A 111913-nucleotide genomic window follows, 5' to 3' on the forward strand; every position below is an offset into this window, starting at 1 on the left:
GGAAGGGCGGCCCTGATCATGCGATATCTCCTGAACGCTGCTTGCTGATCGACCTATGAAAGGCGCGGCGGCGCTATGCGTTCCGCCGCTGGTTCAGCACCTCATACGCCATCACCGCGGTCGCGACCGCGGCATTCAGGCTGTCGGCCTTGCCCATCATCGGCATCTTCACCCGCACGTCGGCGGCATCGGCATATTCGGGCGGCATCCCCTGCGATTCATTGCCGGTGAGGATGAAGGTCGGCGCGGCATAGCGCACCGCCTGATAATCGAGCGTGTCGTCGCCGAGCCAGGTCGCGACGAGTTGCCCCGGCCCCTGCCGCAGCCACGGCAGGAACTCGTCCCACCGCGCCGTCACCAGCTTCTGGGTAAAGATCGCCCCCATGCTCGCGCGGACCGCCTCGACCGCATAAGGATCGGTCGATTCGTCGAGCAGGATCAGTCCGCCCGCACCGACAGCGTCGCCGGTGCGCAGCATCGTGCCAAGATTGCCGGGGTCGCGCAGCCGCTCGGCGACGAGCCAGATCGGTGCAGCAGCGCGGTCGAGATCGGCGAGCGTGGTTTTGGGCTCGGCGTAAATGCCGACGACGGTCTGCGGATTATCCTTGCCAGACAGTTTCGACAGGATGGCGCCGGTCGTGTCGATCACCTCGCCGCCCGCCGCCAGCGTATCGGCAACCAGTGCGGCGGCGAGGGGGTGCGCGTCGCCCTCGGGCCCTAGGAACAGCCATTGGGGTAGCACGCCCGCTTCGCGCGCTTCGGTCGCGATGCGCAGCCCCTCGGCAAGGAACAGGTGTTCGGCGCGGCGATGGCGTTTTTCGCGCAGCAAGCGCATCCGCTTGATCAACGGGTTCGACAGGCTCTCGATGGTGGCACGGCGCATGCCGTCAATCCTCGCCGAAGCTGTCCTTGACCAGCCCGACGAGCTTCAGCAGCGCGGCATCGGCGCCGTCGCCGCTTGTGTGGATCGTGATCGTGTCGCCTTTCGCGGCGCCCAACATCATCAGCCCCATGATTGACGTGCCGTTGACGCGCGATCCGCCCTTTTCGACTTCGACCGACACGCTTTCGGGCAGGCGGCTGACGAAGGTGACGAACTTGGCGCTGGCGCGCGCGTGCAACCCGCGCTGGTTGGTGATTTCGACCGTTTCGGAAATTTCGCTCATGGCCCCACCCCCAGCATTTCGGAGGCGACCGAAATATATTTCTGGCCGGCTTCCTTGGCGGCGATCACCGCGGCGCGCAGCTCCATCGACTTGCGCGCGCTTTCCAGCCGGATCAGCATCGGCAGATTGACCCCGGCGATCACTTCGGTGCGGCCCGATTCGAGCAGGCTGATCGCGAGGTTCGACGGGGTACCGCCGAACAGGTCGGTCAGTATGACAACGCCGCGGCCCTCGTCGACGTTGCGAATCGCGTCGGCGATTTCGCGGCGGCGCATTTCCATATTGTCATTAGGGCCAATGCAAACCGTCGCGATGGCGCGTTGTGGCCCGACGACATGCTCCATCGCGCGCACCATCTCCTCGGCCAGACGGCCGTGGGTGACAAGGACCATTCCCAGCAACGGCAAGGCTTTATCGGTGGGCATGAACTGCGAGACCCTTATGTTTTTCCAACCGCTGCGGAAGGCGCAGGCGGGGGCTTGCCCTCAAGCCCATCTTGCGGGGCAGAGTCAAGGTTGCGGTGGGTCAGTACTGGCTCATATCCGGACTCGCGTAGCCTTTGAGCAACACGCGCGGCGACATGGACCGACCTGTGGCGCCCGCCGGTGCAACCGAACGCAATGGTGACATAGCTTTTGCCCTCGGCGCGGTACCGCGGCAGCAGCGTCAGGATCAGTTTCTCGATCTGCGACACGCTGTCTTCATAGGCGGGATCGGCAGTCACATAAGCGGCGACATCGGCGTCGAGCCCGGTGCCGGGTTTCAGCTTCGCATCCCAATGCGGGTTGCGCAGATAGCGCATGTCGAACACCAGATCGGCGTTGCGCGGCAACCCGCGCGCGAAACCAAAGCTCAGAATATTGAGCACCGGCTCGTTATGATCGCTGTCGCCGAAGCGCTGGCGGACTTCCTGTTGCAGGTCGTTGCTGCTGTATTTGGTGGTGTCGATGACGTGTTCGGCCCAGCGGCGCAACGGCTCCATCATCTCGCGCTCGCGCGCGATGCCGTCGGCGGCCGGGCGGTCCTCGGCCATCGGGTGGCGGCGGCGTGTTTCGGAAAAACGGCGTTCGAGTTCGGCGCCCGCGCAATCGAGGAACAGCGTCTGGATGACGCGGCCGCCGGCCTCGCGCAACTCCTTGATCCGCCGGACGAGCAACGCGGGGCGGAAGCCGCGGCTGCGGCTGTCGATGCCGATCGCGAGCGGGCGCCCCGCCTCGCTGCGCTTAACCGGGGCATCGATCAGCGTTTCGAGCAGCGCGAGCGGCAGATTGTCGACGACCTCCCAGCCCAGATCCTCGAGGACCTTGAGCACGGTCGATTTGCCCGCGCCTGACAGGCCGGTGACCAACAACAGCCGCGGCTCAGCAGCTTCCTTCATGCCCCGTTCGCCAGCCGGTCGAGCGCCAGCATGACCTTGATCGGCGCCGAAGCCTCAATCGCCGACAGAGTCAGCGACGGCAATTTGTGCCCCGCGACCACTTCGACCGCGCGCTCGGGCGGCATGCGTTCGTAGCGGTCGGCAAGCCGCACCGCGAGCGCCAGCGGCACTGGCGCGGTCCACGGCTGTTCGACGATGCCGAGCCCGCGCACTTCCAACTTACCCGCCAACTCTTCCGGCGGGCGGCACCACAGGCGCCCGCGTTCGAACCAGATGTCGCAGCGGTCGTCAGCGACCAGCCGCGCACCGCGATCGATCAGTCTGAGAGCCAAGTCAGACTTGCCCTGTCCCGACAGGCCGAGCAGCAAAATGCCGCGGCTGCCCGCGGCGACACAGCTCGCATGGATATTGACGATATCTGGTGTGGTCCGGCTGGGCAGCATCGCGCAAGGCTTACCGGTGACGAAGCGGGGCCGCAAGGCGGCAAACGGTTCGTCGCCACTGCGGCAGGAAAGGTCGCTGCCAGTCAATTTCCGATGGCACAGGTTTGCCCCGACGGTGGCCGCGTTCAAAGGCACGTGACTCTGAAACGCCCTTCGCTGGGGCGATGGTTAGGCCGCGGCTGCCCCGCCTTCGCTCGCGGGCAGCGTGATCAGCAGGCTGCCACCCGGGTTGCCGTCGTCGCGGTCCTTCGCGTTGATCGTCCCGCTATGCCCCTCGATGATCGTCCGCGCGATCGCGAGGCCCAGCCCGCTGTGGCGGCCAAACGCCTCGCCGGCGGGGCGTTCGCTGTGAAAACGGCGAAAAATCGCCTCGCGTTGCGCCGGATCGATGCCGGGGCCGTCGTCGTCGACGCGGACATGGACCTCGTCACCGAGCCGGGTCGCGGCGATGCAGACGAGGCCGGTGGGCGGCGAAAAGCTGATCGCATTGTCGATGACATTGTCGATCGCGCGTTCGAGCCGGTGACCGTCGCCCATCACCAGCGTTGTACCCTTGCGCGGGCGGGCAAAGGCGATGCGCGGGTGCGGCGCGTCGGCATCGATGCGCGCGGCGCGCGCTGCGAGCATCGATTCGACCATCATTCCGACGTCGATCGGCTCGAATAATGTACGCGACAGTTGCGCATCGACGCGACTCGCTTCGCTGATGTCGTTGACCAGCCGGTCGAGCCGCCGCACATCCTCGTCGGCGATCGCGAGCAGTTGCGCGCGCTGCTCGTCGTTCTGGACTCGGCCAAGCCCCTCGATCGCCGAGCGTACCGAGGCGATCGGATTCTTGAGTTCGTGAGACACATCGGCGGCAAAATGTTCGCCGGCGTCGATGCGTTCGCGCAGCGCCTGTGTCATGTCGCTGAGCGCGCGCGCCAGCGTGCCGATCTCGTCGCGGCGGCTGGGCAAACGCGGCACGACGACTTCGCGCGCGCGGCCCAGGCGGACGCGGACAGCAGCGCGCGCGAGTCGCCGCAGCGGGCGAACGATGGTGCGCGCAAGGAACAGCGACAGCAGGACCGAGGTCATCAGCACCATCGCGACAACCACCGCGAGACGGAAGCGTTCGGCGCGCACGGTGCGGGTGATATCGCGCGCATTGAGCGTCATCAGCACCACCTGCGGCGCCTCGAGATCGACGACGCTCGCGGCGCTCAGCAGCGGGGTGCGCTCGGGGACATAGCGAAAGCGGCTTGCCGCCAATCCGCTGCGTTGCGCTTCGACCACCTCCGGCCACGCGGCGGCGCGGTCCACCGCGGGTTCACGAAAATCTGGATAGGAAGGCGCGCCGACGATCCAGTCGATGCCTCGGTCCATTGCGCGCGCGGCGTCGCGCTGCCACGCCTGCAAATTCGGATCGCGCAATGTGTAGGTGGCAGGGCCGGTGGCGAAACTGTCCGAAACCCGCTGTCCGTCGGGGGCATAAAAACGTAGCCGCGATTCGGTTGCGGCGGTAAATTCTTCGATCAGCTTGGCGCGCTGGTCGGGACGCGCCGCCTCGAGCGCGCTATCGAGCAGCGCGAGCTGATCCTTCATCACCTCGACCCGCGTGTCGACGAGACGGCTGCGATAAGTGTCGAGATAATAAAAACCGCCCGCGAGCAGCGCGACTGCGAGGATATTGACCGCTAGAATGCGGGTGGTCAGCGACCAGCGTGCCGACCAGACGAGCGGCGACTCCTCCTGCTCGGCGATGCTCGCGTCGGGCTTCACCGCTTCAAACATCGTCGGCAAAACGATAGCCCGCGCCATAGAGGGTGGCGATCGCGTCGAATTCGGGATCGACCTCACGGAACTTGCGGCGCAGGCGCTTGATGTGGCTGTCGATGGTGCGGTCGTCAATATAGACATCATCCTGATAGGCGGCGTCCATCAGCTGGTTGCGGCTGCGCACGATGCCGGGACGGCTGGCGAGCGTTTCGAGAATCAGAAATTCGGTGACGGTCAGCGTCACATCTTTGCCGTCCCATGCGACTTTGTGGCGCGCCGGGTCCATGCTCAACCGCCCGCGGGTGATCGGCTCGGCCACCGCCTCGTCGTCACCCTCGGGGGGGCTCTTGTTCAAGTCGACGCGGCGCAGGATGGCGCGGATGCGCGCGATCACCAGCCGCTGCGAGAAGGGCTTGGCGATATAATCGTCGGCGCCCATCGCGAGCCCCAGCGCCTCGTCGATCTCATCGTCCTTGCTGGTCAGGAAGATCACCGGCAGCTGGCTTTTCTCGCGCAGACGGCGGAGCAGTTCGAGCCCGTCCATGCGCGGCATCTTGATATCGAAAACGGCGAGGTCGGGGGGGTTGTCGATCAGCGGCTTCAGCGCCGCCTCGCCATCCGAATAGACGCGAGTGACGAACCCCTCGGCCTGGAGCGCGATGGACAGCGATTGCAGGATGTTGCGGTCGTCGTCGACCAGCGCGATGGTTGCCGTCATGCTCTTTCCGTTGGGCGGGGCCGCTCGCAGAGCTAGCCGATCTGCTCTCCACCGACAACCGCCACGAAACGGTACAGTCGCGCGCTGGAATCTTTTGACCTCCCCCTTCATCCTCGCTAACGCGACCCCTAATTTACGGAATCGGCGTCACGTCGGCACCCATGGTAATGCGGGCCTGCCCTTTTGCTCGGCAGTTTGTGCATACCTATGCAATCGGGGCCGACGGACATGGGAAAGGCTTGAACGATGACACAGGTGGCGATCGGCAATCAGACCGTCGAAACGCAGGCAGAGGTCGCCGAAAACTGGGGCACCTCAGCGTTGATCGAAGACGCGATCCGGCACAGCGAAGGCCTGCTTGCCAAGGACGGCCCGCTCGTGGTCGAAACCGGCAAACACACCGGGCGCAGCGCCAAGGACAAGTTCATCGTCCAGGACGCCGAAACAGCCGACACGATCTGGTGGGGCAAGACCAACGTCCCTATGACCCCCGACCAATTCGCGGCGCTCAAGGCTGATTTTCTCGCGCATATGGCGGCGCGCCCGCGGCTGTTCCGTCAGCAGTTGTTCGGCGGTTCGCAGCCCGAGCATCGCGTCGCGGTGCAGGTCGTCACTGAATTCGCCTGGCACAGCCAGTTCATCCGCACCTTGCTCGTCCGCCCGACCTCCGACGAGCTGGCGGCGTTCGCAGCCGAATATACGATTATCGACCTTCCGAGCTTCCGCGCCGATCCAGCGAAGCACGGCACGCGCACCGAAACCGTCGTGGCGGTCAATTTCTCCGAAAAGCTCGTGCTGATCGGCGGCACCGCTTACGCCGGCGAGATGAAGAAATCGGTGTTCGGCATCCTCAACTATCTGCTGCCTGTAAAGGGCGTGATGCCGATGCACTGCTCGGCGAATATGGGGCCGAACGGCGATACCGCGGTCTTCTTCGGTCTGTCGGGCACCGGCAAGACAACGCTGTCGGCCGACGCGTCGCGTACCCTGATCGGCGACGACGAGCATGGCTGGTCGGACACCGCGGTCTTCAACTTCGAAGGCGGCTGCTATGCCAAGATGATCCGCCTGTCGCCGGAAGCCGAGCCCGAGATTTTCGCGACGACGAAGCGCTTTGGTACGGTGCTGGAGAATGTCGTGATCGACCCAGTCACGCGCGAACTCGATTTCGACGATAACAGCCTCGCCGAGAACAGCCGCGGCTCGTACCCGATCGACTTCATTCCGAACTCGTCGGAACAGAATATGGGGCCGGTGCCGCAGAATATCATCATGCTCACCGCCGATGCCTATGGCGTGCTGCCCCCGATCGCGAAGCTGACCCCCGATCAGGCGATGTATCATTTCCTGTCGGGCTACACGGCGCGCGTCGCGGGGACCGAAATCGGGGTGACCGAGCCCGAGGCGACCTTCTCGACTTGCTTCGGCGCGCCGTTCATGCCGCGTCATCCGTCGGTCTACGGGAATCTGCTGAAGGAACGCATTGCCAAGGGCGGCGTCCAGTGCTGGCTGGTCAACACCGGCTGGACCGGCGGCATGGCGACGATGGAAGGGATCAAGCGGATGCCGATCAAGGCGACGCGCGCGCTGCTCAACGCCGCGCTCGACGGCAGCCTGAACGACGCCGAATTCCGCAAGGACCCGAACTTCGGCTTTATGGTTCCGGTTGCGGTTCCGGGGGTCGACAGTGCGCTGCTCGATCCGCGCGAAGCATGGGCCGACAAGGCCGCCTATGACCGCACCGCGCAGGTCCTCGTCGGCCAGTTCATCGACAATTTCGCCCAATTTGCGGACCATGTCGACGAAGGCGTCCGCCAGGCGGCACCGCAGGCGGCCGTCGCAGCATAATTTGCCCGGATAACTTCCGGGTGGCAATTCACCCGGAAGGACCGGAGCCATGACTACCGAATATTCACCGCGCCTGTTCAAGCGCGATACCGACATCCGTGCGCTGGGGGAGGGGTTGCTCGCGTGCGCCCTGCCTCGCGAAGCGTGGACGCACGAGGCGCATCTGGGCGCGTGCCTGTGGCTGCTGACCGAGCGCCCCGACGTCGATGTCGACGCCGAAATCGACACGGTCATCCGCCGCTTCAACGAAAGTGTCGGCGGGGTCAACGACGACCACCAAGGCTATCATGACAGCATCACCCGTGCCTATGTCGCGGGGGTGCGGTTGTTCCTGTCAGAGACGGACGAAACCGGGCTGGCGGCGCGCGTCAACGCGATGCTGCTATCGGATGTTGGACGCCGCGACTGGCCGCTGCGCTTCTACAGCCGCGACCTGCTATTTTCGGTCGCGGCGCGGCGGGGGTTTGTCGAACCGGATCTGGAACCGCTGCCCTAGACCGTCATTGCGAAGTGCCGAAGGCGACGCGGCATTCCAGAGCGGAGCAAGGTCGCCCTTGGATTGCTTCGCTTCGCTCGCAATGACGCGGTGGGAGAGCTACCCTTTCGCACCCGCAACATAAGCCGCGACATTCTGCGCCAGCACGTCGAGCGGCACATTGCCGCCCTCGACCACAACATTGTCGAAATCGCGCAGGTCGTATTTTGGCCCCAGCGCCGCCTGCGCCAGCCCGCGCTGCCGCACGATCTCGCTATGCCCGACCTTGTACCCGCACGCCTGTCCGGCCCAGCTGCAATAGCGATCCACTTCGCTCGCAACCTCGAGCGGGTTTGAGCCATTTTCCTTGACGAAGAACTCGACGCCTTGTTCGCGCGTCCAGCGCTTGGCGTGGAGCCCGGTGTCGACGACAAGACGGCAGGCGCGAAACGCCAGCGACTGGAGATAGCCGAGCCGCCCCACTTCGAAATCATCGTACAGCCCCAGCTCGTCGGCGAGTTGTTCGGCATAGAGCGCCCATCCTTCGCTATAGGCGTTGAACGCCAGCATCGTGCGGATCAGCGGCATCTGGTTGGCATATTCGCCCTGCCAGACATGCCCCGGGATCGCTTCGTGCATCGCCAGGTCGGGGAGCGAATATTTGCTATGCAATTCGGTGGTGCGCAGGTTGATCCAGAATTTGCCCGGGATGCTGCCGTCGATCGACCCGGCGCCGCCATAGGCCGCAGGCGCGCCGGGCTCTTCGGCGAGCGGCAGACGCTTCACCTCGACATTGCCCTTCATCAGGGTACGGAACGCGCGCGGCAGCTCCGCGCGGATCTTTCCAAGCCAGGTCTGAATGTAAGCGACAATCTCGGCGCGTCCGGCGTCGTTGTCGGGGAATTTATAACGTGGATCCTTGGCGAGCGCGTTCATCCGGTCGCCGACCGACCCTTGCGTATAGCCGAGCTTCTTGAGGATCGGGTCCATCCGCCCGTGGAGTTCAGCGAGTTCGTTGCGGCCCATCGCGTGGATCTCGTCGGGGGTCATACGCGTGGTGGTCGAGGCGCGGAGGCCCCACGCATACCATTCGTCGCCGCCCGGCCGCGCCCACATGCCGGCGTCCATCGTTGCCTTGGCGCGCTGCGCCTTCAGCTCGGCAAGCTGGCGTTCGAGCGCGGGGGCCACCGCGCCGCGCGCGATCGTCTCGGCGCGCGGGCCCCAATCGCCCGCGATTTTTTGCTCGCGCGTCCGCTTGACGAGGCTCTCGACGAGTCCGCCGCCTTCGCGCGCGTCGGCGAGGCTCGCTTCCATCTGCTTCACTGCCTTGTCGATCAGAAAGGCAGGGGCGATCATCCCTTGTCCGCCCGCCGCTTTCAACCGCTCGGTCTCGCCGTCGAGGGCGCCCGGAAAGGCGTTGAGACGCGAGAGATACGCTTCGGCGTCAGCGGCATTCTTCACCGGATGATCGCTGTCGAGAAATTTCGGTACGTCGAGATAGGCGCCGACATTCTGGATCACGACATAGGGCGTGTTGCGCCAGCCGCCGACGGCGACGTCGCCAAAGGGTAGGGCAAAGCCGTCGAGCGCCACGCCATAGGCGCTTTCGATGACCGCAAGGCTGGTGCGCGTCTTGTGATCGATGCGCTCGGCGCCGCCCGTCGCCTCAAAGGTGCGGACGCGCGCGATGTCGGCCTTCAGCGTATTTGCGACTGCCTGTTGCCCTGCGGCCGAGCGATCGGACAGCTTGCCGCGCTCTGCGGCACGCGCGCCGGTATCGATGCCGAGCGAGGTTGCACCTTCGGGTGACAGCGCGAGCAGATTGTCGGCGATCGACGACAGCAGCGATTCGGCGGCAACCTGCGGCGTGGCGTCGGACGGAGGCAGGATCGCGGTCGCGCCAGGGCCGCGGCTGCACGCAGCCAGCGCAAGGCTCGCCGCGCCGGTGCCGAGCGTGGCGATTGTCTGGCGGCGGGTGAACGGGGTGGACAGGCTGTGATGCACGCGGCGGCTCCCTTGCGACTTTGTTTCGTCTGAAACCTGTCTAAGCGGCGGGCGGCGGGGGTCAACGAAAAGGGGGCGGGAAAGTCGCTGCCTGCCCGCCCCCAATCGAATATTGTCGGCTGTTGATCAGTCGGTGAGGTCGGCGGGCACCTTGCCGCCGTTCGCGGCGAGTTCGCGCATCACCGCCTTGTGCAGCCAGATGTTCATTTCAGCACTGCCGTCGAGGTCGCCGGTATAGCCGAGCTCGGTCGCCAATTCCTTGCGGTTGGCGAGGCTCGAATCGATGCCGAGCAGCTTCATCAGGTCGACGATTGAGGTGCGCCAGTTGAGATCTTTGCCTGCTGCCTCGGCGGTAAGAATCGCGTCGACATCGACCTCGGCGGGCGGAGCCGCGGCAGCAGCGGCCATCGCGCTCGTCGCGGCGTCGAGCGCGCTGCCAATCGGGCTGGGCGCGGCGGGTGTGGCGGGCTGCGCGGCGACCGCTTTCTTGCCGAAAATCGCGTCCTTGATGCTGCTGAAAATTCCCATGAATTCACTCCCACTATGGCGCGGCCCGACCCGGAGCATCGAGTCGGGTGGCCATAAGCTAGGACTATGCATCTGGAAATGACAGCCAAATGAACGGCTCGCCGAGCGCGCTGCCGCTGTTATACTGACCGTCGCGGGCGCTGTCCGATCGGCGCCGGAGTGGGAGCACGACTGATGAACCTGACCGACATTTTGGCGCAAGCCGGCGGCATCGAATCGATGGCGAAAGAGCTGGGCGTCCCGCCCGCGATGGCGAAGCAGGGCGCCGATGCGCTGTTGCCCGCGATCCTCGGCGGATTCAAGAAACGGGCGCAGTCGGGCGGGATCGAGGGGCTCGGCGGGCTGCTCGGCCAGCTCGGCGGCGGCGGACTGCTCGATTCGGTGCTGGGGCCGCAGCCGACCCCGGTTCAGCAAGGCAATGATGTCCTCGGCGAGATTTTTGGATCGAAGGACGTCAGCCGCACCGTCGCCGGACAGGCGGCGACGCAGACCGGGCTCGATTCGGGGCTGCTCAAGAAGATGCTGCCGATCCTCGCGATGATGGTGGCGGGCTATATGGCCAGACAGGGCGGCCAATCGCAGGGCGGCGGCGGTCTCGGCGACCTGATCGGCGGCGCGCTCGGTGGCGGCTTGGGCGGCGGCCTTGGCGGGATGCTCGGCAATGTGCTGGGCGGCGCAGTCGGCGGCGGCGCCGCACCGGCGGCAGCTGGGGGTGGCGGCTTGGGCAGCCTTGCCAACATGCTCGACCTCGACGGCGACGGCAACCCACTCGACGACATCCTGGGCATGGCGGGCAAACTCGGCGGGCGCTGAACCCGTGCTGCGCGCCCTTTCGCTGTTCGCCGCGCTGTTCGGCGCGATTTGTATGGTGATTGCGCTCGCGCATATCGCATTGGGACCGGCGGCGATCCCCGGATCAGTGCCGGTCAATGCGACGATGGACAGCGAGGATCGATTCTATGCGACGCTGTTCCTTGGTTATGGTGCGGCGATGATCTGGTCCAGCCGTGCACTGGTCCCGCGGCGCGACGTTTTTGGCGCGCTGCTCCTCATCTTCTTTCTTGGCGGTATCGCGCGGATCATCTCGGCGCTCGCAGTCGGGCTCCCGAACACGCTGTTCATCGTGTTGGGCAGCGCCGAACTGCTGTTGCCGCCGATGCTGTGGGCGCTGCTCAAACGCGCAGCGCATCAAGCGGCCATCAGGCGCAATTCCTGACGAAAATCCTCGTCCACCCCGATGCGGCTTCGCATCGGGGTGACAAGACCGTTGGCATCGGCATCGCCCTGTTCGAACAAGGCCACCGCCGCCTCGCTGCCGCGCGCGAGACTGTAGCGCTGCGCAACCTTGCCGGTCGGCTTGAAGCCCAGTTTGCGCAGCACCGCACCCGACGCCGGGTTGTCGAGGAAATGCCCGGCGGTCAGCTTGGGCAGGTTCATCGCGCGCGCAATGCCAACCAGCTGGCGCCCGGCCTCGGTCGCAAAGCCCAGACCCCAATAGGGCCGCGCGATCCAGTAGCCCAGTTCGGGCTTGCCGGTCTCATCGGGCTTAATGCCGCAGCCGCCGACGAGGCGCGGGGCACCGCCGGTGCGGGCAAAGATCAGGAATCGTGGCTGGGCGGGGTCGATCGGCTGGCGCAGAAATGCCTGGGCTTCTGCCTCACCATAAGGCCAGGGTGCGGTCGCCAGGTTGCGGACCACCGCTTCCTCGCCGATTGCCTTGGCCAGCGCGGGGGCATCTTCCTGCCAGCCGGGCCGCAGCAACAGTCTTTCGGTACGCGCGAACATCTTATCACTCCCAATTGTCTGTCGCCCTGACGCCCGATGGTGACGCTTTGACGACAGTCGTTGCGGAGGGAGATGGATGGCCCGATTTTCGCGTCCGTTTCCCATGATGGGCCGCCAAGCGGCGGATAACGGGCAAGAAAAAAGGGAGTCCGGGGTGACCCGTCTCCCTCTTTTCGAACTTCGTTTCCGCTGGTGCGGAAAGGACCGTTCCGGGTCATCCCTTGGTGGGCGACCCGTGCAGATCGTCCTTTATTCGGCGGCTTCTGCCATGGCGTCCACCGACACAAATTTGCGGCCAAGCTTGCCGTCGTGGAAGCGGACATGACCATCCGCGGTCGCAAACAGCGTGTGGTCCTTGCCCATGCCGACGTTGGCGCCCGGGTACACCTTGGTACCGCGCTGGCGCACGATAATGTTGCCGCCGATCACTTCCTGACCGCCGAACTTCTTCACGCCAAGGCGGCGGCCGGCTGAGTCGCGACCGTTGCGCGATGAACCGCCTGCTTTCTTATGTGCCATGACTGATGCTCCTTAATTTGTTTCAGGGGCCGAGCCGCGTTGCCGCGCTCAGGCGTCCTTCTTGGGGGCTGCCTTCTTGGCAGCGGGCTTCTTGGCGGGGGCGGCCTTTTCGGCAGCGGCTTCCGACTTGGGAGCAGCAGCCTTCTTGGGCGCGGCTTCCTTCTTCGGTGCAGCGTCCTTGGCGGAAGCAGCCTTGGCCGGTGCTTCCTTCGCGGGCGCAGCAGCCTTGGCTTCGGTCGCGGGAGCGGCCTCGGTTTTCGCCGCGGCTTCCTTCTTCGGCGCGGCCTTCTTGGCTTCGCCGACGGCCAGGATGCGCAGCAGCGTCAGCGACTGGCGGTGACCGTTGCGACGGCGGTAGTTATGCCGACGGCGCTTCTTGAACACGATGACCTTTTCGCCGCGCGTCTGGGCAATGATCTCGGCCGAAACGACGAGGCCGTCGGCGCTCTTCACTTCGCCGCCGTCACCGGCCAGCAGGACGTCGCCGAGCGACACGGTGTCGCCAGCTTCGCCGTCGATCTTTTCAACGGCGATCTTGTCTCCGGCGGCGACGCGATACTGCTTGCCGCCCGTGCGCACGATTGCGAACATGGTCTTCCATCCAATCAAAAAACTAAGTCACCCGCGCACCAGTCACCCACCGAAGCAGGCGATTTTTCCGGCATGCGGGAAAGTCAGCGCCACTAGCGAGCCAGCGCTCCGCTGTCAACCGCCAAATCCCGCGCTTTTCGAGCGAAAAGCGGGTCAGATGGCGAATGACGAGACGCACCGCCGATTCGGTACTTGCTGCCTTGCGCCAGCACCCATATCAGAGGCGGCGATGAAGCGCACCCTTCTTACCCTGTCGCTGGCGTTTGGCGCGTCTTTTTCGCTTTCGGTTCTTGCCGCGGCGCAAAATACGGGCGCGCCGTCGCTCGCCAAACGATCGGTCGAGGGCCGATTCGACGTCACGCCGCCCGCGGTCGTCGTTGCCCCGCCGGGGCCGCTGCCCGCCGACCTGGGCGGCCGGCTTGCGCGCTGGGAATCGGACGCCGCGGGTGCACAGCAGGCGTTCGCGGCCGAGCGCAATGCGACCGCGTCGCTCGTCACAGCCGCCGCGGGAGCACCCGTCGCCAGCGAGCGCTGGGTCGTCGCGCAGCAGGCAATCTCGCGCCTCACCGCCACCCGCGCCCCGCTCACCGCCGCGCTCGCCGACATCGATCGGCTCTATCTCGACCGCAGCATCGAGGATGCGATCGACGGCTTGCCCGAAATCTACGCGCTGCGTGACCGGCTCGCCGACACCGTGTCGACGCAGGACGCAGTGCTCGAAGCGCTCAGCGGACAGCTACCGGGGCAGTAGAAAGCCTTGTCGCGCCCATGAGGGTAGGGGCTGCAGACCTGGGCCCGCATAGCCGAATAAAAAGACCGCGGTCCCTGCCTTTGCAGGGGCGACGTTCATTGATTCAACCCATGCTTCTTCAGCGCATGGCGAATCTAGTCGTAACTCAGCCCCAGTGCCTCGGCGGCGACCTTCTGGTTGAAGCGGCAGCGCGCCATCGTGTCGGACAGGATCTGCCGCTCATAGGCGTCGACCGCGGCGCGCAGGTCGCTGACCGGGCCGGTGGGCATCGCCGTCGACGCGGGGGCAGATTCGGCGGAGGCGGAGGAAGCGCCACCGTCCGCCTTTGCCGCCGATTTGCGCACCACCGGCTGCCAGGGGCTGGCGAAGGGGTCAAAGCTGAGAGCGTCGACGGGTTTCTCCGGGTCGGCCCAGCGGTAGATCGCGCGCTCGATTACGTTGCGCAGTTCGCGGACATTGCCCGGCCAGTCATGCCCCTCCATCGCTGCCAGCGCGCGCGGGCCGAAACCCGGCCATTCTTCCCAGCCGAGCACCGTCGCCATGCGCTGGCCGAAATAGGTCGCCAGCACCTCGATATCGCCTTCGCGGGCGCGCAGCGGGGGCAGGGTGATCACCTCGAACGACAGCCGGTCGAGCAAGTCGGCCCGAAAACGATTGTCGTCAACGAGCGCCGGCAGATGTTCGTTGGTCGCTGCGACGATGCGGACATCGACGCGGATCGGGCGCGACGATCCGACGCGGGTGACCTCGCCATATTCGACCGCGCGCAGCAGCCGTTCCTGTGCCCCCATCGACATCGTCGCGAGCTCGTCGAGAAACAGCGTGCCGCCGTCGGCTTCCTCGAAGCGTCCGGCGCGGGTGCGTGTCGCGCCGGTAAAGGCGCCCGCCTCGTGCCCGAACAATTCGGATTCGATCAGCGTCTCGGGCATCGCGGCGCAGTTCAGGATCACATAGGGGCGGTCCCAGCGTGTCGATAGGCGGTGAAGGCGTTCGGCGATCAATTCCTTGCCGGTGCCACGCTCTCCGATCACCAGCACCGGCCGGTCGAGCGAGGCCGCAAGGCTCGCACGTTCGACGGCGTCCTGAAACGCCGCCGACTGGCCGATAAATTGCGTCTCGCGCTCCATTCCCAATCATTGGCAAATTTTCCCGCTCGATGGCAAGCCAAATCGATGGGTGCGACGCTTTGCGGGTGAAGTTGCGCGGTTTTGCGCCGCTTTGCGCAATTGGCACGGTGTCTGCATTGTTGGATACGAACCGGCGCAAATCGTACCGGTGCAGCGAAAAGCCACAGGAAGGTTGAACCATGAAGTCGATGTATGCCCAAGCCGCCACTTTCGTGCTGAGCACGGCCGGAGCGCTGGCCATCCTCGTCGGCGTGATCGACCAGCCGCAGGTCGCCGCCAGCTTTACCGGCAACCCTGCCGGCCCGTTGGTTGCCGCTGTCATGTCCCCGGCGGTCAGCGCTTTGGCCTGACCGGCACTGGTGCCGGGGCACTCTCCCCCTTGCCCCGCCCCGGCACCAGCCTTTCTTAAAAAATAGACCAAGGTCTCACGATTTCGACAGGAGTTTTTCAGATGGGTATTTTTTCACGCACCCGCGACATCATCGCCGCCAACGTCACCGACCTGCTCGACCGGGCCGAAGATCCCGAAAAGATGATCCGCCAGATCATTTTCGAGATGAACGAAACGCTCGTCGAAGTCCGCGCTTCCGCCGCCCGCACGATCGCGGACCAAAAGGAAATGCGCCGCCACATCGCCAAGCTCGAAAGCCTGCAGGACAGCTGGAAGGAAAAGGCCGAACTCGCGCTGTCGAAGGACCGCGAAGACCTTGCCACCGCCGCGCTGGTCGAAAAGCAGAAGGCCGGCGACATGGCCGAGCGCCTGAAGGCCGAGATCGCCGTCCTTGACGATGCGCTCAAGGGTTATGAGGACGACATCGCCAAGTTGCAGAAGAAGCTCAGTGAAGCGCGCGCGCGCCAGTCGAACGTCTCGACCCGCCTCGAAAGCGCCGAGAACAAATATCGACTGCGCGAAATGACCAACGGCGACCGCGTCGAAGATGCCTTTTCACGCTTTGAAATCCTCGAACGCCGCGTTGACGAAGCCGAAGGCCGTGCCGATGCGCTGAACTTGGGCTATAAAAAGTCACTCGACGAAGAGATCGCCGAGCTCCAGGCCGCCGACAAGGTCGCCGACGAGCTCGCCGCGCTCAAGGCCGCCCACGCCAGCAAGCAATAAGGGACCAGACCGATGGAAGAAATCATCATCATTCCGATCGTCATCGGAACGCTCTTCCTCGGTCTGCCCTGGCTCATTCTCCACTACATCACCAAGTGGAAACAGGCCAAGACGCTGACCGGAGAAGACGAGCAGCTGCTCGACGAACTGTACGACACCGCACGCAGGCTCGAAAGCCGGCTGCACACCGTCGAACGCATCATCAGCGCCGACCATCCCGACTTCCGCCCTGCGGTTCGTAGCGATGAAGAACTGGCGCAACTTGAAAATACCAGCCGGAGGAACTGAGATGTCTGCCAGCCGCACGAAATTCTACCTCGACAAACAGAACGCCAAATGGAGCGGCGTGTGCGCCGGGATCGCCGACTACAGCGGTGTCGATGTCCTCTGGGTCCGCGTTGGCGCGGTGTTGCTGACGCTGATGGGGGGCTTCCCTTGGACGCTGATTGCTTATTGGATTGTCGCCTGGATGGGCACGCCGAAACCTTTCGCGCTCTACGGTTCGCGTGAGGAAGCCAAATTCTGGCAGGGGGTGCGCAGCAACCCGACCGCATCGGCCCGCGACATCAAGTCGCGCTTCCGTGACATCGATCGCCGCCTTGCCGACATTGAACTCTACTACACCAGCCACAACCGCCGCCTCGCCGACGAAATCGACGCGCTGCGCTGAGCCGGGCGGGCTCGCAGCAACAGGGAGAAGACAGATGAATTTTGGTGGTACCGGTTTCGTCCTCGCCATTATCGCATTGTCGATCGGCGGCTGGATGTTCACCACCTGGATCCGCGCCAAGCACGGCTATCCGGTTGAAAATGAATGGGGTGGCACGGTTCATCGAACCGACCCCGACGCTGATCGAAAAATCGCGCTGCTGACCGACGACAATGCCAAGCTGGCGGGCCAGGTCAGCCGTCTCGAAGAGCGGATTTCGGTGCTCGAACGCATCGCGACCGAAACCAACGGTCAGGCGGCGCAGCTTGCCGACCAGATCGACCGCCTGCGCTGAGGGGAAGAAGCATGAATCTCGATGTCCTGAATACCCTTGCCCCCGGGGCCGCCATCCTCGGCCTCGCTGCGATCGGCGGCTGGATCTTCACTACCTGGCTCCGCGTCAAGAACGGCTACCCGCTTGAAAACAGCTGGGGCAAGGCGGTCTACCCCAAGACCAGCGACGAGGCGATGGAACGTGTCAAGCTGATCAGCCAGGAAAATGCTCAGCTGCGCGCCGAACTCGGCTCGGTGAAAGATCGCCTGGCGGTGGTCGAGCGCATCGTCACCGACGAAGGCAGCCGGCTGAGCCACGAGATCGAGGCGCTGCGGCGCCCGGCGAACTGAGGAGACCCGTCATGGGTGATGCTATCTGGATTTTGATCCCTCTCGCTCCCTTCCTTCTCGCAGGCTTCGCCATCTGGTCGAAGCATCAGCAGAAGATGATCGAGAAACAGTCGGAAATGACCGCCGAAAAGGCCGCCCAATATGCGGCGCATACCGAACGGCTGGAAGCGCGCGTCCGCGTCCTCGAACGTATCGCCACCGACCGCGGCGTCGATGTTGCCGAAGAGATTGAAAAGCTGCGCGACGCCCCGCTGAACTGAAGCAACGATAATAAGATACGGAAGGATCCCCCATGAACCCGTTTGAAATGGTTATCGGCATCGTCCTGATCGTCACCATCGGCAGCGTCGTTCGCGCCAAATATGGCGTGCGCCGCGACAACAAGGGCAACGAATTTTTCGCCGCCCCCGCCGACAATGCCGAGACCAAGGCGCTGCAATCCGAAATTCGCGCGCTCAAGGACCGCATTCAGGTGCTCGAACGCATCGCTACCGACCACAACCGCGCGGTGACGCTCGATGAGGAAATCGAACGTTTGCGCGACCGGTCGCCCTCCTGACGACCGTGACGAAGAAGGAGCCGCACCATGGCCACCATTACGTCTGACCTTGCCACCAACCTGATGGTCAGCGCCGTCGCGCTGACCGCGCTGACCATCATGAGCCTGGCGGCGCTGCGCGGATGGCGCGACTGGATCCAGCTCAAGCGCGAAGAGCTCGCCGCGGGGCATGTCGCCGTCACCCATGACGCCACCGTCCCGCACGCCGGATCGCGGATCGAAATCGCTGACCTGAAAGAACGGCTGCGCAAGCTCGAAGCGATCGCAGCGGGGGTGGATCTATAGTCGTTCTCTCTGAGGGAGAAGGATGTGAAGCCTTACCGCGACGCGGTTAGGCGGCGTTGGATGGGGGGCTCAGCCCGGTCTGCAAGCGCCCAGCCCCTCACCACTGCGGCTATGGCAGCAAGCAAGCTGCCAAGGCTCGCTGCCTCTCCCACAGGAGAGGCGGAAGAGACCTTCCCACTCCTCCCCAAATCTGCCAGTGCCGCCGCCATGCGCAGCCTGACCGACATCCACGACGAATATGACTTCCTTGACGGCGACGATCGCTATCGCCTGCTGATCGAACTCGGCCGCGACCTCGAGCCGATGCCCGATGCGCTCAAGACCGACGCGACGCTGGTCCGCGGGTGCAGCGCCAGCGTCTGGGTCTATCCGGTGCCGCAGGCCGACGGCCGCCTGCATTTCCTCGCCGACAGCAACGCAGCGATCACCAAGGGCATCGTCGCGCTCGTCCTCGCCGCGGTGCAGGACAAGCCCGCCGCCGAAGTCGCGGAGATGGACGTCACCGACGCGCTCGCGCCGTTCGACCTCTCCCGCCAGCTGTCCTCGAACCGAACCCAGGGCGTCCCCAACATGATCGCGCTTGTGCAAGATACGGCGCGGCGCATCGCCGCGGGCTGACCGGCGGGCGGCGCATCAAGGGCGCACCACTTTTCAAACAGGCACGAAAAAGGGCGCGGAAGTTGCCTCCCGCGCCCTGTTTCCGTGTTTGCTCGCGCGGCTTAGAAGCCGACGATGATCGAGCCGATGAAGGCGCGCGGTGCGCCGATCTGCACAAACGGTACCGAGTTGTCGGCCAGCTGGCCGTCGAAACCGCCGACATAAAGCTTGTCGAACAGGTTGGTGACGTTGAGCTGGATATAGGTTGTCTCGTTCAGGCCTGCCCATTCCAGCCCGATACGCGCATCAAGATCGACAATCGTGTAGGCTGGCGTCTTGGATGGATAGACCACAGTGTTCGTAACGCCGTTGACGGTTTGCAGCAGCGGCAGATTTTGGTCGTTGACGTAGCGCGGGCCGGTGCGCTTGACCTGCGCGCCGAATTCGACCGGACCAAGCTTGCCCTGCGCGCGGCCGCCGAAGGTGTAGGTCGGCGAACCCGATTCACGCTTGCCAGCGGTCAAAGCGAACGCCGGATCGCCGACCGCAGTGCAGAGGAACTGGCCGGCGGTCACCTGCGCCGCGGTGCAGATGCCGTTCTGGACGTTGTCCTTGATCTTAGACTTCAGGTACGAACCGAAGGCGTAGATCGAGAAGTCGGGGAACGGACGGTATGAGATGCTGGCGTCCAGACCATATTTATCAACGCGGCCGAGGTTACGATAGACGTTACGCTCGGTTTCTGGATCGAACGACGAAGCCAGACGATCGCTGAAGATCGTGTACCACAGCCCGACCTGCGCCTGCACCTGGCTGGTGCGATAGCGAACACCAACGTCGAAGTTGTCGGTGGTTTCCGGGATCGGGTTCGCCGACTCAGTATCGCTCGGGAAGTAGAAGGCGTTGTAGAGGTTGTCGGTACCCGGGACCTGAACGCCCTTCGAATAGTTCGCGAAGACACTGAAGTCATCAGTCGCGTCAAAGGTCAGGCCGAGGTTCGGCGTGAACTTGTTATATTTGCGCACGCGCTGCTGCGGACCCTGCACCGGTGCAGTCACACCCGGCGCGATGGGGACTGTCGGGTTGGCGGCGAGCCATGCCGCAAGACCAGCGGTGTTGGTGCCGAAACATTCGACAAAACCAGTCACGCTCGACGTCGCGCAGTTGTTGGTCAGGTCGCGTTTGAACATCTTGTACGCGCCGCCGACCTGAATCGTCAGGCGGTCGAACTCGCCGCGATATTCGCCGCCGAACATGTTCAGCAACGCGATCGATTCGCGGTCGCGCTTTTGCAGGATGTTGCCGCCCACGTCCGCCAGCGGTTCGTTGACCGGAAATACGTCGCTTGCCGAACCGTTGATTTTGAGGAAATTGGTTTCGCCGGTCTGGCGATGACGCGCGCGATCATAGCTGTAGAAAATGCGGAAGGTGTTGCTCTCGTCGAGGTCGTAGCGCAGGCCCGCGATCACGCCATAGCGGCGGGTCTGGGTCTGGCTGGGTGCGAGCACACGAACGGTGTCGAGCAGATCGCCGTCGCCATTGAGGTCACGGCCATAATAGGGCGAGCCGGCGATATAACCGGTCTGGCAGCTCACTGCGGCACCGTTCGGCGTTGTGTTGCAGTTGGCGGCGCCACCGGTCGGGTTGACGTCGCGGCGTGCTTCCTGGCCGACGGCCGTACCGCCGCCGTTCGCCTTTACATATTGGAAGCTCGGGTCGACGGTAAGGACCAGGCCTTCGGCGAGCGTAAAGCGCGAATTACCGCGAATATTGCCCGTATTCGACGGATTGAAGCGTTCGTCAAAGGTTGAGCCGCAGCTGTTGGCAGCATCCGCAAGACCGGGGCGCGCGACGGTGTTGATCTGGCACTTAGCAATGCCGTAATCGCGGTCGTCCTTGGTCTGCGGGAAGATGTTCGGGACGAAGTTCGACGCGATATTGTGCACGTCGCGCAGGCCGGTCGAACCGAAGAAATTGTTGCGGTTCTGATTATAGTGGCCGGAAATTGCGATGAAGTCGCCATCGTCGCCGAGCGGCTGATAGATTTTGGCGTTATACTGCTGCTTGTCGATCTTGCCGGTGCGCGAATCGATTGCGGCGCGCGCTGCGGTCGTCGGTGTCGCCGCGAAGGCGGGCTGATCTTCGTTGCCGAACACGGTGTCGTTCAGCGAGGTGCTGGCCGAGAAAAACGCGCGGGTGCCCCACGGGGTGAACACGCCGGTGTCGACCATGCCAAAGATACGGAAGAAGCTGTAATCGCCAGCCGAGCCGACCAGCTTGACACCGAATTCTTCGCCCGGGGTGCGGGTGCGATAGTTGACCGTCGAACCCGATGCGGCGGCGGTCGGGCTGTCGACGTCAGTCGATCCGAGGTTGACGTTGACCTGTTCGATCAGCTCGGGGTCGAGCTGCTGGTTCGAATAGAGCGCATAGTTGCCCGAATCGTTGAGCGGGATACCGTCGAAGGTCTGGTTGATGCGGGTGTTGTCGAAACCGCGGATCGACAATTTGCCGCCCGCCGAACCGAACGGATCGTTGTTCTGGAAGCTGACGCCGGGAAGCTGGTTGATGATGTCGTTGACGGTCTGGCCGGGCGACTGGCGCTCGATGAACTCTTGCGTCAGGACGGCTTTCGCCTTCGTCGTATCGGGCGTGATGACGCCGGCGACATCGGCGGCGCGGCTGCCGGTAACGATGATCTCGTCATCAAAGTCCTGCGAACCGGTCGACTGGGCAAAAGCTGGCGTGGAAAGCAGCGCGACCGGGATCAGCGCGCAGCTGGCGGCAAGCGTATGACGGAAATTCATGTCAGGATGTCCCCTTGGTGTGATGTCGTTCGGCAGGCGCGCGAAATGGGGCGCGCAAGTCCTGCGAGCGCCCCTGAAGCCCGCATGTGGCACGATTGTGACAGCAAATGTGACAGTGCAAGCGGCGCGGCGCAAAAGCGGCAGCCCAAGATCGAAAAACCGCGAATTTGCGTGGCAGAGCGTGAGTTATCCACAGGCCCGAATGCGTTTTTTCAGGCAACTGTTGCTGCAATGCAACAATTCTTCTCATCCATCCGGCGCCGAGTCGGGGCTGTCTGTCTCCGTCAGGGCGCCGCCAGCGGCAGCGCCCGGCGGCTCAGGCGGCGTCGCCTGCCGCTTCCTTCGCCTTGTCGGCATAGACGCGCACCGGGTCCTTGCGGCCCTCGACGACATCCTTGTCGACGACGATCTCGACCACGTCGGTCAGGTCGGGCAGGTCGAACATCGTGTCGAGCAGGATCGCCTCAACGATCGAACGGAGGCCGCGTGCGCCGGTCTTGCGTTCGATAGCCTTCTTTGCGACCGCGACCAGTGCATCGTCGGTAAAGGTCAGCACGACCTCTTCCAGATCGAACAGCTTGCGATACTGCTTCACCAGCGCGTTCTTGGGCTCGCCCAAAATCTTGACCAGCGCGTCGATGTCGAGATCCTCGAGCGTCGCGATCACCGGCAGACGGCCGACGAATTCGGGGATCAGGCCGAATTTCAGCAGATCTTCGGGCTCGATGCTTTTCAGCACTTCGCCCATGCGGCGCTCGTCCGGACCGGCGACATGCGCGCCGAAGCCGATCGACTTGCCTTGCAGACGGTCGCCGATGATCTTTTCCAGCCCGCTGAACGCGCCGCCGGCAATAAACAGGATGTTGGTGGTGTCGACCTGCAGGAATTCCTGCTGCGGATGCTTGCGCCCGCCCTGCGGCGGAACGCTGGCAGTCGTGCCTTCCATCAGCTTGAGCAGCGCCTGCTGCACGCCTTCGCCCGACACGTCGCGGGTGATCGAGGGGTTGTCGGCCTTGCGCGAGATCTTGTCGATTTCATCGATATAGACGATGCCGCGCTGCGCCTTCTCGACATTATAGTCGGACGACTGGAGCAGCTTGAGGATGATATTCTCGACATCCTCGCCGACATAGCCTGCCTCGGTCAGCGTCGTCGCATCGGCCATGGTGAAGGGCACGTCGAGGAAGCGCGCGAGCGTTTGCGCCAGCAAAGTCTTGCCGCTGCCGGTCGGGCCGACGAGCAGGATGTTCGATTTCGCCAGTTCGACATCGTCACCGCGGCCACTGTTCGCGAGGCGCTTGTAATGATTGTGCACCGCGACCGACAAAACCCGCTTGGCTTTGTTCTGACCGATCACATAGGCGTCGAGATGCTGGCAGATTTCCAGCGGCGTCGGTACCGCGCCGTCCTTGCGCGCGGCAACCCCGCCCTTGATTTCCTCGCGGATGATGTCGTTGCACAGTTCGACGCATTCGTCGCAAATGAACACGGTCGGCCCGGCGATCAGCTTGCGAACTTCGTGCTGCGACTTGCCGCAGAAGGAGCAATAGAGGGTGCTCTTGCTGTCCGAGCCGCTCAATTTCGTCATAAAACTTCCTCTGGCAGGCGCCGAAATGGCGGTGCCATCCTTATCCTAGCCCGCGGTCACCCAATTACAATATGGCAATTGGGTGACATCACGGCAATGTCCCGCCTAACATCAAGGCGCCAAGCGGGCGTCAAGAAACGCGGTTACCGATCCTCAATAGTCGTCATGCCGGACCGGATCCGGCATCCATGGCCACCTCGTGGCAATCGACCCCGGATCGAGTCCGGGGTGACGATCTCAGCGATCAGTTGCGCGCTCAGGGCGTCGGGCCTTCGCTGATGTCCTTCGGCGCATCGTCGCCCGCGACGCCGGGGCGGCGGTCGAACACCTGATCGACCAGACCGAAGGCCTTGGCTTCATCGGCTTCGAGGAAGGTGTCGCGGTCCATCGCTTTTTCAATGTCTTTCAGCGACTTGCCGGTATATTTCACATACAGGTCGTTCATTCGCTTCTTGATGCGAAGGATTTCGCGCGCCTGAATTTCGATGTCCGACGCCATGCCGCGGGCGCCGCCCGATGGCTGGTGGATCATCACGCGGGCATTGGTCAGCGCGACGCGCATCCCGGGTTCACCCGCAGCGAGCAGGAAGCTGCCCATCGATGCGGCCTGACCAACGCATACCGTGCCGACGCGGGGGCGGATATACTGCATGGTATCGTGGATCGCCATGCCCGCCGTAACGACGCCGCCCGGCGAGTTGATGTACATATAGATGTCCTTCTTCGGATTTTCCGATTCAAGGAACAGCAGCTGGGCGGTGATCAGCGAGGCCATATTATCCTCGACCTCGCCGGTGACGAAGATGATCCGTTCGCGCAGCAGCCGCGAGAAAATGTCAAAGCTGCGTTCGCCGCGGCTCGTCTGTTCGACGACGACGGGAACCAGGGCGGCGAGCGGGTCGATCATTGGGAATGCGTCCTTATGCTATTGGAGCGCCGCGCCGAGAACCGGCGGGCTCGCCCCTCCGTCGCCTACATCGTCGCCAAGCGAGAGGGTTTCAAGGGGGGAAACGCCAAGAGCGACCACCACAACGTAAAGGAAGATTTCAGTCGCCGGCGCCCGGTTCGGGCGAAAACAGCGTCTCGAACTTGCCTTCGACGCCCTTATATTCGTCGGCGTCGGCGGGGCTTTCCTTTTTGACCGTGATGTTCGGCCATTCGGCGCTGAACTTGGTGTTCACTTCCAGCCATTTTTCCAGGCCGCTTTCGGTGTCGGGCAGAATCGCTTCGGCGGGGCATTCGGGCTCGCACACGCCGCAATCGATGCACTCGTTGGGGTTGATGACGAGCATATTCTCGCCCTCATAGAAACAGTCGACGGGGCACACCTCGACGCAGTCCATATATTTGCACCGGACACAGGCATCGGTGACGACATAGGTCATGGGTTTCAGGCTCCCTCAAATGACGACAAACGGGCCGTCAGGCTCTCTCTTGGCTCGCCTCTATGCCGCCGGGCGGCGGTGCGTCAACGCCTAGCAAGCAGTTGCGAATCACTCTCATTGGATAGGGTCGGGCGCGGAATTTGGATGCACAGCTTTTCCATCGCCCCTGATAGATGGATTGGTAGCGGCGGGCACGCCGGAATCGAGATTCTGGTAGCAAGCCCGCGCTTCGTTCGCCGATCCGCGGCGAACCGGGATCGTCAGCAGCCGCACCACCTCGATCCGCTCGCCGACGGGCAGTACCAGCGTTTGCCCGACATGCACCGCGCACGACGGTCGGGAAACGCGCCGCCCGTCGAGCCGGATATGCCCCGCCGCGACCACCGCCTGTGCCAGGCTGCGCGAACGTGCAAAACGCAGGAACCACAGCAGCTTGTCGAGCCGGATGCTTCCCGCGGCGCCGGGGCTTGCCATCAGTCCTTACGCGCGTCGGCGAGGAGCGCCGCAAGGCCCGCGAAGGGGCTGTTGGGCGACGGGCTGCGCCGTGCGGGTCGATCGGGGCGCGGCGGGCGCGGGGGATCGGCGCGGGGCTTGTCGACCCGCGGCACGCTGTGTTTGCCCTTGGCGGTATGGATCGGCCGCCGCTGAATGTCGCCGTTCGCCGCAGTGCGCGGCGTCGGGTCGGTACCCTTGCGCGGCGGTTTGCGGCGCTGGCGCTTGTCGGGCTTGCGCAGCCCCGACCAGCGCCAGCGTTGCTGCGCGGGCTCGCCAACGCTGCGGAACCCGAAACTGCCCAGCAGCCCGCGCCGTGTTTCCTCGTCGAGCCCGAGCGACGTCGCAAGCGCAGGATCTATCACGAAGCCGGGCGGCGGCGCGACGGTGATGTCTGCGTCCTCACCGGTCGGATGGTCGTCATGATGATCGCCGCTGCCGACAATCGGCGCGGTCGGCGGCGCTGCAGCCTGCATTCGCGCGGCGTGCGCCTGCCGCGCGAGTTTTTCTGCCATGTCAATGCGCAGCCAGCCCGACGCGCAGCGGCGAAAGCCCGCGATCGTCAGCCCGGCATGGCTACCCACCTTTTGCAGCACTGCGCCGTGCGGCGGCAACGCCGGTACCGGTGACCCTTGCTGCGCGGCGATGAGTGCGGCGCGCCAGCGCACCGCCTCGGGCTTCAGCAGCGTCGGGTGAAAAATGTCGAGCGACCCGATGGTGAGACCCAGCTTGCGCAGCTGCAGGCGTTCTTCGGCGGCGAGCGCATTCAACTGCTCGTCGACCGCGGCGCGGCCGATGGTGCCGCTGCCGTCGACCAGCGCGGCGAGCAATGCGCGGACGCGCGGCGGAGTAAACAGGTCGCCCGCCGCTTCGCCCATCGCGGCGAGCGGCGCGGCGTGGCGCGCCAACTGATGCGCGACAAAGCGCTGCAGCCGCTCGGCAATTGCCAGCAATTGACTGGGATCGAGCCGCCGCAGCGACGGATCGACCTGGATCGACGGCTGGACCAGCGTCGGACCCCTGACGAGCGTCGCAATGGCATGACCGTGCCATGCGAGTCGCGGTGCGGCACCGGGATCGGCAATCAGCGACAACGCGCTGTCGTCACCCTCGGCCAGCGCGGTCGCGCGGCGCGCGAGTTCGGCGCGGAGATGTTTTTCGGCGGCGGCCAGCAGCATCCGGTGATCGCTCGCCCTGGCGACCGGATCGACTTTGAACTGAAAGCCCTTGAGCGTGCCGATCGCCTCGCCATCGACCGCAACGGTACCGTCGGGTCCGACCGCAACCGGCAGCGCAGCGTTGCGCTGTCCCGCGTCGCGGAGCAGCAGCGCGAGGCGCCGATCGACGAAGCGCTGTGCCAGCGCCGCGTGCAGCGAGTCGGACAAGCGCGACTCGAGCGCCTGCGTTTGTTCGGTCCACCCCGCCGCACCCGCAATCCAGTCGCCGCGCTGGGCGATGAAGCACAAAGTCCGCACCGCGGCGATGCGGCTTGCGAGCTGATCGATATCGCCCTCGACATCATTGAGCTTCGCCAGCCGCCGCGCGAACCAGTCGGGGTCGATCATCCCATCGCCGCTGGTTCGCCATTGCCACAGCTTGAAAATCGTCCGGCTATGGTGCTCGGCGCCCAGTTGTTCGAAATCGGGCAAACCGCAAATGTCCCAAAGCCGCTGGACCGCATCAAAATCGCCGCCGCGCGCCCGAACTTCCATATCGCCCGCCAGATGCTTGAGCACAGCGATATCGACCGCTTCGGGGGCCGGGCGCAGCACCGGCTGCGTCGGTGGCTGCGCAAGGTCGGCAAGCAGCTGGTCGAGTGAGCCGAAGCCTGGGGTCGGATTGCGCCAGAACAGGCTGGACAGCGGCGGAAAATGGTGACCCTCGATCGCAGCCACTTCTTCGGGGGTAAAGCCGCCCTGCGGCAAGCCGACGGTGCCAAAACTGCCATCTTGCTGGTGGCGTCCGGCGCGCCCGGCGATCTGCGCCATTTCAGCTATGGTCAGGCGGCGGAGGCGCCGCCCGTCGAATTTCTGCAAGCTGGCAAAGGCGACATGCTGGACGTCGAGGTTGAGTCCCATTCCGATCGCGTCGGTAGCGACGAGGTAATCGACCTCGCCCGCCTCGAACATCGCAACCTGTGAATTGCGTGTTCGGGGGCTGAGCGCACCCATTACGACCGCCGCGCCGCCCGAAAAGCGGCGCAACATTTCGGCGATCGCATAAACCTCCTCGGCCGAGAAGGCGACGATCGCCGAGCGTTTGGGCAGGCGCGACAGCTTCGACGTGCCCGCATAGCTCAAGGTCGAGAAACGCGGACGCGTGATGATTTCGGCTTCGGGAACCAGGGTTCTCACCAGCCCGCGGATACTCCCCGATCCCAGGATCATCGTTTCGTCGCGGCCGCGTGCGCGCAGCAGGCGGTCGGTAAAGACATGGCCGCGCTCGGGATCGGCGCCGAGCTGCGCCTCGTCGATGCCGACAAACGCGACGTCGCGTTCGATCGGCAGCGCTTCCATCGTGCCAAGCAGGTAGCGCGCGTCGGGCGGGATGATCCGTTCTTCGCCGGTGACCAGCGCGACTTGGCGTTCGCCCTTGATCGCCACGACACGGTCGTAAACTTCGCGCGCCAGTAAGCGCAGCGGAAAGCCGATCATGCCGCTCGAATGGGCGGTCAAACGCTCGACCGCCAAATGGGTTTTGCCGGTGTTGGTGGGGCCAAGGACAGCCTTGACCGGCTGGGAAGAGGATGACGTCATTATCTTGGGTGCCAAGCTGGCATGGCGGCGAGCGCCGCGCAACCGTCGATCGTTGAACTGCGGGGTGGCGGCTGATTTTTCCTCGCGATTTGCATAATATCCCACCCTCGCCACGACTTGCCGCAAGCAACTACGGCGAAACCGCCATTAAATTGACTTTAACGACCTTTCTTTACAGACAGGCGGCCGAAATATCATTCGGCGGCCGGGTTTCGGGAGGCCCGTCGAGCGGGGGTTGCAGTTTGTTTCAGCGTCACGAACCCATCGCGGGGATGTCCGGCAATGCGGCCGCGCTCACGATGTCGCAAGCGATCCCGCTGCGCCGCGCCGATTCGGATTCGGAAGGGCTCGGCTGGCGCGACCGGCTGGCGCAACTCGATCTGGTTCCCGACCTTGGTGACAATATCGGATCAGCCGAATGGTGGCGCGGACTTGCGACATTAACCCTGCTGTGCGGCACCGCGATTGCCAGCTTCCCAGGTATCCAGCCGCTCGCGGTGGGCGGCGCTCCGGCGCAGAGTGCCGCCGATTTTAACGAAGCGCGCGCGCAGATGATCGTACCGCTGGCGCTCGGCGGCGACACCGGGCGGCACATGGCGGCGACCGATGCGGTTCGTCCGCTGACCCAGACTCCTGAACGACCGCAGATCGAACTCACCGCCACCTTGGGCAGCGGCGACAGCTTCGCCCGCCTGCTCGAACGCTCGGGCGTCGGCGGCGGCGAGGCACAGGCGCTCGCCAATCAGGTGGCGAGCGCGGTGCCGCTCGCTGACATCGCTCCGGGGACCCGCATCGACCTGATTCTTGGCCGCCGCGCCGCGCGCACGATGCCGCGCCCGGTCGAGGCGCTGGCGATGCGTGCCCGCTTTGACCTGCGCATCGAAATGGAACGCGAGGGCGACCGGCTGGTGATGCGGCGTATCCCGATCGCAGTCGACACCACCCCGCTACGCATTCGTGGCCGGGTCGGTGAAAGCCTCTATCGTTCGGCGCGCGCTGCCGGTGCGCCGGCAACGGCGATCCAGTCGTACCTGCGCGTCATCGGTCGCCAGGTTTCGGTCGGCAGCGACATCCGCAGCGATGATGAATATGACATCATCGTCGATTACCGCCGCGCCGAAACCGGCGAGAGCGAGACTGGCAAGCTGCTCTATGCCGGGCTGCTCCGGGGCGGCAAACCCAAGCTGTCGATGCTCGAATGGAATATCGATGGCCGCGTGCAATGGTTTGAGGCGTCGGGCGTCGGTGAACAGCGCGGCGGCATGGCGCGACCGACGAACGGGCGCGTGACCTCGACCTTCGGGATGCGCCGCCACCCGATCCTCGGTTACAAGCGCATGCACAGCGGCATGGATTTCGGCGGCGGCTATGGCGCGCCGATCTATGCCGTCTCCGACGGCGTCGTGTCGATCGCTGGTCGCCACGGCGGCTTTGGCAATTATGTAAAGCTCAACCACGGCAACGGCCTCGGCACCGGATATGGGCATATGAGCCGCATCGCGGTGCGCCCCGGCCAGCGGGTTAATCGCGGCCAGGTGATCGGTTATATCGGCTCGACCGGCCTGTCGACCGGCCCGCACCTCCATTACGAACTCTATCGCAACGGGCGCGCGGTCAATCCGTCGTCGGTGACTTTCGTTACCCGCGCGCTGCTCGAAGGCAAGGCGCTGGCCGATTTCCGGGCCCGCATCCGCGCGTTGACCGCGGTGGCGCCGGGCGCCGCACTGACCCCGATCGCGCCGAAACAGGTCGAGGGGCCGAAGCTCGGTAGCCTGGCCGATGTGGCTTCGAAGCGCGCCGAGGGCGGGATCTGACGCAATTACGCCCTCCCCGGAAGGGGCGGGGCTTTAGAAGAACCATTTGCCCCGCGGCGCAGCCCCGCTATGCACGCCGCATGACCCACGCCGCCTTTCCCGATCTGCGCCTGCGCCGCACCCGCCGCACCGGTTGGAGCCGCGCGATGGTGCGCGAAACGACGCTGTCGCCGTCGAACCTGATCTGGCCACTGTTCGTTTGCGATGGGTCGGGCGCCGAGGAACCGATCACAAGCCTGCCTGGCGTGTCGCGCTGGTCGGTCGACCGGCTCGTCGATCGCGCGCGCGAAGCCGTAGCGGCGGGTATCCCGTGCCTTGCGCTCTTTCCCTACACCCAAGCCGACCGGCGCAGTGAGACTGGCGTCGAGGCGCTCAACTCCGACAATCTGATGTGCCGTGCCACCGCCGCGATCAAGCAGGCGCTCGGCGACGACATCGGCGTGCTCACCGATGTGGCGCTCGATCCCTATACCAGCCACGGGCAGGACGGGCTGATCGACGACAGCGGCTATGTGCTCAATGACGAAACGGTCGAGGTGCTCGTCGGGCAGGCGCTCAACCAGGCGCGCGCGGGCGCCGACATCATCGCGCCTAGCGACATGATGGACGGCCGCATCGGCGCGATCCGGCAGGCGCTGGAAGCCGAAGGCTTCGGCCATGTTCAGATCATGAGCTATGCCGCGAAATATGCGTCGGCTTTTTACGGCCCGTTCCGCGACGCGGTCGGCTCGCGCGGACTGCTGAAGGGCGACAAGAAAACCTATCAGATGGATCCCGCCAATGCCGAAGAGGCGCTGCGCGAAGTCGCGCAGGATCTGGCCGAGGGCGCCGACAGCGTGATGGTAAAACCCGGGCTGCCCTATCTCGACATCGTCCGCGCGGTGAAGGACCATTTTGCCGTGCCGGTCTATGCGTACCAGGTGTCGGGTGAATATGCGATGATCGAGGCTGCGGCGGCGGTGGGCGCGGGCGACCGCGACGCGCTGGTACTCGAAACCCTGCTGGCGTTCCGCCGTGCGGGGGCTTCGGGGGTTTTGACCTATCATGCGCTGCATGCCGCGCGGCTGCTGAGCAAATAATCGACAGGGGTGGGCTTATTATGACTGCGTTACCGCGGCGCTGGCTGTTTGTGCTGACCATCTTGGTCGGCAGTTTCCTGCTGTTTCAAGTCCAGCCGATGGTCGCGCGGATGGTGCTGCCCAAATTGGGTGGTGCGCCCGCGGTGTGGAACAGCGCGATGCTGGTCTATCAGGCGCTGTTGCTCGGCGGCTATGCCTATGCCCATTGGCTTGGGCGCTTCACGGTGCAGCGTCAGGCGATGATCCATGTCGCGCTGTTTCTGGTCGCGGCGCTGTGGCTGCCGATCGGCATTGCGCAGATCGCACCACCCGGACCGGGACAGGAGGCGCTGTGGGTGCCGCTGCTGTTACTCGCTTCGATCGGCCCCGTGTTCTTGGTGGTGTCGGCACAGGCACCGCTGATGCAGCGCTGGTTCGCCGCGGACCCCCGCGCAGGCGATCCCTATTATCTCTACGCCGCATCCAACCTCGGCAGTTTTGTCGGCCTCATCAGCTATCCGGCGCTGGTGGAACCGAACTTGCCGCTGGCGGCGCAAAGCTGGGGCTGGACCGCTGGCTATGCGCTGCTCGTGCTGCTGGTGGCGGCGAGTGCTGCGGCGCGCTGGCATGGCCGGGCCGCTGAGGCGGCGAGCGATGCCGTTTCGATCGACGAACCGCGCCCGACCTGGCGGCGCCTCCTGCACTGGCTGTTCATCGCAGCGGTGCCGTCGGGACTGATGCTGTCGACGACGACGCATTTGACCACCGATATCGTCGCGATGCCGCTCTTGTGGGTGCTCCCGCTCGGGCTTTACCTGCTCAGCTTCGTGATCGCCTTTTCGACGATGGACCGGTTGACCGAGATCATCACTTTCATCGCCCCGGCGGTCCTGCTCGCGGTCGGCGGGCTGGCTTTGCTGAGTACGGGCGGAGGATCGATGTTGATTGCGCTCGCGAGCCTTTTGATGCTGTTTGTCATTGCGACCGCGCTGCACGGCTATCTCTATCACCTGCGTCCGGCGACGCAGCACTTGACGCTCTTTTACCTCGTGATGTCGGCGGGCGGGGTGCTCGGTGGATTGTTCGCGGCGTTGTTCGCGCCTTTGATTTTCGACTGGGTGTATGAACATCCACTACTGACCCTTGCCGCGGCGATGCTGTTGCCGTTGCCCGCGATCTTTCCGTGGGACAAATGGCTTAAACTTGGCGCGCCAACAGTCCGCATGGCGGTGGTGCTGCTCGTCGCCATTGCCGCCTTTGCCAGTTGGCGCATGGTCGGCGGCTGGTCCGGTCGGCTCGATGACGATGTCGCGATCTGGGGCTTTGGCATCTTTGCGATCGGCCTTTTGGTGATCAGCTGGCGCTGGGCCTATGTGACGATATTGGCACTGCTGATGGTCGGCGTGGGCGGCTGGAACACGGTGCAGGAAAGCTTTACCGGCGATCGGGTCCGTAGCTATTTTGGCGTATACACGGTCACCAATTACCCCGGCCAGAAACAGCGACGGCTGGCGCATGGCACGACGCTGCACGGGTTGCAGCGCACCGATCCGGCACATCGCCGTGAGCCGACCACCTATTATGGCCCGAAATCCGGGGTCGGGTTGACGCTCGCCCAGGCCGAAGCACTGGCCGGACCCGATGCGGCGGTCGGTATCGTCGGGCTGGGCGCCGGGACGCTGGCCTGCTATCGGCGGCCCGGCCAGCGATGGACGATTTTCGAGATCGATCCGGTGATGGTCGATATCGCGCGCGATCCCGAAAAATTCACCTTCCTGTCCGATTGCGCCGGCGACACCCCGATCGTCATCGGCGATGCGCGATTAAAAATCGCCGAGCAGCCAGCGGCGCGGTTCGATGTTCTGGTTATCGACGCCTTTTCCTCCGACGCGATCCCGCTGCATCTGCTGACCAAGGAAGCGATCGGCATTTACCAGCGGGCATTAAAGCCCGATGGCATTTTGCTGATTCATATCTCAAATCGCTTCTTCGGACTCGAACCGGTGCTGGCCGAAGAGGCGCGCGCGCGAGGCTGGCGCGCCGCTATCCGCCTTGACCCGGGGCCGGTTGAAGACGGGATTGGCGACCTCACCGCATCGAATTGGGTAGCCTTGACGACAACACCGCAGCGGATGCGACAATTGACCGGCGGCCTGCGTCCGCGTGAGAAGGCCGGCGAGGATGGTGCGTGGGTGCCGTTGAACGCCCGCGCGGGCTTCGAGCGCTGGACCGACGATTATGCATCGACCCTGCCGGTCCTGATGTGGAGCAACCTGATCGGAAAGCAAAAAGAATGACCTATCGCGACGTGAGCATCATCGCCGTCAATGGCAAGACGCCGCAGATCGACCCCAGCGCCTTCATCGCGCCGGGGTGCCGGATCATCGGCGATGTGACGATCGGCGCAGACGTCAGCATCTGGTATAATTGCGTGCTGCGCGCCGACGTCAGCCATATCGTCATCGGCGCACGGTCGAACATTCAGGACGGCAGCATCGTCCACTGCGACGGCCCGATGCCGCATCGCCCCGACGGCTTTCCGACCATCATCGGCGAGGATGTGCTGATCGGCCATATGGCGATGGTTCACGGCTGCGTCCTCGCCGACCGCGCGTTCGTCGGGCTGAAGGCCACGGTGATGAACGGGTGCCGGATCGGCAGCGACGCGATGCTCGCCGCGGGCGCCCTGCTGACCGAGAACAAGGAAATCCCTGACCGGGAATTATGGGCCGGTGCGCCGGCGCGGCGGGTGCGCGATATCGACGATGCGCAGGCGGCCGGCATGCAGATGGGCGTCGCGCATTATGTGATGAACGGCCGCATGCACAAGGCGGCGATCGACGGCTGAGGCCCCACGAAAAAGGGCGCCCCGGTTTCCCGAGGCGCCCCTGTCGATTTGGCGTTGCCGTGCGGCTTAGCTGAAGTTCACCATCGCATAGAGCATCGGGATCGACAGCAGGGTGTTGGTGCGCGAAAAGATCATCGCGGTCTTGGCGGCCTTGGCCTTGGTCGCGTCGTCGGCCTCGACGATGCCCAGCGCCTTTTTCTGGTTCGGCCAGATCACGAACCACACGTTGAACGCCATGATCAGGCCAAGCCACATGCCGACACCGATCAGCTTGTAGGGATCCTGCAGGCCCAGCGCCGGAGCCAGATATTTGGCGTGGCCGGCGATCGCGACACCCAACAACACCGTGATCAACGCTGCCCAGCGGAACCAGAACAGCGCGGCGGGTGCGATATGCTTGCCGACCGCGGGTTTCAGTTCGGCCGGGATTTTCGGCATCGTCGGAATCTGGACGAAATTGAAATAATAAAGCAGGCCGATCCACAGCACGCCAAAGAAGGTGTGCAGCCAGCGCATGACCGCATTGGCGGCGGAGACCCCGTCCTCGAAATTCTGGCCGTTCAGCACCAGCATCAGGATGATCGCGAGCACCAACCCGGCGCCGAGCACCGCGTGCAAATTGCCGAAAAATTTGTCCATATTCATTCCCCCTCATTATCCGGCAGAGCCGCGACCCTGAACCGATGGCGCCAGCTATGCCAGCCTCGGGAGCAGGACTCAACTTTTGTTGATGCCAGCCTGGTCGTGCGCCTCGTCGGGAACGGCAAGCCCGTTCTTCAGCATCACCGGCACCTGCGTCAGCGTGAACAGGAACGACAGCGCGGTGATCCCCCACACTTTGATGGTGAGCCACAGGTCAAAGCTCATCTGCTTGGCCTGGATCAGCTCGTACATCACATGATTGGCGACACCGAGCGCGGCAAAGAACAGCCCCCAATTGCGCGACAGGAGCAGCCAGCCGCGATCGGTGAGACCCTCCAGCGCTGATTGCAGCAGATATTTGAGCATCGGCTTCCTGAACCACCAGCCACCCAGCAACAGCAGAGCAAATGCAGTGTAGATGATCGTCGGCTTCATCACGATAAAGCGTTCGTCGTGGAACCAGATTGTCAGCGCGCCAAAACCGATGACGAGGATGCTCGACATCCACAACATCGGCGAAATCTTGCCCAGCTTCCACTTTGACACCGCCATCGCGATGATGATCGCGACCATGAAGGCCACGGTGCCCTTGATCGCGGCGGCGGTCGCGGCAAATGCGCCTTCGCCGCCCGACGAGAATTTATAGGCGAGGAAAAAGACGAGCAGCGGCCCGAAATCGATCACGAAATTCAGCCAGCCATGTTTGGCCGGCGGCGCGGCAGGAATAGCTTCGGGGCCGGTCGGCGGCACGTCGATGGGGGAGGCGGTCATCTTATATTTCCTGCGATAATGGCAGCGATTTCATCGGCGTCGAAGGGGCGCAGATCCTCGATCGTCTCGCCGATGCCGATGGCGTGGATGGGAAGTCCGTGGCGTTCGGCAGCGGCGACGAGCACACCGCCGCGCGCGGTGCCGTCCAGCTTGGTCATCACCAGCCCGGTGACCCCCGCAACCTCACGGAACACGTCGATCTGCGCCAGCGCATTTTGCCCCGTCGTCGCGTCAAGCACCAGCACGACATCGTGCGGCGCCGCGGGGTTGAGGCGGCCGAGCACGCGCTTGATCTTGGCGAGCTCATCCATCAGCTCGCGCTTGTTCTGCAGCCGCCCGGCGGTGTCGACGATCAGCACGTCGATGCCCGTTGCAGTCGCCTGTTTGACGGCGTCGAACACAATGCCGGCGCTATCGCCGCCCTCGGGACCGGACATGATCGGAATGCCCAGCCGTTCGGCCCAGACCTTGAGCTGACCGATCGCCGCAGCGCGAAACGTGTCGCCCGCGACCAGCATCACGCCATAATCCTGTTCCTGGAACAGATGCGCCAGCTTGGCGATGGTGGTGGTCTTGCCCGACCCGTTCACCCCGATCACGAGGATAACCTGCGGGCGCGGGAAGGCGTCGATGTCGAGCGGCTCGGCGACCGGGCGTAGCACCGCGGCGATTTCCTCGGCGACGATCTTGCGCAGTTCGTCGACTCCGCCGGCCACGGCATCGCGCCGCGCCGCCAGCCTCTCGCGGATGCGGCCCGCCATCGCGGGGCCAAGGTCGGCGGTGATCAACGCCTCTTCGATACGGTCGAGATCATCCTCGTCCAGCCGCGCCTTGCCGGTCAGCCCGGAGAGATTTTCCCCCAGCCGCTCCGATGTGCGCTTGAAACCGCCGAGCAGCCGTTCGCTCCAGCTCTGCCCGCTCATGCCGCCTGCTCCGTGGCGACCAGCCGGTCATCAATGCGCGCCGCGATTCGGACAGGGATGATCGTACCAGCGGCAGCAGGCGCGCAAAGGGACAGCGCCGCAAAATTCTCGGCACGGCCGCTCAGCCCGTCGCGCTCGACCAGCATCGTCGCGGTGTGGCCGGCCTGGGCATCGAGCCACGCGTGCCGCCGCCGCATATTGGCGTCCCGCAGAATGGCGGCACGGTCGCGGGCGATTGCGCGCCCGACCTGCGGCATGCGCGCGGCAGCGGTTCCTGCGCGCGCGCTATACGGAAAGATATGGCCAAAGACGATGTCGCAATCGTCAATCAGGGCCAGCGAATTGGCGAACATCTCGTCATCCTCGGTCGGAAATCCGGCGATCAGGTCAGCGCCGATTGCAATCTCGGGGCGTGCGGCTTTGAGGCGCGCGACGAGCGCCACGGCGTCGGCGCGGCGGTGGCGGCGCTTCATCCGCGTCAGCACCATATCATCGCCCGCCTGCAATGACAGATGGACATGCGGCATGACCCGCGGTTCCTGCGTCAGCAGCGCGAACAGGGCATCGTCGATGCGGTTCGGGTCGAGCGACGACAGACGCAGCCGTTCGATCGGCAGCGCGAGCAGCGCCTCTACCAACGCGGCCAAAGTGGCGTCGCTATCGTCGCCATAACTGGCAAGATCGACCCCGGTCAGGATGATCTCGTGTTGGCCGCGGTCAAGTGCGATCTGTGCGGTTTCCACGACATCCTCGACGGTTGCCGAGCGCGCGGTGCCGCGCGCGATGACCGTCGCGCAAAAGGTGCAGCTGTGCGAGCAGCCGGTCTGGACGCCGAGGAAGGCGCGGGCGTGGTCGGTGCCGGAGAGGGCAGGGGTGTAGGGAAGGGAAGGACGGCCCTCCGACAAGCTTAGGGCAAACTGCGGAGAGGATAAGCCACCTTCCAATTCCGTTCGTGCTGAGCTTGTCGAAGCACGGTTCTTGCCTTTGTAGCTCTCGATCCACCCTTTCGCGTCATTGCGGACCACCCGCGCGCCCATATCGGCAAAGCGGGCAGCCTCCAGCTCTGCCGCACACCCCGTCACGACCACGTCCGCTTCGGGCCGCTCACGCAATGCCCGCCTCACCGCCTGCCGCGTCTGACGCACCGCCTCATCGGTCACCGCGCAGCTGTTGAAGACGATCGTATCGCGTGCGCCCGCTTCGCGCGCCGCAGCGCGAACCGCTTCGCCCTCGGCAATATTCAGCCGGCATCCGAAATTGACGACCTCGGGGCCGTCCGTAATTCCACCGCTCATCCGAACTGCGCCCAGTCGGTCTCGCCCTCATAGACGCGTGTCGCGGCGCCGCTCATCACGATCGGCTCGCCCGCTGCCCAGCGAATGATAAGATCGCCGCCGGGCAAGGCCACGGTGACCGGCGATTGCACCAGCCCCGCCCGGATCGCCGCGACCGCGGTCGCGCACGCGCCGGTGCCGCACGCTTGCGTCAGCCCGACGCCGCGTTCCCAGACGCGCAGCTGCAACTGGTTGTCGCCATCCAGGCTCGCGACATTGACGTTGACGCGTTCGGGAAACAGCGGGTCGGTTTCGATCCGCGGCCCGAGCTCGTCGAGCGCGACGGCGTCGGCCTCGGGCACAAAAAACACGATGTGCGGATTACCGACGTTGACAGCGGCGCCATGCTCCAGCTCGTCCCACGCGACGGGCATGTCGCGGGTGTCCATCGGCATCGCGAGCGGGATCAGCTCCCAGTCGAACGAGGGCTCGCCGAGCACGACTTCGGCGCCGCCGTCGGCTGGAGTGACGCGCAGCATGCCGCCCAGCGTTTCGATCACCGCGGGCTGGCCGATCAATGTCGCGACACAGCGCGTGGCATTGCCGCACGCCTCGACCTCGCCGCCGTCGGCGTTGAAGATCCGCATCCGGACATCGGCCTTGGTCGACGGTTCGAGCAGGATCAGCTGGTCGCAGCCGATGCCATGCCGCCGGTCGGCGATTGCATTCGCGCGCGCGGGTGTCATCTCGACCGCGCCCTCCCGCGCGTCGATGACGACAAAATCATTGCCCAGCCCGTGCATCTTGGTGAAGCGATCCGCCATAGTCCGCGCATGTAAGGGCGCGGGGCGGGGAAGTCTAGCGATGCGCCCCGGTTCCTCGTCGCCCCCGCGAAGGACGTTTCAGAGTCACCGGCTTCTGTACGCGGCGGCCCGTGGCGTACGCAGCGGCAAAGAATAAGGCCTGCATCAGCCCGCGCCTTTGCGGGAATGACGGCTAAATCACGCTGTCTTGCGCAGCGGTTCGGTGCCCGCGGTGTCCGAACCCGTATCGGGGCTCGTCGGCGGCAGCATCGGCGTGCGGAGCAACGAGCGGTCGGCGAGCAGGCGTTCGGTGTCAGCGGCCGATGCGGCGCGGCCGAAATACCAGCCTTGGCCTTTGGCGCAGCCAAGCCGCGTCAGTTCGATCGCGGTCGCCTCGTCCTCGACCCCTTCGGCGGTGATCGGCATCGCCAGGCTTTCACCCAGCCGCACGATCGCGACGACGATCGCCTGCGCGTCGGGGCTGCCGCGCATCGCAGCGACGAAGCTGCGGTCGATCTTGATGCGGTCGAACGGCAGCGCGCGCAGATGCGACAGCGAGGAATAGCCGGTGCCGAAATCGTCCAGGCTCAGCGACACGCCCTGATTCTTGAGGCTGGTGACGATCGAGCGGACCAGCGGCAGATTTTCGAACAGCGAACTTTCGGTGATCTCGACCTCGAGCTGGCTCGCGGGGAAACCGACCTCGACGAGCAGCTTGGTCAGCTTCTGGCTGAACCAGGGGTCCTTCAGCTGTTGCGGCGAAATATTGACCGCGAGGAGGATCGACGGATCCCAGCGTTTGGCGATCTCCATCGCCTGACGGATGACCTGCAACGACAATTCGCCGATCAACCCGCTTTCTTCGGCGACGGGGATGAAGCGCTCGGGTGGGATCATGCCATATTCGGGCGATTCCCAACGCATCAGCATTTCAAAGCCGACCAGGCGGCCGCTGGCGATATCGACCTGCGGTTCGAAATGCGGCACGAATTCACCGCGCGGCATGCCTTCGCGGATGCCGGTTTCGATCTGGTTGCGGACCTGCACCGCCATTTCCATGCCGGGTTCGAACCAGCAGAAGCGGTTCCGTCCTTCGTCCTTGCAATTATACATCGCGATGTCGGCCTGACGGACCATCGTTTCCATCGTCACGCTGGCATCGTCGGCGAGCGAGATGCCAAGCGAGGCGCCGATGCGGATTTGCTGGGCGTCGTGGGTGACCGAATTTTCGAGCGCGGCGACCAGCTCGGCCGCGAGCGCGTCGATCGTTGCGCGGGTTGACGGTTCAAACGCCAGCATGGCGACAAACTCGTCGCCGCCCAGCCGCGCCTTGGTCGCATTCGGGGGCAGGATCGCCGAGATGCGCTCGGCGGCAACCTGCAACACCCGGTCGCCCGCGGCATGGCCATGGATGTCGTTGACGGTCTTGAAATGGTCCAGATCAAGCAGGAACAGTGCGACATGGCGCTTGTCGGCGATCGCACCGGCGATCTGCTGCTGCCCGGTCGCGAGCAGCGAGCGGCGATTGAGGAAGCCGGTCAGCGGATCGGTGTCGGCGAGATAGCGCGCGCGCTGTTCGGCCTCGGTCCGCTCGCGAATTTCGCGGTTGAGGTCTTCGTAGCGGCGCCAGCCGAACAGGATCAGCGCGACATTGAGCACCATCGCGGCGGCAAGCGCGCGGTCAGGGCCGCCGCCGATGCCGATCAGCGTGTTGACCACCGCTTGCAAGACCGTGCTGCCAGTGCCGACAAAAAGCAGGATCGCCGCGACGACGATGCCGCCCGCCACGATGTCGCGTTTGGCGCTTTCGCTGCGGTCGGGTTGTTTCGGCGCTTCGATCATTTGTTCATTCCCCACCATCGGCGGCATAATGCCAGCAAAGCGGTGAAATTTGGGTTAAGTGGCGCCGCGGTGCAGCGACTTGCCTTTGCGGCCACCTTTGTGTATTGGCGCCCCGTTCGGACGCATCTTGCGAACGAGCTATCGATGTCCGCGACGGAAGTTATGTCCACGGATAACCGCTGGTTGGCGAGGTTTCGCTCACCGGCGTGTTTTGCGTTGCGGGCGTTCGAAGAAGGAATTGTGGCCCTATGTTCGACAGTCTGAGCAATCGGCTTGGCGATGTTTTCGGAAAGCTCCGCGGCCGCGGCGCGCTGACCGAGGCCGATGTGCGCGCTGCGATGCGCGAAGTGCGAATCGCCCTGCTCGAGGCCGATGTCGCGCTTCCGGTGGTGCGGAGCTTTGTCGATCAGGTCACTGAACTCGCGATCGGCCAGAATGTCCTGCGCTCGGTCACGCCGGGGCAGCAGGTCGTCAAGATCGTCAGCGACGCGCTGACCGAAATGCTCGGTTCCGAAACCGCCGAACTCGACCTCAATGTCGCGCCCCCGGCGGTCATCATGATGGTCGGCCTGCAGGGCTCGGGCAAGACGACCACGACCGCGAAGATCGCGAAGCGGCTCAAGGAAAAAGAGCGCAAGAAGGTGCTGATGGCGTCGCTCGACGTCAATCGCCCCGCCGCGCAGGAACAGCTCGCTGTCCTCGGCACCCAGATCGACGTCGCGACGCTGCCGATCGTCGCGGGGCAGGGCCCGGTTGAGATCGCGCAGCGCGCGCTGCAGGCGGCAAAGCTGCAGGGCTATGACGTCCTGATGCTCGACACCGCGGGCCGCCTCCACGTCGACCAGCAGCTGATGGACGAGATGCAGGCGGTGTCCCGCGCCTCGACGCCGACCGAAACTTTGCTCGTTGTCGACAGCCTGACCGGTCAGGACGCGGTGCAGGTCGCGCAGCGGTTCAGCGACCAGGTGCCGCTCACGGGCGTCGTGCTTACCCGCATGGACGGCGACGCGCGAGGCGGTGCCGCGCTGTCGATGCGCGCGGTCACCGGAAAGCCGATCAAATTTGCGGGTACCGGCGAAAAGCTCGACGGGCTCGAACTCTTCCAACCCTCGCGTATCGCCGGCCGCATCCTCGGCATGGGCGACGTTGTCAGCCTCGTCGAACGCGCCGCCGAAACAATCCAGGCCGACGAGGCCGAGGCGATGGCGGCGAAGATGGCCAAGGGCCAGTTCGACCTCAACGACCTTCGCACTCAGCTCAACCAGATGCGCCGCATGGGCGGCCTTGGCGCGCTCGCGGGGATGATCCCGGGGATCAAAAAGGCGCAGGCCCAGATGGCTGCAGGCGCCGCCGACGACAAGATGCTCATCCATTTCGACGCGATCATGGGATCGATGACCCCCAAGGAACGCGCCAAGCCCGAAATTCTGACCGCGAAGCGCAAGATCCGTATCGCCAACGGCTCGGGTACGACGGTGCAACAGGTCAACAAGGTGCTGAAGATGCATCAGGAAATGGCCGGCGCGATGAAGAAAATCCGCAAGATGGGCGGGCTCAAGGGCCTCGGCGCGCTGTTCGGCAAAGGCGGCGGCATTCCCGGCATGGGCGGCGGCAGTGGTTTGCCCGGCCTCGGCGGTGGCGGATCGATCCCGCCAGAGCTTGCTAATTTGATGAATAAAAAGAAATAATTCGATCAGACTTTAAACTTTAAACCGAAGGAAAATATCATGGCTACCTCAATTCGTCTCGCTCGCGGCGGCTCGAAAAAGCGTCCCTATTACAAAATCGTTGTCGCCGATTCGCGCAGCCCGCGCGATGGCCGCTTCATCGAACGCATCGGCAGCTACAATCCGCTGCTCGCCAAGGACAATCCCGAGCGCATCAAGCTCGACGGCGAACGCGCCGCGCATTGGCTGAGCGTCGGCGCCCAGCCGAGCGACCGCGTCGCCCGTTTCCTCGACGCCGCTGGCATCAAGGAGCGCGCTGCGCGCAGCAACCCCAACAAGGCAGTCCCGGGCGAAAAGGCCAAGGAACGCGCCGAAGAAAAGGCCCAGAAGCTGGCTGACGCCGAAGAAGCCGCTGCCGCTGCAGCCGCCGCTCCGGCACCCGAACCCGAAGCGGCCGAAGAAGCCGCGCCCGAAGTGGCAGCTGACGAAGCACCTGCTGAAGCTGCTGCTGCCGAAGACGCCGCCGCCCCCGCCGCGGCTGAATCGGATTCGACCGGTTCGGTGAAGAGCGAAGCGACTGCTGAAGCCGTCGCCGAAGCGGTTGCTGACGACACGCCTGCCGATGCGACCGCCGACGACGCGACCGGAATGGCCGAACAGGCTTCCGAAGGCGGCCCCGCCGAAGAAGCTCCGGCGGCTCCCGCTGCCGAGGAAGCTGCTGCCGAAGAAGCGCCCGCTGAAGAAGCCGGCGAAGAAGAGGCCAAGGCCTAAATCTTGGCCAATGCCGACCGCCCCGTCACCCTTGCCGCCATCGCCGGCGCGCATGGGGTACGGGGCGAGGTGCGCCTCAAGCTATTCGGTGAAGGCGCGGATACCCTCCGCGCCTTTTCCGTTTTTGCGGCAGGCGACCGTAATCTCACGCTGAAATCGGTGCGCCCCGCCAACCAGGGCGCGGTCGCCACATTTGCCGAAATCACCGACCGCAGCGGGGCCGAAGCGCTGCGCGGCACCGTCCTCACCGTCCCGCGTTCGGCGCTGCCGCCGCTGGGTGAGGGTGAATATTACCACCACGATCTGCTCGGCCTGCCATGCGTCTCGACCGACGGCAGCGCAGTGGGAGAGGTGGTCGCGATCGACAATTTCGGCGCCGGTGACATCCTTGAAATCGCGAAGCCCGACGGCAAACGCTTCATGGTGCCGATGAACGACAAAGCCGTTCCCGCATGGACCGCTGACGGCGTGACGATCGCGGCGGCATTTATCGAATAGAGCGACCGATATCTTGCCGCCCGTTGCCGTTACCGCGGCGCGCTGATAGCGTCCTCACAGGGTAGAGGAAAATATGATGGGCTGGAAATCGGGTTTGGTTTTGACATGGGTGCTGGCGCTGCCGCTGCCCGCGCTGGCCCAGGATTCGGAGCCGAAAACCCTTGAGCAAATAACCCCCGAAATCGACGCGCTGTTCGCCAGATTTAAGGCTGAAGCGCATGTTCCGGGCATGGTCTATGGCGTCGTCAGGGACAGCGAGCTTGCCTATGTAAAAGGCATCGGGGTCCAGGATCTCAAAGACAAGCGCGCGGTGACCGCCGACAGCCGGTTCCGCATCGCATCGATGACCAAGGCGTTCACCGCGCTGTCGATCCTGAAACTGCGCGACGACGGCAAGCTGCGCCTCGACGATCTGGCCGAACAGCATATCCCTGAAATGAAAGGCTGGGTCTACCCGACCACGGACAGCCCGCGCATCCGTATCCGCGACCTGCTCCACCACGTCGGCGGTCTCGTCACCGATGATCCATGGGGCGACCGGCAACAGATATTGCCGCAAGACGTCTTCACGAAAATGATTGCCGCCGGGGTGCCGTTCAGCCGTGCCCCGCAGAGCCAGCATGAATATTCGAACTTCGGCTACGCGCTGCTCGGCCGGATCGTCGCCAAAGTCTCGGGCATGGCGTACACCGACTACGTCCAGCAGACGATCCTGACCCCGCTCGGCATGACCGGCAGCGGCTTCGACGTGACCCAAACGCCCAAGGCGCGGTACGCGCGCGGCTATCGGTGGGAAAATGACGCCTGGACGCCTGAACCCGAAATGATCGACGGCGCGTTCAACAGCATGGGGGGGTTGCAGGTCAGCGCCAATGACTATGCCAAATGGATCGCCTTCCTGCTGTCGGCCTGGCCGGCGCGTGACGACGCCGACACCGGACCGGTCCGGCGCGCAACCGTGCGCGAAATGGCGCAGGGGCTAAATTTTGTGACCGTCGCGAACCGTATCGGCGCGAGCGGCGCCACCGCCTGCAAACAGGCGGCAGCCTATGCCATGGGTTGGCGCGTCGCGCAGGATTGCGACCTTGGCCTGACGTTGGCGCATGGCGGCGGCTATCCGGGTTATGGCAGCCATGTAATGCTGATGCCCGATCATGGCGTGGGCGTGTTCGCGCTGTCGAACCGCACTTACGCAGGGCCGTCGGCGCCGGCATGGGACAGCGCGGTGGCGATGCACAAGGCGGGGTTGCTGGTCGGCCGCGCAGTGCCGGTGACGCCTGCGGTGGCAGATGCCTTTGCTGCGGCACGGGCCGCCTATGCGGCGGGCAATCTTGCTCCGCTTCAGGGCAAACTGGCGATGAATTTCCTGCTCGACCGGTCTGCAGAGAATTGGGTCGCGGAGCTTGCGAGGCTGAAAGCCGCGGTCGGAGACTGCCCGACTGCCGAGCCGCTGGCACCGTCCGGGGGGATGTCGGCGACCTTCCGCCTGAATTGCACAAAGGGTCGGCTCGACGGCATGCTGTTGCTGGCGCCGACGACGCCGGTGACCGTCCAGTCGCTGCGCTTTCGCGTCGCGGTGCCCTGAAAAAAGGCGTCACGCTGCTTCGATAAACACCACCCGATTGCGTCCGCTTTCCTTGGCGGCGTACAGGTTGATGTCGGCCGATTTCATCGCCGCGCCGAAACTCGTGTCGCGGCCGATATGGACCAGCCCCATACTCGCGGTCACCGGACGTTCGAGCAGCGGCACCATCTGCGCGACATAAGCGCCGATCCGCTGCCGCAGCCGTTCGGCCTCGATCGCGACCGCGGCGGGCGCGCCGCGGAACAGCAGCGCAAACTCCTCGCCGCCGATGCGCGCTGCCAGCGCCGATCCGGATCCAAGCGCGACCCCTGCAGCAAAGATCACCCGGTCGCCGACATCATGGCCATGATGGTCGTTGATTGCCTTGAAATGGTCGAGGTCGACGAGCGCGATCGCGACGGGCGGCTCTTCGTCGAAACTTTCCTCGATCGCGCGGCGGTTGGGCAGGCCGGTCAACGGATCGGTATGCGCGATGATCCGCATCGCCTCGGCCTGCGCGCGCGCCTCCTGTCGCTCGCGGCGCAGGCGCATCAGGCGGTCAAGGATGCCAAAGGCGGTGAGCATGACTTCCAGCCCGAGCGCCGGGAACAGCAGGAACAGGAAGCTCGCAAAGGGCTGCCCCAGCACGATGTCGTGAAACAGGCTGACGCCATACACTCCGCCGATACCGCTCCACGCCGCCGCCTGATAACGCGCGGTGCGGCTGCCGCGCTTCAGCGCGAGCACCACCGCCGTCCCGCACAGCGCGAGCATACCGACCAGCACGACACTGCGCAGCATCATATAGGCCGTCGCGTCGGGCATGACCGTAGCGGGGGTCGTCAACAGGATCAGGGCGGGCGGCCATCCGAGCCAACGATACAGCCGCGGTCCGACCATCCCCGGTTCAAGATAGGACCGAAGGAACACCCCTGACACGACGACGCTCAGGTCGAAGAAAATCGTGATCCAAACTTGGCGGGCAAAACTGTCGGGCGCCAGCCAGGCCCCCATTGCCAGCGGCGACAGCGCAATCGCGAGCGCGAAATAGGACATGGCGCGCACGCTTTGCCAGATCAGGAAACGCTCGCGCAGCAGGCGGTAGAAAACCGCATTATAGGCGAGCGAGAACAGCAATAGGCCCAGGAAGATGCCGGTGAGCACCCCGTCCCAGCTCATGCTGGTCGCATCGGCGAACGAAGATTGCGCGCGCGCCGGTGCGGCGGTGGCCAACAGCCCCGCGCCCAACGCCAAAATTCGCGCACCTCGCACCATGCGACCCCCGTCATGTCCACTGGGGAACGCTAGGCGCCGAACGGCTGATTTTTGGTTAACGGCGCGTTCGGAAAGTGGCGCTGTTTGCGGGTCATAGCAGCGAGCTGGTCGAAGGGCGCCCAGGGGTCGGGGACTCCCTTCGACCAGCTCGCGACTATGTCGTGCCAGCCGCTGCCATTAACCAGTCTTGTGCCGCTTGATTACGCTGCATCGCGCTGGGGTGCCGACGAGCGAATTGGTTCGGCATGGGTGGCGCGCCCGATGATCCGGGCGCCGATGCGCCGGAACGACTTGACCAGCCACACAAGCCCGCGGTGCAGATCCGCGCTGAAACGGGGATGACCCTCGTCCCAAGTCCGCATCCAAATTTCGTCTTTCATCACTCTTCTCCTGCAATCCGATGGGGGCAAAATGCGCCTTTGCCGCGCGCCGCGCCAACAAAAGCTTTGCGACACATCATAAGGTCAGCTTATATATGAGTGATGCCCAAGTTACCGCCGCTTGCCGCGATCCGGACCTTTGAAGCCGCCGGAAGGCTGGAAAACTTCTCGCGCGCCGCCGAGGAGCTGGGACTGACGCAGGCGGCGGTCAGTTATCAGGTGCGCCAATTGGAAGACCGGCTGGGCCGCGCCCTGTTCGTGCGCGAAAAGGGGCGGGTGCGCCTGTCCGAAACCGGACAGCGGCTGCTTCCCGCAATCTCGGGCGCCTTTGGTGCGATGGGCGACGCGTTTGCCGCGCTAGGCAATGACGAGGCCGACGTGCTGACGATCAGTGCGATGACAACCTTTGGCGGCACCTGGCTCAGCGCGCGGATCGGCGGCTTTCAGCTGGCCTATCCCGACCTGGCGGTGCGCATGTTGATGAACAACGATCTGGTCGATTTCAACGCCACCAATGTTGATGTCGCGATCCGCGTTGGCCGCGGCGGATGGCCTGGCCTGCGGGCCGACTTTCTGTACCGCAGCCATGTGACGCCGATCTGCGCGCCCGGTTTTCTGGACGTGAACCACATCGCAGCGCCCGCCGATTTGTTGCGTGTTGACCGGCTGGCCCCCAACGACCCTTGGTGGGCGGGCTGGTTCGCCGCCGCGGGCGTCGCGACCGTGCCGCCGCCGCAGCGCAGCGGCATCGAACTCGACAGCCAGTTGCAGGAGGCGAGCGCGGTGCAGGGCGGCTACGGCATCGCGATGATGACGCCGCTGCTGTGGCGCGCCGAACTCGACGCCGGGCGGCTGGTCCAGCCGTTCGATACGCTCTTCCAGCCCGGCACCGCGCACTATCTCGTCCATCGCGAAAACCGCGTCGGCGTCCGCAAGATCGAACGTTTCCGTGAATGGCTGCGCGCCGAACTCGACAAGGATCGCCACCGGCTTCCCGATGAACTGTGGAAACCGCTGGCTTGACTTGATGCACAGCGTATATACATCATGTATATACGGAGATGAACCATGACGGAGCGAATTGAAGTCAACGAGGACCGGCGCGCGTTCGCCTTGAATCGGGTTTTCCGCTCCGCCCCTTGGTTGAAGACGTCCGACAAAACCCGCCACAAGGTCAAGGTCTTCAAATCGGGCAACTCGCTGGCGGTGCGAATTCCGGCGGGGACAAAATTGATGGCGGGAACCGAAATGGATTTGATTGTCGAACACGGCCAGTTTCTTTCCTATGAGCCTGCCAATCAACCCAAACGCAAATTCAACATCGCGAAGGTGGCGGGTTCGGCCACCGACCTGCATCTGATCGCGCCAGAAGACAGGCTGTTCGAGGATCGGGCTTGGTTGACTGGCAAGGCCGATGGAAATGACGGCGCGTGAAATATCTGCTGGATAGCAATGCCATCATTGGGCTTGTCATGAACCTCGACGCCCGGCTGGTGTCACGGGCGGGCGAGTGCGACGAGGGCGACCTGGTGACGTCCGCGATTGCTTATGCCGAGGTCGCCCATGGTTCTGCGCGCGGCAGGGCGCCTGCCTATGATCAGTTGCAAGCCTTTGTCGAAGAGGTGCCGGTGCTCGATTTCGACTATAAAGCTGCGCTGGCCTATGCGGCGTTGCCGTTCCGGCGCGGCAGCTACGACCGGCTGATCGCGGCGCACGCCCTCTCCCAAGGCATCGCCCTCGTCACCGCAAACGAAGCCGAGTTCACCGACGTGCCTGGCTTGGTGGTCGAGAATTGGACCTTGCCATGACCTTCACCGCCGTCCCCCTGACCCTCTATCCCGACATGTTCCCAGGTCCGCTGGGGCACAGCATGGCGGGCCGCGCGCTCGAAAGCGGAACCTGGACTTGCGCGCCGGTGCAGATCCGCGATTTTGCGACCGACAAGCACCGCACCGTCGACGATACGCCGGCGGGCGGCGGAGCGGGCATGGTGCTCAAGGCCGATGTACTGGCGGCGGCGGTCGATCATGCGTTCGAGGCGCATCCGGGCCTGCCGATCCTCGCCATGACCCCGCGCGGGACGCCGATCATGCAAGCGCGCGTTCGCGCCCTCGCGGCGGGGCCGGGGGCGATCATCCTCTGCGGCCGGTTCGAGGGATTTGACGAGCGCATCTTCGATGCGCGGCCGATCGAGCAGGTGTCGATGGGCGACATCATATTGTCGGGCGGTGAGATGGCGGCGCTGATGCTGCTCGACGCTTGCATTCGGCTGCTTCCCGGCGTAATGGGCGCGGCTTCTAGCGGGGACGATGAGTCGTTTGAAAACGGCTTGCTCGAATATCCGCACTATACCCGACCTGTTCAATGGGAAGGGCGCACGATCCCCGAAGTGCTGCGATCGGGGGATCATGCGAAGATCGCAGCCTGGCGGAAACAACAGGCGGAAGATCATACACGGTTAAGCAGGCCGGACCTTTGGGAGCGTCATATCGATGCTCGGGACCGACCTGCCTCTGGCGCGCGGCGAAAAGAAAAGGACTAGGGGCATGAACCTCATCCAGACGATCGAAGCCGAAGAAATTGCCAAAGCGGCAAAGACAATTCCGACCTTCCGCCCCGGCGACACGCTGAAAGTCGGCGTGAAGGTGGTCGAAGGCGAACGCACCCGCGTCCAGAATTTCGAAGGCGTGTGCATCGCGCGCTCGAACAAGGGCATGGGCTCCAACTTCACCGTCCGCAAAATGTCGTTCGGCGAAGGTGTCGAGCGCGTGTTCCCGCTGTACTCGCCCAACCTCGACAGCATTACCGTCATTCGCAAGGGTGCCGTGCGTCGTGCGAAGCTTTACTATCTTCGCGGCCGCACTGGTAAATCGGCGCGTATTGCGGAGCGCCGCGACTACCGGCCGGAAGCCAGCGAGGGCTAAGGGAGGCTTTCCCAACCCCAAGCGAAAACAGCTTTCCAAAACGACCGGTTCCGCCAAAGCGCAGAACCGGTCGTTTTTCGTTTCAGCACATCAGTTTCAGAACGGGATTTCATCATGGGTTATCGGATCGTTGTCGCCGGTGCGACGGGCAATGTCGGGCGCGAAGTGCTTGCCATCCTGACCGAGCGCGAATTCCCGATCGACGAATTGGCGCTCGTCGCCTCGTCGCGCAGCCAGGGGCTCGACGTCGAGATCGGTGATACCGGCCGCACGCTCAAATGTCAGAATATCGAAAATTTCGACTGGACTGGCTGGGACATGGCGATTTTTGCGATCGGCAGCGAAGCGACCAGGATCCACGCGCCAAAGGCCGCGGCTGCGGGCTGCGTCGTGATCGACAATTCGTCGCTCTATCGCATGGACCCCGACGTGCCGCTGATCGTGCCTGAGGTGAACCCCGACGCGATTGACGGCTATACCAAGCGTAACATAATCGCGAACCCGAACTGCTCAACCGCGCAGATGGTCGTTGCGCTGAAGCCGCTTCACGATGCCGCCAAGATCACGCGTGTCGTCGTCTCGACCTATCAGTCGGTGTCGGGCGCCGGCAAGGCGGGCATGGACGAACTGTGGAACCAGACGCGCCAGATCTTTGTCGGCGACGAAAAGGACATCCAGAAATTCACCAAGCAGATCGCCTTCAACGTCATCCCGCACATCGACAGCTTCCTCGACGACGGATCGACCAAGGAAGAGTGGAAGATGGTCGTCGAAACCAAGAAGATCCTCGATCCGAAGATCAAGGTCACCGCGACCTGCGTCCGTGTGCCGGTGTTCGTCGGTCATTCGGAAGCGATCAACATCGAGATGGAGCGCGAACTGTCTGCCGAAGATGCCCAGCGCATCCTGCGCGAAGCCCCCGGCGTCGTCCTCCACGACAAGCGCGAAGACGGCGGTTATATCACCCCGGTCGAATGCGTCGGTGACTTTGCGACCTTCGTCAGCCGTGTGCGCGAGGATCCGACGGTCGAAAACGGCCTGAACCTGTGGTGCGTTTCGGACAACCTCCGCAAGGGCGCGGCGCTCAACGCGGTGCAGATCGCCGAACTGCTGGGACGGCGGCATTTGAAGAAGGGCTGATTATGGCGCGGCGGACCGGCACAATCGCAGTAACGCTGGCTCTGGTCGCGTTCAGCATTCCGTCCGCCGCGGCCGATCCGCCGCGCTCACCATCTTACGGCGATTTCGCGGTCGTGCCTGACGAAATCCTCGGCGCATGGGAAATGGTCGGCGAAAAATGCGACGAAAGCGAAACGCGCGGCACGAAGCAGGTCGATGCGCTCACCCGTTTCGAGCGGGATTTAAGATATGAACACACGGTCGAAGGCTGGATTTTGCGCGGACGCTATCGCGTCGAGCAGATGCGCAATGGGCCGCTGCGGAACCCGCTCGCCGAGACGCTGTATGCATTCGATCTCGTCGACGGCCATCTTGAAAACTGGGGCGAGGGCGAAGCCGTCTTCCTGTGCGGCCGGATTTTCGAGCGGGCGAATAAATGAGCCGCGATCCGACGCGCTTCACCCATGCGCTCTGCCGCGCCCCGGCGCCCTCCGCCATTCACGGCATCCGCGCCGATCACGGACCCGACCCCGACTTCACCGGTCTCGTCGCCGAACATGACGCCTATGTCGGGGCGCTCCGCGAACTCGGCCTTGCCGTTGAAGTCCTGCCGCCGCTCGACGACTTCCCCGACGCGCTGTTTACCGAAGATGTCGCGCTGACCTTTCCCAACGGCGCGATCCTGCTGCGTCCCGGCGCGCCGAGCCGCGCAGGCGAAGTCAGGCATATCCGGGCATCGCTCATCGTGCATCACAAGCGTCTTCTTGAAATGACCGGCCCCGGATATGCTGATGGCGGCGACATCCTGCGCCTCGCCGATCGTGTGATCATCGGCCTTTCCGCGCGCACCGACCGCACCGGCGCCGAGGAACTCGCCGGCCTGCTCGGCAAGCTCGGTTATCGTGCCGAGATTGCGGACACACCGCCCGGCGTGCTCCATTTCAAGACGGGCTGCGGTCTGATCGACGAACGCACGATCCTCGCCGTCCCGGCGCTTGCCGACTGCCCGCAGTTTACGGGGCTGGAGGTCGTGCAGACCCCGTCCGGTGAAGACGCCGCCGCCAATGTGCTGCGCATCGAGGGAACCGTCCTCGTCGGCGATCGCTGGTCCGCGACGCACGCAATGCTCGCCGCGCGCGGCATCGCAATCCGTCCCCTGCCGACCGACCAGATCGCCCATATCGATGCGGGGCTCAGCTGCATGTCGCTGCGCTGGTGAGCGCAGCCACCCCGCCCGCACAGCGCCGCCTGCTCGGCGCGCTCCTTGTGCTGCTCCTGCTCGCGCAGATCGATCAGCCCTATCCCGAAGCTGCGCTGCTCCAGCATTTCCCGACGATGGTGCTGCTCGTCGCTGCGCCCGCGCTGCTCCGCCGCTGGCCGCTCTCGACCGCGTCGGTCGCGTGCATTGCGGCGTTCATGGCGCTCCACACGCTTGGCGGCCGTTATGCTTACAGCAATGTCCCCTATGACGACTGGGGGAGCGCGCTGACCGGCACCGGCCTGTCCGACGCGTTCGGCTGGACGCGCAATCACTATGATCGGCTCGTCCATTTCGCGTTCGGCGCGCTGTCGGTGATCCCGGGCGCCGAAATCGCGCGGCGCTGGGGCGGGCTTGGCAAGCGCGGTGCGGCATTAACCGTGCTGGGTTGGGTGTTGACCATCTCCAGCCTCTATGAAATCTTCGAATGGCTGCTGACCATCGTTGCCGCGGGCGAAACCGCCGACCGCTATAATGGCCAGCAGGGCGACATTTGGGACGCGCAAAAGGATATGGCGCTGGCGGCGCTTGGTGCGATATTGGTGCTGCTGGTCCAGCGAAGGAGATAGGCGATGCGTAACATGATGGCCCTCGCGATGGTGGCATTGCTCGCCGCATGCAAACCGGCGGCCGAAAAGGCGCCCGCCCCGGCCGAAGTCAGTGCGCCGCCGGTTCCTGACACCAAAGCCGACGGACCCGCAGCCGGGACCACCGTGATCAGCCTCGATGGCGAGGGGCTGCGCTTTATCGACAAGAGCAGCGGCAAGGCCAGCCTGCTCGCCTTCGGCGTCCCGCGCGCGCAGGCCGAGACCGCGCTGGCGAATGTCGCGGGCCAGGCCGATGACCGCAGCACGAACGACGAGTGCGGCGCCGGTCCGATGCAATTCACCCGCTATGACGCGATGACGCTGAATTTTCAGGACGACAAGTTCGTCGGCTGGTTCCTCGGCAACGAGCCCGGTGCCGCCGCCTTTTCGACGACCAGCGGCATCGCTATCGGCTCGACCCGCGCCAGGGCGGCGGAATCGGTGTCGATCATCGACGTCGAGGACAGCACGCTGGGCGAGGAATTCACCATCGGTTCCGGCGAAAATGTCGTCGGCGGGATGTTCGCCGCGCCAGGCGATGCGGCGAAGATCGACGCGCTGTTCGCGGGGGTGAACTGCTTCTTTCGTTGAGCAAGCGATGCGCACCGCGATATTTTCATCGTCCCCCCAAACTCGAGCCGGGGTCCATGACTTCGACGCTGCAGCGATCCCGGATCAAGTCCCGGGATGACCGATAAGGGACAGGCCGCTTCTGCCCCACAGCAGCCAACAAACCTAATGCCCCATATCCGCCGCCGACGCGACAGGCCCGCCCGGCTTCGGTGGACGTAGCAACAGCACGAGCGGCACCGATGCCAGCGTTACCCACATCATGGCCCAAAAATCGTCGATATAGGCGACCATCGCCGCCTGCCGGTTGATCTCGGCATTGACCATCGCCATCGCCGTATCGCCCGCGATACCGAAACGGTCGGCGGTCGACGGGTCGAGCAGGCTGACCGAGCTGTTGGTGACATGCGCTGCCAGATCCGCGTGGCTCGTCTGGATATTCGACCCCAGCAAGGTGGTAACGATCGAAATGCCGATCGACGCGCCCAGGCTACGGAACAGGTTGAGCAGGCTCGATCCGTCGGTGCGATGTTGCGGCGCGATCGTCGCGAACGCCATCGTGTTGAGTGGGATGAAGATCAGCCCCATGCCCAGCCCCTGGATCAGCCCGCTGACGATGACTGGCTGCATCCCCATCATCAGCGACCAGTGACTCATCTGCCAAAGCGAAAAGGCGGCGACGACCAGCCCGGTGCCGACGAGCCAGCGCGGGTCGATCTTGCCCAGCAATTGTCCCGCGACCCACATGCTGATCAAGATACCGATCCCGCGCACCGCCAGCGCCAGCCCGGTGTCGATCACCGGCCACCCGAACAGATTTTGCAGCATCGGCGGCAAAAGTGCCATCGACGCGAACATCACTACCCCGACCACGACCATGAACCCCATCGCGGTGACCAGATTGCGGTCGGCCAGCATCGCGCGGCTGAACAGCGGCGCGCGCGCGGTAAACATATGCACCACGAACATCCACAAGCACGCGACCGCGACGCCGCATTCGATCCAGATTTCGATGCTGTCAAACCAGTCGGCATGCGCGCCGCGGTCGAGCATCAATTGCAGTGCGGCGAGCCCGAGCGCGAGCATCGAGAAGCCGAACAGGTCAAAACTGCGGCTCGTTTTTTTGGTCGCGGGCAGCAGCGCCCACATCATTGCCAGCGTCAGCATGCCGAACGGCAGGTTGACGTAGAACACCCAGCGCCAGCTCGCCTGCTCGGTCAGCCAGCCGCCGAGCACGGGCCCCAGGATCGGCCCGATCATGATCCCCATGCCCCAGATCGACATCGCGCGCGCGTGACGCTCGGGCGGGTTGATGTCGAGCATAACCGATTGCGAGAGCGGACCGATAAACGCCGCAAAAACCCCCTGCAAAAAGCGGAATGCGACCATCTGTTCCAGCGACTGCGCCGCCCCGCACGCCATCGACGCTAGGATGAAACCGAAGATCGCGATCAGGAACAGTTCGCGCCGCCCGATGCGGTCGGCCAGCCAGCCGGTGATCGGCATCGCGACCGCGCTCGCCAAAATATAGCTGGTCAGTACCCACGTCACCGTCTCGCTCGTTGCGCCCAGCGCCGATTGCATATGCGGAATCGCGACGTTGGCGATCGTCGTGTCGAGGATCTGCATGATCGACGCACCCATGACGGCGACGGTCAGCAGGCCGCGATGACGCACCCGCGCGTGCAGCGGGATGCTGTCGTCGGCGGGCAGCGCGCTGGCGGTCGGGCGACGGGGGAGGGAGCGGGAGGCCATGGTTATTTAAAGCCCCTCCCCTTCCGGGGAGGGGTTGGAGTGGGGTCCGTCGGGTTGGCGATTGGCCGCTGGCCCCCACCCGCTGCGACTAACGAACAAGTTCGTAAGTCTCGCTGGCCTCTCCTGACGGAGAGGAATGAGGTCGTACAAAGCGGCGCAGTCACCCTACTTCCCCGCCACCGCACCACCGCTGGTAAACACCCGCACATCCGCCGACAGTCCCGCGATCATCTCGCGCGCCGGTTTCTCGTCGAACGCGATCCGCACCGGCACCCGCTGCGTCACCTTGACCCAGTTGCCCGTTGCATTCTGCGCCGGCAGCACCGAAAATTCGCTGCCGGTCCCCGCGCCGATCGTCAGCACATGCCCGCGCACTTTCAGCCCCGGATAGGCGTCGAAGCTCACCTCGGCGCGCTGGCCGACGCGCATATTGGCGAGGTCGGTTTCCTTGAAATTCGCCTCGACCCACGGACGCCCGGTATCGACAAGCGTCACCGCGGGCAATCCGGCGACCATCATCTGACCGATTTGCAACCGGTCCGATTGCGCGACGCGCCCGGCGCTCGGCGCGCGCACCGTCGTGCGGGCAAGGTTCACCTGCGCTTGCGAGCGCTGGACGCGCGCGGCCTCGACCTGCGGATTGACCCCGCTCGATGGACCCGCCGCGAGTTTTGTCCGCGCCTCGGCCGCTGCCGCCTCCGCCTGCCGTACCCGTTCGCGCGCCTGCGCGACCGCGTGGCGTGATGCATCATAGGCGGCCTTGGTGGTGAAGCCCCTTTCCATCAGCGCCGCTTGCCGACCGAAATTGACCTCGGCAAATTTGACGTCTTCGCGCGCTGCGGCGATGTCGACGCTCGATGTGTTGGCGCTCGCCGACAGATTGCCGACCTCGACTTCGGCCGCGTCGATCGCGGCGCTCGCCTGCGCGACGGTCAGCGCATAGGGTTCGCCGTCGATGCGGAACAACAATTGACCCTTCGCCACCTGCTGGCCGTCGCGCACGGCGACTTCGGTGATCCGCCCGCCGACCTCGGCCGCGACCGACACCTTGTCCATCTGGACATAGGCATTGTCTGTCGACACCGACCCGCCGCTCGTCAGCCACCAGCCGGCACCGCCGGCGACCAGGGCCAGCGGCAGGCCGAACATCAGCAGGCGTGTGCGCCGGCTCGTCGTCGGCGCGGCCTCTCCTGCCCCCGTGGCGGGCAGCGGATCGGCTTTTGGCGCAGCCTTGGGCGGCGCGGCATCTTCGGTTTTGGGGCGCGCGGGGGAGAGCTGGTCCATCAGGCGGTCTCTTTTTCTTTTTGGCATATGCGGCGTGACAGATTGGCGCGGACGCGTTCGACCAGCGTGATCAACTGGTCGCGCTCGGCCGCGCTCAATCCTTCGGTGGCTTCGGCGGTCAGCGCGTCGGCGGTCTCGCGCATCCCGCCGAGCAGATCACCCGCGCGCGTCGTCAGATATAGGCGCCAGGCGCGGCGGTCGGCGGGATCGGCGCGGCGTTCGACCATCTCGGCCTCGACCAGCCGGTCGACCATGCGCGACAGGGTGATCGGCTCGACCTCGATCAGTTCGGCGAGCGGTCCCTGACGGATCCCCTCGTGCCGTTTGAGGTAGGTGATCAGCCGCCACTGCAGCGCGGTGATGCCGCTGTCGCGCGTGCGCGCGTTCAAAGCGCGCCGGAACAGCCGCGCTGTGTCATTCAGCAGGAATCCGATCGTTTCGTTCATGGACTAAGATATAATAGCAATTGCTACTATATTCAACGACAAATGCGATGTGCGCTCGGACCCCGGACCGGACCATGTCCGCCAACGCCAACCTGCGGCATCCGCCGGGGAGGCTCTTCGGAGCTGCCATTTTCTTTTCCGCGGCAGTTCGTGCTAGGCCGACGCCAGGGACGTCATCGTATTGACGGATATCTTGCCAAGAGCCGCCTCACTCAACGGGACCGACTTTTCATGGCCGATGAAATCGAACTGAAGCTCGAGCTGGCGCCTGCCGACGCAGACCGGATCATTGCGTCGAAGCTGTTCGGCGAAACCGCAAAGGTCGCCGACCAGGTCTCGACCTATTTCGATACCGCCGGCAAGGCGGTGGCGAACGCTGGCTTTTCGCTTCGCATCCGGCGCACAGGCAACACGCGCATCCAGACCATCAAGGCTCATGGAGCTCATTCGGCCGGGCTCTTTGCACGCACCGAATGGGAGCGACCGGTCGACAATGATGTCCCCATCCTCGACTATGCGACCCCGCTGCCGACCGTCATCGGCGATGACGCCGACAAGGTCACGCCTCGGTTCATGGTGAAGGTCGAACGGTGCAAATGGCTTATCGAAGAGGACGGAACGACAATCGAGGTCGTTCTCGACCGCGGCGAGGTGAGCGCAAGCGGTCGGTCGGACCGCATCTGCGAAATCGAACTCGAACTGAAGCTGGGTGACCCGGCGGCGCTTTTCGGTCTTGCGCGCAAGATCGGCGCGATCGCTCCGATACGCCTCGGCGTGCTGACCAAATCGGAACGCGGCTACCGGTTAGAAGAGCCGGATCTGGAGAGCGTCAAGGCCGAGCCGGTCGTACTGAGAGCCGATACCAGCGCGGCCGAGGCGTTCAAGCGCATCGTCCAATCCTGCATGCGCCAATTCCGGCTAAACGAAGACCTGCTCCTTTCGAGCCGCAATCCAAATGCGCTTCATCAGGCGCGTGTCGCCATTCGCCGGTTGCGCTCGGCCTTTTCGATCTTCAAGCCGATGATCGGCGACGACGGCGCGGGTTTGCGCGAAGAACTCAAATGGCTTGCGGAGGCCCTTGGCCAAGCCCGCGATATCGACGTGTTGCTGGAGCGGGCGCCGCCCGGCGCCCTGCGCGATCGCGTCATGGCAGCTCGCGAAAAAACCTATGACCTTCTGTTGGAGACGCTGGCGGATCACCGGGCGCGCATCGTTATGCTGAACATTGCGCATTGGCTCGAACAGGGTCGATGGACCGGCAGCGATGGCGGAAAAGTTGACGAAAGTGAACCCGCACGCGCATTCGCCGCGAGCGCGCTCGCGCGCTTACGGCGACGTATCAAGCGGCGGGGCAAAGGGCTTGCGACCGTCGATGAAGAGACGCGGCACGAGGTGCGAAAGGACGCAAAAAAGCTGCGTTATGCGAGCGAGTTTTTTGCTTCCTTGTTTGATGGGAAGCGTGCGCAGCGGCGTCAAAAACGCTTTGTCGTCGCACTCGAAGGGCTGCAGGATCACCTCGGGGCGCTCAACGACCTCGCTACTGCACCGCATCTATTGGAGATGCTCGGCCTCGTTGAGCAGGATGGCGCGAGTGAGCTTCTCGCCAATGATTCCGGAAAGATGAAATTGCTTGCGCGCGCAGAAGTTGCACATGACGAGTTGTTCGACACCAAGCGCTTTTGGTGATCGTGGGCGGCCACTGCCTTCACCGGACGCTGCCAGGGCTCGCAATGCTCCTTGGGTGGGGCGGTGCTGGTTTGCGAGCCCAACTGGTCTAGATGCGTAAACGTCTTCTGGTTCAGATCCGCCCCCATCAGAGGCTTGGCACAGCCGCGATGTTCGACGACATCGACACCGAACTACAAACCCGTCTCGACAGCCTGGTCAAGGCGTTGGAAGACAGGATCGACGCTGCCCTATCGAGCGACGACGTATTGGCAGAAAACGCTGGCGTCCTCCGCTCCATCCCCGGGATCGGCCCAGTGGCCAGCACAATGCTGATCGCCGAAATGCCCGAGTTTGGTACCATTACCGGCGAAGAAGATGCTGCTCACACGGGGCTGGCTCCCATGGCGCATGAGCGCGGAACCCTGCGAGGAAAACGGGCTATTGCAGGCGGACGCCGTGCCTTGAGACATGTGATGCTCCAGGCGGCCCTCGTCGCTGCACATCACATTACAATCATGAAGACCTTCGCAGATCGTTCGCGAAAAGCCGGAAAGCCCCACAAGGTCATCATAATCGCTGTCGCGCGAAAACTGATCATCCTTGCCGACGCCCTGGCCAAAACCCGGCAGAAATGGGCGCCGTCGCCAATCTGACAGATACAGTTGCAAGAGATCCCCGGCGTGTCGCTGGTCAGTTTAAGATTGCGGCAGGGACAAGTTGCGGATCGGACCAATCACTTGTTCACGCCCTTGCCGCGCGTCCGCCGTTCCGGCAGGATGGCGCGATGACATTGATCGCCGACCTCTTCTGGTCCTTCCGTTCGCCGTACAGCTACCTTGCTATCGGCCGTTACCGGGCGCTCGCCGCCAGCCACGACCTGACGATCAACCTGCGCCCCGTCTATCCGCTCGCGATCCGCGAGCCGGAATTTTTCGAGCGCAACCACCCCAATTGGCTGAGCTACACGATGCGCGATATGATCCGCGTCGCCCAGTTCCACGGCATCCCTTTCGGCCCCCCGCGCCCCGACCCGATCGTGCAGGATCTGATGACGCGCGAAATCGCCGCCGAGCAGCCCTACATCTATCGTCTCACCCGGCTCGGTCAGGCGGCGTCGCGTCGCGGCAAGAGCCTGGCGTTTGCGCATGAAGTGGCGCAGTTGATCTGGGGCGGCGCGCGCGACTGGCACCTGGGCGATCACCTCGCCGGCGCCGCGCACCGCGCCGGACTTGATCTGGCCGAGCTGGACGCAGAAGCCATCGACGACGCCCCGGCGCTCGACAATGAAATCGCCGCCAATCAGGTCGCGCTGGAGATGGCCGGTCATTGGGGGGTGCCGACCCTGGTGTTCGATGGCGAGCCCTTTTTCGGGCAGGACCGCATCGACATGGCGAAATGGCGGATGGATCAAAAGGGTCTGCGGCCGCGCTGAACCTGCTTGCCCAACGGGCAGCCACAGGGGCATAGCTGGGGCATGACGATCGAACCCCTTTTTTTTCAGGCACGCGACGGTGTGCGGCTGGCGTGGCGCGAAACCGGCGAGGGCAGGCCGCTGATCCTGCTGCACGGCCTGTTTTCGAGCGGCGAGGTCAACTGGATCAAGTTCGGCACAGCCGCGCGGATCTCTGATGAAGGCTACCGGGTGATCATGCCCGACCTGCGCGTCCACGGCTCGAGCGAGGCGCCGCACGAGGAGGATCGTTATCCCCCCGACGTGCTGGTTCGCGACCTGGAGGATCTGGTCGCGCATCTGGATCTCACCGACTTCGATCTCGGCGGCTTTTCGCTCGGCGCGCGCACCAGCGTCCGCGCGGTCGTCGCGGGCATGAAGCCGCGCCGATTGATTTTGGGCGGGATGGGGCTGGCCGGGCTCGCCGGCTGGCAGAGGCGCGGGGCGTTCTTCCAGCGCGCGATCGCCGAATATGAGACCGCCAAGCGCGGCGACGACACCTGGTTGTCGATCCAGTTCATGAAGACGATGAAAGTTGATCGGATCGCCGCGAGGCATTTGCTCGACAGCTTCACCGATACGCCGCCCGAGGCGTTGGCCGCGCTGACGATGCCGGTGCTTGTCGTGTGCGGCGAACAGGATCAGGACAATGGCTTGGCGCCCGACCTAGTTGCGGCGCTCGCCGATGCCGAGCTTGCGACGATTCCCGGCACCCATATGTCGAGCGTGACCCAGCCCGAGCTGGGCGAGGCCATCGCAGCGTTCCTGACCGCTTGACCGCGCCGCCGACGCGGTCCAAGTTTCTGCCATCGCGCCGCAGAGCGCCGTCAGATCATTCCAGAGGATCCATCCCATGAAAGCCATGATTTCAAGCCTGTCGCTTGCCTTTTCGCTCGCGGTCGCCGGCCCCGCCGTCGCTGCGGAGCAGAAAGCCGCGGCGCCCGCAGCCAAGGCCGAGAAGCTCACCGCCGCCGACGCTGATGCCTTCATCGCCGCCGCCGAAAAGGACCTGTTTGACTATACCGTCGAGGCGAGCCAGGTGAATTGGGTCAACAGCACCTATCTGACCGAAGACACCGATGCGATGGCATCGCGGATCAACGCCGTGGGCACCGAAAAATCGGTCAAATATGCACTCGAAGCCGCCAAATATGCGAATGTTGCGGGGCTGAGCGCCGATACCAAGCGCAAGCTCGACATCCTGCGCACTGGGTTGGTTCTGCCCGCGCCGACCAAGCCCGGCGCGGCAACCGAGCTCAATCAGATCGCGACCGACCTGCAGTCGCAGTACGGCAAGGGCCGCGGCATGCTGGACGGCAAGGAAATTTCGGGATCGGACATCGAGGCCGAGATGGGCAATATCGAGCGGACGCCGGCGCAGCTCGCCGAAATGTGGACCAGCTGGCACGACAATGTCGGCGCGCCGATGAAGGATGACTATGCGCGCATGGTCGGCATCGCCAACGAGGGCGCCAAAGAACTGGGTTTCGCCAACACCGGCGCGATGTGGCGTTCGGGATACGACATGTCGCCCGAGGATTTCGCCAAGACGACCGAGCGTTTGTGGCAGGAAGTCAAGCCGCTCTACATGGCGCTCCACACCTACACGCGCTGGAAACTGAACGAGAAATATGGCGACGCGGTGCAGCCCAAGACCGGGCCGATCCGCGCCGACCTGCTCGGCAACATGTGGGCGCAGGAATGGGGCAATATCTACCCGCTCGTCGCGCCCGCGGGGTCGGGCGACCTTGGTTATGACGTCGGCGAGCTGCTGACCGCGCAGGGCAAGTCGCCGCTCGACATGGTCAAGGCGGGCGAGAATTTCTATTCGTCGCTGGGTATGGCACCACTGCCCGAAACCTTCTGGAAGCGGAGCATGTTCACCAAGCCCGCCGATCGCGAGGTTGTCTGTCACGCGTCGGCATGGGACGTCGACAACAAGGATGATATCCGCATCAAGATGTGCATCAAGGTTAATGCCGACGACTTCACGACGATCCACCACGAGCTCGGCCACAATTATTACCAGCGTGCCTATAACAAGCAGCCGTTCCTCTACCTGAACGGCGCCAACGACGGTTTCCATGAGGCGATCGGCGATTTTGTCGCACTGTCGATCACGCCGCAATATCTGGTCGACATCGGGTTGCTCGACAAGGCAAAGGTGCCGAGCGCCGACAAGGACACCGGCCTGCTGCTGCGGCAGGCGATGGACAAGGTCGCCTTCCTGCCCTTTGGCCTGCTTGTCGACCGCTGGCGCTGGGGCGTGTTCGACGGCACGATCAAGCCCGCCGATTACAACACCGCATGGACCCAGCTGCGCACCCAATATCAGGGGATCGTCCCCCCCGCTGCGCGACCCGCGAACGCCTTCGACGCGGGCGCAAAATTCCACATCCCCGGCAACACGCCTTACACGCGATATTTCCTCGCGCGTATCCTGCAGTTCCAGTTCTACGAGGCGGCGTGCAAGCAGGCGGGCTGGACCGGGCCACTTCATCGCTGCTCCTTTTATGGCAACAAGGAGGTCGGCGCGAAGTTGACCGCGATGCTTGAAATGGGTGCATCGAAGCCGTGGCCCGACGCGCTTGAAGCCTTTACTGGCAGCCGCGAAATGTCGGGCAAAGCGATGGCCGATTATTTCGCGCCCCTGAAGACGTGGCTCGACGAGCAGAACAGGGGCAAGCCGCAGGGGTGGTAAGCGGATCGTCCGCGCCCGCCGGTTTCGATCGTGCGCGCTATCTCGACCGGATCGGCGCCACGGCGCCGGTTCGGGCCGATTTGGCGGCGCTCGGCTTCCTGATGCGTGCACATCTGGACCGCGTTCCGTTCGAAAACCTCGACGTGCAACTCGGCCGCGTCCCGCCGGAGACGGTCGACGACATCTTTGACAAGGTGGTCAATCGTGGACGTGGTGGTTGGTGTTACGAGGTCAACACGCTGTTCGGCGTCCTCCTCGCCGATCTGGGCTATGCCGTCACCCGGCTGAGCGGCGATGTGCGGCGCGGCGGCGACGTTGCCGAACGGCCGGGCAATCATCTGTGCCTGCGCGTCGATCTCGATCGGGCCTATCTGGTCGATGTCGGTTTCGGCGGGTCGACCACCACGCCGATTGCGATTGAGCGCGGCAGAGTCGTCGACGGCCCCTATGCGATCCACATGGTGCAGGTCGCCAGCGATCGCTGGACCTTCGACGAAACGGTCGGCGAAGGGGCTTCCTTCGGGTTCGATTTCACCACCCGACCAGCGGATGAAGGCATATTGGCCGCAATGCGATCGGCGCTCGCGTGTGAAGACTGGTCGCCGTTCGTCCAGAATCTGGTGATGCAGCTACGCCGCGGCGATACGCACTGGACCCTGCGCGGCCGGGTACTCACCCAGCTAACGCCTGACGGAAAAACGACGCGCTTGCTGGAATCGGCCGATGAGATGGCGGCGGTCGGGCGCGAGGTCTTCGCAATCGAGTTGCCCGAGGTCGCCCGGTTGTGGCGCCGCGCCGCCGATCGCCATGATCAACTGTTTGGTACCGGCTGACCCGGCACCCGGGTTTTGGCTTCAGCCGACTGTTTGAACTGCGCGAGCCTGGCGCTCGCCGCCGCGGCGTGGGGGCCGATCCAGCGGTCGTGGATGTCCTGGATCGGCATCGCGTTGAGGTGATTCCAGCGTTCGCGCCCGCGGCGTTCGGCGATGATCAGCCCCGCATCTTCCAGCACTTTGAGATGTTGCATGACAGTGCATCGGTCGATGTTGCCGAAGTTGCCGCACAGCGTGCCCGTGGTGAGCGGCTGATCCTTGAGCGTGTCGAGGATCTGGCGTCGGATGTGCGATGCCAGGGCTTTGAAAACTTGATCATATTCTGCATGGATTGACATGTTATAAATATATAACATAATGGCAGACCAATCAAGCGGAGAATGTCGATGGAACTGAAATTTCGAGTCGCGGCGCGGATCGCGAAGCCGGTGCATGAGGTGTTCGAGGCGGTCGCGGACCCCGCGCAACTGTCGGAATATTTCACCACCGGCGGCGCCAAGGGACGGCTGGAAACCGGGGCGACGGTCACGTGGGATTTCCACGACTTCCCCGGCGCTTTCCCGGTGTATGTGATCGAGGTCGTCCAGGACGAAAAGATCGTGCTCGAATGGCAGGCGAACGAGGGTGAGGCGCCGAATGTCGCGGACGGCGAACTGAAAGACGCCGATTACCGGACCCGGGTGACGATGAGCTTTACCGGTCTCGACGACGGCCGGACGCTGGTCGAGATCGCCGAGGAGGGCTGGCGCGAAAATCAGGGCGCGCTAGGCGCGAGCTATGGCAATTGCCAGGGCTGGTCGCAGATGCTGTGCGCGCTGAAAATTTGGCTCGAGCATGGCATCAATTTGCGCGCCGACATGTACAAATGATCAGGCGTTGCGCGCCATCAGCCCGCCGTCGACCGGGATCACGGCGCCGGTGATATAGCTCGCAGCGGGGAGCACGAGGCTGAGCGTGATGTGCGCGACTTCGTCGGGCTCACCATAGCGGCGGAGTGCGGTGCGCCGCTTGGCAAAGACAATCTTGTCGGCATCGGCGACCTTGTCGGTCATGCCGGTGCGGATTGGGCCGGGACAGATGCAGTTGACCGTGATGCCGTCGCGGCCGAGATCGACGGCAAGGCCGCGTGTCAGCCCGACGACCCCCGATTTGGCGGCGACATAAGGCGTATCGCCGGGCGTCGCGCCCAGCCCCTCGGTCGAGGCGATGTTGACGATCCGCGGCGCGTCGCTCCGGCGGAGCCACGGCAGCGCGGCGCGCACCATAAGCTGGTGCGCGGTCAGCATCACCGCGATCGCGCGGTGCCAGATCGCATCATATTCGTCTTCGGCGTCGAGCGGGCAAAAGCTCGACACGCCGGCGTTATTGATCAGGATGTCGATGCCGCCGAAGGCGGCGGCGACGTCGGCGACCACGCGCTTGATGGCGTCGCCGTCCGAGACATCGAGGGCGAAAGCTCTGGCGTTGGCGCCCGCCTCGGCAGTGACACCTTCGCAAGCGGCGAGGTCAAGGTCGGTGACTGCGACCCTCGCGCCTTCGCTCGCGAGCAGCAGCGCCGTCGCGCGGCCCATGCCGCTGGCGGCGCCGGTGACGATGGCGACGCGCCCCGCGACGCTACGCGACCGGTCGGGCGCGATCGTCAACGGAAGGGCGGCTCGTTGAACGCGCGCAACTTACGGCTGTGGAGCTTGGCACCTTCGTCGCGCATCGTTTCGCACGCGCGGATGCCGATCTGGAGATGGGCGGCGATCGCTTCTTCGTAGAAACGGTTCGCCTGTCCGGGCAGCTTGAGTTCGCCGTGCAGCGGCTTGTCGCTGACGCACAGCAGCGTCCCGTAGGGCACGCGGAAACGGTAACCCTGCGCGGCGATGGTCGCCGATTCCATGTCGATGCCGATGGCGCGCGATTGCGAGAAGCGCAGCGCGCTGTCGGTGTAGCGCAATTCCCAGTTGCGGTCGTCGGTGGTGACGACGGTCCCGGTGCGCATGCGCTTTTTGAGGTCGGCGCCCGTCGCGCCCGAAACCGATTCGGCGGCGCTGGCGAGCGCCTGCTGGACTTCGGCGATCGGCGGGATCGGGATGGCGACGGGCAGCACCGCGTCGAGGATATGATCGTCGCGCAGATATGCGTGGGCGAGGACATAGTCGCCGATACGCTGGCTGGGGCGTAGCCCGCCGCAGTGGCCGATCATCAGCCACGCCTCTGGCCGCAGCACCGCGAGATGGTCGCAGATCGTCTTGGCGTTCGACGGGCCGACGCCGATATTGACGAGGGTGATGCCGCCGCCGTCGGGCGCGATCAGATGATAGGCGGGCATCTGGTGCCGCCGCCAGGCGCTGTCGGCGACAAGCGCACTGGCGTTGACGCCGGGCTGGTCGACGTAGAGCCCCGCGGCGCCGGCGAGTGCGGTATAGCGGCCCTGTCCGACCTGCGCCGCCGCCCACGACACGAATTCGTCGACATAGCGATGATAGTTGGTGAACAATATGTAGCGTTGGAAATGTTCGGGCGCGGTGCCGGTGTAGTGGCGGAGGCGCGCGAGCGAGAAATCGGTACGCAGCGCGTCGAACAGCGCGAGCGGCTGCGACGCCGTTGGATCGGCGCCGAACAGACCGTCGGCAAGCTCGTCGCCGATATCGGCAAGCTCGGTGGTCGGGAAATGGCGCGCGAGTTCGAGTGGGGTGACCCCGCCCATGTCCGATCCGTCGCTGGCATCGAGCACATAAGGGAAGGGGATCTGCTGCCCGGTGCGCGTGACTTCGAGCGTGATGTCATAGTGGCGCGCGAGCAGGCCGAGCTGGTCGCGCAGATATTCGGCGAAGAGGTCGGGGCGCGTCACGGTGGTGACAAATTCGCCCGCGCGCTCAAACTGGCCAAAGGCGAGATTATGCCCCTTTTGCCCTTCGCGCTGTTCGCCGGTGGTGGTCAGGCGGATCGCCGGATAGTCGAACAGCCCCGTCGCCGCGGCATCGGCCGGCGGCAGGGTGCGATCGCGGACATAGGCAGCGATGGCGTTTTTGAGGTTGGTGACCGAGGCGCGGAACCTGTCTTGCAGTTCGGCGATGACCTCTTCGACGAGGGCGGTAGGGTCGTCGATGTCGGGGCTATGCGATGATGATGTCATCGGGGCGGTGTTGCATGAAAATGTGACAAAAGGGAAGGGGTCGATCTTGGACGCCCTCTCCTTCAGGCGAGGGCGGCGAGACTGGGCAGCTTGCTGCCCAGTCGCAGCGGGGGGGCCGCGAGGTGACGCAAGGCCGCTGGCCCCACCCCGTTCGACCAAAGGCCGGCAAGAGCCCGACCAAGTCTCGCACCCCTCCTGAAGGGCAGGGGTGCGACATTGCTTACAGCTGTTCGAGCATGTGATCCGCGCTCGACACCTTGAACTCGCCGGGCGCTTCAACGTTGAGCTGTTCGACGACGCCGTCATTGACGATCATCGAGAAACGCTGGCCGCGTTTGCCCATGCCGAACGCCTTGCCGTCCATGGTCAGGCCGACCGCTTCGGCGAAATCGCCGTTGCCGTCGGCGAGCATGGTGACGCTCTCGCTGGCATTGCCGCTCTTGCCCCATGCGCCCATCACGAACGCGTCATTGACCGCGGTGCAGACGATTTCGTCGACGCCCTTGGCCTTCAGTTCGGCAGCCTTGTCGACGTAGCCCGGCAAATGCTTGGCCGAGCAGGTCGGGGTGAAGGCGCCGGGGACCGAAAACAGCGCGACCTTGCGGCCCTTGAAATAATCGGCGGTGCTGACCTGTTCGGGGCCGTTTTCGGTGACCTTTACAAAGGTGGCGTCGGGCAGCTTGTCGCCGGGCTGGATCGTCATGGTCGGCATCCTTTTCGTTGAGGGGATTGTGGTGGGCGAGACATTGGGTCGGGCGGGGCGGGAGTCAAGGTTGGCGAGGGGGTGGGGGTTGGGATTTTGGCGGGATTGGTGGTTGGCGACCCAAATTTCCTTCCCATCGCAAGTCGATGAAGAGGATTGGCTAGGTCTGCTTGCTACCCCAAAACCGTCGCCCGATCGCCAAAGATGCTGGACCACCCCGCCCCACCACTGCATGATAGCGCGATGGACACAGACCCCATTTGGTTCACCGGCCAGCTGCTGCTTGCGCTCCCCGGCATCGGCGATCCCCGCTTCGAGCATTCGGTGATCGCGATGATCAGTCACGACGAAGAGGGCGCGATGGGGATCGGGATTTCCGATCCGATGTCCGGGATGACCGTCGGCGCGGTGCTCGATCAGCTCGAAATCGACCATGACGATCCGCTCGAACAGCCGGTTTTCGTGGGTGGGCCGGTCGAGCCGTCGCGCGGGTTCGTGCTGCACAGCATGGATTGGGGCGGGCAGGAAGCGGTGCAGGTCAGCGATCGCTGGATGGTGTCGAGTTCGCACGACATCTTGCGCGCGATCGGCGAAGGGCGCGGCCCGTCGCGCTGGCTGGTGGCGCTGGGTTATGCCGGATGGTCGCCGGGGCAGTTGGAGGGCGAGATGGTCCACCACGGCTGGCACGTCACACCGGGCAGCGACACCCTGTTGTTCGACACGCCGCCCGCCAAGCGGTGGCAGGCGGCGTTTGCCGAAGCGGGAGTGGACGCCCGCTTGCTGACAACCGAGGGTGGTGAGGCGTAATCTTCAAATTTCCGCCGAGGCATGTTTAGGCCGCAAAAGATCCGTTCGGCCTGAGCGTGCCGAAGGGCTGTCCTTTCTTTCGGCGTCGGAAAAAAAAGAACCGTGCTTCGACAAACTCAGCACGAACGGCTGATAGATTAGCGCGCCAGCGCCAGCTGCGGGCGCCCAGCCGCAAGGTTGGCGCGCGCGGTGCGGGCGGCCCAGCGCGAATCGACATAACGCCCGTCGGCGAGTTCGAGGTCGTAGCGGATCGGGCTGGCGAGTGCCGCGTCATAGGCGGCGGCGGCGTCACTGGTGCGACCCAGGCGAGCATAAGCGGTGCCGAGATTGATGAGGCGCGATGGATCACGGGCGTCGAGAATGGTGTCGCCGGTCAGTTTGGCGACCGCGGCATGGTTGTCGCCGGCGCGCAGCTCGGCATAAGCGACCGGCAGCGCGGTCGAATCGGCCTGCGGCCCCGTCACCACGATGATCGATTGGGCGCCAGCCGGCGTGGCAAAGGCCAGTGCGACCAGCGGCAGCAATATTTTTTTCATCTCTCTATCTCCCCGAAAACTTTAGCCGATTTTCTGCCCCATCAGCAGAAAAGTCAATGTTTTCGGCACTTTGTAACACTGGTGTCACAATAGCCGATTATGCTTATCGCATGGCGCATTATAAGTCAGGATTTTCAGAATCTTGGCGTTGCCGACTCGATGTCACAATTTCGCGGCCCCGAGTGTCACAATTGCGCGTGTAGAAAAAAAATTTCGCCCCGGTGCATCATGCGCCAGCGATTCGCGCGCTCGCGGCGTTCGGCAGACCGCGCGACAATTGCGATATAAAGAAAAGTTTATATTTGATCCTGGGGGCGCTTTGAGCTAGGGCGCGCAACATAATTACCCTATTTTCGGGGCCGCTCGCCTGCGGCCGATACTCGCCTACAGGAGACACACCGTGGCCACTCTCGCCGCCGATACCCGTGATTATGTCGTTGCCGACATCGCGCTTGCCGACTTCGGTCGCAAGGAAATCAACATCGCCGAAACCGAAATGCCGGGTCTGATGGCGCTGCGCGAAGAGTTTGGTGCGTCGCAGCCGCTGAAGGGCGCGAAGATCGTTGGTTCGCTGCACATGACCATCCAGACCGCGGTGCTGATTGAGACGCTGACCGCGCTCGGCGCAGAAGTTCGCTGGGCGACGTGCAACATCTTTTCGACGCAGGACCATGCCGCCGCCGCGATCGCCGCGACCGGCGTGCCGGTGTTCGCGGTGAAGGGCGAAAGCCTCGCCGATTATTGGGACTATGTCGGCCGCATCTTCGACTGGGGCATCGAAGCGGGTGAAACCTGCAACCTGATCCTCGACGATGGCGGCGACGCCACGATGTTCGCGCTGTGGGGCGCGAAGCTCGAGGCCGGGCAGACGATGCCGGCGCCCGAGAATGAAGAAGAGATCGAGATGCAGCGTGCGCTGAAGGCGTTCGTTGCCGCGAACCCGGGTTACCTGACCAAGACGGTCAAGGCGATCAAGGGCGTGTCTGAAGAGACGACGACCGGCGTTCACCGCCTGTACCACATCGCCAAGAAGGGCGAGCTGCCTTTCCCCGCGATCAACGTCAACGACAGCGTCACCAAGTCGAAGTTCGACAATCTCTATGGCTGTAAAGAGTCGCTGGTCGACGCGATCCGCCGCGGCACCGACGTGATGCTCGCCGGCAAGGTCGCCACGGTCGCCGGCTTCGGCGACGTCGGCAAGGGCAGCGCACAGAGCCTCCGCAATGGCGGGGCGCGCGTCCTCGTCACCGAAATCGACCCGATCTGCGCGCTACAGGCGGCGATGGAGGGCTTCGAGGTCGTGACGATGGACGAAGCCGTCAAGCGTTCGGACATCTTCGTCACCGCGACCGGCAACGCCGACGTGATCACCGCCGAACATATGGCGGGTATGAAGAATATGGCGATCGTCTGCAATATCGGCCACTTCGACAGCGAGATCCAGATCGCGGCGCTCGCCAATTACAAGTGGACCGAAGTGAAGCCGCAGGTCGATCTGGTCGAATTCCCCGATGGCAAACAGATCATCATCCTGTCGAAGGGCCGCCTGGTCAATCTCGGCAACGCGACCGGCCACCCGAGCTTCGTGATGTCGGCAAGCTTTACCAACCAGACGCTGGCGCAGATCGAATTGTGGACGCGCAGCGAGCAGTACGGCAACGACGTTTACGTTCTGCCCAAGCATCTCGATGAAAAGGTCGCGGCGCTGCACCTCGACAAGCTGGGCGTGAAGCTGAGCCAGCTGACCCAGAAGCAGGCCGATTATATCGGCGTGCCGGTGGCCGGGCCGTTCAAGCCCGATCACTACCGCTATTGATCGCGGCCACTGCGGTGGATTTTGCGGCCCGCTCCCGACGAGGGGGCGGGCCGTTTTCGTTCAGCGCGCGAGCCGACCCAGCGTGTCGCGCAGCGGTCCCAGCCATTCGGCATAGGGTTTCCACACGTCCATACCGTCGCGGTTGAGCGGGCGGCGAACCTGCTCGCTCGACGGGGTGCGGACAACGCGGTCGAGCTTGTGGAAGTCGAGCAGCGCCGGATCCCATTTAAGGCCGAGATAGGCGAGCGCCGGGCGCAACTCAGCTTCGGGATCGGCAACCATCGCCCCATAGTCGATATGGTGGACGAAACCTCGGCGCGACGCGGTCGAGGTGCGCCATCATCCGCACATAATCGACATAACATTGGCCGATGTCGGTGAGGCGGAACGACGAGGCGTGGACGCGTGAGAAATTGTGGGTGAAATTGGAAAAGCAGCAGTCCATCGCCGGTCGCCGGATGTCGAGAAACCTCGCTTGCGGCAGAATACGCTGCAGAAACAGGACGTTGTTCCAATTGTGTGGCAGTTTGTCGACGAAGTAGCGACGGTCCGTCTTGCGGTGCAACGCGGCGCGGCGCAGATATTCGCGCCCCATCGCCGCCGCCGCTTCCGTAAGGTCTGCGCCACCAGTTGCGGAACGGTGACGCGGCCGTGCCGGGTCGCCATCTCCATAACCCCGCGCAGGATCGACGGTGCATAGGGGAGCTCGCCGACCGGCTCGATCGCGGGATGCGCCGCCAGCATCTGTTCGAGCAGAGTCGAGCCCGAGCGCGGCAGGCTGACGATAAAGATCGGCACCGCGTCGCCGATCGGTCGTCGCCGTGCAGCGAACGCAGGAACGCGCCATCGACGCGTGCTTCGATCTCATCGATCTCGGCGGTCAGCTCGCGCGGCGTCATATGCGATCTCCTGCGCCCGCAGGCGGTTCGCGGCGCTCGTAATGGTCAAAGGCCTGGCGATAATCACCGCGATCATGCAGCGCGCGCGCCAAGGCGAAATGCAGCGGTGCACTATTGCGCACGTCGATCGCGACCTTGATGCCGCGTTCCATGGCCGCGATGTCGCGGTCAGTTAGCACCCGACTCTTGATGCTCGCGAGGCTCCACCAGCCGTCGCCGAACGCATAGTCGATTTCGACCGCGCGGCGATAAGCGGCGATGGCGGCGTCGACATCGCCTGCGGAGCGATGGCCGTGGCCAAGCGCCACCCAATAGGATGGATTATCGCCATTGCTGCTTGTCAGCTCTTCGAAGATCGCCCGCGCTTGTTCATTGCGACCGAGCTTGTCGAAGATATGCGCCCGCATCGCCCAGGAGAGCGGGTTCATCCTGCTCCTGCTGTAGCGATGCGAATAGCGCATCCGCCTCGTCGAGCCGGTCCTGCTGATTCAACACCGATGCGAGCTGGCGCCGCACGTCGCGGCCGTGTCGACCCGCTGCGATCGCGCGGCGGAGGAAATGCTCGGCCTGACCGAGCGCGCCGAGGAGCATCGCAATTTCACCGATCTTTGCAAGCCCCTGCGGCTCCTCGGGATATTTGCGCAAATGCGCCATGACCTGTTGGGCGGCTTCTTCGAGTCGGCCGGCAGCGGCGAGTTCGGATGCTTTGCCGAGCAGGAGAAAGGCGGTTATGGTGCCGGAGGAGGCGTGGAAGTCATCGCGTCGATTCTTCATTCATACCCGAGCAGCGCGCGCAGACCGGGGGCTTGATAGTCGACCAGCGACCGGTGGCGTTCGCCCAGCGTTTCCGGAAAGTCGAGCGACACTCCGGTTAGATTCTCGCGCGCCGTGCCGCTCTGGCCGCGATCCGAGCCGATGCGAACACGCTCGCGCCAGTCGTCGGGGCGCGCGATGCCACAGGCGTCGAGCAGGCCGTGGAAGAAGTTTCCGGAAGCATCGGTTTCAAGGTCGCCGAGATGAACAACGAGATGTTCGTATTTCACGACATGGACGCGCGCGCCCAGCCACGCTGCGGCGTTCATTTCGTAAATGTCGTTGAGCGACGGCGCCTTGCCCGGGATGCCGAAGATCATCATCGTCAGCAGTTCGTCGGCCCTCAGCGATCCCGGACTTCAGATGGTCTAGGTGTTGCACCGAAAATTGTTCCGGAAACGAAAAATCGCGCGCGTGCGATCACCCAGTCATAGGGGTCGCGATAGAGCAGAATGCGCCGCGCGGATGCGGTTTCGATTGCGGACGCGTCCGCGAAAAAGAGATGGCCCCAGCTGAGCATCGGGATGTGCTGCGTCGAAGGCGGCGCGGTGCTGCTGAAGCGTCGGCCATTGGATGAAGTCGCGCGCATATTGTTGGTCGAGCGGCACAAACATGCGGATGATATTGCGCAGCAGGTGGCTGCCGCTTTTGGGTACGCTGTTGAGAAACACCGGCTGGCGCAGCGGCGCCTGGACGAAGCGGCGGTTTTCGGCGTCGAGCGTGTCGGCTTTCACCGTGACTTCGGGCATTGCGCGTACGGGCTTTCTGCTGCGGCGGAAACGAAAAGGGCGGCATGTCGCCATGCCGCCCAATCCCTGTGCCTGTCAATTCGATCAGAATTTGGCTCTGACGTTAAGGAAGGCGCGACGACCGACAAAGCTGTATTGCGACGCCGCAATCACCGGCCCCAGGGTCGAAATTTCGCCCCGTTGAACACCGACACGCGGGGCGGGCGGGTGTTGAACAGATTGCTGATGCCGGCCGTGATCTCAAACCGTCCATCGGCAATCTCCTGCGTGGCCGAGATGTTGTGATAGAAGGTCGTCGGCGTGGTAAGGTCCGGGCAATAGCGGCCGTAGATGGTGCCGAATTGATGCAGGTGTCGCCATTGGCTTCGATCGAAATCCGTCGACGTCCGACGTCTTGCCGATCACGTTGATGCCATAGAAGATGCTGAAGCCGCCGGCCGACTGCCAGTTGAGGCGGAAGTCGCCGATCCATTTCGGCGACCCGGCCTCGCCATTGTCCGAGGTCGCGACCGACGTCGGCAACAGCTGGAAATCGTCCTTCGTCTGCCACGTCATGTCCGCGGTGAGGCTCACGCGGCCGAGTTTCCCGAGGTCGTGGCGGATATTTACGGCCACGTCGACGCCGCTGTTGCGCTGACGCGCAATGTTGACGAACTGGTCATAGACCTCGCTGATCGCGAAAGCATCGCCGGTCTGGCCGCGCGTGAACAGATTGCACAGCGGTTCGTTGGCGAAGTCTTCGGAATCATAGCAGCCGAACAAAATGTTAGCGGCCCCGAGCTGCGTGATCTCGCCCTTCACCTTGATGTCGAAATAATCGACCGCAATGTTGATCGACGTGTCGGGCAGGAAACCGAATTTCGGCGTCAGCACGCCCCCGACGACAAGTGCCTTCGACGTTTCCGAATTCAGTTGGCCGAGGCCGCCCTGCGAGAAGGCCGTCGCGGTGATGCTGCCGCCGGTATAGGCCGGCGGAATGCCATCGGCGGCGCAATTGTCGGCGACACGCTGTGTCTTGGTCCCCGTTGGCGAGGCCCTGCTGTCCAGTTTACGCATGGATCGATTGTCCGCGCACGCCGGAAAGCTGGTTTCGTTCGCCAGAAACTGTTCGAACAGCGCCGGGGCGCGGAACGATGTGCCATAGCTTGCGCGGAAACGGAGCACGTCGTTGAGCGCCCAGTTGGCGCCGATCTTGTAGGTCCAGTTGCCGTTGTCGCTGTCCGAGGCGCCGTCCGATGCGCGCGTCGATTTGACGCTCGTTATCCGCGCGGCGGCCGACAGAGTCAGATTCTCGAAGAAGGGCTTGCCCGCGAGTAACGGAACATTGATTTCGCCAAAGGCCTCCTTGGTAGGCCTTGCCCGCGGTGATGCCCGACGCCGAGGAGCCCCACGCGTTCCCCGCAAGCGTGATCTCGCCCGGAACGTCGTTGATCTTGTCGCGGCGGGCGGTGACGCCGACAGCCAGCTGGACAGCGCCGGCCGGCAGCGTGAACAGGTCACCGGTCACCGTCGCTTCGCCCGTTAGCTGGGTGTAGACGGTCTTGCCCTCTTCCCATGAGAAGAGAAAATCCTTCTGAGCTGCTACCGCCGCCGAAGTCGCCGCGCAGGCCGCCGACGCCGCGATAATAATCGACCTTCTGGCTGCTGTCGCTCTGATCGGTGATTGCCGTCGGGCTGATCAGGTTCAGGCCTTCCCATCCCTGGGCCCAGATCGTGCCGGTACCGTAGAGATTGCCAGTGCCGTAGAAGTCGCCCGTCGAGCCGAAGTTCCAGAACTGCCGCCAGCCATTCTGATAGGTCTTGCGGCGGTTAAAGAGGAATTCGCCGAACATTTCGATCGAATCCGTGATCTCGTACGACCCTTCCGCATAGGCGGTGACCAGCGAGGTTTCGGGGATCAGCGACTGCTGTTCGACAAATGGATGATAGCCGTTCTGAATGGCGGTCGAAGCGGCGTTATATCCGGTAGGGAACCAGCCCGCCGGCAGGCCGAAGTCTCCGGGATAAGCCGGCGCACCATAGGTCGGGACGCCCAAGGTTTCGCCGGGATATTGATATTGCATCAGCACCGTCGGACCGCGCGTGGCGCCCGGGGGGAAAGGCGAGGTGTTGAGGCCGGTGTTCGGGCCTCCGGGCCCGTCGAGCTGCAAGTTGTCGGCAAGATTATAGGTCCACACATGACCCCAACGCAAATCTTCGCACTTCGGCTTGCCGGTCCGCGGATCAACGAGGTCGGCCCGGCTGCCGTCTTCGCGGAAGATATAGGCCTCGGGGCAGGCGAGATAGGAGCGATCGCCGCGCTTGAGTTCGTTGACCTTGGTATAGTCGCCCGCGATCAGTATATGGCCGCGGCTGAACGTCTTGCCCCAGATGCCGCTGAGGCGATATTCCTCGCCGCCGCCGGCGAACGGAATTGACACATTGCCGTTGAGTTCGATGCCGTTGGTGTCGGTCTTCGTGATAATGTTGACAACGCCAGCGACTGCGTCCGACCCATAGACTGACGAGGCGCCAGTTTTGAGAATCTGAACATTCTCTGCAATCGATTGGGGCAGCACGTTGAGGTCGAAAGACGACACGCCGAGGTAATCTGGGTCGAGCCGGCCGCGATCGGCGAACTTTGCAGCGTCGAGGCAAGGTCGAACTTGCCCTCCTTCGAGGCGATTTCAGGATCGATCACCGAAATGGGATCGGGGCTGTTGAACGGGGTGACGCTGCGCAGACGCGACCCGGTGACGACGATTGCATCTTCGGGCGCCGTGGTTTCGGTGGCTTCATTTTCGGTCGGTGCGGCCTCTTGGGCCGCGACGGGTGCCGCCATCATGACCGCCATCGCGGAGAGGCTGGCAAAACCCAGAATCCGCCGCGCATGCAGCGACGCCCTGCTCAAATCGTTCATATATCGTCCCCGGTTTTAAGTGCCCCGGTCGCTCCGATCGGTTCGACCGTAGAAAAATGTCAAGCGTTTTCAGCCTCTTCGGGCATTAAACGATTTAACAATGAGGTCAGTTTTTCAAGGCTTTCTTAGCAAGTCAAGACCCCTGGCGCGCAATTCGCCGCATTGTCATTAATCTGTGACGCAATTGTCGCATCCATTGCCCCCTGACGACCAGCAGGATCGGGCGCTCCGACGCCTAGCGATTGAAACCCTTGAGGACAGGCGATAGGGCGGGCTGATGGCTCAACGCCCCTCCCTTCAATCCTCGCGCGGCGCGGCGTCCGCCTGATGACGCTGTCGTCGGGCGCGCTCTTCGCTCTGGGCCTGTTTTCTGCGCTCTGGCTGCTCGCCGGATTGTGGGCGGTCGGGCGCGGGATTGCGATGCAGCGGCGCGCGGCGTTTGTTGCGGGGCAGGCCGAACGGCTCGGCAGCCTGGTCGAAGCATCGCCGCAATTGCCGGTCATCGTGCGCGCCGATTGGCGGATCGAGGCGAGCGAGAAGCTGGGGCGCTGGCTAGGGCTGGAACAAGGGCCGCGCAATTTCGACGAGCTGCGCGGTCTGGGCAGCGGGCTTGATCCCGATGGTCATGATGCGCTGCGTCAGGCAATCCTCGGTGCGCAGCGCGGCGCCAAACCCTTCATCCTCAGCCTGAAGCCGGAGGGGAGCGAGCGCACGATCATCCTTCACGGCGCGCCGGCGCCGCAGGCGGTGGGCGGCCCCGGTACAATATTGCTGTGGCTGAGCGACGCGACCGACGGCCAGCACGCGCTGGCGCAGGCACGCAGCGACCGCGACGAGGCGATGGCGGCATTCGAGGCGCTGTCGGGGCTGATCGAGGCGGCGCCCTTTGCCATGTGGTTTCGCGATACCGACCTCAACCTGGCGCTTGTCAACGGCGCCTATGTTCGCGCGGTCGAGGCGAAGGGGGCCGCTGCGGTGATCGATGGCGGGATCGAGTTGTGTGAAACCGTCGCCGGGGTCAGCGCCGCCGAGGCTGCCGATGAAGCGCGCATCGCGGGTTCGGCGCAGATCCGGACGATCCCGGTGACAATCGAAGGTGAGCGGCGGATCATGCGCGTTGTCGATGTCCCGCTGGCGCCGACCGGTGGGCGGGTGATCGGCATCGCGGGCTATGCGATCGATATTCAGGAACTGGAAAGCGAACGCGGCGCGCACCGCCGCTTCGTCGACACCCAGCGCGAATTGCTCGACCGCCTGTCGGCGGCGGTGGCGCAGTTCGGCCCCGATCAGGGGCTGGCCTTTGCCAATTTGCCGTTCCGGCGCTTGTTCGCGCTCGACGCCGACGATGTCGCCGAGGCGCGGCCGTTCGCGCGGCTGCTCGACGCCTGGCGCGAGGGCGGACGGACCCCCGAGGTGCGCGATTATCCCGAATGGCGACAGGCGCATGTCGACTGGTTCGCGCAGGCGGGGGCAAGCGAAGAGGATTGGCTGCTGCGCGATGGCACCCACCTGCACGTCGTGGCGCAGCCGACGCCCGACGGCGGGTTGTTGCTGATCGCCGAAGACAAGACCGAGCAGGTGCAATTGGCGGGCGCGCGCGACACGTTGCTGCGCGTCCGCACCGCGACCTTCGACAATCTGTTCGAAGCGATCGCGGTGTTCGCGCCCGACGGGCGGCTGCATCTATGGAACCAGCGCTTCCGCCGCCTGTGGGGGATCGATGAGGGCGCGCTGGCGGCGCATCCGCGCGTCGATGCGCTGATGGGCGGGCTGGCCGACCGGCTGGTGAAACCGAACCAGATCAGCATCGTGCAGGAAGTCATCCGCGCCGCGACGCTGGAACGGCAACAACGCGGCGGCGAAATCAGTTTTGCCGACGGCCGCCATTTCGATTTCGCGTCGATTCCGCTGCCCGACGGCAATGCGCTGCTGATCATGCTCGACATCACGCCGAGCCGGAAAATGGAGGGTGCGCTGCGCGAGCGCAACGAGGCGCTGGAGGCGGCGGACAAGGTCAAGACCGCGTTCCTGTCGCGGATGAGTTACGAGCTGCGCACCCCGCTGACGTCCATCGGCGGCTTCGGCGAGATGTTGCAGGCGGGCTATGCCGGCAAGCTGAGCGATCAGCAGCAGCGCTATGTCAATGCGATCATGGATTCGGTCGCCGTGCTCGGGCGGCAGATCGACAATGTGCTCGACCTGGCGCAGGGCGAGGCAGGGTCGCTGGTGGTCGAGCGCGCGCCGGTCGATGTGCGGGCGCTGCTCGATGGCGCGCTGGCGGAGGCGAAGCCGTTTGCCGCGAGCGAGAAGATCGAGCTGGTTGGCAATATTTCGACCGATCTGGGCAGTATCGACGGCGATGCGCCGCGATTGGCGCGGCTGGTTGCGAGCATGCTCGACAATGCGGTGCGTTTCACCGCGCCGACCCGCAAGGCTGGCGGCCGCGTCCTGCTGCACGCCACCGGCGATGCGCGCGGGGTCGATATCATTGTGTCGGATAATGGTCCGGGGATGCCAGAGGCGGTCGCCGCGGTGACCAAGGGAAAGCAGGCGGGGACCGCGTCAGGCGGCATCGGCCTCGCGCTCGCGCGCCAGCTCGTCGCGGCGCATGGTGGGACGATGGAAGTGCTGAGCGAGCCGGGGCACGGCACGCTGGTGCGGATCAGCTTGCCGCGCCGCGAATGAGCGTCTTTTCCACGACCTATGACCTTGCTGACGCCGATCGGATAGGCGCGGCGATCGGTGCGGCATTGATTCCGGGCGATGTTGTGGGGCTATCGGGCGATCTGGGCGCGGGCAAGACGACGCTGGCGCGCGCGATGCTGAAGGCGCGCGGGCTGGCGGGCGAGGCGCCGAGCCCGACCTTTGCGATCGTCCAGCCCTATGCACCGCCCGAGGTCGACCTGCCGATCGCGCATGTCGATCTGTACCGGATCGAGGACGAAGACGAGCTGATCGAGCTCGGCCTCGACGATTATCTCTACGACGGCGCGCTGCTGATCGAATGGCCCGAACGGTTGGGATCGCAGGGTTGGCCCGAAGCGCTGTCGATCACGATTTCGGGGAGCGGCGACGCGCGCGTCTTGACAGCCGACGTGCCGACGTCTTGGGGGAGTCGATGGCCGCTCCTATGATTCCGCCCGCCCATGCTCCGGCGTTCCTTGCCGCGCATGGCTGGGGCGATGCCCAGATTTTGCCGCTCGCCGGCGATGCGTCGTTCCGGCGCTATTTCCGCGTCGTCGATGGCGCGCGGCAGGCGGTGCTGATGGACGCGCCGCCGCCGCACGAGGACCCGCGGCCGTTCATCGCAGTGGCCGAATATCTGTGCGAACAGGGGCTGACCGCGCCGACGATTTTTGCGCGCGATCTGGTGCAGGGCCTGCTGCTGATCGAGGATTTCGGCGATGTACGGCTGCGCGAGACGGTCGACGACGCGCTGCACCGCGAGGTCGATCTTTACGCCGGTGTCACCGACCTGCTCGTCCACCTTCATACGCGGCCGCCGATGCCCGCGCTGCCGGCGCTGGGGCTGGAGCAGTGGCTCGACGAGGTGATGCTGTTCAGCGACTGGTATTGCCCAACGCTGGGGATCGGCGTCGACCGGGAGGCCTTTCGCGGCGCGTGGGAAGCGGTGCTGACCCCGGTGGAGCATGACGGCTTGCCGCGCGTCACCGTGCTGCGAGATTTTCATGCCGAGAATATCATGCTGGTCGCGGACAAGGCGGGCGTCGCCCATTATGGCCTGCTCGATTTTCAGGACGCGCTGATCGGTCATCCCGCTTATGATCTCGCTTCGGTGCTCGAGGATGCGCGGCGCGACGTCACGCCGGCGGTCGAGGCGGCGATGCTGGCGCGTTACCAAGGCGCGACCGGGCAGGATATCGAGAGTGCCTATTGGGCGCTCGCGGCGCAGCGCAACACGCGCATCCTGGGGGTGTTCGTGCGGCTGTGGAAACGCGACGGCAAGCCGGGCTATCGTCAGTTCCAGCCGCGGATGTGGGGGCTGCTCGAACGCGATCTCGCGCATCCGGGACTGGCGCCGGTGCGGGCCTGGTTCGACGAAAATATCCCCGCCGACAAACGCGCGGCGGCGTGGTGATGGACGCCAAGATCGACAGCGCGATGGTGATGGCGGCGGGGCTGGGCAAGCGCATGCGCCCGCTTACGGCTTCCCGGCCCAAACCGCTGGTGCGCGTCGCCGGCAAGGCGCTGATCGACCATAGTCTCGACCGCATCGAGGCGGCGGGGATCGGACATGTCGTCGTCAACGTCCATTATCTCGCCGACGCGCTCGAAGCGCATCTGGCGGCGCAGAAACGCAGCTTCACAATCACGATTTCGGACGAGCGCGACCTGTTGCTCGAAACCGGCGGCGGCATGGTCAAGGCGCTGCCGCAGCTCAGCGGCGACCCGATCCTGATCGTCAACAGCGACAATATCTGGACCGACGGGCCGCAGGACAGCATCCGCCACCTCGCGCGGCACTGGGACGGGGCGCGGATGGACGCATTGCTGCTGCTGATCCGGCAGGCGAGCGCGACCGGCCATGGCGGCCGCGGCGATTTTCATATGGACCCTTCGGGATTATTGTCGCGGCGCAAGCCGGGACGCATCGCGCCGTTCGTTTATACCGGCGTCCAGCTGATATCGCCGCGTCTGCTTGCGGATGCGCCCGCGGGGCCGTTTTCGACCAACATCCTGTGGGACCGCGCGATCGCGGCCGGGCGGCTGTTTGGCCTGTCGCATATGGGGCAATGGTTCGACGTCGGATCGCCCGCGAGTATTGCGCCGACCGAAGCGGCGCTGGGTGAGGTTTAAACCCGCATCTCGTCATTGCGAGTGTAGCGAAGCAATCCAGAGTTGCGTAAACCGCTCTGGATTGCTTCGCTACACTCGCAATGACCAGTTGTGAACCCGATGGCTGACGCGAAGCCCACCGTCTTCTCCATCCCCGTCCAGCGGGCATTCGCCGACGCGCTCGCCGCCGGCCTGATCAACCGCTTTTCCGATGGCGCCCTCGGGCTAGCCGAGGGGCTGATCCTGCTCCCCAGCAACCGCGCGCGCGGCGCGGTGCAGGCGGCGTTTGTGCGCGCCAGCGGGGCGGGGTTGCTGATGCCGCGGCTGGTAGTGATCGGCGATGCGGACCTCGATGAAAGCGTTGCGCTCGCACTCGATGCGATCGACGCGGCCGAACCGATCCCGCCCGCGATCGATGCGCTGCGGCGGCGGTTGATGCTCGCGGCGCTGATCGAGCGGTACAATCCGGCGGGCGAAGAAGCGATCACCGGCGCCGCGGCGTTCCAGCTGGCTGAGGGTCTGGGGCGGGTGATCGACCAACTTCATTATGAAGAGGTTGCCCCGGCGCGGCTCGGCGATATCGAAGCCGCGCTCGGCGATCTTGCCGGTCATTGGCAGGCGTCGTGGCAGCGACTGCGGCTGCTGATCGACCATTGGCCCGCGATGCTCGCCGCGACGGGGCATATCGACCGTGCCGACCGTCGCAACCGTCTGCTTGCGCGGGTCAGCGATGGATGGCGCACCGCGCCGCCGGGGCGCTTTGTCGTCGCGGCAGGGGTGACCACCGCGGCGCCCGCGATCGCGCGGCTGCTGCGCATGGTGGCCGACCTGCCGCAGGGGATGGTGGTGCTGCCCGGGCTCGACCTGGGCATGGCCGCGGCGGAATGGGAGGCGCTGGGACCGGTCAAACCCGACCCCGACCAGCCGGGTGAGCGCCCGCTCGAAACGCATCCGCAATATCATCTGAAACTGCTGCTCGGGCGGATGGGCATCGCGCGTGAAGAGGTCGGCGAATGGGCGGCGGCGTCGCCGTTCGACGGCCCCGATGCGCGGGCGCCCTTTCTGTCGCTGTTGTTTGCCCCCGCCGCCTATACCGCGCGCTGGCAGGCGGCAGACGATGTCGCGCCGAGCCTGACCGGAGTGAGCGCCGCGGTGTTCGCCGATGACGGGCAGGAAGCGCAAGGCATCGCGCTGATGATGCGGCGCACATTGGAAGAGCCGGGGCGCACCGCCGCCCTGGTGACCCCCGATCGCCTGCTTGCCGAGCGCGTCGCCGCCGCGCTCGCGCGCTGGGACATCGCGGTCGACGACAGCGCCGGGCAGCCGCTGGGGCAGACGCCGCCCGGCGCGCTGCTGTTGCTGCTCGCCGAATTTGCCGCAGCCTTCGATCCCGTGCGGCTGATCGCGTTGCTGGGGCATCCGCTGGTGCGGGCAGGCGAGGGACGGCTCGACTGGCTTGATCAGGTGCGGCGGCTCGACCTGGTGCTGCGCGGGCCGGGGATGGTGCCGGGCTGGACCGGAGTGACGGCGCGGATTAGAGAAATTGCGGCCGACGGCGATCGGCGCGGGCATGGCGCAGCGGTGGCGATTGACGATTGGTGGGCCGATGTCGCCACAGGCCTGAGCGCAGCGCTCGCGCCCTTTACCGCGAGGCTTCCCGCGCCGCCGTCGATGCTGCTCGGCGCATTGCAGGACGCGCTCGGCTGGCTGACCGGCGAGGGGGCGTGGACGGGGCATGCGGGCCGCGCGCTGTCTGAACTGTTCGACCGCTGGGCGATGGCGAAGGGCGACGGCCCGGCGCTGGTCGCCCCCACCGATTTCCCGGCGATGCTCGCCGACCTGATGAACGGCGAGAGCATCCGCCCGCCCTATGGCGGCCACCCGCGGCTGTTCATCTGGGGCTTGCTCGAGGCACGATTGCAGCGCGCCGACCTGATGATCCTCGGCGGGCTCGACGAAGGGCGCTGGCCGCCGCAGCAAAGCCCCGACCCCTGGCTCGCCGCTGGCATTCGGCGGATGCTCGGCCTTGCTGCGCCCGAGCGGCAGCAGGGGATGGCGGCGCATGATTTTGCCGGTGCCTTTGCGGCGCGCGAGGTCGTGGTAACGCGCGCGATGCGCAGCGGCGGCGACCCAGCGGTTGCGTCGCGCTTCTGGCTGCGGCTGGCGGCGCTGGCGGGCGAGTTGCCCGAAGCCACGCTCGACGGGCAGCGGGTGACCGCACTTGCGGCGACGCTCGATGTCCCGCCGGGGAGGAGCGAGCCCACTGACAAGCCGCGTCCCGCCCCGCCGCCGAACGCGCGCCCCGACCGGATCAGCGTCACCGGGGTCGACCAGCTGGCGCGCGATCCCTTTGCTTTTTACGCCGCGAAGATCCTGCGGCTGAGCGAACTTGAGCCGCTGAGTAGCGGTCCCGACGCCAAATGGTTCGGGACGCGCGTGCATAAATTCCTGCAGGACTGGCAGGCGGCGGGGCTGACCGAGGCGGCGTATGCGGCGGAACTGTCCGCGCTGCGCGCCGATCCGGCGCTCGATTCGCTCGGCCGCGCCTTTTGGCTGCCGCGGATTGAGCCGTCGCTGCGCTGGGCCGCCGAGCGCGTATGGGCGGCGCGCGACGAACGCTGGCCGGTCGCCAATGAGGTGAGCGGCAAACTGCTGGTCGACGGCATCACGCTGCGCGGTACCGCCGACCGCGTCGATCAGGCCGCCGATGGGACGCTGGCGATCGTCGATTACAAGACCGGCGCGGCGCCATCGGCCAAGTCGGCGGGCGAAGGCCTGAACAGCCAGCTCGGCCTGCTCGGGTTAATCGCCGAAGAAGCGGGGCTGGGCGATCTTGCGCCCGAGCCGGTCGGCGCGTTCGAATATTGGGAATTGAAGCGCGACCGCAAAAAGCGCGTCGACGGCGCGATCAAGGCGATCAAAGGGCAAAAACCGAAGCCATCGACTGCCGCAGCCGTGATCGAACGCGCGCGCGAAGCGCTTGCAGAGCTGAGCGCGCGCTTTTTGCTGGGACAGGAGCCGTTTGCCCCAGGCGACAGCGCCAAGCGCTACGCCGATTTCGACCAGCTGATGCGCCGCGACGAATGGTTCGGGCGCGGCGACCCGGATCCGGGCGCCGCGCCCGAGGGGGCGGCATGATCGATCCCGACAAGCTGCTCAAGACGCTCGATGGCGGACAGCGCGCTGCGGCGCAGCCGCACGATCATGTCTGGCTCGGCGCATCGGCGGGGACGGGCAAGACGCAGGTGCTGTCGGCGCGCGTCCTGCGCCTGATGTTGGCGGGTGTATCGCCCGAGGCGATCCTGTGCATTACCTTTACCAAGGCGGGCGCTGCCGAAATGGCGCACCGCATCCACGAGCGGCTGGCGATGTGGGTGCGGATGGCCGACGGCGACCTGCGGCTCGACCTCGCCGCGCTGGGCGCCGACTGGGCGGAGCCGGGTATCCTCGACCGCGCCCGATCACTGTTCGCCACCGTGATCGACAGCCCCGGCGGCGCGGTGCGAGTGCAGACGATCCACAGTTTCTGCCAGACCCTGCTCGCGAGTTTCCCGCTTGAGGCGAAAATCCTGCCGGGATTCCGCGCGCTGGAAGACAGCGAGGCGAGCGCGTTGCAGCGCGAGGTGCTGGGCCGGTTGCTGGCGCGCGCCGATGGCGACGGTGAAGCGATGCGAATGATCGCGGCGATGCTGTCGCAGCGATTGGGGCAGGACGCCGCGATCGCTTTCCTGGCGCACTGCGCGAGCAGTTTCACCGCCGCCAATGCGCCGCGCCTCGCGCCGCGCGCGGCGGATCTGCGCGCGCAGCTGGGATTGCCGCAGGGCGATCCGCTGACCTGGCAGGCGGCGGCGCTGGTGGGCGGCGCGATCGCCGATGCCGACATCGCAGCGGTTGCCGCGAGCGGGCGCGGCTGGGGAACCAAGACGGGCGACGGCCGCGCCGACATCATGGATGACTGGTTTCGCGCCGATGCGCATGGCCGCGGCGCGATGCTCGCCGCGGTGCGGGGCTGTTTCCTGACCGGCACGGGCGACATCCGCGCCGATTACACGAAGGACAAAGGCGGCATGCGCAGCTGCCTCGCCGCCGCCGAACGCATCGTCGCCGCGGCCGATGAACTGCTCGCCACCGCCACCGCGATGGCGGTCGCCGACGATCTGGCGGCGGCGTGGGATTTGGGCAGCCGCTTCGCCGAGACCTATGCGCTGGCCAAGCGCGAGCGCGGCCTCGCCGATTTCGATGATTTGATCAGCATCGCTGGTCATCTGCTGTCGCAGGGCGATTTCGGAGACTGGGTGCGCTTCAAGCTCGACCAGCGCACCGACCATATCCTGGTCGACGAGGCGCAGGACACCAATGCGCGGCAATGGGCGATTGTCGCGTCGCTTGCCGGCGAGTTCTTCGCCGGGGCCGGTGCCAAAGACGATCGTGTTCGCACGATGTTCACGGTCGGCGACCGCAAGCAGGCGATCTTCGGTTTTCAGGGTACCGAACCCGCGGCTTTTGAGGCGGCGCGACTGAGCTTTGCCAAACGGGCCGCCGAGGGCGACAGGCCGTTCGAGGATGTGGATCTCGACACAAATTACCGCTCGAGCCCCGCGGTGCTCGACGTCGTCGATGCGTGGATCGCGGCGGGCGCACCCGCGCTGATGGGTTTGGAGAGCGACGAGCCGCCGCATACTCCCGCCGAGTTCAACCGCGACCGCGCCGGGCGGGTCGAGCTGTGGCAACCGTTGCCGGTCGGCAAGGCGCTCGATGCTGATGCGGAAGATGAGGGCGGTGTCGAGGGTGACGAGGAGGACGCCGCCGGACCGCGCGACACCTCGGCCGCGGCGAGCGACCCCGCCAGCCTGCGGCTATCGCGCGCAATTGCCGATGACGTGCAGGACTGGATCGCCAACGGCAAGGACGGGCGCGCCGTCGCGCCGGGCGATGTCCTGATCCTCGTCCGCCGCCGCCGCGACCTTGCGGCGCGGATCGTTGCGCGGTTGCAGTCGCTGCATGTGCCCGTGGCGGGGGTCGATCGTTTTTCGCTGACCCAGTCGCTCGCGGTGCAGGATCTGCTCGCGGCGATGCGCTTTGCGGTGCAGCCGCTCGACGACCTCAATCTTGCTAGCCTGCTGGTGTCGCCGCTATTCGGCTGGAGCCAGGACGACCTGTTCGGCTTTGCTTATGGCCGCCAGAAACGGGCGTTGTGGGAGCAGTTGCGGGTGCGCGAGGAAGAGGCGCCGCCCGAAACGATGGCGGCGCTGCGCGGGCTGCTCGGCATGGGCGATTTCACGACGCCATTCCGATTTCTGGAACGTATCTTGTCGGGGCCGCTCGATGGGCGGCGCAAGCTGTATCACCGGCTGGGGCGTGAGGCGCGCGACCCGATCGACGAACTGCTTGCACAGGCGTTGGCGTTCGAACGGCAGGAGGCGCCGTCGCTGCTCGGTTTCCTGTCGCACATCGCCGCGAGCACCGCCGAGATCAAACGCCAGAGCGAGGCGCGCAGCGATGTCGTGCGGGTGATGACGGTGCACGGGTCGAAAGGCTTGCAGGCGCCGATCGTCATTCTGGCCGATGCGACCGACGATCCACGGCCGCGGCGGGTGAGCTTTGGCCTGTCGATGGCGGAGTGGGACAAATTGCCTGTGTTTCCGCTCGGCAAGGACGAGCGCCATGGCGCGATCGCGGATGCGCATGATGCGAAGGAACGTGCTGAACGCGAAGAGCATTGGCGGTTGCTCTACGTGGCGATGACGCGCGCCGAGGAACTGCTGATCGTTACTGGGACGCGAAAGTCGGACGAGCTGCCCGCGGACAATTGGCATAGCGCGGTCGACGCGGTGATGGCCGATATGGGCGCCGAATGGCAGGATGCCGGACCGCGCTGGGGCCAGAAGCGCGTCCATGCGGTGCAGGGCAAGGCGCGCACGGCGAAGGACAAGGCGCGGTCGGTTGGCGCGCCTGTGCTCGTGCCGGCTTGGGTGCGGCAACCTGCGCCTGAGGAAGCGCGCCCACCGCGTCCGCTGGCACCCTCGGCGTTGGGCGACGATGATGTGGCGGCGGTGCCGCAGGGCGCGATGCGCGCGGCGGCGGTGAACCGCGGGCTCTTGCTCCATGCTTTGTTCGAGCGGTTGCCGCCGGTGGCGCCCGAGAACCGCCGCGCGGTAGCGCTGCGCTGGCTGGCGGTGCAGGCGGCCGATCTTGACGTGGCGGCGCGCGCTGCGATGGTCGACGAAGCGCTGGGCGTACTGAACGATCGCGCGCATTCTGCGCTGTTCGGCCCGGGTTCGCTCGCCGAGGTGCCACTGTCGGCAGTGGTCGACGGGACGGTCGTCGCGGGGATCGTCGACCGGCTGCTAGTCACCGCCGACGCGGTGACGGTGATTGATTACAAGACGGGCCGGCATGTGCCGGATAGTGCCGCCGCAGTGCAGCCCTCCTATCTGCGCCAGATGGCGGCGTATCGCGGCGCGCTGGCGGCGATTTTTCCGGGGCGGCGGATCGATGCGGCGCTGCTTTATACCGCCGGGCCGCGACTGATCGGGCTGGGTGACGCTCTGCTCGATGCGCACAAGCCGGGCTTGGCGGCAACCAAGGCGAATTTGGGCGGTTGAGCCCTTGAGCCGGAGGCCGCGACGTCTTAGCTTGAGGACAAGTAAATTTCAGGAGTTTGTATCATGGGTACCAAGGCCATCACCGACGACAGCTTTCAGGCAGACGTCCTCGACAGCGACACCCCCGTGCTCGTCGATTTCTGGGCCGAATGGTGCGGCCCGTGCAAGATGATCGGCCCGTCGCTGGAGGAAATCGCCAGTGAGCTTGGCGAAAAGGTTGTGATCGCAAAGCTGAACATCGACGATCATCCGAACGCCCCCGCCAAATATGGCGTGCGCGGCATTCCGACGATGATCCTGTTCAAGAATGGCGAAGTCGCCGACACCAAGGTCGGCGCGGCACCGAAAAGCGCGCTCAAGGGCTGGCTGGAAGGCGCGCTTTAAGAATGCACGTCGCCCCTGCGCAGGCGGGGGCGACGTGTTCTGCGCAGGCTCAGCCGTCTGGCGACAATCTAGTTTGTCAATCGCTTCGCGAGAAGTTTATAAGCGGCATGGTTCGTGGGTCTGGAATGCGGTCAGTCGGCGCCCGCCCGAATGTTCAGGCCGTATTTCCCTAGCCGTCCTGCATCGCCAGCCGTCGGCCGATCATAGCGACCTAGCGATTGACCAAATCATACACTTCGCCGCTGCCGAAAACATAACGGTCGGGCCGGACGGGCACGGCAGTGGTGACGCCAGCACCATTCGCAAGGCGGCAATGCGCCTGGTCTTGGCCGTCTCCAGCCTCCGCGGATATCACCTCACAGCAGAAGCTTGCATATTGGGCGTTTGCCGACCGATGGGCTATATGAGCCAGCGATGCGCGACAGCCCCGTCCTTTATAGCTTTCGCCGCTGTCCGTACGCGATGCGCGCGCGGATGGCGCTGCTGGTGAGCGGGACGATCTACACGCATCGCGAGGTGTTGCTGCGCAACAAGCCCGCCGCCATGCTGGCCGCATCGGCAAAGGGAACCGTGCCGGTACTCGTGCTGATGGACGGGGCGGTGGTCGATGAAAGCATCGATATCATGCACTGGGCCTTGTCGCAGCATGATCCCGAAGACTGGCGGCCGCGTGCCGATGCGGCGTTGGTCGCAAAGTTCGACGGCGCGTTCAAACATCACCTAGACCGTTATAAATATGCCGCTCGTTATGATGCCGATCCGCTGACGCATCGCGCAGCAGGATTGGAATTGCTTGCGGAGCTCGACGAGCGACTGAAAGAACGAGAGTATCTTGACGGCGACACGCGCGGGTTCAGCGATTTCGCGCTGTTTCCATTTGTTCGACAGTTCGCCGGAGTCGACGAGCACTGGTTCGCAGCCCAAACGCCCACGCGGGTGCGCGAATGGCTGGCGATCCTGGTGGCATCGGAGCTGTTTGAGCGGGCTATGGTCACAATTGCGCCATGGGCAGAAGGACAGAGCTGAAAGGGAGCAGACGTGAATCTCCGCTTATAGCTCCTTGCCAAACCAAAACAGACCAACCGCAATCGGCCAGCTTCTGCGGTCCGGATTCTAGAGCGCTCTCGGTCTGTCTCTGACTTGCGAAAGTCTCATTCGACGAGAGGAAGGCCGGCGCTGCCGACCGCTTTGGCGGACAACCAAGGTTCGATACGTCGGATCGCTTCCTCGACCGACGCGGTAGAGACGGCGAAGCTGAGGCGTATGAAACTGTTGCCGTCGACCGGATCGAAATCGAGCCCGGGAGCGACGGCCACACCCGTATCGCGCAACAGGGTCTCGCAGAAGGAGAAGCTGTCATTCGTGAGATGGCCGACATCGGCGTAGATGTAGAAAGCTCCATCGGGGGGTGCGATCCGCCGGAGACCCATTTGCGGAAGCGCCTCGAGGAGCAGTTCTCGATTGCGCGCATAGGTTCGGACATGACCTTCGAGTTCGTCGCGACAGTCAAAGGCGATCAAGCCGGCATGCTGAGCAAGGGAGGGCGGCGTCAGAAACAGATTGCCCATTCGGGCGCGAGCCGCGTCGACCAGCGAGTCGGGAACAATGAGCCATCCAAGACGCCAGCCCGCCATGCTGAAATATTTGGAGAAGCTGTTGACGACCAATGCATTCGGCGCGTGTTGCAGCATGGATTCGGCAGGCTGCGTATAGCTTAGCCCGTGATATATCTCATCCGAGACGAGGGCGATGCCGCGGCGCTTGCAGACGTCGGCCAAGGCCCGGAGTTCCTCGGGCGGGATGATCGTGCCAGTGGGGTTGGCCGGGCTCGCGACAATCACGCCATCCGGGCCGGGCTCTAGCCGTTCGACCGCATCGGCGGTAATCTGGAACCGTTCGCCTTCGCCGCAGACGAGTTCGACCGGCTCCAGATGAAGCGCCTTGAGCGTGTTCCGATAAGCAACATAGCCGGGGCGCGCCAAGGCGACCCTGGCGCCAGGCGAAAACAGGCAGGATAGCGCGAGGACGAAGGCGGGCGAAGCCCCGCACGTCAGGAGGACCCGTTCCGGATCGACGGAAATCCCATAGGCTTCGCTGTAATGCGCCGCGATCCGTGCCTTGAGCGCTGGGCTTTCCCAATAGCCCATGCCGTCGGCATCGAGGATGCGGTGCGCGGCCTCGATCGCTGCGGCCGGAGCGCCGGTCGAAGGCTGGCCGAACTCCATATGGATCACGGACCGACCTTCGGCTCGCATCCGATGGGCGAGACGACTGATGGCGATGGCGTGAAAGGGATCGATCTGGACGGGCATAAAAGATGCTCCACTTGAATGGCACTTAATGCTTGAGGCTGGGCTGATAGGGGCACCGGCATAATTATCCAACGCCGCTTCTTTCGCCGGCCGTACGCGCGGGTGTCGGCATACCGTGGACGAGGCACCCACGATCGGTCGGGCTGTTCATGCTGGCTCGCTGCTCGGCAATAACCAGACAGCAAAGCTTCCCGGCCGGTCGCTCACTGCCGACTCGCTGACAGGTTGGCCTCGTCTGCTCTCGATGATTCCAAGCCAAAAGGGGTCCGACCGCATTGGGCCAGTATCATCGTGCAAGCAGCAGGTAGCGGACATGGATCATCCGAAATGTAGCATGCCAGGATGCTCTGCCCGTGCCCATATATTTGCTTTTACCCGCCCATTTGGGCAGTCTTGCCTAACACGGATAGGGGAGAGTTTCATGGTGCGTGACATCACGCGGCGCCAGCTCGTTGGCGGCGCAATTGCCGGGAGCGCATTGGTAAATCTGCCGGTGCGTGCCGCGCCCCGGCGTGGGCCGACGATCTATTTCCGCGATGTCCTGCTTGTCGACGGCACCGGGGCCAAACCGCGCCGCGCGGACGTTGCCGTCGCCGGCGATCGTGTGGCGGCTATCTTGCCGCCACGCGGCGCCGCCCCGCACGGCGCGCGACTTGTTCTGGGCGAAGGGCGCGTCCTGGCGCCCGGATTTATTGACACCCACACGCATGGGAATCCGCTTGAGCAGTCCTACGATGCTTTCCTTGCCATGGGTGTGACCACCATTCTGCTGGGGGTAGATGGCAGTGGTCCCCGGGTCGGTGAAGATCTGAATCTCGCAACTTGGCTGACGGCTGCCGATCGCGCGTCTCTCTCACTGAATGTTGCGGTGCTGGCGAGCCACGGCACGCTGCGCCGCGCCACCGGCATTCCGGACGCGGTGCGCCAGCCTGACGATGCCGCGCTCGCCCGGATGGCGGCGCAGCTCGACCGGGAGCTGACCGCTGGCGCCTTCGGGATATCTTACGGGCTAGAATATGTTCCAGGCATTTATGCCGCCGGCACCGAACTTGCCGGCCTCGGCCAAACCGTCGCTCGCCACGACGGCGTGGTCATGAGCCACATGCGCTCCGAAAATGACGACGAGATCGAGGCCTCGATCGAGGAACTGATTGCATCCGCGCACCCTGGCCGACCGCACATCTCGCACCTGAAAGTGGTGTTTGGCAAAGGCGAAGACCGCGCCCGCCGGTTGCTCGACTATATTGCCGCAAAACGCCGTTCCGGCATCGATCTGACCGCGGATGCCTATCCATACAGTGCTGGCTATACCGGCATTGCGCTGCTTTTCCCCGAATGGGCTTTGCCGCCCAGCGATTATGGCGCGATCGTCGCAGGGCGACGGCAGGAACTGCGCGCTCATCTGATCGCGCGCATGACCCGGCGCGGCGGGCCGGACGCGCTCTTGATCGGCACCGCGCCTTATGCGGGAAAAACACTGGCCCAAGCAGCGGATGAAGCTGGACTCCATTATGCCGATTTCCTGATTAAGATCGGGCCGGGCGGCGCCTCCGGCGCGCATTTCACCATGGACGGCGCGCTGCAAGATATTCTCGTTCTCGATCCCGATGTCGCGATTTCGACCGACGGTGGTCCGGGCATGCGTCATCCGCGGGCCACCGGAACTTATGCCAAATTGATCGAGCAATATGTCGTGAACAGCGGCAGGCTTCCGATCGAGCATGCCGTCCGCAAAGCCACCGCGCTCCCGGCGCGAATCCTCCGGCTCGCCGATCGAGGAACAGTGCGACCGGGCGCGAAGGCGGACCTCATCCTGTTTGCCCCCGAACGGGTGAAAGCGCGCTCGAGCTACCTCGACCCATTTGCACAGGCGCAAGGCTTCGACATGGTCATGGTGAACGGACGGGCAGCCTTTGAAGGCGGTGAGCGTGTGGGCGCTCCCGGTCGTCTGCTGCGCGCGGCGAGGGCGTCCTGATCAACGCTCAGCTCTAAAGGAGGCGCGATGGCTGGCCGTCACCGACAGCTGGGCGGACTGGCGGCGCGGTCACCGGTCCTCAGGGGTCAGCCAGGGCAATATCGTTTCGACCGGCAGCCGCTCGACTGTGCCGCGATGCCCCTTGACGGTCTTTCCGGCGAACAGCGAGTTGACGACAGCCTCCTCGGTCGCTTCAGCAACGGCCTGAAACAGCGGCGAAAGCGCCTCGTTGCGTAGATCGTCGATTTGCACCGTCGGCGCGCTTCCCTCCTCGCGGCGCACCGCCGGGCTGGTCGAAAATGCAATCGCATAGTCGCCAGATCCGTTGGAAAAGGACGATCCTGTCCGTCCGATCCCGATGAACGCACGCTCGGCGATACGGCGCAGGTTGCGATCGGACATCGGCGCATCGGTGGCAATCACCACGACGATGGAGCCGTCAGCAGTATCGCGATCGGCCTGATCAGCGAAGGCGTGGCGGCCGAGTTTGATACCGACCGGCACACCGGCAATGTTCAGGACACCGCCGTAGTTGCTCTGGACCAACACCCCAAGGGTCCAGCCGCCTTGCGAACTTGGCAGCCTGCGCGACGCCGTGCCGATGCCGCCTTTAAAACCGAACGCCACCGTTCCGGTACCCGCTCCGACCGACCCTTCTTCGACTGCCCCGCCTTTTGCTCGCTCAATGGCGCGCCGGGCGTCGGCGACGGTGACGCGGCGGCGGCGAATATCGTTCAAGACGCCGTCGTTCGTTTCACCGACGACGGCGTTGACCGACCGGACTTCCTCATTGCCCGGCTGGGTCAGCGTCCATTCGATCGCCGCAGCCGCGGCTTCGGGGACGTTGAGCGTGTTGGTCAGTAATATGGGTGTCTCGATCTCACCGAGTTCGGCGACCTGCGTCGAGCCAACAAACTTCCCGAACGCGTTAAAGGCGACAAAGCCGGCGGGAACGCGCGAGCGAAAGACATTGCCGCCATGCGGCAGGATCGCCGTGACGCCGGTATGGATATCAGTGCCTTCTTTGATCGTGACATGGCCAACCTGGACCCCGTCAACATCGGTGATGCTATTGAGCGGGCCGCTGGTGAGAACGCCGATAGTGACACCGGCCTCGCGCGCGCGCTCACCCGGGGGCGCAACGGATGCCACGGCCAGCAGGCCCATTGCCACAATCGTCTTACTCAATATCATTGGTACACCCGTATCGTGCGCCTGCTCGTCCTCGCAACCAATACCGTCAAATCAAACTTCCGGTCCATTGTCTTGTCGGCGATGATGATGCCCTGTTGGCCTGGGTGGCGACAGCGCAGCTCTGTGCGGACGAGACGGGCCGCCGGTTGCCCCAACCGGCGGCGTCCTCATTGATACGGACGGCGATTACATGATTGCCGCGACCTCGCTGCTCGCGAGTCGCGCCGGTCCGCGCTTCACGGAGATGGAATCGGCGAACGCTCGATGGAGCGATGTGAAAGATTCGAGGCCGAACGCGCGCGACAAACTGGCGTAGCTCGCTGCGAGGTCAATCGACTGCTGGCTGGGATCAATTCACAAAGCTTTGAACTGTGTACAAGCTCAACTTTAGCTAATCATTAGCTGCGATAGTCGGCGTTGATGCTGATGTAGCCATGGGTTAAATCGCACGTCCACACGGTCGCGCGACCTTCGCCTAATCTGAGGTCCGCGCCGATGCGGATGTTCTGACCCGTTAGATGCGCCGCGACTGGCGCCTCATCATAGCCTTCGACGGGAAGGCCGTCTTTCGCCACCCAATGATCGCCGAAGCGAATCGCCAGCTTGTCGCGGTCGGCGGGTTCGCCCGCCTTGCCAACCGCCATAACGACGCGGCCCCAATTGGCGTCTTCGCCCGCGATTGCGGTCTTCACCAGCGGCGAGTTGGCAATTGCGAGCGCGACGCGTTTCGCGCTGTCGTCGCTGATCGCGCCGCTCACCTGCACCTCGATGAATTTCGACGCGCCTTCGCCGTCGCGCACGACTTGCTGCGCGAGGTCGAGTGCGACCTGCCGGATCGCCGCGTCGAGGGCATCGGCGCCGGGATCGTCGCGGGTAAACAGCGGGGCGTTGCCCGCCTGTCCGGTCGCGAAAAGCAGCACGGTGTCGCTCGTCGAAGTGTCGCTGTCGACGGTGATGCTGTTGAACGTCGCGCCAGTCGCCTCGCTGAGCATCTCCTGCAGCAGCGTCGGAGCGACCGCGGCGTCGGTGAAAATATAGCCGAGCATCGTCGCCATGTCGGGGGCGATCATCCCCGATCCCTTGACGATCCCCGCAACATGGACGGTCTTGTCGCCGACGATTGCGCTCGCGGTCGAGCCCTTGGCGAAGGTGTCGGTGGTGCAGATCGTTTCGGCGGCCGCCTCCCACGAGCAGGGTTGTGCGGTGAGCGCAGCCTCGACCCCGGCGCGCGCCTTGTCCTTGGGCAAGGGCACGCCGATGACGCCGGTCGAGCTGACGAACACTTCGTTCGCGTCGCAGCTGAGGTGATCCGCGACCTGCGCCATGATCTGCTCGACCGCCTCGCGGCCGCGATAGCCGGTGAACGCGTTGCTGTTGCCCGCGTTGACGATCAGCGCGCGGCCGATGCCGCCCTTGACCTGCTCGCGGCCGAGTTCGACTTCGGAAGAGCAGCAGATGTTGCGTGTGAAGACGCCCGCAACCGTCGTGCCGGGCGCGAGCTCGACATAGGTGAGGTCGCAGCGGTCCCAGTTTTTGTACTGCGCGCGCGCGATGCGGAGCGTCACCCCGGCGATGTCGGGGAGCGTGGGAAAAGCGGCGGGGGCCAAGGGGGAGCGGGTGGTCATGGAAGAGCGCTTAGCGCCTCTTCCCCAAACGCAAAACCCCTCCTCTTCAGAGGAGGGGCAGCGAAACTTGCGAGCTTGCTCGCTGGTTGCGGGGGAGATTGAGGCTGCGACGCGACAGCATCACCCCCAACCCCTCCTCTGAAGAGGAGGGGTTTAATACGATCAACCCGGAATGCCGCTGATCGACTTCACTTCCATGAAATCCTTCAGCCCGAACACGCCGCCTTCGCGGCCGTTGCCGGAAGCTTTGTAGCCGCCGAATGCCGCGCCGGGACCGGGGCCCCAGGCGTTGACCGCCACCATGCCCGCGCGCAGCTTCGGTGCGACGGCGGCGGCCTTGGCGGGATCGCCTGAGATCACCGCCGACAGGCCATATTCGGTGTCATTGGCGATATCGACCGCCTCGTCGAGGTCGCCATAGGCCATGATCGTCGCGACGGGGCCAAAGATTTCCTCGTTGGCGATCCGCATGTCGCGGGTGACGCCCGAGAAGACCGTCGGCTTGATATAGTAGCCGCGGTTGACGTTGCTCGGCAGGCCGGTGCCGCCGGTCTCCAGCGTCGCGCCTTCGTCGATCGCCGACTGGATCAGCCCCTGGATCTTGTCGAACTGCGCCTTGTTGACGACGGGGCCGATATGGCCGCCTTCGCTCATTGGATCGCCGACCTGCGTGCCGTCGAACATCGCCTTGATCACGCCGACCGCTTCGGCCTGACGCTCTTTCTGGACCAGGATGCGCGTCGGCGCGATGCAGCTTTGGCCGGTGTTGACCAGCACGCCCTGCACCGTCGGCGGCAGCACCGCGGCGAAATCGGCGTCGGGCAGGACGATGTTCGGCGACTTGCCGCCGAGTTCCTGATGGACTCGTTTGACGGTGTCGGCGGCGGCCTTGGCGACGAGGATGCCGGCGCGGGTCGATCCGGTGAAGCTGACCATTTCGATGCCGGGGTGCGCGCTGATCGCGTTGCCGACGGTCGGGCCGTCACCCTGCACGAGGTTGAATACGCCCGGCGGGACGCCCGCGGCGTCGAGGATCTCGGCAAAGATCGTCGCGTTGCCCGGGCATTCTTCGGACGGTTTCAGCACCATCGTATTACCCGCGGCGAGCGCTGGGGCGACCTTCAATGCAATCTGGTTGAGCGGCCAGTTCCACGGCGTGATCATGCCCACGACGCCGATCGGTTCGTAAGCGATGACGCCCGCGGCATATTTTTCGGTGAAGTTGAAATCCTTGAGCGCGGCGATCGTGCCGAGGAAGCCGCCGATGCCGGCGCCGACTTGTGCGGTGCCGGCAAAGCTGACCGGGGCGCCCATTTCGCTTGCCATCGATTTGGCGAGGTCGCCCGCGCGCTTCTTATATTCCTCGACGATGCGGTTCAGCAGGTCGAGGCGCTCTTCGCGCGTCGTCTGCGACCAGCTCTTCAACGCCTCGCGCGCCGCGGCGACGGCATCGTCGACGTCGGTAGCGGTGCCGAGGACGATCGTCGACGCGGCCTCTTCGGTCGCCGGGTTGATCACGTCGTGCGGCTTGCCGCCTTTGCTGTCGACCCACTGGCCGCCGATGTAATTCTGCTTGAGATGCGTTTCGGTGCTCATGTCCTGTCTCCCATCGGCGGTGAATCCGTCTCGGATTGCTACCTAATCACTGTGGCGGATGAATCAAGCAAAGGCCAACTGGCAATTGCGGCAGGTCAGCGCTTTTCCGCAGAAAGTCGTGACATCAATATGGCGGCGCGGGTCGCCTGCCGTCCGATGCTGGGGATATCGACCGCCTCACCCGGGGCATGGTCGCCGGTGCTGTGCGGCCCGAGTCCCGCGAGCCCGTCGACGTCGGCGGCGACGAAGCTGATGTCGCCCGCGCCGCGCTTCAGCGGATCGAGCGCCGCCATTTCGGCAAGGGCGAGGTCGCGGTTCACGCCGTTGAGTTTGCTCAGCAGCGCGCGGTTGCCGTCGGTCGGCGCCATCGACGGATAGCCGCCGGGGTCGAACGCGATCTTCGCATCCGTCCCGGGAGCGTGCTCGCCAACGATCGCTGTCATCTTTGCCTTCACGCGCTCGATCTGGTCGGGTGACAACGCGCGCAGGTCGCCGCGTGCGACCGCGATGGGGGCAATGATGTTGGTCTTGCCGGTGACGGTCGCGCGGATGCCGCCCGCGTCCAGATCGGCCTGCTGCCCGCCCGCGATAAGACCGACGTTGAAGGTCAGGTTCGGTTCGGGAAGTTCGGTGCGAAAGCGGTAGAGGATGCGCGTGAGTTCATAAATCGCGCCGTCGCCCGCCGCGGCGCTGAAGATGCCCGAACTGTGTGCGCTCTTCCCCGTTGCGGTGACGGTCCAGCTGTCCGACGAGCGGCGCGCTACCGACCCCATGTCGGCGCCATTGTCGCGCACCAGCCCTTCGAAATCGAGCGCGACGTCGCTGCGCTTGCCCGCCGCGATTAAGTCGGCGCGCGCCCTTTCGATCGGCGTGCCCGCGTCTTCCTCGTCGCCGGTCATGTGGATTTCGATATTGGCGTCCTTGAGCGTCCCCGCCGCCTGCATTGCGCGCAGCGCCGCGACGATAACGACCATGCCGCCCTTGTCGTCGCCCGCGCCGGGACCTTCGCCCATGTCACCCTTGCGCGTGAAAGTCTGGAACGGCGAGTCGGGTTCGAACACGGTGTCGAGATGCGCGATGAGGAGCAGGCGTTTGGTGTCGGGCTTTCCGGCATGTGTCGCGATCAGATGGCCCGCGCGGCCGGTATCGGTCATCGGCTTCCACTCGACCTTGAAGCCCAAAGGTTCGAGCTCAGCGCGCATCATCGCCCCGACCTTTTCGACGCCCTCAAGGTTGAGCGAGCCGCTGTTCTGGTTGACCAGTTTTTCCAGCAGGGTGAGGCTGCGATCCTGTTCGGCCGCCACCGTTTTTGCCATGCCGCTCTCGGCTTTGGAAAGTTCGGCTTGCGCCGTTGGCGCGAGCGCGAGCTGAACGGCGACGATCGCAGCAAGCGGCATTGATTTCATGGAGGGCTCCGGCCTTAGACTTTTCAAATCGTCGCCTTCGCGGGGGCGACAGATATCGATTGTGCCTTGCTTGACGCTGCTCGGCAAGCGATCAGCCCGGATAGGGCGAAGCCTTGAGCAGCCGCGCCAGATGTGCGGCGTTGGCGGCGACCATCTTCGCCGTCTCGGTGACCTTACGCGGGCGGTGCGCGAGATCCTTGAAATCGACCGACCCCATCGCCTCGCCTACCCAGTAACAGGCAGCGACGGCGGGGATCGTCCAGCCAGTGTCGTTCAGCGCCTGAAACAGCTGGGCCGAGGCGTTGTGCGCTCCGTCTTCGTTCCCGACGATCGCGGCAACCGCGACCTTGGAATAGCTGGGCATCCGCCCCGCGTCGTCGGTTTCGCCAAGAAAGGCATCCATCCGCTCAAGCACCAGCTTTGCGACGCTCGACGCCTGTCCCATCCAGATCGGGGTGCCAAATATCAAGATGTCGGCCGAAAGGATCTGCTCGCGTATCTTGGGCCAGTCGTCGCCCGCTCCCTCGTCTGACGAGACGCCCCATTTGACACGGTGCGCGGCGATGCGGATGGGTTCGCTGACCTTCACGCCCTGACCGGAAAAATGCTCGGCGAGGACGGCAATCATCGCGTCGGTCGAACTTGCGCGGCCCTTGGCGGACAGTGAGCAGTTGATGGCGGTGGCAGTGAGCGGGGCGGCCATGGCATATCCTTTGCGGGGTGTACCCCCGCGCAAGAAAGCCGCGGCGTGTCCGTCAAGTTCCCTGCCGCACCATGAAGATGTCGCCGCCGATGCCGATGAGGAAAAGGTTGCCCGCGCTGTCTTCGCCGAACGAGGCAATCGAGTTGAGCGTCCCGGCGTCAGGGGCGAAATCCTCGTTGCGCCGCGCGAAGCGCGACGCGGCGAGCGTCTGGCCGGGAACAAGGCTGGCGAAGGGCACCGACCAGATATTGCCCGAGACGAAATCGGCGAAGACATATTGGCCGACGAGCGAGGGCACCGGGCCACGATAGACATAACCGCCGGTGATCGAATTGCCCTGTCGTGGTCCGCTGCCATGACCATATTCGGCGACTGGCGGGGTCAGCCCGGCAGGGGCGGTGCCCGTATAGGGCTGCGTGCCTTCGAGGAAGCGCCAGCCGAAATTGAGCCCCGGCTGCGTCGTCGTCACCGCGTCGATTTCCTCGACCGCACCCTGCCCGACGTCGCCGATCAGCAGCATCGATCCGGCGAATGAGGCACGGAACGGGTTGCGCAGGCCAAAGGCATAGACATAGGGATCGCCGCCGCCGGCCAGAAACGGATTCCCCGGCGCCGGGGAATAGCTGTTGCCCCCCGCCCCGACCGCGAAGCGCAGAATCTTGCCGAGGCGCGAGTTCGTGTTCTGGGCATTGTTGCCCGGATCGCCGCCACCGCCGCCGTCGCCGACGCCAACATAGACATGGCCGTCGGGCCCGAACCCGATCCAGCCGCCATTGTGATTTTCGAAATCGGTATGCGGCACGCTGAGTACCGTGTCGTAAGCGGTCGATGAGTTGGGCTGGCCCAGCGTATAGCGGCGGACTTGAACCGCGCCGTTGGTCGCGGTTGCGACCGCGAACAGGCGCTGCGACGTTGCATGGTCGGGATAGGCGGCAAGGCCGAGCAAACCGCGCTCGCCGCTGGTCGAAATGTCGGTGATGTCGAGCACCAGCGTCCGGCTGCCGTTCGCGGGATCGAAGCGGTACACATTGCCGCCCTTCTCGACGACATAGACGTTGCTGCTGCCGGGGATCGGCGCGACGTAGAGTGGTTGGCTGAAGCCCGTGCCGACGCGCACAACCGATATGCCCTCGCGGCTGTTGGTTACCGTGATGTTGACCGCTTGCGTGACGCTTGCCTGGCCGTCGCTGACGCGGAGCACGACGGCATAGACATTGTCGCCGCTGGCATCCTCGGGCAGGTCGAAATCGGGAACAGCATTAAAACTGAGCGCGCCCGCGCCGGTTATTGCAAAGCGCGCTGCATCGGCACCCCCGTCGACGGTAAAGGTCAGCGCGTCGCCATTGGGATCGGTCGCGGTTGCTTGATAGGCGGCAGTGGTGTTCTCGACGACGCTAGCGGTTTGCAGCGAGGTGAAGCTGGGCGGAGCATTGGCCGCGGGCGGGGTGCCACCGCCGCCGCCTCCTCCACCGCAAGATGCCAGCAATAGCGGCGTGAGAGCAAAAACGACGCGCATTCGCATGGCCAATCGGCCTTTCGTGATCGAGCCCATCCCTCGGGGGCAACCTGCCACCCGCGCGCGGCGCCTGCAACCCTGGCGGTTTACCAAGATGCCTGTAAAGAGTGTTTGACAGGCGGATCCGGTAGATGTAAAGAGCTCTTGACAGGCAAGGGAGCGGCTGTGGAAAATCGGGTGCGCAAATTTCGCGAGGCGGCGGGGTGGAGCCAGGGCGAACTTGCCCGCCGGCTTGGCGTGTCGCGCCAGACGATCAATGCGGTCGAAACCGACAAATATGACCCCAGCCTGCCGCTCGCGCTCCGGATGGCGGGGCTGTTCGCCCTCGAAGTGCGCGAGCTGTTTATCGACCATTGGACGGCGAAGGAGTAGCGAGATGACGACGCAGGCAAGCAAGGCCGCAGGATGGCGCAAGATCGCCATGCAGGCGGCGATCGGCGCGGCGGCGGGCGCGGGCGGCATGGTCGCGATGCTGGCATTCATCGAGGCGCAGGGCGGGCTTGACTGGGCGCCCTCGGCGATCATCCTGCTCGGAGTCGGGTTCATCTATGCGCTGATGGGGCTGTTCGTCGGGCTGGGTACCGCGGCACCGCGCCTGTTCGGTCAGCGGATGCTCAACGTCGCCGATGCCGAGGAAATCGTCGAGGAACGCGCCAATATGGGCGCCAGCGCGATCAGCTGTCTGATCCTGGGCGCGGCGCTGATGTTGCTGGCGCATGCGGTCGCGGCGGACGCTGCGAGTACGGCGGCCCTGGTCAGCCCTGCAGTCGCGTTCTGGATCTTACTGGCGGTGCTGGTCGGTTTCACCGCGGTGTCGGTGTGGATGTGGCAAAGCTTTGATGAATTGTGGCGCCAAATGACGATGGAAATTTCGGCGATCACCGGCAATCTGCTCCTGTTGGTTGCGATCATCTGGGGCGGCGCCGCCGCGGTGGGGCTGGCAGTCGGTCCGCACCCGCTCGATCTGGTGTCGATCGCGTTCGGATCGCTCTTGCTCGCCTGTTTTGCGGGCGCGGGATGGCGCGGGATGATGGCGCCGCGGTAAACTGCGGCTCCCACAGGATGCAGACCCGTCCTTCATCGTCATCCCGAATTTGATCCGGGATCCATGACGACAGCGCGGCTATGAATTCCGGATCAAGTCCGGGATGACGAAGCTTGCTGAACGACCGTCCTTCCACCTCCATATCCGGATTCCCGCTGGCTCGATCCCAAACAAAAAGGGCGCCCGGTTCCCCCGAACCGGGCGCCCTCCTTGGCGTCGCTGACCCTTGCGGATCAGGCGCTGTAGTACATGTCGAACTCGACCGGGCTCGGGGTCTGTTCGACGCGATACACTTCGTCCCACTTCAACTCGACATAGGCTTCGATCTGATCCTTGGTGAACACGTCGCCCTTGAGCAGGAAGTCGTGGTCGGCGATCAACGCGTCGAGTGCTTCGCGCAAGCTGCCGCAGACGGTCGGGACTTCGGCGAGTTCTTCGGGCGGCAGGTCATAGAGATTCTTGTCCATCGGGTCGCCCGGGTGGATCTTGTTCTGGATGCCATCGAGCCCTGCCATCAGCAGCGCCGAGTAGCACAGATAGGGGTTCGCCATCGCGTCGGGGAAGCGGAACTCGACGCGCTTGGCCTTGGCGCCCGCGCCATAGGGAATACGGCACGAGGCCGACCGGTTGCGCGACGAGTAAGCGAGCAGCACCGGCGCTTCAAAGCCGGGGACTAGGCGCTTGTAGCTGTTCGTCGTAGGGTTGGTGAAAGCGTTGAGCGCTTTGGCGTGCTTGACCACGCCGCCGATGAAATAGAGGCACATGTCGCTGAGGCCCGCATAGCCGTTGCCGGCGAACAGCGGCTTGCCCTTTTCCCAGATCGAGATGTGGGTGTGCATGCCCGATCCATTGTCGTCCTTGATCGGCTTCGGCATGAAGGTCGCGGTCTTGCCGTAAGCATGCGCGACCTGGTGCACGACATATTTGTAGATCTGCATGCGGTCAGCGGTTTCGGTGAGCGTGCCAAAGGTCAGCCCGAGTTCGTGCTGCGCCGCGGCGACTTCATGGTGATGCTTGTCGCAGGGCAGGCCCATTTCGAGCATCGTCGAGACCATCTCGCCGCGGATGTCGACGGCGCTGTCGACCGGCGCGACGGGGAAATAGCCGCCCTTGGCACGCGGGCGGTGAGCAAGGTTGCCGCCTTCATAGCTGCGGCCGGTGTTGGTCGGCAGCTCGATGTCGTCGATTTCGAAGCCCGACTTGTTGTAGCCGGTTTCGAAACGGACATCGTCGAACATGAAAAATTCGGCTTCGGGGCCGACATAGACGGTGTCGCCGATGCCGGTCGAGGCGACATAGGCCTCGGCGCGCTTCGCGGTGGTGCGCGGATCGCGGGCATAGCCTTCGCCGGTCGATGGCTCGACAATGTCGCAGAAGATCACGAGCATCGGGGTGGCCGAGAAGGGGTCGTCATAGACCGCTTCGAGATCGGGCATCAGGATCATGTCGGACTCGTTGATCGCCTTCCAGCCTTCGATCGACGAACCGTCGAACATCAGGCCATCTTCAAGCTCGTCCTCGCCGATCACCGAAGCGACCATGGTCAAATGCTGCCACTTGCCCTTGGGATCGGTGAAGCGCAGGTCGACCCACTCGATGTCGTTTTCCTTGATCCGGGCGATGATGTCCTTGGGCTTCGTAGCCATGGTCTGAACTTCCTTCTTGCGATGATGACCGGCTCTGCCGGCTTAGTTGAACAGGGTGAGGAGCAGGTTGGTCTAGAGCGCGTCCTCGTTGCGTTCGCCGGTGCGGATGCGCAGCGCGGTTTCGACCGGGATCACGAAAATCTTGCCGTCGCCGATGCGACCGGTCTGCGCGGCGGCGGCGATCGCCTCGACCACGCGTTCGGCCATCGAATCCTCGACGATCACTTCCAATTTCACCTTGGGCAGGAAATCGACGACATATTCGGCGCCGCGATAGAGTTCGGTGTGTCCCTTCTGGCGGCCGAAACCCTTGGCCTCGGTGACGGTGATGCCGCTGACCCCGACTTCGTGCAGCGCTTCCTTGACCTCGTCGAGCTTGAACGGCTTGATGATCGCCTCAATCTTCTTCACGCTTCTCGTCCCCCTTTGGGCATTTCGCATCGCTCGCAGTCAGAGCCGGATCAGGCCTGCCTGTCCGGTTCGCACCTGTGAGTCGCTGCGAGGCCCCGTCATCTTGCACCAATCAAGAGCCGTGCCAATTGGCGAATCGCGCGGTTTTGGTAAGAATTTTGAAACGACGTTGCGGCGGTGCCCAGCGGGTGGGCAATGACGTTCGCGTACTGCCTAAATAATAGGCACGCATTGTGGAATCGTCAGTGCGAGCGAAGCGAAGCAATCTCGGGCCCTCCGCCTCAAGCAAGGCTGATAACGGGAGATTGCTTCGCCGTGGCTCCTCGCCATGACGAGTCGTTGGAGCGCGTCAGCGTCCCATCGGCGCGGACGAATCCGCCAGATTGGCCTTGGTCCAGTTCGAGCGTTCGATGACGTAAGCGCGGATCGCTTCGGCATCCTGCGGGGTCAGCACCTTCGCAAAGCTCACCATGCCGCGCTCCTTCAGCGCGCCGTCGATGATCACCGACTTCCATGCCTCGGCATTGGCGAGCGTCCCCGAAACGCGAAGATCGGGGGTGAAGCCGTTGCCGATCGCGCTGTCGCCGTGACAGACCATGCAATAGCGCCCGAAATGCGCCTTGCCAGCCGCGACCTGCGCCGCGCTGGCGGTCATTGGCGGCGGGTTCCACGCGAGAGTCGTCGCCGCTGGCGGGGCGGGGAGCTCAGCGGTGCCGCCGATCTTGAGCACGACGAGGCGCGGGATGTTGGGGATCTTGCGCGTCGCGCCCCCGGCGACCCCGGCGACGAGCGGGAAGGCGCCGCCCTTGCTCGTCTGGAAGGCGATGTATTGCACGCCGCCGACGCGGAAGGTCGACGGCGCGCTGACGATCCCCGACTGCATGTCAAGGTCGAGCAATTGCTTGCCGGTGTCGGCGGCATAGGCGCGAAAACGGCCGAGGCTGGTGCCTTGGAACACGAGGTTGCCCGCGGTCGTCATCGTGCCGCCGTTCCAGGCAGCGGGATGGTTCACCGCCCATGCGACCTTGCCGCTGCGCGGGTCGAAGGCGACGAGGCGGCCGGTCGTCGCTGCGATCGCAGCGCGGAACGCCGCCTTGTCGTCAGGTAGCATCGTCTTGTTCAGTGAGGCGCCGATATTGAACCCCAGCACCTTGCGCCGGTCGAGCTCGTCCATGTCGGCCAGATAGCCCTGCGGGATCTGCTGCGCGGGAATATAGACGAGGCCGGTCGCCGGATTATAGCTCATCGGGTGCCAATTGTGCGCGCCGAGCGCACCGGGGATGGCGATGAAAGGCTTGCCAGTCTTGTAGAAGCGCGCCTCGGGATTCTCGATCGGGCGGCCGGTGGCGAGGTCGTAGCCCGTTGCCCAGTTGATCCCGTCAACGAAGGGCTTGGCGTCAATCAGCTTGCCGTTGCTGCGGTCGATCGTGAAAAAGAAGCCGTTCTTCGGCGCATGGTACAGTACCTTGGTCGGCTTGCCGTTCACCGCCTGCTCGGCAAGGATGATCGGCTGGGTCGCGGTATAGTCCCAAGTCTCGCCCGGCGTTTCCTGATAATGCCATTTATACTTGCCGGTCGTGGCGTCGAGAGCGACGACCGAGGAGAGGAACCAGTTGTCGCCTACACCATTCGAGCGCGTGCCATGGTTCCACGGATTGCCGTTGCCGACGCCGAGATATATCTGGTCGAGATCCTTGTCGTAGACGATCGCGTCCCACACGGTGCCGCCGCCGCCCGAGGTCTGCCACTCGCCCTTGTCGGACCATGTGGCGTTCGCCTTGCTTGCAAAGATGTCGTCGCTGGCGGCGCCATCCTTCGCCTTGGTCGGATTGGGCGCGGTGTAGAAGCGCCAGCGCTCCTTGCCGGTGTCGGCGTCATAGGCGGTGACGTAACCGCGCACGCCGAATTCGGCGCCGCCATTGCCGATCAGCACCATGTCCTTCACGACGCGCGGCGCGCCGGTGATGGTGTAGGGTTTCGAGGTGTCAAAGGTCTGCCTCGACCAAAGCTCCTTGCCGGTCTTCTTGTCGAGCGCGATCAGGCGACCATCGAGCGCGCCGACGAAGACCTTGTCGCCCCACACCGCGACGCCGCGGTTGACGACGTCGCAGCAGGCCGAAACCGCGCGCTCGCCGGGAACCTTGGGATCGAATTTCCACAGCGGCTTGCCGGTCGCGGCGTCCCAGGCGCTGACTTTCGACCAGGCGTGGGTGACGTACATGACGCCGTCGACGACCACCGGAGTTGCTTCCTGCCCGCGCGCATCGTCGAGGTCGGCGGTCCAAGCGATGCCGAGGGTGCCGACATTCTTGTCGCTGATATCGGTGAGCGGGCTGAAGCGCTGTTCGTCGTAGCTGTAGCCGATCGCGCCCCAATCATTGCCGTTACCGCCGGTCTTGAGCAGGGTCTCGCTGGCCTTTTCGGCATCGTCGAGCGAGCCTGCACCGGTGATGCTGTCATTTTGCGATGCGTTGCATGAAGCCAATGCCAGTGCTGCGCAGCCCAGAAGCGCGGTCGTAAAGCCCCGTTTCGCCATCCCTTGCTCTCCCGTTCGACGCCTATCGTTGACGTTAACGTCAAGACTGCGCCGGATGAGCGAGCGGTGCAAGCGCGAATATGGGGGTGGAAACGGGGGTTGTAAGCGCGCGCCGCTTAGCGGCTCACTGCCAAGGCGGCGCGTTCAGACCCTTTGGGCTCGCGGTGAAAATCTCGCAGCCCGTTTCGGTAATCCCGATGCTGTGTTCGAACTGCGCCGACAGCGAGCGGTCGCGCGTCACCGCCGTCCAGCCGTCGGGCAGCATCTTCACGGCAAACTTGCCGGTGTTGATCATCGGCTCGATCGTGAAGAACATGCCGGGTTTAAGCTCCGGCCCGGTGCCGGGACGACCGGCATGGACGACCTCGGGCGCATCGTGGAACATCTGTCCCAGCCCGTGGCCGCAGAAATCGCGGACGACCGAATAGCGGTGGCGTTCGGCGTGCGTCTGGATCGCGTGCGCGACGTCGCCCATCCGGTTGCCGGGCTTCGCCTGCTCGATGCCGAGCATCAGGCATTCATAGGTCACATCGACCAGTCGTTTCGCCTTGATCGGCACGTCGCCGACCAGATACATGCGGCTGGTGTCGCCGTGCCAGCCATCGATGATCGTCGTGACGTCGATGTTGACGATATCGCCCTCGCGCACCGGCTTGTCGTCGGGAATGCCGTGGCAGACAACATGGTTGATACTGGTGCAGCAGCTGTGCGTGAAGCCGCGATAGCCGAGCGTCGCGGGAATGCCGCCACCGTCGAGCATCATCGTGCGGACGAGGTCATCGATCGCTGCGGTTGTCACGCCCGGCTGAACAAAGGGAACGAGCGCGTCGAGGATTTCGGCTGACAGCCGTCCCGCCTTGCGCATTCCGGCAAAGCCCGCCTCGTCGTGCAGCTTGATCGTGCCGTCGCGCACGGGGGTGGGCGCGCCGGCGTCGGCGGTGGTTACGGAGACATAGTCGTACATGAGATGGGATATAGCGGCTGGGGGCCGAAAAAGCGAGAGGCGGCGGCGTCAGCTTTTGGCAAGATGATCGCGGAACCAGTCCGCGAGCTCGCGTTTCGACAGCTCTCCCGCCGCGAGCGCGAGGAAGGTCACCACCAATTTGGCATCGGCGGCAGTCAAGTCATGGCCGTTCAGCATCAGAAAGGTTTCACTGACGACCGCGGCGGTGCGCTTGTTGCCGTCGGCAAAGGGGTGGTTGCGCGCGATGCCAAAGGCGAGGATGCGGCCAGATCGGCTGCATCGGGATTGCCATCAGCGACGAGTTTTTGCGGCCGCGCCATGGCGCTTTCGAGCATGCCAGAATCGCGCACGCCTTCGCCGCCGCCATGTTCGGCCAGCTGTTCCAGGTGGGCCGCCAGAGCGACCTCCAGCGATACCCAGAGCCAGTTCATCGACGGTATCGCTATTTGGCAAGTTCGCGCAGCGCGCGCTTGCGGCGCGCCATGACTTCCCGTGCCGCCGCCATCTGCGTTTCGAAATCTGCGTCATAGGGCGCGAGTTCGATGCCACGTTCGGTATCGCGGACCGACAGCATATCACCCTGCGCCGCGCCAAGCCGCGCGAGCAGCTCCTTGGGCAGGATAACGGCGGCGCTGTTGCCGACCTTGGTGATTTTGAGCGGCGTGTTCATACGTTCGTTATAACATCGCCGCTCACGACTTTCGACCCGGGCTTACTCCGCGGCCTTCTTCGTCTTTTCGGCCTTCGGCACCTTCGCTTTGCCCTTGCCAGCTTTCGGCGGCGCCGAGACGATTTCGAATGCGAGCGGATTGCCGACCTTGGCGTCGTCGCCGGTCTTCATCTTCACCTTGACCTCGCCGCCGTGGACGAGCTTGCCGAACAGCAGTTCCTCGGCGAGCGGCTGCTTGATCTTTTCCTGGATCAGGCGGCCCATCGGGCGCGCGCCATAGAGCTTGTCATAGCCCTTGCCGGTCAGCCATTCGCGCGCCGCATCGTCGAGCTGGATATGGACGTTGCGGTCGGCGAGCTGGAGTTCGAGTTCGAGGATGAACTTGTCGACGACGCGCGCGACCACTTCGGGCGGCAGATAACCGAACGGCACGATCGCATCGAGGCGGTTGCGGAATTCGGGGGTGAAGAGATTCTTCACCGCTTCTTCCTGCACATCCTCGCGCGTGAACTGCCCAAAGCCAATGCCTTCGCGCGCCATGTCGCTGGCGCCGGCATTGGTCGTCATGATCAGGATGACGTTGCGGAAGTCGACCGTCTTGCCGTGATGATCGGTCAGGCGGCCATGGTCCATCACCTGCAACAATATGTTGAACAGGTCGGGATGCGCCTTTTCGATTTCGTCGAGCAGCAGCACGCAATGCGGATTCTGGTCGATCGCATCGGTGAGCAGTCCGCCCTGATCATAGCCGACATAGCCCGGAGGCGCGCCGATCAGGCGGCTGACCGAATGGCGTTCCATATATTCGGACATGTCGAACCGCTGAAGCGGGATGCCCATGATGTGCGCGAGTTGTTTCGCGACCTCGGTCTTGCCGACCCCGGTCGGGCCGCTGAACAGATAATTGCCGATCGGCTTTTCGGGATCGCGCAGACCTGCACGGGACAGCTTGATCGCCGACGACAGCACCTCGATCGCGACATTCTGTCCGAACACGACGCGCTTGAGGTCAGTTTCGAGGCTGGCGAGCGTCGCCTTGTCGTCGCTCGACACCGATTTGGGCGGGATGCGCGCCATCGTGGCGATCACGGCCTCGATCTCCTTCGCAGTGATCGTCTTCTTGCGCTTCGACGGAGCGACGAGCATCTGCATCGCGCCGACCTCATCGATCACGTCGATCGCCTTGTCGGGCAATTTGCGGTCATTGATGTAGCGCGCCGACAATTCGACCGCGGCGTTGATCGCGTCGGGGGTGTAGCGCACCTGATGATGCGCCTCGAACGCGCTGCGCAGACCCGCGAGGATCTTCTTGGTGTCTTCGAGCGTCGGCTCGACCACGTCGATCTTCTGGAACCGGCGAAGCAGCGCGCGGTCCTTTTCGAAATGATTGCGGAACTCCTTGTACGTCGTCGAGCCGATGCAGCGGATGACGCCGCCCGACAGCGCGGGCTTGAGCAGGTTCGACGCATCCATTGCGCCGCCCGACGTCGCACCCGCGCCAATGACGGTGTGGATTTCGTCGATGAACAGGATCGCGTGCGGCAGGCCTTCGAGCTCGGTCACGACCTGTTTCAGCCGTTCCTCGAAATCGCCGCGGTAGCGCGTGCCGGCGAGCAGCGCGCCCATGTCGAGCGAATAGATAACCGCGGGCAGCAGGACCTCGGGCACATCGCCCTCGATGATCTTGCGCGCGAGGCCCTCGGCGATCGCGGTCTTGCCGACGCCGGGATCGCCGACATAGAGCGGGTTGTTCTTCGACCGGCGGCAGAGGATCTGGATCGTCCGGTCGACCTCAGCGGTGCGGCCGATCAGCGGATCGACCTTGCCGATCTTGGCCTTTTCATTGAGGTTGACGGTGAACTGGTCGAGCGCGGTTTCTTTCTTGTTCTTGCCGCTGCTGTCCTTGTCCTTCGTCTCTTCCTTTTCCTCGGGCTCGGCCTGCGGCGAGGGTTTGCCGCCCTTACCGACGCCGTGGCTGAGGTAGGAAACCGCATCGAGGCGCGTCAGGTCCTGCTGCTGGAGGAAATAGACTGCGTAGGATTCGCGTTCGGAGAACAGTGCGACGAGGACGTTGGCGCCGGTGACTTCATCCTTGCCCGACGACTGGACGTGCAGGATCGCGCGCTGGACGACGCGCTGGAAGCCGCTGGTTGGGCTGGGGTCGCTGTGGCCCTCGACCTTCAAGCTGTCGAGTTCGGTGTCGAGATAATGGACGACCGCCGACTGCAGGTCGTCGACCGAGACGCCGCAGGCGCGCATGACTTCGGCCGCATGGTCGTCGTCGATCAGCGCGAAGAGCAGATGCTCTAACGTCGCATATTCGTGGTGACGCTCCGATGCGGCTTTCAGCGCATTGTGCAGGGTCTTTTCGAGGCTCTCCGAAAAGGACGGCATGGACTTTTCTCCTTGCGAGGCCCGCCGGGGGAGAGAGGCGGCCCCTAGGAACACAACGTGGCGATGCCGCCGCCGCGCCGCAAGGGAAAAGCGGATGGCGATTGTGAAATTACGATGACGGGGGTTGCGGTATGGTTAACGGAGGGTTGAGAAATTGGGGAAGGGTGATGCCATCTGCCTCATCACCCCGGACTTGATCCGGGGTCCGGAAGGCGAGCGCCGCCATGGGTCCCGGATCAAGTCCGGGACGACGACAGGAGAGGTCGGGTCGGGGTGGAAACCGTTCATCACGCGAGATCACGAATGTCTCGCGGGGCGGCGGCGAGCATCGCGTTCATCCGGATTTAAAGGGTGCTGTATTCAAATGTTTTTGTAATTTCACCTTCGCCATTTGACCGAAACGCAATTGCAATTTCCGAAACTCCGTCCAAATAGAAACTTATTGAATAACTATTATCGATCTCGTCCAGTTTTACATAATCTTGGACAAGCGATCGGTCAGAATGTTCGTAGGCCATCTTCGAATAACATTTATCGATTAATTTTTTTGCTGACCTAACCGCAAGTGCGGCTGAGCTTACGTCATGAAGATCGTAAATTCCGCCCGAATGAGCTCGACGCGCATGGGGAAATTGCGCAGCCGTCAACTTTGACTGCGGACGGGCTGCATGCCGCTAACCACATCAAACCAGAAGAGATGGAAGGGCGCATTTCGTCACACTAGCCAATTTCTGAACGGCGGCAATCTGCCTACTCCCCACATTTAGGGTCAATCAGCACCCTCGCGATCCACCAAATCCATAAAATCGCGCGCCGTGTTGCGTTCACCCTCGTCCTTGAACGCCACGTCAAGATCGGGCGCAACGCCGAGCATGTACATCAGCGCCCACAAAGCGAAGCGGCGGCCAGGGTTGGTTTCGAGGCCGAAGTCGACGCGCATGCGTTCGGTGCCCGCGGCGTGCGCTTCGGGGTGGATCGCCGCCAGATCGGCGGTGCCGAAATAACGGCGGAGCTGGTCGTCGAAATCCATGACTGTGTCTTTGGCGCGTTTTGCTCGATTGGCAAGCCAGCCCGCTGATCGCGCTCCCAAACCCCGTTTGGGCTGAGCTTGTCGAAGCACCGTCCTTCCTTGGACGCCAACAGAAAAACGGCCCTTCGACAAACTCAGGGCGAACGGATGGGAGGTTTGCACGGAACCTCAGGAAAAATCGGCTCACCCGAAACCCCGCTCGGTTGTCTTTGCCCGAGCGCCCCGATAGGGCGGCGTCCGTGAAGACCAGCATCGAGATCGGAACCGACAGCGCGGGGCAAAGCGTGCGTATCGACGTGCAGGAGCTGCTGGCGACGCGGCTGCTCGTCCAGGGCAATTCGGGGTCGGGAAAGTCGCACCTTTTGCGCCGGATCCTCGAGGAAAGCGCCGCGCTGGTGCAGCAGATCGTGATCGATCCCGAGGGCGATTTCGTCACGCTCGCCGACGTGTACAGCCATGTTGTGATCAACGGCGGCGACTATAATGAGCGCGAGATCGCCGCGATGGGGGCTCGCATCCGCGAGCATCGCGCGTCCATCGTCCTCAGCCTCGAATCGCTCGATATCGAGGCGCAGATGACCTGCGCCGCGGCGTTCCTCAATGCACTGTTCGATGCGCCGCGCGAGCATTGGTTTCCCGCGCTGGTCGTGGTCGATGAGGCGCAGATGTTTGCGCCAAGCGTCGCGGGCGACGTGTCCGACACCGTCCGCCGCGCCAGCCTGTCGGCGATGACGAACCTGATGTGCCGCGGGCGCAAGCGCGGCCTCGCGGGGGCGATCGCGACGCAGCGGCTCGCCAAGCTCGCGAAAAATGTCGCGGCCGAGGCGAGCAATTTCCTGATGGGACGCACCTTCCTCGATATCGACATGGCGCGCGCCGCCGACCTGCTCGGCATGGAGCGGCGGCAGGCCGAGGCGATCCGCGATCTGGAGCGCGGGCATTTCCTGGGGCTCGGCCCCGCGATCTCGCGGCGTCCGCTCAGCATCCGCATCGGCGCGACGCAGACCGCGACGCGGATGGGGACGCACAGCCTGATGCCGCTGCCCGTCGCCGGCGGCGCCGACATGCGGTCGATGCTGTTCACTGAGATGGAAGCGCCGGTGGCGCCGCGCGTCTTTGCGCCCGAGCCCGAACCCGTCGCGGCGAGCGAAGTGCTCGAACGCATTGCGGCGGTCGAAGGGCTGCACGAAGACCGCGACGCCCCGCTGGTACTCGACATCGTCGCCGCCGTCGAAGAAGCCGAGCAGAGCGACGCGGTGGTGGTCGCGATGCTCGAAGAGATGCTGGCCGACCCCGAAAGCGCCTTCCAGCCCGATGCCTTTCTCTATCAGGATTTTTCGGTGCGGTGCCGGATGCAGCGGCTGAAGAAGGTGCCGCTCGACCTTGCCGCGTTCCGGCGCCGCTTTGCGCTGGCCAAAGGCGGCGTGCTCGATCCGTCGGAGCCGAGATGGAGCGACGCGCTGCGCGTCGCCGAGCGGCTGCCCGACGACATGCTCGCGCCGTTCCTGCAGATCGCGCGCGCGGCAATCGATGGTGAGCCCTGTCCCGACGACGACATGCTGGGCCGCGCCTATGGCAGCCACTCGCCTGGGCGTATCCGGCGGCTGGTCGAATATATGGAGAAACAGGGCGCGATCGTTGTGCGCTCCGATTTCGGCGGGCGGCGTTCGATCGGCATCCCCGAGCTCGGGCTGAGCACCGAGGCGGAGTAGCGCCTACCCCTTTTTGAACAGCGCGTCGGCGATCGCCTTGTGGCTGGTCGCGGCGGCGCGGTGCGCCTTGACGCGGTCGATCTCTGCCTCGAGCGTCGCGATACGGTCATCGAGTTCGCTCACCGACAGCGGATCGAGCGGTTGCCGGGTCAGCGCCGCGAGCACATCGTCGCGGCGGCGGGGAAGGTCGTCATCGTCCATGGCGGTTCCTCCTGATATGCCTCGCGACTGTTGACCCGGTGCGCCACGCTGTCAATAAGGTGGCCGTAAGGGCGAAGTGAAAAGTGGGGAAAATCAACGTGACCAGCCTG

113 protein-coding genes and 4 pseudogenes (1 of these 117 cut by a window edge) are annotated in these 111913 nt (G+C 64.4%); 55 read left to right on the plus strand and 62 right to left on the minus strand.

Annotated elements, in window-relative coordinates; translation table 11 throughout:
• The 8 genes from IPF76_RS06905 to IPF76_RS06940 form a co-directional block, all read right to left on the minus strand.
• Positions 1-20, minus strand: partial view of an META domain-containing protein gene (locus IPF76_RS06905; RefSeq protein WP_293841367.1) — the 5' portion only. The gene continues 691 nt to the left of window position 1, outside the view; the window shows 20 of its 711 coding nt (coding positions 1-20); its start codon is at positions 18-20; its stop codon lies beyond the left edge, outside the window.
• Between the two features lie 53 nt (positions 21-73).
• A complete protein-coding gene (locus IPF76_RS06910; protein WP_293841370.1) occupies positions 74-883 on the minus strand; it encodes an RNA methyltransferase in 810 nt (269 codons plus the stop codon).
• A 4-nt stretch (positions 884-887) separates the two neighbouring features.
• The gene (locus IPF76_RS06915; protein ID WP_293841373.1) at positions 888-1166 is read right to left on the minus strand and encodes an HPr family phosphocarrier protein; all 279 of its coding nucleotides are present in this window, start codon (positions 1164-1166) and stop codon (positions 888-890) included.
• Positions 1163-1567, minus strand: a complete 405-nt coding sequence (locus tag IPF76_RS06920) for a PTS sugar transporter subunit IIA (RefSeq protein WP_293841991.1) — start codon at positions 1565-1567, stop codon at positions 1163-1165. The genes IPF76_RS06915 and IPF76_RS06920 overlap by 4 nt, the downstream gene beginning before the upstream one ends.
• 38 nt (positions 1568-1605) lie before the next feature.
• The gene (rapZ, locus tag IPF76_RS06925) at positions 1606-2544 is read right to left on the minus strand and encodes an RNase adapter RapZ (RefSeq protein WP_293841376.1); all 939 of its coding nucleotides are present in this window, start codon (positions 2542-2544) and stop codon (positions 1606-1608) included.
• On the minus strand, positions 2541-2987 hold the full coding sequence (locus tag IPF76_RS06930) for a serine kinase (protein WP_293841379.1): 447 nt from the start codon (positions 2985-2987) through the stop codon (positions 2541-2543). The genes rapZ and IPF76_RS06930 overlap by 4 nt, the downstream gene beginning before the upstream one ends.
• A gap of 168 nt (positions 2988-3155) precedes the next feature.
• Positions 3156-4760: an ATP-binding protein gene (locus tag IPF76_RS06935; protein ID WP_293841994.1), complete on the minus strand. Its 1605-nt coding sequence runs from the start codon at positions 4758-4760 to the stop codon at positions 3156-3158.
• Positions 4753-5463 (minus strand): response regulator transcription factor, encoded by a 711-nt coding sequence (locus tag IPF76_RS06940; protein WP_293841382.1) that lies wholly within the window; start codon positions 5461-5463, stop codon positions 4753-4755. The genes IPF76_RS06935 and IPF76_RS06940 overlap by 8 nt, the downstream gene beginning before the upstream one ends.
• A gap of 246 nt (positions 5464-5709) precedes the next feature.
• On the opposite strand from IPF76_RS06940, the gene IPF76_RS06945 reads away from it, so the two are divergent.
• On the plus strand, positions 5710-7311 hold the full coding sequence (locus IPF76_RS06945; RefSeq protein ID WP_293841385.1) for a phosphoenolpyruvate carboxykinase: 1602 nt from the start codon (positions 5710-5712) through the stop codon (positions 7309-7311).
• Between the two features lie 49 nt (positions 7312-7360).
• Positions 7361-7807, plus strand: a complete 447-nt coding sequence (locus IPF76_RS06950) for a hypothetical protein (RefSeq protein WP_293841388.1) — start codon at positions 7361-7363, stop codon at positions 7805-7807.
• 99 nt (positions 7808-7906) lie between these two features.
• Here IPF76_RS06950 and IPF76_RS06955 read toward each other — a convergent pair whose 3' ends face one another.
• Both IPF76_RS06955 and IPF76_RS06960 read right to left on the minus strand, forming a co-directional pair.
• Positions 7907-9790 (minus strand): DUF885 family protein, encoded by a 1884-nt coding sequence (locus IPF76_RS06955; RefSeq protein WP_293841391.1) that lies wholly within the window; start codon positions 9788-9790, stop codon positions 7907-7909.
• Between the two features lie 126 nt (positions 9791-9916).
• Complete coding sequence (locus IPF76_RS06960; protein WP_293841393.1) at positions 9917-10318, minus strand: DUF3597 domain-containing protein; 402 nt, start codon at positions 10316-10318, stop codon at positions 9917-9919.
• A gap of 174 nt (positions 10319-10492) precedes the next feature.
• Between IPF76_RS06960 and IPF76_RS06965 the strand changes: the two genes are divergently transcribed.
• Both IPF76_RS06965 and IPF76_RS06970 read left to right on the plus strand, forming a co-directional pair.
• Complete coding sequence (locus IPF76_RS06965) at positions 10493-11131, plus strand: DUF937 domain-containing protein (protein WP_293841396.1); 639 nt, start codon at positions 10493-10495, stop codon at positions 11129-11131.
• A 4-nt stretch (positions 11132-11135) separates the two neighbouring features.
• Positions 11136-11534, plus strand: coding sequence for a DUF4345 domain-containing protein (locus IPF76_RS06970; protein WP_293841399.1), 399 nt, complete (start codon positions 11136-11138; stop codon positions 11532-11534).
• Here the strand turns inward: IPF76_RS06970 and IPF76_RS06975 are convergent.
• The 3 genes from IPF76_RS06975 to rplU all read right to left on the minus strand — a co-directional run bounded on the left by IPF76_RS06975 (position 11507) and on the right by rplU (position 13213).
• A complete protein-coding gene (locus tag IPF76_RS06975) occupies positions 11507-12103 on the minus strand; it encodes a GNAT family N-acetyltransferase (protein WP_293841402.1) in 597 nt (198 codons plus the stop codon). The two genes, IPF76_RS06970 and IPF76_RS06975, sit on opposite strands and share 28 nt — an antisense overlap.
• A 249-nt stretch (positions 12104-12352) precedes the next feature.
• Entirely contained in the window at positions 12353-12622 is a 270-nt protein-coding gene (gene rpmA, locus IPF76_RS06980; protein ID WP_293698969.1) for a 50S ribosomal protein L27, read from the minus strand.
• A gap of 48 nt (positions 12623-12670) precedes the next feature.
• Positions 12671-13213, minus strand: coding sequence for a 50S ribosomal protein L21 (gene rplU / locus IPF76_RS06985; RefSeq protein WP_293841404.1), 543 nt, complete (start codon positions 13211-13213; stop codon positions 12671-12673).
• A gap of 229 nt (positions 13214-13442) precedes the next feature.
• Between rplU and IPF76_RS06990 the strand changes: the two genes are divergently transcribed.
• A complete protein-coding gene (locus tag IPF76_RS06990; RefSeq protein WP_293841407.1) occupies positions 13443-13964 on the plus strand; it encodes a hypothetical protein in 522 nt (173 codons plus the stop codon).
• Positions 13965-14098: 134 nt separating this feature from the next.
• Here the strand turns inward: IPF76_RS06990 and pspF are convergent, their stop codons facing one another.
• Positions 14099-15091, minus strand: coding sequence for a phage shock protein operon transcriptional activator (pspF, locus tag IPF76_RS06995; RefSeq protein WP_293841410.1), 993 nt, complete (start codon positions 15089-15091; stop codon positions 14099-14101).
• Between the two features lie 179 nt (positions 15092-15270).
• Here pspF and IPF76_RS07000 point away from each other — a divergent pair, with 179 nt between their 5' ends.
• The 10 genes from IPF76_RS07000 to IPF76_RS07045 all read left to right on the plus strand — a co-directional run bounded on the left by IPF76_RS07000 (position 15271) and on the right by IPF76_RS07045 (position 19003).
• Positions 15271-15441: a hypothetical protein gene (locus IPF76_RS07000; protein WP_293841413.1), complete on the plus strand. Its 171-nt coding sequence runs from the start codon at positions 15271-15273 to the stop codon at positions 15439-15441.
• Between the two features lie 101 nt (positions 15442-15542).
• On the plus strand, positions 15543-16208 hold the full coding sequence (gene pspA / locus IPF76_RS07005; protein ID WP_293841416.1) for a phage shock protein PspA: 666 nt from the start codon (positions 15543-15545) through the stop codon (positions 16206-16208).
• Positions 16209-16220: 12 nt separating this feature from the next.
• Positions 16221-16496: an envelope stress response membrane protein PspB gene (gene pspB, locus IPF76_RS07010; protein WP_293841419.1), complete on the plus strand. Its 276-nt coding sequence runs from the start codon at positions 16221-16223 to the stop codon at positions 16494-16496.
• Position 16497: 1 nt separating this feature from the next.
• On the plus strand, positions 16498-16878 hold the full coding sequence (gene pspC / locus IPF76_RS07015) for an envelope stress response membrane protein PspC (protein ID WP_293841422.1): 381 nt from the start codon (positions 16498-16500) through the stop codon (positions 16876-16878).
• Between the two features lie 34 nt (positions 16879-16912).
• Positions 16913-17212, plus strand: a complete 300-nt coding sequence (locus IPF76_RS07020) for a hypothetical protein (protein ID WP_088442934.1) — start codon at positions 16913-16915, stop codon at positions 17210-17212.
• Between the two features lie 11 nt (positions 17213-17223).
• Positions 17224-17541 carry a hypothetical protein gene (locus IPF76_RS07025; RefSeq protein WP_293841425.1) on the plus strand — a complete coding sequence of 106 codons (318 nt, stop codon included), beginning with the start codon at positions 17224-17226 and terminating at the stop codon, positions 17539-17541.
• A gap of 11 nt (positions 17542-17552) precedes the next feature.
• The gene (locus IPF76_RS07030) at positions 17553-17801 is read left to right on the plus strand and encodes a hypothetical protein (RefSeq protein WP_293841428.1); all 249 of its coding nucleotides are present in this window, start codon (positions 17553-17555) and stop codon (positions 17799-17801) included.
• Between the two features lie 32 nt (positions 17802-17833).
• A complete protein-coding gene (locus IPF76_RS07035) occupies positions 17834-18100 on the plus strand; it encodes a hypothetical protein (RefSeq protein WP_088442929.1) in 267 nt (88 codons plus the stop codon).
• Positions 18101-18127: 27 nt separating this feature from the next.
• Positions 18128-18385, plus strand: a complete 258-nt coding sequence (locus IPF76_RS07040; RefSeq protein WP_293841431.1) for a hypothetical protein — start codon at positions 18128-18130, stop codon at positions 18383-18385.
• A 207-nt stretch (positions 18386-18592) separates the two neighbouring features.
• On the plus strand, positions 18593-19003 hold the full coding sequence (locus IPF76_RS07045) for a SufE family protein (RefSeq protein WP_293841434.1): 411 nt from the start codon (positions 18593-18595) through the stop codon (positions 19001-19003).
• A 101-nt stretch (positions 19004-19104) separates the two neighbouring features.
• On the opposite strand, the gene IPF76_RS07050 is transcribed toward IPF76_RS07045, so the two are convergent.
• The 6 genes from IPF76_RS07050 to IPF76_RS07075 form a co-directional block, all read right to left on the minus strand.
• Complete coding sequence (locus IPF76_RS07050) at positions 19105-21789, minus strand: TonB-dependent receptor (protein ID WP_293841437.1); 2685 nt, start codon at positions 21787-21789, stop codon at positions 19105-19107.
• A 316-nt stretch (positions 21790-22105) separates the two neighbouring features.
• The gene (clpX, locus tag IPF76_RS07055) at positions 22106-23377 is read right to left on the minus strand and encodes an ATP-dependent Clp protease ATP-binding subunit ClpX (RefSeq protein ID WP_293841440.1); all 1272 of its coding nucleotides are present in this window, start codon (positions 23375-23377) and stop codon (positions 22106-22108) included.
• 256 nt (positions 23378-23633) lie between these two features.
• Positions 23634-24284 (minus strand): ATP-dependent Clp endopeptidase proteolytic subunit ClpP, encoded by a 651-nt coding sequence (gene clpP / locus IPF76_RS07060; RefSeq protein ID WP_293841443.1) that lies wholly within the window; start codon positions 24282-24284, stop codon positions 23634-23636.
• A 139-nt stretch (positions 24285-24423) separates the two neighbouring features.
• Entirely contained in the window at positions 24424-24762 is a 339-nt protein-coding gene (fdxA, locus tag IPF76_RS07065) for a ferredoxin FdxA (RefSeq protein ID WP_293698920.1), read from the minus strand.
• A gap of 114 nt (positions 24763-24876) precedes the next feature.
• Positions 24877-25236: an RNA-binding S4 domain-containing protein gene (locus IPF76_RS07070; RefSeq protein ID WP_293841446.1), complete on the minus strand. Its 360-nt coding sequence runs from the start codon at positions 25234-25236 to the stop codon at positions 24877-24879.
• Positions 25236-28010 carry a helicase-related protein gene (locus tag IPF76_RS07075; RefSeq protein WP_293841449.1) on the minus strand — a complete coding sequence of 925 codons (2775 nt, stop codon included), beginning with the start codon at positions 28008-28010 and terminating at the stop codon, positions 25236-25238. The genes IPF76_RS07070 and IPF76_RS07075 overlap by 1 nt, the downstream gene beginning before the upstream one ends.
• A gap of 272 nt (positions 28011-28282) precedes the next feature.
• Between IPF76_RS07075 and IPF76_RS07080 the strand changes: the two genes are divergently transcribed.
• From IPF76_RS07080 to IPF76_RS07095, 4 genes are all read left to right on the plus strand, one after another.
• Complete coding sequence (locus IPF76_RS07080) at positions 28283-29824, plus strand: M23 family metallopeptidase (RefSeq protein WP_293841451.1); 1542 nt, start codon at positions 28283-28285, stop codon at positions 29822-29824.
• Positions 29825-29904: 80 nt separating this feature from the next.
• Positions 29905-30903 (plus strand): porphobilinogen synthase, encoded by a 999-nt coding sequence (hemB, locus tag IPF76_RS07085; protein ID WP_293841454.1) that lies wholly within the window; start codon positions 29905-29907, stop codon positions 30901-30903.
• Between the two features lie 20 nt (positions 30904-30923).
• Positions 30924-33179 carry a fused MFS/spermidine synthase gene (locus IPF76_RS07090; RefSeq protein ID WP_293841457.1) on the plus strand — a complete coding sequence of 752 codons (2256 nt, stop codon included), beginning with the start codon at positions 30924-30926 and terminating at the stop codon, positions 33177-33179.
• A complete protein-coding gene (locus tag IPF76_RS07095) occupies positions 33176-33730 on the plus strand; it encodes a gamma carbonic anhydrase family protein (RefSeq protein ID WP_293841460.1) in 555 nt (184 codons plus the stop codon). Before IPF76_RS07090 ends, IPF76_RS07095 begins: the two co-directional genes overlap by 4 nt.
• A gap of 66 nt (positions 33731-33796) precedes the next feature.
• Here the strand turns inward: IPF76_RS07095 and IPF76_RS07100 are convergent, their stop codons facing one another.
• From IPF76_RS07100 to IPF76_RS07125, 6 genes are all read right to left on the minus strand, one after another.
• A complete protein-coding gene (locus IPF76_RS07100; RefSeq protein WP_293841463.1) occupies positions 33797-34369 on the minus strand; it encodes a urate hydroxylase PuuD in 573 nt (190 codons plus the stop codon).
• Between the two features lie 78 nt (positions 34370-34447).
• Entirely contained in the window at positions 34448-35143 is a 696-nt protein-coding gene (locus tag IPF76_RS07105; protein WP_293841466.1) for an inner membrane-spanning protein YciB, read from the minus strand.
• Positions 35140-36066: a signal recognition particle-docking protein FtsY gene (ftsY, locus tag IPF76_RS07110; RefSeq protein WP_293841469.1), complete on the minus strand. Its 927-nt coding sequence runs from the start codon at positions 36064-36066 to the stop codon at positions 35140-35142. Before ftsY ends, IPF76_RS07105 begins: the two co-directional genes overlap by 4 nt.
• Positions 36063-37361: a MiaB/RimO family radical SAM methylthiotransferase gene (locus tag IPF76_RS07115; protein WP_293841472.1), complete on the minus strand. Its 1299-nt coding sequence runs from the start codon at positions 37359-37361 to the stop codon at positions 36063-36065. Before IPF76_RS07115 ends, ftsY begins: the two co-directional genes overlap by 4 nt.
• Positions 37358-38164, minus strand: a complete 807-nt coding sequence (gene dapF / locus IPF76_RS07120) for a diaminopimelate epimerase (RefSeq protein ID WP_293841475.1) — start codon at positions 38162-38164, stop codon at positions 37358-37360. Before dapF ends, IPF76_RS07115 begins: the two co-directional genes overlap by 4 nt.
• Before the next feature lie 177 nt (positions 38165-38341).
• The gene (locus IPF76_RS07125) at positions 38342-39985 is read right to left on the minus strand and encodes an EAL domain-containing protein (protein WP_293841478.1); all 1644 of its coding nucleotides are present in this window, start codon (positions 39983-39985) and stop codon (positions 38342-38344) included.
• Between the two features lie 248 nt (positions 39986-40233).
• Here IPF76_RS07125 and ffh point away from each other — a divergent pair, with 248 nt between their 5' ends.
• From ffh to IPF76_RS07145, 4 genes and pseudogenes are all read left to right on the plus strand, one after another.
• Complete coding sequence (ffh, locus tag IPF76_RS07130; RefSeq protein ID WP_293841481.1) at positions 40234-41673, plus strand: signal recognition particle protein; 1440 nt, start codon at positions 40234-40236, stop codon at positions 41671-41673.
• Positions 41674-41712: 39 nt separating this feature from the next.
• Positions 41713-42174, plus strand: a pseudogene (gene rpsP / locus IPF76_RS07135) (30S ribosomal protein S16); the annotation flags it as partial.
• 252 nt (positions 42175-42426) lie between these two features.
• Positions 42427-42921 carry a ribosome maturation factor RimM gene (gene rimM, locus IPF76_RS07140; protein WP_293841484.1) on the plus strand — a complete coding sequence of 165 codons (495 nt, stop codon included), beginning with the start codon at positions 42427-42429 and terminating at the stop codon, positions 42919-42921.
• A 73-nt stretch (positions 42922-42994) separates the two neighbouring features.
• Positions 42995-44506, plus strand: coding sequence for a serine hydrolase domain-containing protein (locus IPF76_RS07145; RefSeq protein WP_293841487.1), 1512 nt, complete (start codon positions 42995-42997; stop codon positions 44504-44506).
• A gap of 9 nt (positions 44507-44515) precedes the next feature.
• Here the strand turns inward: IPF76_RS07145 and IPF76_RS07150 are convergent, their stop codons facing one another.
• Together IPF76_RS07150 and IPF76_RS07155 are read right to left on the minus strand one after the other, a co-directional pair.
• Positions 44516-45718, minus strand: a complete 1203-nt coding sequence (locus tag IPF76_RS07150) for a diguanylate cyclase (RefSeq protein ID WP_293841490.1) — start codon at positions 45716-45718, stop codon at positions 44516-44518.
• 242 nt (positions 45719-45960) lie between these two features.
• Positions 45961-46140: a hypothetical protein gene (locus tag IPF76_RS07155; protein WP_293841493.1), complete on the minus strand. Its 180-nt coding sequence runs from the start codon at positions 46138-46140 to the stop codon at positions 45961-45963.
• 102 nt (positions 46141-46242) lie between these two features.
• Here IPF76_RS07155 and IPF76_RS07160 point away from each other — a divergent pair, with 102 nt between their 5' ends.
• From IPF76_RS07160 to IPF76_RS07205, 10 genes are all read left to right on the plus strand, one after another.
• The gene (locus IPF76_RS07160; RefSeq protein WP_293841496.1) at positions 46243-47163 is read left to right on the plus strand and encodes a LysR substrate-binding domain-containing protein; all 921 of its coding nucleotides are present in this window, start codon (positions 46243-46245) and stop codon (positions 47161-47163) included.
• A 45-nt stretch (positions 47164-47208) separates the two neighbouring features.
• Positions 47209-47574 (plus strand): hypothetical protein, encoded by a 366-nt coding sequence (locus IPF76_RS07165; protein ID WP_293841498.1) that lies wholly within the window; start codon positions 47209-47211, stop codon positions 47572-47574.
• Positions 47571-47948, plus strand: coding sequence for a type II toxin-antitoxin system VapC family toxin (locus tag IPF76_RS07170; protein WP_293841502.1), 378 nt, complete (start codon positions 47571-47573; stop codon positions 47946-47948). The genes IPF76_RS07165 and IPF76_RS07170 overlap by 4 nt, the downstream gene beginning before the upstream one ends.
• A complete protein-coding gene (gene trmD, locus IPF76_RS07175; RefSeq protein WP_293841505.1) occupies positions 47945-48682 on the plus strand; it encodes a tRNA (guanosine(37)-N1)-methyltransferase TrmD in 738 nt (245 codons plus the stop codon). Before IPF76_RS07170 ends, trmD begins: the two co-directional genes overlap by 4 nt.
• A gap of 4 nt (positions 48683-48686) precedes the next feature.
• Positions 48687-49064 (plus strand): 50S ribosomal protein L19, encoded by a 378-nt coding sequence (gene rplS / locus IPF76_RS07180; RefSeq protein ID WP_088442879.1) that lies wholly within the window; start codon positions 48687-48689, stop codon positions 49062-49064.
• 114 nt (positions 49065-49178) lie between these two features.
• Complete coding sequence (locus IPF76_RS07185) at positions 49179-50204, plus strand: aspartate-semialdehyde dehydrogenase (protein WP_293841509.1); 1026 nt, start codon at positions 49179-49181, stop codon at positions 50202-50204.
• Positions 50205-50206: 2 nt separating this feature from the next.
• Positions 50207-50623, plus strand: a complete 417-nt coding sequence (locus IPF76_RS07190) for a hypothetical protein (protein ID WP_293841512.1) — start codon at positions 50207-50209, stop codon at positions 50621-50623.
• Positions 50620-51402: an arginine deiminase family protein gene (locus tag IPF76_RS07195; protein WP_293841515.1), complete on the plus strand. Its 783-nt coding sequence runs from the start codon at positions 50620-50622 to the stop codon at positions 51400-51402. Before IPF76_RS07190 ends, IPF76_RS07195 begins: the two co-directional genes overlap by 4 nt.
• Entirely contained in the window at positions 51399-52010 is a 612-nt protein-coding gene (locus IPF76_RS07200; protein WP_293841518.1) for a DUF2238 domain-containing protein, read from the plus strand. The genes IPF76_RS07195 and IPF76_RS07200 overlap by 4 nt, the downstream gene beginning before the upstream one ends.
• A gap of 3 nt (positions 52011-52013) precedes the next feature.
• Positions 52014-52619, plus strand: a complete 606-nt coding sequence (locus tag IPF76_RS07205; RefSeq protein ID WP_293841521.1) for a hypothetical protein — start codon at positions 52014-52016, stop codon at positions 52617-52619.
• Between the two features lie 144 nt (positions 52620-52763).
• Here IPF76_RS07205 and IPF76_RS07210 read toward each other — a convergent pair whose 3' ends face one another.
• From IPF76_RS07210 to IPF76_RS07220, 3 genes are all read right to left on the minus strand, one after another.
• Complete coding sequence (locus IPF76_RS07210; protein WP_293841524.1) at positions 52764-54353, minus strand: MDR family MFS transporter; 1590 nt, start codon at positions 54351-54353, stop codon at positions 52764-52766.
• A 165-nt stretch (positions 54354-54518) separates the two neighbouring features.
• Positions 54519-55637, minus strand: coding sequence for an HlyD family secretion protein (locus IPF76_RS07215; RefSeq protein ID WP_293841526.1), 1119 nt, complete (start codon positions 55635-55637; stop codon positions 54519-54521).
• Positions 55637-56083, minus strand: coding sequence for a MarR family transcriptional regulator (locus IPF76_RS07220; protein ID WP_293841529.1), 447 nt, complete (start codon positions 56081-56083; stop codon positions 55637-55639). Before IPF76_RS07220 ends, IPF76_RS07215 begins: the two co-directional genes overlap by 1 nt.
• Before the next feature lie 231 nt (positions 56084-56314).
• Between IPF76_RS07220 and IPF76_RS07225 the strand changes: the two genes are divergently transcribed.
• The 6 genes from IPF76_RS07225 to IPF76_RS07250 all read left to right on the plus strand — a co-directional run bounded on the left by IPF76_RS07225 (position 56315) and on the right by IPF76_RS07250 (position 62735).
• A complete protein-coding gene (locus IPF76_RS07225; RefSeq protein ID WP_293841533.1) occupies positions 56315-57769 on the plus strand; it encodes a CHAD domain-containing protein in 1455 nt (484 codons plus the stop codon).
• A 149-nt stretch (positions 57770-57918) separates the two neighbouring features.
• A complete protein-coding gene (locus IPF76_RS07230) occupies positions 57919-58404 on the plus strand; it encodes a transposase (protein ID WP_293841536.1) in 486 nt (161 codons plus the stop codon).
• A 131-nt stretch (positions 58405-58535) separates the two neighbouring features.
• Entirely contained in the window at positions 58536-59183 is a 648-nt protein-coding gene (locus IPF76_RS07235) for a 2-hydroxychromene-2-carboxylate isomerase (protein WP_293841539.1), read from the plus strand.
• Positions 59184-59225: 42 nt separating this feature from the next.
• Positions 59226-59978 (plus strand): alpha/beta hydrolase, encoded by a 753-nt coding sequence (locus IPF76_RS07240; RefSeq protein ID WP_293841542.1) that lies wholly within the window; start codon positions 59226-59228, stop codon positions 59976-59978.
• A gap of 76 nt (positions 59979-60054) precedes the next feature.
• Complete coding sequence (locus IPF76_RS07245; RefSeq protein ID WP_293841545.1) at positions 60055-61902, plus strand: M2 family metallopeptidase; 1848 nt, start codon at positions 60055-60057, stop codon at positions 61900-61902.
• Positions 61896-62735 (plus strand): arylamine N-acetyltransferase, encoded by an 840-nt coding sequence (locus IPF76_RS07250; protein ID WP_293841548.1) that lies wholly within the window; start codon positions 61896-61898, stop codon positions 62733-62735. The genes IPF76_RS07245 and IPF76_RS07250 overlap by 7 nt, the downstream gene beginning before the upstream one ends.
• On the opposite strand, the gene IPF76_RS07255 is transcribed toward IPF76_RS07250, so the two are convergent.
• Positions 62714-63073 (minus strand): helix-turn-helix domain-containing protein, encoded by a 360-nt coding sequence (locus IPF76_RS07255; protein ID WP_293841551.1) that lies wholly within the window; start codon positions 63071-63073, stop codon positions 62714-62716. The two genes, IPF76_RS07250 and IPF76_RS07255, sit on opposite strands and share 22 nt — an antisense overlap.
• A gap of 48 nt (positions 63074-63121) precedes the next feature.
• Here IPF76_RS07255 and IPF76_RS07260 point away from each other — a divergent pair, with 48 nt between their 5' ends.
• Complete coding sequence (locus IPF76_RS07260) at positions 63122-63604, plus strand: SRPBCC family protein (protein WP_293841554.1); 483 nt, start codon at positions 63122-63124, stop codon at positions 63602-63604.
• Here IPF76_RS07260 and IPF76_RS07265 read toward each other — a convergent pair whose 3' ends face one another.
• The 3 genes from IPF76_RS07265 to IPF76_RS07275 form a co-directional block, all read right to left on the minus strand.
• Positions 63605-64378 carry an SDR family NAD(P)-dependent oxidoreductase gene (locus IPF76_RS07265; RefSeq protein ID WP_293841557.1) on the minus strand — a complete coding sequence of 258 codons (774 nt, stop codon included), beginning with the start codon at positions 64376-64378 and terminating at the stop codon, positions 63605-63607.
• A complete protein-coding gene (locus IPF76_RS07270; RefSeq protein WP_293841560.1) occupies positions 64375-65859 on the minus strand; it encodes an AMP nucleosidase in 1485 nt (494 codons plus the stop codon). Before IPF76_RS07270 ends, IPF76_RS07265 begins: the two co-directional genes overlap by 4 nt.
• A 220-nt stretch (positions 65860-66079) precedes the next feature.
• Positions 66080-66562: a peroxiredoxin gene (locus IPF76_RS07275; RefSeq protein WP_293841563.1), complete on the minus strand. Its 483-nt coding sequence runs from the start codon at positions 66560-66562 to the stop codon at positions 66080-66082.
• A 243-nt stretch (positions 66563-66805) separates the two neighbouring features.
• Here IPF76_RS07275 and IPF76_RS07280 point away from each other — a divergent pair, with 243 nt between their 5' ends.
• Entirely contained in the window at positions 66806-67369 is a 564-nt protein-coding gene (locus tag IPF76_RS07280) for a YqgE/AlgH family protein (RefSeq protein ID WP_293841566.1), read from the plus strand.
• A gap of 137 nt (positions 67370-67506) precedes the next feature.
• On the opposite strand, the gene IPF76_RS07285 is transcribed toward IPF76_RS07280, so the two are convergent.
• Positions 67507-67905 carry a hypothetical protein gene (locus IPF76_RS07285; RefSeq protein ID WP_293841568.1) on the minus strand — a complete coding sequence of 133 codons (399 nt, stop codon included), beginning with the start codon at positions 67903-67905 and terminating at the stop codon, positions 67507-67509.
• Between the two features lie 400 nt (positions 67906-68305).
• On the opposite strand from IPF76_RS07285, the gene ahcY reads away from it, so the two are divergent.
• Positions 68306-69721, plus strand: coding sequence for an adenosylhomocysteinase (gene ahcY / locus IPF76_RS07290; protein WP_293841571.1), 1416 nt, complete (start codon positions 68306-68308; stop codon positions 69719-69721).
• Positions 69722-69781: 60 nt separating this feature from the next.
• Here ahcY and IPF76_RS07295 read toward each other — a convergent pair whose 3' ends face one another.
• The 10 genes and pseudogenes from IPF76_RS07295 to IPF76_RS07335 all read right to left on the minus strand — a co-directional run bounded on the left by IPF76_RS07295 (position 69782) and on the right by IPF76_RS07335 (position 75081).
• Positions 69782-70003 carry a hypothetical protein gene (locus tag IPF76_RS07295; RefSeq protein ID WP_293841574.1) on the minus strand — a complete coding sequence of 74 codons (222 nt, stop codon included), beginning with the start codon at positions 70001-70003 and terminating at the stop codon, positions 69782-69784.
• Positions 69981-70355, minus strand: a pseudogene (locus IPF76_RS20720) (sulfotransferase); the annotation flags it as partial. The gene IPF76_RS07295 and the pseudogene IPF76_RS20720, both read right to left, overlap by 23 nt.
• 38 nt (positions 70356-70393) lie before the next feature.
• Positions 70394-70519, minus strand: a pseudogene (locus IPF76_RS20725) (sulfotransferase); the annotation flags it as partial.
• A gap of 97 nt (positions 70520-70616) precedes the next feature.
• Complete coding sequence (locus tag IPF76_RS07305; protein WP_293841580.1) at positions 70617-71048, minus strand: tetratricopeptide repeat protein; 432 nt, start codon at positions 71046-71048, stop codon at positions 70617-70619.
• Positions 70990-71394, minus strand: a complete 405-nt coding sequence (locus IPF76_RS07310; protein WP_293841583.1) for a hypothetical protein — start codon at positions 71392-71394, stop codon at positions 70990-70992. The genes IPF76_RS07305 and IPF76_RS07310 overlap by 59 nt, the downstream gene beginning before the upstream one ends.
• Positions 71391-71756 (minus strand): hypothetical protein, encoded by a 366-nt coding sequence (locus IPF76_RS07315; protein WP_293841586.1) that lies wholly within the window; start codon positions 71754-71756, stop codon positions 71391-71393. The genes IPF76_RS07310 and IPF76_RS07315 overlap by 4 nt, the downstream gene beginning before the upstream one ends.
• A gap of 105 nt (positions 71757-71861) precedes the next feature.
• A complete protein-coding gene (locus IPF76_RS07320) occupies positions 71862-72182 on the minus strand; it encodes a hypothetical protein (protein ID WP_293841589.1) in 321 nt (106 codons plus the stop codon).
• Between the two features lie 240 nt (positions 72183-72422).
• Positions 72423-73586, minus strand: coding sequence for a TonB-dependent receptor (locus IPF76_RS07325; protein WP_293841592.1), 1164 nt, complete (start codon positions 73584-73586; stop codon positions 72423-72425).
• A gap of 92 nt (positions 73587-73678) precedes the next feature.
• Positions 73679-74602, minus strand: a complete 924-nt coding sequence (locus IPF76_RS07330) for a hypothetical protein (protein ID WP_293841595.1) — start codon at positions 74600-74602, stop codon at positions 73679-73681.
• Positions 74518-75081 (minus strand): hypothetical protein, encoded by a 564-nt coding sequence (locus tag IPF76_RS07335; RefSeq protein ID WP_293841598.1) that lies wholly within the window; start codon positions 75079-75081, stop codon positions 74518-74520. The genes IPF76_RS07330 and IPF76_RS07335 overlap by 85 nt, the downstream gene beginning before the upstream one ends.
• A gap of 175 nt (positions 75082-75256) precedes the next feature.
• Between IPF76_RS07335 and IPF76_RS20730 the strand changes: the two genes are divergently transcribed.
• The 9 genes from IPF76_RS20730 (at position 75257) to IPF76_RS07375 (ending at position 87893) form a co-directional block, all read left to right on the plus strand.
• The gene (locus IPF76_RS20730) at positions 75257-75349 is read left to right on the plus strand and encodes a hypothetical protein (protein ID WP_366499245.1); all 93 of its coding nucleotides are present in this window, start codon (positions 75257-75259) and stop codon (positions 75347-75349) included.
• 59 nt (positions 75350-75408) lie between these two features.
• Entirely contained in the window at positions 75409-77766 is a 2358-nt protein-coding gene (locus IPF76_RS07340; protein WP_293841601.1) for a PAS domain-containing sensor histidine kinase, read from the plus strand.
• Entirely contained in the window at positions 77763-78215 is a 453-nt protein-coding gene (gene tsaE, locus IPF76_RS07345) for a tRNA (adenosine(37)-N6)-threonylcarbamoyltransferase complex ATPase subunit type 1 TsaE (protein WP_293841604.1), read from the plus strand. Before IPF76_RS07340 ends, tsaE begins: the two co-directional genes overlap by 4 nt.
• Positions 78212-79180 carry a phosphotransferase gene (locus IPF76_RS07350; protein WP_293841997.1) on the plus strand — a complete coding sequence of 323 codons (969 nt, stop codon included), beginning with the start codon at positions 78212-78214 and terminating at the stop codon, positions 79178-79180. Before tsaE ends, IPF76_RS07350 begins: the two co-directional genes overlap by 4 nt.
• Positions 79180-79899 (plus strand): nucleotidyltransferase family protein, encoded by a 720-nt coding sequence (locus IPF76_RS07355; protein ID WP_293841607.1) that lies wholly within the window; start codon positions 79180-79182, stop codon positions 79897-79899. Before IPF76_RS07350 ends, IPF76_RS07355 begins: the two co-directional genes overlap by 1 nt.
• A 99-nt stretch (positions 79900-79998) precedes the next feature.
• Positions 79999-83016, plus strand: coding sequence for a double-strand break repair protein AddB (addB, locus tag IPF76_RS07360; protein ID WP_293841610.1), 3018 nt, complete (start codon positions 79999-80001; stop codon positions 83014-83016).
• Positions 83013-86483: a double-strand break repair helicase AddA gene (gene addA / locus IPF76_RS07365; RefSeq protein ID WP_293841613.1), complete on the plus strand. Its 3471-nt coding sequence runs from the start codon at positions 83013-83015 to the stop codon at positions 86481-86483. The genes addB and addA overlap by 4 nt, the downstream gene beginning before the upstream one ends.
• A 63-nt stretch (positions 86484-86546) precedes the next feature.
• Positions 86547-86867 (plus strand): thioredoxin TrxA, encoded by a 321-nt coding sequence (gene trxA / locus IPF76_RS07370; protein ID WP_293841616.1) that lies wholly within the window; start codon positions 86547-86549, stop codon positions 86865-86867.
• Between the two features lie 414 nt (positions 86868-87281).
• The gene (locus IPF76_RS07375; RefSeq protein ID WP_293841619.1) at positions 87282-87893 is read left to right on the plus strand and encodes a glutathione S-transferase; all 612 of its coding nucleotides are present in this window, start codon (positions 87282-87284) and stop codon (positions 87891-87893) included.
• A 125-nt stretch (positions 87894-88018) separates the two neighbouring features.
• Here the strand turns inward: IPF76_RS07375 and IPF76_RS07380 are convergent, their stop codons facing one another.
• Positions 88019-89179, minus strand: a complete 1161-nt coding sequence (locus IPF76_RS07380; protein WP_293841621.1) for an aminotransferase class I/II-fold pyridoxal phosphate-dependent enzyme — start codon at positions 89177-89179, stop codon at positions 88019-88021.
• Between the two features lie 421 nt (positions 89180-89600).
• Here IPF76_RS07380 and IPF76_RS07385 point away from each other — a divergent pair, with 421 nt between their 5' ends.
• The gene (locus tag IPF76_RS07385; protein ID WP_293841623.1) at positions 89601-91154 is read left to right on the plus strand and encodes an amidohydrolase family protein; all 1554 of its coding nucleotides are present in this window, start codon (positions 89601-89603) and stop codon (positions 91152-91154) included.
• A 69-nt stretch (positions 91155-91223) separates the two neighbouring features.
• On the opposite strand, the gene IPF76_RS07390 is transcribed toward IPF76_RS07385, so the two are convergent.
• The 6 genes from IPF76_RS07390 to IPF76_RS07415 form a co-directional block, all read right to left on the minus strand.
• Complete coding sequence (locus IPF76_RS07390; protein WP_293842000.1) at positions 91224-92321, minus strand: P1 family peptidase; 1098 nt, start codon at positions 92319-92321, stop codon at positions 91224-91226.
• Between the two features lie 425 nt (positions 92322-92746).
• Positions 92747-93973 carry a bifunctional glutamate N-acetyltransferase/amino-acid acetyltransferase ArgJ gene (gene argJ, locus IPF76_RS07395; RefSeq protein WP_293841626.1) on the minus strand — a complete coding sequence of 409 codons (1227 nt, stop codon included), beginning with the start codon at positions 93971-93973 and terminating at the stop codon, positions 92747-92749.
• 162 nt (positions 93974-94135) lie between these two features.
• Positions 94136-95569, minus strand: a complete 1434-nt coding sequence (locus IPF76_RS07400; RefSeq protein WP_293841629.1) for an aldehyde dehydrogenase family protein — start codon at positions 95567-95569, stop codon at positions 94136-94138.
• A gap of 95 nt (positions 95570-95664) precedes the next feature.
• A complete protein-coding gene (locus tag IPF76_RS07405) occupies positions 95665-96966 on the minus strand; it encodes a M20/M25/M40 family metallo-hydrolase (protein WP_293842002.1) in 1302 nt (433 codons plus the stop codon).
• A 100-nt stretch (positions 96967-97066) separates the two neighbouring features.
• Complete coding sequence (locus IPF76_RS07410) at positions 97067-97678, minus strand: NAD(P)H-dependent oxidoreductase (RefSeq protein WP_293841632.1); 612 nt, start codon at positions 97676-97678, stop codon at positions 97067-97069.
• A 52-nt stretch (positions 97679-97730) separates the two neighbouring features.
• The gene (locus IPF76_RS07415) at positions 97731-99200 is read right to left on the minus strand and encodes a PQQ-dependent sugar dehydrogenase (RefSeq protein ID WP_293841635.1); all 1470 of its coding nucleotides are present in this window, start codon (positions 99198-99200) and stop codon (positions 97731-97733) included.
• A 159-nt stretch (positions 99201-99359) separates the two neighbouring features.
• On the opposite strand from IPF76_RS07415, the gene IPF76_RS07420 reads away from it, so the two are divergent.
• Positions 99360-99566: a helix-turn-helix transcriptional regulator gene (locus tag IPF76_RS07420; RefSeq protein WP_293841638.1), complete on the plus strand. Its 207-nt coding sequence runs from the start codon at positions 99360-99362 to the stop codon at positions 99564-99566.
• A 4-nt stretch (positions 99567-99570) separates the two neighbouring features.
• Positions 99571-100239: a hypothetical protein gene (locus tag IPF76_RS07425; RefSeq protein WP_293841641.1), complete on the plus strand. Its 669-nt coding sequence runs from the start codon at positions 99571-99573 to the stop codon at positions 100237-100239.
• Positions 100240-100472: 233 nt separating this feature from the next.
• Here the strand turns inward: IPF76_RS07425 and glnA are convergent, their stop codons facing one another.
• The 8 genes and pseudogenes from glnA to IPF76_RS07465 form a co-directional block, all read right to left on the minus strand.
• On the minus strand, positions 100473-101885 hold the full coding sequence (gene glnA / locus IPF76_RS07430; protein ID WP_293841644.1) for a type I glutamate--ammonia ligase: 1413 nt from the start codon (positions 101883-101885) through the stop codon (positions 100473-100475).
• 72 nt (positions 101886-101957) lie between these two features.
• Entirely contained in the window at positions 101958-102296 is a 339-nt protein-coding gene (locus tag IPF76_RS07435; RefSeq protein WP_037518110.1) for a P-II family nitrogen regulator, read from the minus strand.
• A 349-nt stretch (positions 102297-102645) separates the two neighbouring features.
• The gene (locus tag IPF76_RS07440; protein ID WP_293841647.1) at positions 102646-104832 is read right to left on the minus strand and encodes a PQQ-dependent dehydrogenase, methanol/ethanol family; all 2187 of its coding nucleotides are present in this window, start codon (positions 104830-104832) and stop codon (positions 102646-102648) included.
• A gap of 124 nt (positions 104833-104956) precedes the next feature.
• A complete protein-coding gene (map, locus tag IPF76_RS07445) occupies positions 104957-105796 on the minus strand; it encodes a type I methionyl aminopeptidase (RefSeq protein WP_293841650.1) in 840 nt (279 codons plus the stop codon).
• A 48-nt stretch (positions 105797-105844) separates the two neighbouring features.
• Positions 105845-106227, minus strand: a pseudogene (locus tag IPF76_RS07450) (type II toxin-antitoxin system death-on-curing family toxin).
• Between the two features lie 11 nt (positions 106228-106238).
• On the minus strand, positions 106239-106466 hold the full coding sequence (locus IPF76_RS07455) for an AbrB/MazE/SpoVT family DNA-binding domain-containing protein (RefSeq protein ID WP_293841653.1): 228 nt from the start codon (positions 106464-106466) through the stop codon (positions 106239-106241).
• A gap of 42 nt (positions 106467-106508) precedes the next feature.
• Positions 106509-108860, minus strand: coding sequence for an ATP-dependent Clp protease ATP-binding subunit ClpA (clpA, locus tag IPF76_RS07460; RefSeq protein ID WP_293841656.1), 2352 nt, complete (start codon positions 108858-108860; stop codon positions 106509-106511).
• A 769-nt stretch (positions 108861-109629) separates the two neighbouring features.
• Positions 109630-109890, minus strand: coding sequence for a hypothetical protein (locus tag IPF76_RS07465; RefSeq protein ID WP_293841659.1), 261 nt, complete (start codon positions 109888-109890; stop codon positions 109630-109632).
• Between the two features lie 239 nt (positions 109891-110129).
• On the opposite strand from IPF76_RS07465, the gene IPF76_RS07470 reads away from it, so the two are divergent.
• Positions 110130-111602, plus strand: a complete 1473-nt coding sequence (locus IPF76_RS07470) for an ATP-binding protein (protein ID WP_293841661.1) — start codon at positions 110130-110132, stop codon at positions 111600-111602.
• Between the two features lie 3 nt (positions 111603-111605).
• Here IPF76_RS07470 and IPF76_RS07475 read toward each other — a convergent pair whose 3' ends face one another.
• On the minus strand, positions 111606-111803 hold the full coding sequence (locus IPF76_RS07475) for a DUF1192 domain-containing protein (protein ID WP_293841664.1): 198 nt from the start codon (positions 111801-111803) through the stop codon (positions 111606-111608).
• Positions 111804-111913: the final 110 nt, after the last annotated feature.

Source organism: Sphingopyxis sp. (genome assembly GCF_016704835.1).
Taxonomy (GTDB): domain Bacteria; phylum Pseudomonadota; class Alphaproteobacteria; order Sphingomonadales; family Sphingomonadaceae; genus Sphingopyxis.

Excerpts from the sequence above, each read along its gene's own strand:
- IPF76_RS06910 (WP_293841370.1), bottom strand. The coding sequence starts at position 883 with ATGCGCCGTGCCACCATCGAGAGCCTGTCGAACCCGTTGATCAAGCGG.
- IPF76_RS06915 (WP_293841373.1), bottom strand. The coding sequence starts at position 1,166 with ATGAGCGAAATTTCCGAAACGGTCGAAATCACCAACCAGCGCGGGTTG.
- rapZ (WP_293841376.1), bottom strand. The coding sequence starts at position 2,544 with ATGAAGGAAGCTGCTGAGCCGCGGCTGTTGTTGGTCACCGGCCTGTCA.
- IPF76_RS06930 (WP_293841379.1), bottom strand. The coding sequence starts at position 2,987 with ATGCTGCCCAGCCGGACCACACCAGATATCGTCAATATCCATGCGAGC.
- IPF76_RS06935 (WP_293841994.1), bottom strand. The coding sequence starts at position 4,760 with ATGTTTGAAGCGGTGAAGCCCGACGCGAGCATCGCCGAGCAGGAGGAG.
- IPF76_RS06940 (WP_293841382.1), bottom strand. The coding sequence starts at position 5,463 with ATGACGGCAACCATCGCGCTGGTCGACGACGACCGCAACATCCTGCAA.
- IPF76_RS06945 (WP_293841385.1), top strand. The coding sequence starts at position 5,710 with ATGACACAGGTGGCGATCGGCAATCAGACCGTCGAAACGCAGGCAGAG.
- IPF76_RS06950 (WP_293841388.1), top strand. The coding sequence starts at position 7,361 with ATGACTACCGAATATTCACCGCGCCTGTTCAAGCGCGATACCGACATC.
- IPF76_RS06960 (WP_293841393.1), bottom strand. The coding sequence starts at position 10,318 with ATGGGAATTTTCAGCAGCATCAAGGACGCGATTTTCGGCAAGAAAGCG.
- IPF76_RS06965 (WP_293841396.1), top strand. The coding sequence starts at position 10,493 with ATGAACCTGACCGACATTTTGGCGCAAGCCGGCGGCATCGAATCGATG.
- IPF76_RS06975 (WP_293841402.1), bottom strand. The coding sequence starts at position 12,103 with ATGTTCGCGCGTACCGAAAGACTGTTGCTGCGGCCCGGCTGGCAGGAA.
- rpmA (WP_293698969.1), bottom strand. The coding sequence starts at position 12,622 with ATGGCACATAAGAAAGCAGGCGGTTCATCGCGCAACGGTCGCGACTCA.
- rplU (WP_293841404.1), bottom strand. The coding sequence starts at position 13,213 with ATGTTCGCAATCGTGCGCACGGGCGGCAAGCAGTATCGCGTCGCCGCC.
- IPF76_RS06990 (WP_293841407.1), top strand. The coding sequence starts at position 13,443 with ATGAAGCGCACCCTTCTTACCCTGTCGCTGGCGTTTGGCGCGTCTTTT.
- pspF (WP_293841410.1), bottom strand. The coding sequence starts at position 15,091 with ATGGAGCGCGAGACGCAATTTATCGGCCAGTCGGCGGCGTTTCAGGAC.
- IPF76_RS07000 (WP_293841413.1), top strand. The coding sequence starts at position 15,271 with ATGAAGTCGATGTATGCCCAAGCCGCCACTTTCGTGCTGAGCACGGCC.
- pspA (WP_293841416.1), top strand. The coding sequence starts at position 15,543 with ATGGGTATTTTTTCACGCACCCGCGACATCATCGCCGCCAACGTCACC.
- pspB (WP_293841419.1), top strand. The coding sequence starts at position 16,221 with ATGGAAGAAATCATCATCATTCCGATCGTCATCGGAACGCTCTTCCTC.
- pspC (WP_293841422.1), top strand. The coding sequence starts at position 16,498 with ATGTCTGCCAGCCGCACGAAATTCTACCTCGACAAACAGAACGCCAAA.
- IPF76_RS07020 (WP_088442934.1), top strand. The coding sequence starts at position 16,913 with ATGAATTTTGGTGGTACCGGTTTCGTCCTCGCCATTATCGCATTGTCG.
- IPF76_RS07025 (WP_293841425.1), top strand. The coding sequence starts at position 17,224 with ATGAATCTCGATGTCCTGAATACCCTTGCCCCCGGGGCCGCCATCCTC.
- IPF76_RS07030 (WP_293841428.1), top strand. The coding sequence starts at position 17,553 with ATGGGTGATGCTATCTGGATTTTGATCCCTCTCGCTCCCTTCCTTCTC.
- IPF76_RS07035 (WP_088442929.1), top strand. The coding sequence starts at position 17,834 with ATGAACCCGTTTGAAATGGTTATCGGCATCGTCCTGATCGTCACCATC.
- IPF76_RS07040 (WP_293841431.1), top strand. The coding sequence starts at position 18,128 with ATGGCCACCATTACGTCTGACCTTGCCACCAACCTGATGGTCAGCGCC.
- IPF76_RS07045 (WP_293841434.1), top strand. The coding sequence starts at position 18,593 with ATGCGCAGCCTGACCGACATCCACGACGAATATGACTTCCTTGACGGC.
- IPF76_RS07050 (WP_293841437.1), bottom strand. The coding sequence starts at position 21,789 with ATGAATTTCCGTCATACGCTTGCCGCCAGCTGCGCGCTGATCCCGGTC.
- clpX (WP_293841440.1), bottom strand. The coding sequence starts at position 23,377 with ATGACGAAATTGAGCGGCTCGGACAGCAAGAGCACCCTCTATTGCTCC.
- clpP (WP_293841443.1), bottom strand. The coding sequence starts at position 24,284 with ATGATCGACCCGCTCGCCGCCCTGGTTCCCGTCGTCGTCGAACAGACG.
- fdxA (WP_293698920.1), bottom strand. The coding sequence starts at position 24,762 with ATGACCTATGTCGTCACCGATGCCTGTGTCCGGTGCAAATATATGGAC.
- IPF76_RS07070 (WP_293841446.1), bottom strand. The coding sequence starts at position 25,236 with ATGGCAAGCCCCGGCGCCGCGGGAAGCATCCGGCTCGACAAGCTGCTG.
- IPF76_RS07075 (WP_293841449.1), bottom strand. The coding sequence starts at position 28,010 with ATGACGTCATCCTCTTCCCAGCCGGTCAAGGCTGTCCTTGGCCCCACC.
- IPF76_RS07080 (WP_293841451.1), top strand. The coding sequence starts at position 28,283 with ATGTCCGGCAATGCGGCCGCGCTCACGATGTCGCAAGCGATCCCGCTG.
- hemB (WP_293841454.1), top strand. The coding sequence starts at position 29,905 with ATGACCCACGCCGCCTTTCCCGATCTGCGCCTGCGCCGCACCCGCCGC.
- IPF76_RS07090 (WP_293841457.1), top strand. The coding sequence starts at position 30,924 with ATGACTGCGTTACCGCGGCGCTGGCTGTTTGTGCTGACCATCTTGGTC.
- IPF76_RS07095 (WP_293841460.1), top strand. The coding sequence starts at position 33,176 with ATGACCTATCGCGACGTGAGCATCATCGCCGTCAATGGCAAGACGCCG.
- IPF76_RS07100 (WP_293841463.1), bottom strand. The coding sequence starts at position 34,369 with ATGGACAAATTTTTCGGCAATTTGCACGCGGTGCTCGGCGCCGGGTTG.
- IPF76_RS07105 (WP_293841466.1), bottom strand. The coding sequence starts at position 35,143 with ATGACCGCCTCCCCCATCGACGTGCCGCCGACCGGCCCCGAAGCTATT.
- ftsY (WP_293841469.1), bottom strand. The coding sequence starts at position 36,066 with ATGAGCGGGCAGAGCTGGAGCGAACGGCTGCTCGGCGGTTTCAAGCGC.
- IPF76_RS07115 (WP_293841472.1), bottom strand. The coding sequence starts at position 37,361 with ATGAGCGGTGGAATTACGGACGGCCCCGAGGTCGTCAATTTCGGATGC.
- dapF (WP_293841475.1), bottom strand. The coding sequence starts at position 38,164 with ATGGCGGATCGCTTCACCAAGATGCACGGGCTGGGCAATGATTTTGTC.
- IPF76_RS07125 (WP_293841478.1), bottom strand. The coding sequence starts at position 39,985 with ATGATCGAAGCGCCGAAACAACCCGACCGCAGCGAAAGCGCCAAACGC.
- ffh (WP_293841481.1), top strand. The coding sequence starts at position 40,234 with ATGTTCGACAGTCTGAGCAATCGGCTTGGCGATGTTTTCGGAAAGCTC.
- IPF76_RS07145 (WP_293841487.1), top strand. The coding sequence starts at position 42,995 with ATGATGGGCTGGAAATCGGGTTTGGTTTTGACATGGGTGCTGGCGCTG.
- IPF76_RS07155 (WP_293841493.1), bottom strand. The coding sequence starts at position 46,140 with ATGAAAGACGAAATTTGGATGCGGACTTGGGACGAGGGTCATCCCCGT.
- IPF76_RS07160 (WP_293841496.1), top strand. The coding sequence starts at position 46,243 with ATGCCCAAGTTACCGCCGCTTGCCGCGATCCGGACCTTTGAAGCCGCC.
- IPF76_RS07165 (WP_293841498.1), top strand. The coding sequence starts at position 47,209 with ATGACGGAGCGAATTGAAGTCAACGAGGACCGGCGCGCGTTCGCCTTG.
- trmD (WP_293841505.1), top strand. The coding sequence starts at position 47,945 with ATGACCTTCACCGCCGTCCCCCTGACCCTCTATCCCGACATGTTCCCA.
- rplS (WP_088442879.1), top strand. The coding sequence starts at position 48,687 with ATGAACCTCATCCAGACGATCGAAGCCGAAGAAATTGCCAAAGCGGCA.
- IPF76_RS07185 (WP_293841509.1), top strand. The coding sequence starts at position 49,179 with ATGGGTTATCGGATCGTTGTCGCCGGTGCGACGGGCAATGTCGGGCGC.
- IPF76_RS07190 (WP_293841512.1), top strand. The coding sequence starts at position 50,207 with ATGGCGCGGCGGACCGGCACAATCGCAGTAACGCTGGCTCTGGTCGCG.
- IPF76_RS07195 (WP_293841515.1), top strand. The coding sequence starts at position 50,620 with ATGAGCCGCGATCCGACGCGCTTCACCCATGCGCTCTGCCGCGCCCCG.
- IPF76_RS07205 (WP_293841521.1), top strand. The coding sequence starts at position 52,014 with ATGCGTAACATGATGGCCCTCGCGATGGTGGCATTGCTCGCCGCATGC.
- IPF76_RS07210 (WP_293841524.1), bottom strand. The coding sequence starts at position 54,353 with ATGGCCTCCCGCTCCCTCCCCCGTCGCCCGACCGCCAGCGCGCTGCCC.
- IPF76_RS07215 (WP_293841526.1), bottom strand. The coding sequence starts at position 55,637 with ATGGACCAGCTCTCCCCCGCGCGCCCCAAAACCGAAGATGCCGCGCCG.
- IPF76_RS07220 (WP_293841529.1), bottom strand. The coding sequence starts at position 56,083 with ATGAACGAAACGATCGGATTCCTGCTGAATGACACAGCGCGGCTGTTC.
- IPF76_RS07225 (WP_293841533.1), top strand. The coding sequence starts at position 56,315 with ATGGCCGATGAAATCGAACTGAAGCTCGAGCTGGCGCCTGCCGACGCA.
- IPF76_RS07230 (WP_293841536.1), top strand. The coding sequence starts at position 57,919 with ATGTTCGACGACATCGACACCGAACTACAAACCCGTCTCGACAGCCTG.
- IPF76_RS07235 (WP_293841539.1), top strand. The coding sequence starts at position 58,536 with ATGACATTGATCGCCGACCTCTTCTGGTCCTTCCGTTCGCCGTACAGC.
- IPF76_RS07240 (WP_293841542.1), top strand. The coding sequence starts at position 59,226 with ATGACGATCGAACCCCTTTTTTTTCAGGCACGCGACGGTGTGCGGCTG.
- IPF76_RS07245 (WP_293841545.1), top strand. The coding sequence starts at position 60,055 with ATGAAAGCCATGATTTCAAGCCTGTCGCTTGCCTTTTCGCTCGCGGTC.
- IPF76_RS07255 (WP_293841551.1), bottom strand. The coding sequence starts at position 63,073 with ATGTCAATCCATGCAGAATATGATCAAGTTTTCAAAGCCCTGGCATCG.
- IPF76_RS07260 (WP_293841554.1), top strand. The coding sequence starts at position 63,122 with ATGGAACTGAAATTTCGAGTCGCGGCGCGGATCGCGAAGCCGGTGCAT.
- IPF76_RS07270 (WP_293841560.1), bottom strand. The coding sequence starts at position 65,859 with ATGACATCATCATCGCATAGCCCCGACATCGACGACCCTACCGCCCTC.
- IPF76_RS07275 (WP_293841563.1), bottom strand. The coding sequence starts at position 66,562 with ATGACGATCCAGCCCGGCGACAAGCTGCCCGACGCCACCTTTGTAAAG.
- IPF76_RS07280 (WP_293841566.1), top strand. The coding sequence starts at position 66,806 with ATGGACACAGACCCCATTTGGTTCACCGGCCAGCTGCTGCTTGCGCTC.
- IPF76_RS07285 (WP_293841568.1), bottom strand. The coding sequence starts at position 67,905 with ATGAAAAAAATATTGCTGCCGCTGGTCGCACTGGCCTTTGCCACGCCG.
- IPF76_RS07295 (WP_293841574.1), bottom strand. The coding sequence starts at position 70,003 with ATGGTTGCCGATCCCGAAGCTGAGTTGCGCCCGGCGCTCGCCTATCTC.
- IPF76_RS07305 (WP_293841580.1), bottom strand. The coding sequence starts at position 71,048 with ATGAACCCGCTCTCCTGGGCGATGCGGGCGCATATCTTCGACAAGCTC.
- IPF76_RS07310 (WP_293841583.1), bottom strand. The coding sequence starts at position 71,394 with ATGAAGAATCGACGCGATGACTTCCACGCCTCCTCCGGCACCATAACC.
- IPF76_RS07315 (WP_293841586.1), bottom strand. The coding sequence starts at position 71,756 with ATGATGATCTTCGGCATCCCGGGCAAGGCGCCGTCGCTCAACGACATT.
- IPF76_RS07320 (WP_293841589.1), bottom strand. The coding sequence starts at position 72,182 with ATGCCCGAAGTCACGGTGAAAGCCGACACGCTCGACGCCGAAAACCGC.
- IPF76_RS07335 (WP_293841598.1), bottom strand. The coding sequence starts at position 75,081 with ATGAACGATTTGAGCAGGGCGTCGCTGCATGCGCGGCGGATTCTGGGT.
- IPF76_RS07340 (WP_293841601.1), top strand. The coding sequence starts at position 75,409 with ATGACGCTGTCGTCGGGCGCGCTCTTCGCTCTGGGCCTGTTTTCTGCG.
- tsaE (WP_293841604.1), top strand. The coding sequence starts at position 77,763 with ATGAGCGTCTTTTCCACGACCTATGACCTTGCTGACGCCGATCGGATA.
- IPF76_RS07350 (WP_293841997.1), top strand. The coding sequence starts at position 78,212 with ATGATTCCGCCCGCCCATGCTCCGGCGTTCCTTGCCGCGCATGGCTGG.
- IPF76_RS07355 (WP_293841607.1), top strand. The coding sequence starts at position 79,180 with ATGGACGCCAAGATCGACAGCGCGATGGTGATGGCGGCGGGGCTGGGC.
- addB (WP_293841610.1), top strand. The coding sequence starts at position 79,999 with ATGGCTGACGCGAAGCCCACCGTCTTCTCCATCCCCGTCCAGCGGGCA.
- addA (WP_293841613.1), top strand. The coding sequence starts at position 83,013 with ATGATCGATCCCGACAAGCTGCTCAAGACGCTCGATGGCGGACAGCGC.
- trxA (WP_293841616.1), top strand. The coding sequence starts at position 86,547 with ATGGGTACCAAGGCCATCACCGACGACAGCTTTCAGGCAGACGTCCTC.
- IPF76_RS07375 (WP_293841619.1), top strand. The coding sequence starts at position 87,282 with ATGCGCGACAGCCCCGTCCTTTATAGCTTTCGCCGCTGTCCGTACGCG.
- IPF76_RS07380 (WP_293841621.1), bottom strand. The coding sequence starts at position 89,179 with ATGCCCGTCCAGATCGATCCCTTTCACGCCATCGCCATCAGTCGTCTC.
- IPF76_RS07385 (WP_293841623.1), top strand. The coding sequence starts at position 89,601 with ATGGTGCGTGACATCACGCGGCGCCAGCTCGTTGGCGGCGCAATTGCC.
- IPF76_RS07390 (WP_293842000.1), bottom strand. The coding sequence starts at position 92,321 with ATGGGCCTGCTGGCCGTGGCATCCGTTGCGCCCCCGGGTGAGCGCGCG.
- argJ (WP_293841626.1), bottom strand. The coding sequence starts at position 93,973 with ATGACCACCCGCTCCCCCTTGGCCCCCGCCGCTTTTCCCACGCTCCCC.
- IPF76_RS07400 (WP_293841629.1), bottom strand. The coding sequence starts at position 95,569 with ATGAGCACCGAAACGCATCTCAAGCAGAATTACATCGGCGGCCAGTGG.
- IPF76_RS07405 (WP_293842002.1), bottom strand. The coding sequence starts at position 96,966 with ATGCCGCTTGCTGCGATCGTCGCCGTTCAGCTCGCGCTCGCGCCAACG.
- IPF76_RS07410 (WP_293841632.1), bottom strand. The coding sequence starts at position 97,678 with ATGGCCGCCCCGCTCACTGCCACCGCCATCAACTGCTCACTGTCCGCC.
- IPF76_RS07415 (WP_293841635.1), bottom strand. The coding sequence starts at position 99,200 with ATGCGAATGCGCGTCGTTTTTGCTCTCACGCCGCTATTGCTGGCATCT.
- IPF76_RS07425 (WP_293841641.1), top strand. The coding sequence starts at position 99,571 with ATGACGACGCAGGCAAGCAAGGCCGCAGGATGGCGCAAGATCGCCATG.
- glnA (WP_293841644.1), bottom strand. The coding sequence starts at position 101,885 with ATGGCTACGAAGCCCAAGGACATCATCGCCCGGATCAAGGAAAACGAC.
- IPF76_RS07440 (WP_293841647.1), bottom strand. The coding sequence starts at position 104,832 with ATGGCGAAACGGGGCTTTACGACCGCGCTTCTGGGCTGCGCAGCACTG.
- map (WP_293841650.1), bottom strand. The coding sequence starts at position 105,796 with ATGTACGACTATGTCTCCGTAACCACCGCCGACGCCGGCGCGCCCACC.
- IPF76_RS07455 (WP_293841653.1), bottom strand. The coding sequence starts at position 106,466 with ATGAACACGCCGCTCAAAATCACCAAGGTCGGCAACAGCGCCGCCGTT.
- clpA (WP_293841656.1), bottom strand. The coding sequence starts at position 108,860 with ATGCCGTCCTTTTCGGAGAGCCTCGAAAAGACCCTGCACAATGCGCTG.
- IPF76_RS07465 (WP_293841659.1), bottom strand. The coding sequence starts at position 109,890 with ATGGATTTCGACGACCAGCTCCGCCGTTATTTCGGCACCGCCGATCTG.
- IPF76_RS07475 (WP_293841664.1), bottom strand. The coding sequence starts at position 111,803 with ATGGACGATGACGACCTTCCCCGCCGCCGCGACGATGTGCTCGCGGCG.